This window comes from Treponema sp. TIM-1 (assembly GCF_046533115.1).
Taxonomy (GTDB): Bacteria; Spirochaetota; Spirochaetia; order Treponematales; family Breznakiellaceae; genus JAIRMO01.
In genome coordinates, this window is the sequence record NZ_JAJQRC010000005.1 from 1 (window position 1) to 110905 (window position 110905).

The following is a 110905-nucleotide window of genomic DNA, read 5'->3' on the forward strand; positions in this document are numbered from 1 at the left end:
ACGAACGACACGAACATCACGAACTTTTGCTTCGATATTCCGGAATTTATACCTGAATTCTCTTCTTTGTTCGTGGGAAAGCAGGAAAGAACTACCGGTGAAAACGCCAATTTGTCTTTGTTTCTGTTCGTGTGGTTTGTGAGGTTCGTGGTTAAAATTTCTCCTTGGGACCCTTGCGTGATATGAAGTAATATAGAAGAGACAAGACGATTACAAATTTATGTTTATTATAACAGGAGAGAAAGATGCCTAAATCGATAGTGGTAAATCCTCAGGATGTACGGAAGCCGGAGATCCTCAAAATCAAGGATATTCCGGTTAATCAATACAAAAGCGATATAAAAAAGGAGCTGAGCCGTTACGGCAAGGACAAGCTCATCCGGATCTGGTACGACATGGCGACCATCCGGGAATTTGAAACCATGCTCAATACCTTTAAAACCCAGGGCGCCTGGCAGGGTATCGAATACAACCACAAGGGGCCGGCCCATCTTTCCATGGGGCAGGAGGCTTCCGCGGTGGGTCAGTGTGTGAACCTCACCACCGATGATTACATCTTTGGAAGCCACCGGAGCCACGGGGAGATTCTCGCCAAATGTTATTCCGCGGTGTGGCAGCTGGACGAAAAGAAGCTGGAAGCCATCATGAAGGACTTCCTGGGGGGAGAAACCCTGGGGGCCACCGAAAAGATCCCCTACCACGGGATTAAGGACCTGGCGGAGAATTTCGTCCTCTACGGTACCCTGGCGGAGATCTTCGCCCGGAAGGCGGGGTTTAACCGGGGCCTGGGAGGGTCCATGCACGCCTTTTTCACCCCCTTCGGGTCCATGCCCAATAACGCCATCGTGGGGGGCTCCGCGGATATCGCCGCGGGATCGGCCCTGTACAAACGGATCAACCGGAAGCCGGGGATCGTCATCGCCAATATCGGGGACGCCTCCATGGGCTGCGGCCCGGTTTGGGAGGCGATGATGCTCTCCGCCATGGACCAGTACCATACCCTCTGGCCCCAGGAAGCCGGGGGGGCGCCGCCCATCCTCTTTAACTTCTTCGATAACTTCTACGGCATGGGGGGGCAAACCTCGGGGGAAACCATGGGATACGGCGTCATGGCCCGGGTCGGCGCCGGGGTTAACCCCGATAACATGCACGCCGAGCGGGTGGACGGCTACAATCCCCTGGCGGTGGCGGAGGCGATCTCCCGAAAGAAGGAGCTGCTCCTCGCAGGCAAGGGGCCGGTACTCCTGGACACCCTGACCTACCGGATCTCGGGCCACTCCCCTTCGGACGCTTCGAGTTACCGGAGCCCCGAGGAAATAAAACTCTGGCAGGACGCCGACGCCATTGCGTCCTACGGAAACTACCTGGTTGAAAACAAGATCGCCGGTCAGAACGAGCTGGATGCCCTGGGGGCGAAACTCAAGGAAAAGCTCCTGGCGGTGGTAAAACTGGCGGTAAACGATGAGGTTTCTCCCCGGCTGGGAGGGGCCTTTATCGAATCGGTGATGTTCTCCAACGGTAAGGTGGAAAAACTGGAGGACCGGGAGCCGGAACTGTCCCAGCCCCTGGCGGAAAACCCCCGGGTAAAGGCCCTGGCGGGAAAGGCCCGGTACGGCTTTGACCCCGACGGGAAGCCGGTATCGAAAAACAAGGCCTTCCAGTACCGGGACGCCCTTTTTGAAGCCCTGGCCCACCGTTTCGCCATCGACCCCACCATGGCCGCCTGGGGAGAGGAGAACCGGGACTGGGGAGGGGCCTTTGCGGTGTACCGGGGGCTCACGGAGCTTTTGCCCTATCACCGGCTTTTCAACAGCCCCATCTCCGAGGGGGCCATCGTGGGCGCCGGGGTGGGGTATGCCCTGTCCGGGGGCCGGGCGGTGGTGGAACTGATGTACTGCGACTTTATGGGCCGGGCCGGGGATGAGATCTTCAACCAGGCATCCAAATGGCAGTCCATGTCCGCGGGGCTCCTCAAGATGCCCCTCACCATCCGGGTGTCGGTGGGGAACAAGTACGGCGCCCAGCACAGTCAGGACTGGTCGGCCCTCACCGCCCATATTCCGGGGCTCAAGGCCTATTTCCCCGCCACCCCCTACGACGCCAAGGGGATGCTCAACCTGGCCCTGCGGGGGACGGACCCGGTGATCTTCTTTGAAAGCCAGCTCCTGTACGACATGAGCGAACAGTTTGAGAAGGGAGGGGTCCCCGAAACCTACTACGAGGTACCCGAGGGGGAACCGGTCATCCGGAAACCCGGAACAGACCTGACCATCGCCACCCTGGGGGCGACCCTCTACAAGGCCACGGAGGCGGCGAAGAAGCTGGAAGCCGCTTACGGCCTCTCGGTGGAGCTGATCGACCTCCGGTTCATCAATCCCTTACATTATGACCCCATCGTCGAATCGGTGAAAAAAACCGGGAAGATCCTCCTCGCCAGCGACGCCGCGGAACGGGGGTCTTTCCTCCACACCGTGGCCAGCAATATCCAGACCTTTGCCTTTGATTACCTGGACGCCCCGGTGGCGGTGGTGGGGAGCCGGAACTGGATCACCCCGGCGGCGGAGATGGAACAGCTCTACTTCCCCCAGGTGGACTGGATCATCGACGCGGTACATGAGCGGATCCTGCCCCTGCCGGGACATACCCCGGTAACGGTACAGACCACCCTGGACTTACAGCGGCGAAACCGGCAGGGGGTATAATATGGGAATAGATTTATTATGAAAGACCCCATAGCCCCGGTAAATGATCCCCGGATAGGGGGGGAGGAACGGCTGGCCGCCCTTAAGGACCTGGAAGGGAAAAACCCGGGGATAATTAAAAAAACCGGGGAGATCAACAACCATATCCACACCATCTACAGTTTTAGCCCCTATACCCCCTGCATGGCGGCCTTCAAGGCCCGGGACGCGGGGCTGGAAGCGGCGGGCTCCGTGGATCACGATTCCATAGCCGCTGCGGAGGAGATGCTCGCCGCCTGCGCGGTCCTGGGGATCGGGGGCTGCGTGGGTTTTGAGGTCCGGGTGAGTTTTAAGACCGGGCCCGACGGGAAGCCGGGGCCCTTTGCCCACCGGAAGATCAACAACCCCGATTCGGAGGGCCTGGTATATATGACCGTTCAGGGCATACCCCGGCCCGCTATCCCCGTAGTCCGGGATTTTCTCAAACCCATCCAGGCGGAACGGCTCCTCCGCACCCGGGCCATGACGGCTTCCGCCAATGAGCTTTTCCGGGAGGCGGGGCTTCCCCCCCTGGATTTTGAGGAGGATATTTGGAACCGTTCCAAGGCCGCCGAGGGGGGGGGCATTACCGAGCGGCACCTCCTGGCGGCAATGGCGGAAAAACTCATCCAAACCGACGGAAAGGGTCCGGCCCTGGCGGAAAAGCTTAAAACCCGGTTCGGCCTTGAACCCTCCCCAAAAATCGCGGGGCTCCTGGGGGCAGGGGATAATCCCCACTACCTTTTCGATCTCATCGGGGTCCTGAAATCCGGCTTGCTTCCCCGGATTTTTATTCAGCCCGGCGAAAAGGAGTGTATCCCCGCGGAAAAGGTGACGGAATTCGCCTGTTCCATCGGGGCCATTCCCGCCTACGCCTACCTGGGGGATGTGGGCGAATCCCCCACCGGGGACAAGCGGGCGGAAAAATTCGAGGATTCCTATATCGAGGAGCTTTTCGATGAACTGGTCCGGCGGGGGTACCAGGCGCTTACCTATATGCCCCCCCGGAATACCCGGGAACAGCTCCTGGGCCTTCAGAAACTCTGCCGGGAGCAAGGCTTTATGGAGATCTCCGGGGTGGATATTAACAGTTCCCGTCAGTCCTTTAACTGTCCCGAGGTGTTATTCCCCGAATTCCGGCACCTGACGGATACCACCTGGGCCCTCATCGCCCATGAACGGCTCGCCTCGGTGAACCCGGCGCTGGGGCTCTTTTCGCCGGCCAATCCCCTGGCCGCAGAACCCCTGGGAAAACGGCTGGCCCGTTACGCCGCCGAAGGGCGGTCCTTGGATCTCTTGCGGCCCGAGGAGTCGGCGGCCAAAATCGCGGCCCGCCTGATGCGGGGTTAGTACCTTATATGCCTAATATATGGAAGAAAGAAAAAGAATTCGACCACAAAGGCGAAGAAGGTATATTTAGTGTTTACAAGGGATTGGAAGATAGGCTATACTATATGTTGCCTTAAAATGTCATGTTTTGAGGCTGTTTTATTAAAAAGGGGGTAGTTTCAAAATTATGGTCCGGGGGACCATAATTTTGAAACCGCCTCAAATTAGGCAGGTTTTATGAGTTCTATTGATTGTACCCGTCTGGCGCCCCTGGTCCGGGGGCTGTGCGTTGGGGTTTCCCAGCAGTCCCGGGTGGTTATTTCCGGATCCATCGGTAAGGCGGTTTCCTCCCAGGTCCTTACCGTTGAATTAGGCTCCGCCCTCAAGGAGGATCGGCTGGACGAAGAAGCCGCCGCCCTGGTCCTGCAGGAAGCCTATGCCGCCTGGGAATTTGAAATGGCCCCCTCCGGGGCGGAGGCGATTACCCAAAAAGCGACGGTGGAAAAATATCCCGCCTGTATCGTTATCCATATTAAGGACAACCCCGAGGTGGTATTTTGGATTGACCGGGATCTGGATACCGTCCGGAAACGGGCCGAGCAGGAAGATATTTCCGTTCTGGAAGAACGGATCCCCCAGAATGACGGGCTGAGCGATCCCCGGTCAAACGCCAAAAGCCGGGGTGAGGTGGTTAAAAACAAGATAGCCCTGGTGACCGGCGGCGCCCAGGGGTTTGGGGAAGAAATCGCCCGGGCCCTGGCTGTTTCGGGGGCCCTGGTGTTTATCGCCGACCTCAATCTGGACGGGGCGGAAAAGCTGGCCGCCAGGATAAACGCCGCCGAGAAGCGGACCGCGGCCCTGGCGGTGGCGGTTAATGTAGCCGACGAAGCCTCGGTGGAGGGGATGTTCCGCCGGGTCGTGGAGACCGCGGGGGGACTGGACCTCTGTATCAGCAATGCCGGGGTCCTCAAGGCGGCAAGCCTCCTGGAACAGGATCTGGGGAGCTTTAAATTTGTCACCGATGTAAACTATACGGGGTTTTTCCTCATCTCAAAATATGCGGGCCGGCTTTTGCGGCTCCAGTACCGTACCGCCCCGAGTTGGAAAACCGATATCATCCAGATCAACTCCAAATCGGGTCTTGAGGGTTCCAATAAAAACGGGGCCTATGCGGGGGGAAAATTCGGCGGCTTGGGGCTGACGGAGAGTTTTGCCCTGGAATTGGTGGAATACAACATCAAGGTAAACGCCATCTGTCCGGGTAATTTTTTCGACGGTCCCCTCTGGTCGGATCCGGAAAAAGGGCTTTTTGTCCAATATTTACGGGCCGGTAAGGTTCCGGGGGCACGGACCATCGAGGATGTCAAGACTTTTTACGAATCCAAGGTACCCATGAAGCGGGGGTGTACCGGGCCCGACGTGATGCGGGCGATCTATTATATTGTGGAACAGGAGTATGAAACCGGTCAGGCGGTTCCGGTAACCGGCGGACAGGTCATGCTGCACTAAAGGAGGGAGGGGATGGAATACGCTATCGCGGTAATCGATATCGGAATGACCAATAAAAAGGTAGCGATTTACGATGATGCCCTTACCCAGGTAGACGCCCACTACCGGGTTTTTCCGCCCAGGGATATCGACGGCCTGGAGGCCCATGACCTGGAGGCCATGGAAGGGTGGTTTATCAGCCGGCTGGCGGAGGCCGCCAAGACCTACCCCATTAAGGCCATCGCGGTTACCACCCACGGGGCCACCTTTACCGCCGTCGGTGGGGATGGCAAACCGTCGATCCCCTGTATCTATTACACCCATGAACCGGGGGAAGAATTCCACCAACGGTTTTATGCCCAATTCGGAAGCCCCGAAGATCTCCAGGCCCGCACCGGGACCCCCTACCTCAAGGCCATGATCAACACCGCCAAGGGCATTTTTTTCGCCAAGGAAAAATTCCCCCATGAATTTCAGAAGACGGCCCATCTGCTCTTATACCCCCAGTATTGGGGGTACCGGTTTACCGGTAAAACCGGGATAGAAGGCACCTATATGGGCTGCCATAGCTACCTCTGGGACCAGGTTGCGGGACGTCTCTCGTCGGTGGCGGAGGGCCTGGGCATTGCTTCCCTGATACCGGGAAAACTAAACAATTCCTGGGATGTTCTGGGGACCATCACCGAAGAGGTGTCCCAAAAAACCGGCCTTCCCCGGGATACCATCGTTACCCTGGGGATCCACGATTCCAATTCCTCCCTGCTCCCCCATTTCACCAAAAAGGGGGAGACCGGGTTTATCCTCAATTCCACCGGGACCTGGTGCGTACTCATGAACCCGGTAAAACACTATGGTTTTGCCCCGGATGAATTGGGCAAGGTGGTCTTTTTTAACATTTCCGCCTTCCGGGGGCCGGTAAAAACCGCCATTTTCCTGGGGGGTCAGGAATTCGAGACCTGGTCCAAAATCCTGATGGCCCTCCATAAACGGGAGGACCTTCCGCCCTACGATGAGGGGCGGTACCGCTCCATCCTGGAAAAGAAAAACTGCTTTCTTTTGCCGGAGCTTACCGCCGGAACCGGCCAGTTTCCCCGGTCCAAGCCCCGGATCGTGGAAGCGGGGAAGGAGTATCATTTTGAAGACATCAGCCGGGGAAGGGCCCTTCCCCCCTGTTTTAACGATTACGAAAACGGTTTTGCGGCGCTGCGGATCTCCCTGGTGATGCAGACCCTCACCGCCCTGGAGCGGACCGGCCTGACGCCGGGGGTGGAGGTTTTCACCGAGGGGGGGTTCCGGCAAAACAAGGCCTACAATGCCCTGGTTTCGGCAAGCCTCCCGGACAACCGGGTGTTTCTTACCGACATAGCCGAGGCTACCGCCCTGGGGGCGGCCATGACCGCCAAAATGGCCCTGACGAGAAAGGCGCTGGCGGATCTGTCCAATGATTTTGAGGTGGAATATAAGGAGGTGGCCAAAAGCTCCATTCCCGCCTTATTCCCCTACCGGGAAGCCTGGTTACGCTATACCGGGTGACAAAAAATTGCGGTCCCAATGAGAGGAGGAACCATGAAAACAAAAGCGGTACGCATTTACGGCGTTAACGATCTACGGTTGGAGGAATTTGAGCTTCCCGAAATTAAGGAAGACGAGATCCTGGCCAGGGTAATATCCGATTCGATCTGTATGTCCAGCCACAAGCTGGCCATGCAGGGGGAAAAACACAAACGGGTCCGGTACGATCTGACCAAACAGCCCATCATCATCGGCCACGAATTCTGCGGAATTATCGAAAAGGTGGGGGCCAAATGGGCGGACACCTTTACGGCGGGCGCGAAATTTGCCATCCAGCCGGCCCTTAACTACCCCGGTCCCGACGGGGCGGGGACCCTCTGGGCGCCGGGGTATTCCTATGAATACATCGGGGGGGACGCCACCTACATCATCATCCCCCGGGAGGTAATGGAAATGGGCTGCCTCCTGGACTATCCGGGGGATAATTATTATATGGGTTCCCTGGCGGAACCGGTTTCCTGTATTGTGGGGGCCTTCCATGCCCAGTATCATACCAAGGGGGGGTCCTATGTCCACGCCATGGGGATTACCGAAGGGGGCTCCCTGGCCCTGCTGGCGGGGGTGGGCCCCATGGGCCTGGGGGCCATTGATTACGCCATCCACAATCCCCGCAAGCCCTCCCGGCTGGTGGTGACCGATATCGACGAAACCCGTCTGGCCCGGGCCGCCCAGCTTTTAACCGTGGAGGAGGCGAAAAAGAACGGGGTGGAACTGGTCTATGTGAACACCAAGGATGCGGCGGACCCCGTGGCGCAGCTCAAGTCCCTGAATGGGGATAAACTCTACGACGACGTATTTGTTTTTGCCCCGGTCAAGCCGGTGCTGGAGTTGGGGGACCGGCTCCTGGGGAAGGATGGCTGTCTTAACTTTTTTGCCGGACCCACGGATACCGCCTTTTCCGCATCCTTTAACTTCTATAACGTACACTACGAATCCCACCACATCGTGGGAACCTCCGGGGGGAATACCGATGATCTCATCGAATCCCTGTCCATGATGGCCAGGGGAGAACTCAACCCGGTCTTTATGATTACCCATGTGGGGGGATTGGATTCGGCGGCCCGGACCACCATCGATCTGGATAAGATCCCCGGGGGCAAAAAACTCATCTACACCCACAAAAAACTGGAGCTTACCGCCATAAGCGACTTTGCGGAAAAGGGCAAAAAAGACCCCTTCTTCGCGAAACTCGCGGAGATCTGCGGCCGCTATCAGGGCCTGTGGAACCGGGAAGCGGAAAACTATCTGCTGGAAAACGCCCCGGAGATCTAGGGGTTTATTTCTATCCTGCGGGTTGGTTGATGGTTAAATTGCTTTTATATACTATAGTAAAGGTATGCGATCATCAAAAGAATTGTCTTTGAATAAAAAAATACTGACCGCCGTTACGAATTTGTCCCCTTCGGGGAAGGCGGTCAAGGCCGCCGAATTCCTCCTGGGGGACGAGGAAATACGGGCCATGCAGGATTACGCCAATACGGTTTCCATTAAACGGCTGGGGTACAATGACCATGGCCCGGTACACATGCGCACGGTGGCCCTGAACACCCTGCGGATGATGGAATTACTGAGAAAGGCGGAGATCAAAACCACCCTTGAAGGGGAAGATTCCGGGGATTTTGAGGACAGCCTGGTGGCGGTGCTGACGGCGGGATTTCTTCATGACGTGGGGATGACCATGGGACGGCAGGACCACGAGATTCACGGGAGTTACCTGGCCGCCCCCCTGATAGACCGGCTGCTCCAAAAGATATATCCGGATAATATACTGCTGCGGGTTTCGGTCCGTTCCATAGCCCTGGAATCCATCAGCGGACACATGGGGAACCGGCTCATCCATTCCCTGGAAGCGGGAGTGATCCTGGTGGCCGACGGCTGCGACATGGAAAAAGGCCGGGCCCGGATCCCCATAGCCCTGGCAAACCTCCCCCGGGTGGGAGATATTCACAAATATTCCGCCAATTCCATAGAGCAGGTGCGGATCTCCGCGGGGAAGGAAAAGCCCATCCGCATCGACGTGGCCATGTCCGGCGAGGTGGGGCTTTTCCAGGTGGAGGAGGTTCTGTTGGGAAAAATCGCCGCCAGTACCGTCAAGGGGTATATTGAACTATACGCCCAGGAAAACGACAAGGAACCCAAACGGTATCTATAAAAACTTCACGATAATCGTTATGCTGAAAAAAAAGGAAATCTTATGAACACCGCCCTGGATAAGATAAAAATTTGTTATATCGGCGGCGGTTCCCGGAACTGGGCCTGGGTGCTGATCCAGGACCTGGCCTTTGAAAAGGAAATTGCCGGGACCATCCACCTCTACGACCTCAAGGAATCCGCGGCCCGGGATAACGAGATTATCGGTAACCGGGTCATGGCGGAAAACAATGACCGCCGCTGGACCTTTACGGCCGCTTCTTCCCTGGAAGAGGCCCTGACCGGGAGCGACTTTGTCTTCATTTCTATCCTTCCCGGGGATTTTGAGAAGATGGCGGTGGATGTCCACGAACCGGAAAAATACGGCATCTACCAGTCCGTGGGGGACACCGTCGGTCCCGGGGGGCTCATACGGGCCCTGAGGACCATCCCCCTGTTCCGGGAGATCGCCCAGGCAATCAGGACCTGGGCCCCCGATGCCTGGGTCCTCAACTACACCAACCCCATGACTATCTGTACCCGGACCCTCTACCAGGAATTCCCGGAGATTAAGGCCTTCGGATGCTGCCACGAAGTGTTTCACACCCAGAAGCTCCTGCGGACGGTGCTGGAAGAGGCCGGGGTAGTTACCCCGGGGACCGCCGGCCGGGAGGAGATTAAGACCCGGGTGCTGGGGATAAACCACTTTACCTGGATTGACCGGGCATCCTGGAAGAACGTGGATATTTTCCCCTATTACGCCGAATTCGCCGAAAAATACGCGGTCCCGGGCTTTGAGGCGCCGGGGGAAAAGAACTGGCAGAACGACTACTTCAGCTCCGCCGAGCGGGTTAAGCTGGACCTGTTCCGCCGCTACGGCCTTATCGCCGCCGCGGGGGACCGGCACCTGGCGGAATTCTGCCCCCATACCTGGTATATGGCCGGCCCAGAACAGGTCCGGGAGTGGAAGTACCGCCTGACCCCGGTTTCCTACCGGATCGAAAACCGGAAACAGCTGGAGGAAAAGGCCGCGGCCTACCGGGACGGCAGGGAAAAGCTGGCGCCGGCTAACTCCGGGGAGGAGGGGCTGCGGATCGTGAAGGCCCTCCTGGGCCTGGGGAACCTGGTTACCAACGTGAACCTGCCCAACCAAGGCCAGATGCCCGACTTCCCCCGGGGGCCGGTGGTGGAGACCAACGCGGAATTCTCCCGGGACAACATCCAGCCCCTGGTGAGCAAGGGCCTTCCCAGCGAGATCAGGAATATCACCCTCCACCACGTTTACAACCAGGAGGGCATGGTCGAGGCGGCCTTTGCCGGGGATGCGGAAAAGGCCTTCCGGGTCTTCCTGAACGACTATTCGATCCAGACCCTGAGCCGGGACCAGGCCCGGGAGCTTTTCGCGGCCATGACCGCCAAAACCCTCACCCCCGGCAGCCCCCTCATCCTGGCTAAAGGGTAAGGGTGTCCGGTTCGCCGTAGTTGGGGGGGATTACCCCGGGATTGGCAATGCTGACAAAGCTTGTCCCGGAGTATTCCAGCCGCTCGTTTCCCGATACGGCGAAGGGGATGTTCCGGCCCTGATACACCACGGTTCCTGTTATCCGCCGGACGCTCATGCCAATGAGCCCCCGGAGGGCGCCCCTCCGGTCGGTAACGACCCTGACCCCGGGGGGGAATTGGTAGAGCAGTTCCCCGTTTTTATACACCCCGGAAAGTTCCCGCTGGTTGACGAATTCAAAGCGGGCATTGTCCACCATACGGCTGTACCCGGTCTCCTCGGCCACCGATTCTCCGTGGTCTATCCCCCGGGGGACCAGGGCGGTAAACCAGAGATCCCCCCCGGGGGTTGGGAAGATCCCGCTGAGCCGCTCCAGGTAATCCAGGACGCAGAGCATGGTGGGGGTGTAGTTTTCCCCATACCCTTCGTGACCAAGCCAGGCGTCGAGGCTTCCGGGGAATTTTTCAAACCGGGAGAGGGCGGCGATAATCGGGTATTGGATCCAGGTCAGCTCCACCGGCCGGTGATGGTAGTCGAACGCATGGGGCAGTCGGATCTGGGTGAGGAAGCTTACCTGCCCGGCCCAACTGTTGAATTGGAAGGATTGGCTGAACCCCGGCTCGTCCATGGCGATGGTGGTAATGGGGTAGCGGCAGAAGAACTTCTTCGTGTTGAGGAGATAGCGCCTGAGGGCGTCCTCAAAGAGGGCGTCGTCCCCTGCTTCGCAGGCCAGCACCCGGATGAGGGTATCGCTCTGGATGCGGACAAAGCGGTCATGCCGGTCCCGGTCATAAAAGTAATGATCGGTCTCGTCGTAACAATAGCGCATGAGGCTTTCCCGGCTCTGCCGGGCCTTTGCCTCCCAGGACGGATCCGGTATGCCTAATTCCCGGGCCATGAGGGCCAGGTACTTCCGCTGGCAGTACACATTGGCGGTCATGTCCGGCGCCAGGAAGGGCAGGACCGGCGAATCCGGATCGTACCGGGCGGGGTCGCCCCCATAGGGGGTGTCCGGCACCTGCCAAAACCGGGGAGAGGCGTCGCTGCCGGTGTCAAAGGTACAGAAGGCTTCCACGCAGCCCGTTCCCCGGGTGTTCCGGTATTTTTCCAGCCATTGGTCGTTGCGGCTTATGGCCCGGTACATCTTCTCCAGGAACCCTTTGTTCCCGTGCAGACAATAATGGTTCCAGACACTCCGGGCCAGGGGACTGACCATCTGGACCTGCCTGAAATTGGGCCCCCCGGGGAGGAGCTTATAGGGGATAAGGCCGTCTTCCCGCTGAAAATCCGCGAAAAGTTCGAAGGTAAGCCGGGCCGCTTCCGGGCAGAACCGGGAAAGCAGCTCCGCGCTGATGGTACCGGTACTTTCCAGCCAGGCGCCGAGAAACACGGCCCCCTCGATCAGCATGCCCCCCCCGGACGCCGAAGGGACCACACAGCGCGCGAGGTCCCGGACCGCCCGGTAGTAGACCCCCTCGATTTTGGGATGGGATGCCGCGAACTTGACCCCAGAGCGGATAAATTCATCCAGCGCGGCCCTGCCGGTCCTGGTCTCCACCTCCCCTACCCGGCTTTCAACATGGGTTTCCCGCAGTTTTGCTAACATATCCATCGCGTTCTCCGCAATAGGTTTAGCAGAAGCCCGGGTCCTTTGTAAAGAGCGGCTGTTTCAATACAGGGGAGGAAGACCACGAACCTCACAAATAAAGGAGAGGAAAACCACGAACCACACGAACCACACGAACAGAGGAGAAGGAAATTACGAACCTCACGAACAAAGGACGGGGAAGGGGCAAGTGCCGGGCAGCGAAAAGGAAAATGCCGGGAAATTGAAAATTTTATTTGTCAAAAATTAGAAGCCATGGTAGAATGGTAGGATGGAAATGATGCCCCATAATTCCCGGGAGGAGCGCCGTATGAAAAACAGTACCGGTAATCGAGGAAAAATAATCCGCGAAAACCTCTCGTCCTATGTTTTTCTTATTCCCTGGCTTTTGGGTTTTTTTATCCTCACCCTGTACCCCATGATCTATTCCCTGTACCTGTCCTTTACCCAATACGATATCCTGCAGCCCCCAAAATGGATAGGACTGCGGAATCTTTTGGTGATGTTTGCGGGGAACGATGAATTTCCCCGGGACACCCGGTTTCTCAATTCGCTCTTTGTTACCTTCCGTTTTGTCTTTATCTCGGTACCCCTAAAACTGGTCTTCGCCCTGGCGGTGGCCATGCTGATGAACCAGAAGCTCAGGCTCATCCCCTTTTACCGAACCATCTACTACATTCCCACCCTGCTGGGGGGCTCGGTGGCCATCGCGGTCCTCTGGCGGCGACTCTTTGCCGCGGACGGGATCATCAACGCCATCCTCCGGGGGGCCTTTAACGCCGACCCGCCGGCCTGGATCTCCAACCCCAAATACGCCCTCTACACCCTGATACTGCTGGCGGTCTGGCAGTTCGGGTCCCCCATGATCATATTCCTTGCGGGGCTCAAGCAGATCCCCCAGGAATACTACGAGGCGGCCAGTGTGGACGGGGCGGGAAAGGTCCGGCAGTTTTTCTCCATCACCCTGCCGAGCCTGTCCCCCATCATTTTCTTTAACATGGTGATGCAGATGATCAGCGCCTTCCAGTCCTTTACCCAGGCGTTTATCGTGTCCGGCGGCCAGGGCGGCCCCCTGGATTCCACCATGTTCTATAGTCTCTACCTCTACCTCAAGGGCTTTGCCTTCTACGAAATGGGGTATGCTTCGGCTATGGCGTGGGTACTCCTCATCATTATCGCCGCCCTGACCGCCCTGACCTTCCGAGTCTCGGGGTCCCTGGTGAGCTATGGAGGCGGAGAATGAAACGGCAAACCGGAAGGCTGTTCTATGCCGGCCTTTCAAATATGGTTATCATTGTTTTGGGGATCGGGATGCTCTACCCGGTTGTCTGGCTCATCATGGCGTCCTTTAAAGAGGGGAACACCATCTTTAGCGATCCCAGCCTGATCCCCCAATCCGTCACCCTGCAAAACTATGTCCGGGGCTGGCAGGGTATCGGGATCGTCGGGTTCGGTACTTTTTTCAGGAATTCTTTCTTTATCTGCGTCCTCTGCGTGGTCTTTAACGCGGCTTTTTGTTCCCTTACCGCCTATGCCTTTGGCCGGCTCAAGTTTGCGGGGAGGAACCTCTGGTTCGCCCTGATGATGCTTACCCTGATGCTGCCCGGCCATGTAACCACCATTCCCCGGTACATCATCTTCCGGACCTTCGGCTGGATCGACACCTACCTCCCCCTGGTGATCCCGAAACTTTTCGCCACCGACGCCTTTTTCATCTTCCTCCTGGTGCAGTTTGTCCGCAGCCTCCCCAAGGACCTGGACGAATCGGCCCTGATTGACGGCTGCGGCAAATTCGGCATCTATATCAGGATCATCATTCCCCTCACTGTCCCGGCCCTGATAACCACGGTACTTTTTACCTTCCTCTGGACCTGGGACGATTTTTTCAACCAGCTATTGTACCTCAACTCGCCGCCCATATACACGGTCCCCATGGGGCTGCGGCTTTTTATCGATTCTTCGGGGATGTCATCCTGGGGGTCCATGTTTGCCATGGCGGTTCTTTCCATTGTTCCCTGTTTTGTTCTTTTCTTTTCCCTGCAAAAATATTTTGTCCAGGGAATCGCCACCACCGGTATCAAGGGATAGTGTATCCCATCATTTTATGGAGGTTTTGTAATGAAAAAAATCGTATTGGGTTTGGTTGTTTTAATGATGAGCGCCGCCGTGATCTTTGCGGCAGGCGGGGGACAGCAGAGCGGCGGCAGTCCCGCGGCTTCCGGCGGGGGCGATGCGGGTACCATCATCCTCCGGTGGGCGTTCTGGGGCAGCGAGGCCCGGGTAAAGGCAAGCCAGGCGGCTATCGACGCTTTCCAGGCGGCCAATCCGGGGATCAAAGTGAACATCGAGGTCTCCGGGGGAACCGGGGATCACTTCAACAAGGTCGATACCCAGCTCGCCGGCGGCGCCGGGCCCGACATCATCCAGATGGGGGGTAACTTTCCCGATTATGTGGCAAAAAACGTGATCCTCAATCTGAACCCCTACAAGGGAGGGCTCCTGAACGTTTCCACCATCGATGCCGGGGCCATTGAGGCCGGTTCGGTACGGGGCAACCTCTACGGGGTTTCCACCGGGGCCACCATTCCCGCCCTGATCTACAACAAGACCCTCCTGGAAAAGGCGGGCCTTCCCCTGCCCAAGGTTACCCAGACCTGGGAGGAATTCCGGGCCTACCTCGCTTCCATCAAACCCAGGCTCCCCACGGGGGTGTACCCCCTGACGGACTTCGGGTCCACCTCCTCGGGTTCCACCGGGTTCGGCTACTGGCTGCGCTGGAACGGCACCCCGATCTACGACGACGTAACCGGGACCACCAAGGCTACTGCTGCGGACGCCAAGAAGTTCCTGGATCTGTTTAAGGATTACCGGGACAACGGCTTTGTTCCCCCGGCGGATATTTCCGCGGGTTACGCGGAAACCAATGTGGATTCATCCTCCCTTATCGCCGGTAAAGTGGCGATCAGTTTTATCGTTTCCAACCAGTTTGCCAATTACCAGGCCGCCATCCAGGATGAACTGGGGCTCATCGAGCTCCCCGGCGCCGCAGCGACCAAGGCCCTCTGGCCCCAGTTGAGCCAGGTTTACACGATCAACGCCGCCTCCAAAAACATCGAAGCGGCGGTAAAATTTATCAACTTCCTGGTGAACAGCCCCGAAGCGGGAAAGATCATCGGCAATGACCGGGGGATTTCCTCTTCCTCAAGTTTCCGGCAGGGAGCGTCCTCGGTAGCTACGGCGGCGGATCAGAAGGTTTTTGCCTATCACGATGTCGCCGGCCCCCATACTTCCCCGGAGACCCCCCATCTGCCCAATGATACGGAGTTGAACAGTACCCTGAACCTTATCTACCAGCAGGTGGCCTTTGGTCAGATCAACACCACCCAGGGGGGGCAGCAGATCTACGAGCTTTTGGTACGGCTGTCCCGAAAATAGTGTGTTCGGAAGTTTAGCCATGGCTAAGCCCGGCGGGGAATTACGCCCCGCTCACTACCTGTAGAGTCCGCGGTAACAGCCCGTAAACGGTCTGTTACCGCGGGGAATTCCAGAGACGTGAGCGGGGCGTAATTCCCCGCCGGGCTGACGGCAAGGGCTAAACTGCCGATGTTAAAGGGGGTAAGAGGGCTTTTCAGACGAATTTTTTTGGAGGCGTTACGTTTGCGCTAAACGGTAGGGTCTGGGGTAACAGCCCGTAAACGGTCTGTTATGACGGGGGGGGATTTAGGGAGTGGGGCGTAATTCCCCGCCGGGCGTAACGACATGGGCCTAAAATTTTGTTGGAAATTTTTAAAAAAATATGTTGCCAAAACAGTCTATAAAATGTATTATAAAAGTACGGCCCACTTCACCCACAATTTGGCCGCCAAATTGCCGCATACACCCGGAACGTTATGCGAAGTAAAACCCGCTACAGATGGCGATTGCCTTATGTTACTCCTTTGGTACAAGTTAAATATTACTCCAAATTTCAATTAACTGTTTATTCCATTTTAACGTATTTGTTAAATATTTTATGTCATTCATTCTATAGTCTAATTTCAACGAAGACTCTTTATATGCCTTTGATTGGTCTATGTTTTGATTTTTCATATTAATAATCGCCAGACCTGCCATACTTTCTGCCCTCAGACTTTTATTGTCAATATTCATCTCTATGCTTTTTTTGAAATAATCTTCTGAAATACTATATTCTCCTTTCTCAAAATACAAAAAACCAAGATTGTTATAGGGTTCAGCAAATCTATAATTTAATACTATTGCTTTTTTAAATGCATTCTCTGAATTTTCATAATCTGTCAAATGATAATAGACTATGCCTAAATTGTTATAAAGATCCGGATTATTCTCATCTATTTTTTCTGCGATCTTTAAACAATCCAGTGCTGCTTCAAAATTATTTCCTTCGTCGTATATATAGGCTAAAGAAATATATGCAAATTGATAGTCTGCATCTTCATCTATAGATTTTTTGAAATAATAAATCGCGTTATGATAGTCGCCGGAATAATAATAAAACCATCCTAACGAATTATACATTGTTGGTCTTTCCGTAAATGGAATTACTGGGCCAATTTGTTCGTTTTCCCTTTCTGAAATCCAGTTTTCATATGCCGTATTATAATTTTCCCGGGCAATCGCATAATCCGGATTTGAAACAAATGACAAATGAAAATATTTCATTGCATTGATATAATCATTCTCTTTAAAATAAGCAACGCCAATATTATTTAATACTTCGTAGTTATTTTCATGTTCTGCTAAAGTAGTATTAAAATAGTCGATTGCTATTCTGTTCATATTTAACTTTAAATAGCATAATCCATATAGATATGCTAATTCATTTTGATGTTCAAAATAATATTTATTTAACAATCTAATAACTTCTTCATATTCTTCCAGGAGATATTTTGTTAAAATATATTCTATATCCGATTCATAAGACAAATCCTGAGCAAATATTGAATGCCCCTTATTTGAAAATTGTGAGAATAATAATATCATTAAAAAAACAACACATTTTACTTTTTTCATTATAATCCTCCTGAAATTTTTTTATGTTATCCAGTATAAACTTTCTTGTCAAGACCTTATTTTTAGCGTCATCATGGATCTTCGGCGTGTTTTCTATTTTCAAATAATTTCCGGTTTTATTTCGCATAACAGGCCTGTTATGTTCAGTTTTTTGGCCCCATTATAGCTATTTCTTATATCCCAGCTCTACTTTCTCTTAATAATTCTACAATTTCCTGTGTCGTTATATCAGCCTCTATACATGGAATATCCTCAAGAGGCGATTTTCCAGTTTTATCTTCGTTCTTTATCGGGAGTATTTTATAACGATTTCCATCTCGGGTATTCACTATTACTTCATTAGTCAATGCAGCATTAAAAATTTCAGTTGCGTCCTCTATAAAATCAGTATAATCAAATACTAACATTTTATCCTCCCAAAATGGTAATACCAAGTTCTTTTCCAATTCTTGTCATATTACCATCAAAAGTCAATAATGGAAAATTTAGTCTGTTTGCAAATTCTAAATAACAAGCGTCATAAGCATAAATTTTATATTTCCATGCTATTTCCAATGCCTTTTCAATATCCACGTCTATTGTTTTTACAGGTATTTTTTTAAAATATTTATATGCACTTATCATACGTTCTTTATCGATTATTTTTTTCTTTATCATTTTGGTCAAACCATTTGCAATCTCATAAGAGACCATATTAGGAGAAGAAATTACAGCATCCTTTGTCAATTGCAGAACCAATTCCCTTTCTGGTTCTTTTATAATAACAGCCATGATTGCGCTAGCATCCAATATCAGTTCCATAAATTTATGATATATTATTAATCCAATAATGTCAATAGTATAAAAAAAGTATATTTGGATGATTTTTTCAAAAACTTTCGGCAAATTTCGGCAAAAAAATTGTTTCGGCCGTTGCCGACCTAGGCGAATGGAACCCCGAAGGGCCGGCCCCGCAGCGCTAACAGACCTGTTATGCGTCGTTTATTTTTATTAGATTTTCCATGCATATATTTTTAATAACTTTTCTTTGAACAATGAGGAACGTTCTTTCATAGCAGAAATATTCCAAGGATTGTTTTTCCGTTCATCTATATCGCGGTTTAGTGCCGTAACTTTTGTATAATCGTTTATTTTGCTCAAAAAAAAGGATTTTGACCGGCATGACTATTAGCAGGCTGACTTAATAACTCATGTTACGCAGGAAGAATAGGATTAACCACGAACGACACGAACACCACGAACTTTTGCTTCGATATTCCGGAATTTATGCCTGAATTCTCTTCTTTGTTCGTGGGAAAGCAGGAAAGAACTATCGGTGAAAACGCCAATTTGTCTTTGTTTCTGTTCGTGTGGTTCGTGAGGTTTGTGGTTAAAATCTCTTCTTGGGACCCTTGCGTAACATGAGTTAATAAATGATACATTTTGATCAAATAATTCTCTAAAAGACCTATTTCCAACATTTTCGTTAGGCATATATATTCTCCTTTTTAAGGATAGTATCTTTATATTTTCTCTTTGTCAAGTTTTATTATAAATTTTTAACATGGTTAAAATAAACGTCGCATAATAGCTCTGTTAGTGCTACGGAGCCTAAAGGCCCCTCGACATCCATTCGTCTAGGTCAGTCGCAGTGCTCCTTCCCACAGCTCGCTCCACCACATTTTTGCGGTTACTGGAAACCTACGGTTTCCTTTATCGCAACCGCCCAAACGTCAGTTACAGCCGGGACATTATACGAAATGGCCTATTTCATTTTTTTCAAAAGATACTTGACAATTACACAATATATTGTGTAAAATACTATTGGAGGATAAAATGGCGACGAATTTGGCTATTGATGATAATTTGTTAAAGACGGCACTTGTTATTGGGGGATTAAAAACCAAAAAAGATACGGTAAATCTGGCTTTGGATGAATTTATCCAAAGACGGAAACGACAGGAAGTTATTGATTTATTTGGAAAGATAGAATTTGATAAAAATTATGATTATAAAAAATCACGCGGAAAAAGATGAAAATATTAATAGATACTCCAATATGGTCAAAGGCATTTAGACGCAGAAAAATAAAATCTGACGATAAAGCTATTGTGGATGTTTTAAAATATTTAATTGACGAATTTATGGAAGTAATTATTGGCCCCATTCGACAAGAATTATTATCAGGAATATCTGATGAAAAAGTATTTAATGAACTAAAAGAAAAGATGGAAGGGTTTAATGATTTTCCAATAGAAACAAAAGATTATGAACTGGCGGCAGAATATTCCAATATATGCAGAAGAAATGGGATACAAGGATCGAATACGGATTTTTTGATATGTGCAATATCAGTTAGAAATAACTTTGAAATATATACAATGGATGATGATTTTAACCAGTATAAACAATACTTGCCGATAAAAATATTTGACATAAAAACAATAGGCCGTTTCGCATAACAGGACGGTAACTGCTGCGGTTCCTCATGCAGGAAGAACAGGATTAACTACGAACCACACAAACCGCACGAACAGCGGAGAGAATATTGAGCATTACTGATTGCGCCGGGGTTGACGGCAAGGGGGACTAAAAGACGGTTGTTGGATAGAAAAATAAGGACCCTCCTGCCCAAATTGGGCAGGAGGGTTTGGGTCTCTTTCAAACCCGGCGCAGGCCGGGTTTTGGGAGGCGCGTTTTTTACACAGGCGGGAAGCTTGTTTGCCTTCCCGCCCTTAGTAAGGAAGCGTCCGAAAGTTTAGTTTCGGACGCTTCCTTGGGTTGATTACAGGGTCACCGAAGCTGAAGCCGCAATTCCTGTGCCTGAAGTGGGTCCCGTGATGGTTAAGCTGCCCGCCGGTGTGGCGCCGGAGAGATCCCCTACTGTCGAGGAACCGGTTTCGGCGCTGCCCCGGAGAATACCGCTTCCAGTGATCGCTGCGGTGCCAATGTTTTTTCCGTTCAGGGTGGTTACGGTATATTCCGTTTCTTCGCCCAGGGTGATTTTACCGGGGACTTGTCCGCCTTCCAGGATAATACGGTCGCCTGCTGCTGCAAGGTTCAAAGAACCGTGGTATTGCAGGTTAAGGTTGGCCTCGGCTATGGTAAGGGTGCCACTGGTTACCGTAATGGTCGGGCTGCCGCTTTCCTCGGGGATCGCGAGGGTCCCGCTGCCGGAGATCCTGTTGGGTGCAAGGGTTATGGGGCCGCCTGTGGCGGTGAGGAAGGACGCGGTACCATCGATCCCGGCTATTTGAGTAGCGCCGATGATGATCTTATAGCCGTTGCCGGCGGAGGCATGGAAGCCTAACTCAATAAAGGCGCCGTCTTCCAGGGTCAGGGTACCAGGAGTCGTATCCGCATTAACGGTGATAGCATTTGCAACGGCAAGCCGTAAGTAACCGTCCGGTAATACCCGCAGGTCGCCGTCGATATCGGTGATCTCCGCATTCCCCAGGATCAGGGTCCTGTCCTCTACGGATTCGGGGTCGGTTTCGCTGGTCCGGGCAGGGCCCGCTGTGAGCCGTGCGCCGGCGGCGGGGGTTATGTATACCTCACCGCTCCCCGCGGCCAATACCGGGGTTTCGCCTACGCGGATCTGCGTACCGGGCCTAAGAATTAATTTGTCGGTTACTGCTGCCAGGGTGATTATTTGTCCATGGTCCAGGGTAACAAAATCGCCGCCCAGGGTGAGGGTTCCGGCGGTGTTTTTGGTTAACCCGGCTTTAAATTCCGTCTCGCAGTCGATAATCGTGGCTGCCCCAAAGGTGGTCTGGGCGCTGAAGATTACCTTGCCCCTGCCGGCAATACTATTGGCGGCGGCGGCGGAACCAAGAGCGGTGGAAGTTGTAAGGGAAGCCGCAAAGTTAATGGTACCGTTATTGGCCTTGCTTTTGATGAAGTTGGCAACAGTGGGGGTAAAGTCTTTGGTGAAATTTATGACTCCGGTGCTGGTGTTGGTGGTGATGTCAAAGGCGTTGGTAGTAATAGCGGTTGTAGCAAAGTTTATGGTTCCGCTATTATTCGCAATCATCCCGCCGCCGGTAATACTACCGGAATCGCCGGTATTAAGGGTTAGGGTACCTTCGTTGCTGGTGGCATTGACCGCACCACTGAAGGTTGTAGGAGCGGTAATGGCTATGGTACCGGCATTGTTAGCGATTGTAACCACCCCACTAAGGTTCGCAGCGGTAATGGCTATGGTACCGGCATTACTAACGGTCCCGATACCAACAGTACCACTGATAGTTGAAACGACAACGCTTATGGAACCGGCACTGTTACCTATGGAAACAGCTGTCCCGATGGTTCCCGTACTTACCGCGACCTTGCCTGATTCGGCAACTCCGCCGATGGAGAGGGTGGCAATACTGGTTGCGTCACTGATCGTAAGGGTTTCAGGGCCTTCGATATTGCCTATGTTAATAAGGGTCGTACCACCACTATCAGGTCCCGCGATGGTGATGGGGGTAGTGGCTTTGATCGTGCCAAAGTAAGCCGAAGGCGACGCAGGCAAGATAAGGGTAACACTCTCCGGGACGCTGCTGGTCAGGGTAGAAGTGTCGGCAAATTTGAAATTGGTACCGATGGCGGCAAAAACAGCGCCGTTACTCCCGGTAAGGTCCACCTCTCCCAGGGCGATGAATTGGGGCGTACCTGCCACTGTTCCATTGCCGGGCACCGCGGTAGATCCCGCGTTGATCGTAAGCTTGTCCACCACGTAAATGCTCTGCACATGGGGGGCGACATCTGCCGTAAAAGCCGAACCTATCTGATAGCTTGGGATGGCAATATGAGCATCAGTCCCCTGGACGGCCATAAGGGCGTTTTCCATGTACCGAACTTTACGGCCCTGGTTGGTGAGAACGGCGTCGGAGGCTGTTATGATATGATTACCGTCATCTGCGTCCCGGTATATAAAAACGCCGGTGTCCTGTACGGTTATGGTGGCGCCTTCCTCAAAGGTGAGGTTTGCTAAGGCCGCGTTCACAATGATACCGGCGGTTACCGTTACATCGCCCTCAACCCGGACATCCACCGTACCAAAACTGGCGACCGGGGGCCTAGCAGGAAGGTATCCTACACCGCCGGTGAGGATCACACTGTCGGTGAGGATGACGGCGCGCTTCGTGTCCAGGGCGGATCTTACGGCTGCCGCCACATCGGCCGCGTCGGCCTCGCCGAACAGGTAGTTTTGACTGTATACTACAGTCCCTCCGTCACTGTCGGTGGCTTGGGAGCATCCCGTCAGGACAAACAGCGCCGCCAGTAACAGGACAACACTGCCAAAAATATATTTTTTCAACATAAAACACTCCTTAAATTATCCGGAACCAGGCCGGATCTTCGTTTCCCGTACTGCCCCGGGCCCCCAGGGGCCCTGCAGCTTGGGAATACCGGTTACTGGACAAAGGCCGTACCGGACTTGGCAAGGGTGACATCGGGGCCAGTGACGGCGCCGATAATGCTCACATTGGCCCCGCCCTTATGGGCCACGGACCAGGCTGCCTGGCTGGTGGTGGCGCTCGGCGCGGTAATGGCCTCATAATCCCCGGTCAGGGCGGCGGAAGCGGTCGTGCTGCCGATCTTGGCCCGGGTGGTCGTTTTCCCGCCCTCGCCGTTGTTCAAGGTGATCCTGGCCAAATCGGCCAGGGTTACCTGGTTGGCGGTGGCGGCGGTATCTATAACCAGGCTGCCATGAGCGGCCAGGTTCAAATCTACCTGCTGCAGGATAAGGACCTTAGCTCCTCCGGCCAGGGTCAGGGCGAGGTTGGTTCCGCCGGCGGCTGCCGTGAGTTTTGCTCCGGGGGCATCCCCCTGGATCTTATTGCTGCCCAGGATGACGGTCCCGCCTGAGGCTTTGAGTGAGGAAGCGGCGGAAGCGGAAGAAATAACCGTTTCCCCGATATTCACATTGCCGGTACCGGTGTTAGAGAAACTGAGGGTACCGGTGTCGGCCACGGCCAGGTAACCGATCTCACTGGGGCTTATCCTCGTAGAAAGGGTGGTAGCGGCAACCTCGAAGATCGCTCCCGGGACCACCTGCAGCGTACCGTTGGTGATGGTAAGAGCAGCAGTCCCAAGGCTAATCTTTTTCGCCCCGTTCACCGCATCGTCATTAGCTCTGCTTGGGCGAATCGCGGGGGTCAGGGTTACCGTACCGGCAGGGGTTAGTTTTAGATCATCGGAACCGGCAGCCAGGACCGGGGCAAGGGTGGTGGCGCTCCCCGCCGCGGTGGGGGTAATTTTAACAGAGATGGTTTTATTCGCCCCCAGGGTCAGCGATCCGCCAAACCTAATTGCATTAGCTCCCAGGGTAGTAGGGTTTACCAGGGTAACATTGCCCAATAGGGCTATGTCCGCAGTTGTGGTAACCCCTTCTTTAAATTCCACATCCCCGGCTATCGTAGACCCATCATTAAGGCTCACCAGCGCATTATCGAAGATAATATTACCGGTGTTCCCGAGGTTGATCCGAGTGGGAGTGGGGGTTCCGGTAAACCGGATGTTCCCGTCGCCGCCGCCAATTGCAATATCGCCGGTGTCGGTTGAAATCTCCAGGGTTCCCTTTCCCGTAAGTCTACCGGGAATGCTCAGGGGACCGGATTGGGAGACGGTAAAATTCTTTCCCTCCTGTACCTCGACATTGGGTAATACCGTATTGGAAGGCCCATATACGATGACACCCCCCTGGCTGCTGGTCAGGATGGAACAGGTTCCCAATAATAAATTAGAACTTGCAGGATTATTCCACTCTACGCCGGGGCGGGTGCCGGTAACATCCACGGTCCCCAGGGCTGTAATCGCCAGGGGATTTGGATCACCACTGGGAGTGGCCCCCCTCCCATCAATGGGAAGGGTAAGGTTGTCCAGGACGAAGAGTTCTTCCAGGGTCCCCGCCACTATCCGGGCGTCAATGCCGCCGGGGCCGGTGGAATAATCGTGGTTCTGAAGAGGACCCAGCGTGAACCGCCTTACCGCCGCCTTGGTGGCGGTGGGCATGATGGTATCAAGGCTTTCGGCGAACTCCACCAATCTCGCAGAATTAACACGGCCGGGCAGGCCCTTCCGGTGGATGTAAGCACCTGTACTTCCTGGAGCATCATTCAGATAGAAACTCGCGCCGGGGGACCACTCCACCGAGGCGTCTACCACACTCACCACGCCGTTCTCAAAGGATACCTGGCCGTCAATTATGACCCGGGCATTCTTAAAGTTTAAATGACCGGGGGGGGTGATGTTAAGACCATCCTCAAGAACGACGGGTTCCCCCGCGGCAACGGCCCGGTCTATCGCCCCCTGCGCCTGATAGGGGCTTACGGTATCGCCGTAAATCCGGTGGGCGTACACGGTCCCGGAACTGCTACTGTCATCGACAGAAGTGGGGCACCCGGTCAGGGTGATCAGCGCTGTTAACAACAACGCCACACTTCCAAAAATTAGGCTCTTTTTCAACATAAAGCCCTCCTGTTTCTATATTCATCCGGCAATAATCACCGAATGCCGGAAGCGCCTCGGAGGTCACTTCCATATAAAAAGAGGACTATACGCATTGAAACTCAACCCTGGCAGGGCTATCATTTACTTTGCGTTAGTGATTCCCCGGAGGCAGCGTACGTTCCGCCAAGAAAGCCGCTGTTCCGGGGTCCTCTTTTTAAGGACATCGCCAAAGGAACTTATCCGTACCATTTTACCAGCCGAACAGTCCCTGTATCTCTACCAGCCTTAATCCAAACAAAGACCCAGACCCGCAGGGGGCCAAAACCCCGGCCGGAAAAAATCGGGAAGCCGTCAACGATGGCGCTAAAAAACAGATTCTATTGGTCATGACTTACTCCTTCTTTTTGCCGGGTCTATCTGGCCTTTCTTTGTAAAAAAGCCCCTGGTAATATATATATCCCACTTTGGTCCGGAAATCTCGTTTTTTTTAAAAATTTTTAAAAAAAACACAAAAAAATTGGCGGTCCGGACCCGGCGGTAAAATTACCTTACGGTCTTTTATCATTTTACCACCTATGCTTATATATTACCCTATTTTTATACATATTATGCTGTTCTTTACGGTATTATGTCATATCATGACTTTTTCCGCATCAAACTTGGCTCCAGGGTTTCAACCCTTTGGGCCCGCAGCATAATCTTTTTTCAGTTGCCTCCTGAAATGCCGGCTTGTTCCCCATTGGGCGCCGGCCGTCTTACACCCGGCACAAGCCGGGCTTTTGGCGTTACCTGCCTATACAGGCGGGGGTTAGGATGTTGCCTCCCAACCGGGTCCCGCACCATTGACGTCGGCTTTCCACTCGTAGGTTTTGCCGGTTTGAGGAGTCGCCTCCGGACTGTTATCGCCGCTTGCATAGAAATTTCCCGTTCCACTTTGTGTAATGGCGCCCGTAAGGGCAATCTGAGCGCCAGTCTCACCAAGTATTGGATCGTTAATCAGCGTCATGGTAATACTAGACGGGATAATAAGCTTACTTCCCTGCTTAATTGTCAGATGCTGTGCACTAGCGTTAAGCAAGAAGTTGGATCCCAAAGTCACCACACCGTCTATGGCAAATGTATTAATGGTAAAGGTAAATTGGGCGCCGGAGCCAAGCTGGAATATCGCCGCGGGAACACTGGAACTGGTACCGATAAACGGTGTGGTCTGTCCATTGAAGTATATTTCAGCTCCGGCTTCCACGATGGTTGTCGTGCCGGGAATCCCGGCCCCTGCCCCGACTTTAATCACACTGCCTGACTTAACGGTAACCGTACCGGTAGCTGTGCCGGTTACGCCGGCGCCCAGGGTGCAGGTACCACCCGCCACTTCAATATTCCCGTTATTGGTAACCTCGACCCCAGCTCCCACGGTAAGGTCACCCGCTATGGAAAGGATACTCCCCGGGGGTACCGTAACTTTTTCGCTTGCTGGCACCGCAAGGGTTACACCGGAGGGAACCGTGGTAGTACCGAGGGGAAGGGGTATGGGGGTACCCGGGGCACCGGTGTTTGTAAGGGTGATGGTGGAACCGTTCACGCTTACGTTGACGGAGGAACTGGCAGCGGCAAAAGCGTCCTTCAAAGAGTCTGCCACCGCGGCCGCCGCCTGCGACGAGGACGGCTTCTTGCCGCCGGATTGGTCATACGTGCTGGAGCTGTCGTCGCTCGCGTCTGTGGGGCAGCCTAGAAAAAATAATGATACGCTTAACAAAGCTATCATCCCGTATATCACTTTCGTTTTCATAAAAACTCCTGTTTAACGCTCCTGGTTATAGGAGACGTGCTCAACTCTGCCCGGAAACTTATCCGTTTCCGGACCGCTCTTTTTACCCCGGTAAAGGGGCGTATGCAAACCCGTCAGGGACTGTCCGAAATCTTTTCGGACAGTTTCCCGGGGCGGCCTTAGGGAAGCACCACCGTGGCCGCGTTGTCAATTGTCGTGCTATAGGTAGCTAAAGGTCCATGGATGTCCAAGCTGGCAATATCGCCGCCGGCTATGTCCCCGACCTGGACGGTGGAGGTTTCGCCGCCGGCCCTAAGCACACCGCTTCCCCGGATCGTCCCATTGCTCGCAATGGTTCTATTGCTCAATCCGCTGGTGACCGTGGCCGATGTTTCCTCGCTCAGGGTGATCTTACCGGCGGAGGGTTGTCCTCCTCTGCCTTCCAGGCGAACCTTATTTGTTCCTAGACCTGAAGCTCCATGTCCCACGATTACTAAAGAACCGCTATTTTGCAGGTCAAGGTTGGCCCCGCTTATGGTAAGGGTTTTACCACCACTGCTGGAGTCGCCTACCGTAATGACCGGGTCGCCGCCGTCCTCGGGAACCGCCAGGGTCCCGCTGCCGGAGATACTATTATTCGCAAGGGTTACCGGCCCTGCTGAGGCGGTGAGGACCGCCGCGTCGTTGGCAGCCGCACCGGCGGCTATTGTCGTATCTCCAATATTAATGGTACTAATAGCCGTATCAAGACCATCAGCTAAGTCAAGAACAGCGCCGTCTTCCAGGGTCAAGCGGCCAGCAGCACCAAGGGTGATATTTTGATTTAAAAGGCTGAAATAACCGCCGCCCAGTACCTTGAGTTCGCCGGTGATGGCGGTGATCGGCTGTGTTCTCAGGGTCAGGGTCTTGTCGGCTGTGTAGGTGTCGTCAGCATCGCTGGTACGGGCAGGGCCCGCGGCCAGGGTTGCGCCGGCTGCGGCAATGGTTACCCCATTGCCCCCCGCGGCCAATACCGGGTTAGCGCCCACCAGGATCTGCTTACCAGCCCCAAGGATTAAGTTACCGCTAGTCAAAGTAATGTCCTCCCCGTGAGCCAGGGTAACATTGCCGCCCAGGGTGAGGTTTCCGGTGGAGATGTCTGCGATCACCCCGGCTTTAAATTCCGTATTGCAGCCTATGGTCGTGGCCGCATTGAAGGTTGCTTCGCCGGCAAAGGTTACCGTGCCGCTGCCGCCAATAAGGCTGGTACTGGCACCAAGAGTAGCGGTAGCTTCAAGGGGACCCCAAAAGTTAATGGCGCCGTTATTGGCCGGGCTTACGATGAAGTTAGCAGCGAGGGTTGGATCGATAAGCCCTTTGGTGAAATTTACGGTCCCGGTGTTGGTGTTGGTGGTGATCTCAGCCGCTGCGGTAAGATTATCGGTAACAAAGTTTACGGTTCCGCTATTGGACGCGATCGTAACGGCAGCGCCGATAGCCGGGGTGGTAATGGTTACGGTACCGGAATTGGCAGTAGCAATCTCGACCTCACCGGTAAAATCATCCGCGTTAATGGCTATGGTACCGCTATTCGTGCCGGTGCCAGGGAGAATATAGGGAGCGACATTGTCAGGAAAGCCAGCAGGCCTGGGAATATCAAGCCTGGCGTCGGTACCATTAAAATCTCGAGTATTAATGTTTATCGTCCCGGTATTATTCTCGGCAACAAGATGCCCGGTGATACCTGCGGTATCGGTGGTATTAAGGGTGATGACACCGGCATTGTTTTTGGCGATGAATAACCCATATTCCAGAGGAGAAGTAGCTCCATCCTCCAGAGTCGGAGTATTTACCACAACCTTGCCCGAATCAATAACCTCGTCAATACGGAGGGCTGCAATACTGGGTGTAGTGCCTGTATTGCTGATCGTAAGCGTATCGGGACCTTCAACCTTGGCGATGGTGAAGTTGGTTATAGCATCAGGTATCGCGATGGTGATGGGGGTAGCCGCTTTGATCGTGGGTAATACCGCCTCATCCGGCAGGTCAATCGTAACATTCCCCGGGACGCTGCTGGTCAGGACCGCAGTGGCGGTGAATTGGATACCAGCGAGGCTTGACGCAAATATGTCGACATTTCCGGTAAGATCCACTTCCCCCAGGGGGATGATTTCGGGGATCCCCGCATCGGATGTCGCACCAAGGGTAACCTTGTCCACCACATAAAGGTGGGTAACATGGGGGGCGACATCACTAAAATCCGCACCCAGATTATAGCTTGGAATGGCAATACGCTCGTCGGTTCCCTGAACTGCCATAAGGGGATCGGTCATGTACTTCACTTTATAGCCGTTAGCACCCTCCGTGAGGATACGGTTATCCTCCGCGGTGTATATAAAAGCGCCTCCGTCCCTTACGGTTATGGTGGCTCCATCATCAAAGACAAGGCTTGCGAAGGCCGCGTTCACAATGATATTGTTCTCTACCCATACGCTCCCCTCTACCCGGACGGGTACATCCCCAAAACTGGCGACGGTGGCAAGCGTACGAGCTGGGAGGGTAGCTCCGGGACCGATCAGGGTCGTACCAGCCGTCAGAATGACAGGGCGGTTCGTGGCCTTGGCGGATTCTACGGCCGCCTTGATGGCAGCCGCATCGGCGTTACCGAACAGGTGATTCTCACTGAGGAATGTGGTTCCTCCGTCACTGTCGGTGGCCTGGGAGCACCCCGTCAGGGTAAACAGCGCCGCCATTAACAGGACAACACTGCCGAAAATTATATATTTCTTCAACATAAAACACTCCTTAAATTATCCGGAACCAGGCCGGATCTTCGTTTTCCGTACTGCCCTGGGCCATTGGGCCCCGCAGGTTTGGAATACCGGCCTTACTGAACGACGACAAAGGCCGTGCCGGACTTGGCAAGGGTAACAGTATTGGTGCCGCCGATAATGCTCACATTGGCCCCGCCCTTGTGGGCCAGGGACCAGGCGGCCTGGCTGGTGGTGGCCGTGGACGGGATTATACCCTCATAGTCCCCGGTCAGGATGGCGGAAACGGTGGTATTGCCGATCCTGGACCGGTCGGTCGTCTTTCCGCCTTCTCCGTTGTTCAAGGTAATCTTTGCCAGATTGGCCAGGCTTACCTGGTTGGCGGTCACACCAACCCCGGTTATCACGAGGCTGCCATGGCCGGCCAGGTTCAGGTCCACCTGTTGCAGGATAAGAACCTTATTTCCTGGTGTACCACTAGCAGGATCCACGGTAATGGAGGGACTTTGCCCGCCGGTGGCCGCGGTCAGTTTTGCCCCGGCAGTGGCCCCCTGGATCTTGTTGTTCCCCAGGATCACGGTCCCGCCCGAGGCTTTGAGGGTGGAAGCGGCCGGGGACGTAATTACCGTATCCCCTATCCCTATCGCGGGAATTCCAACAGAGCCGGTATCCACCAAACTGAGGGTACCGGTATCGGCCACGGCCAGGTAACCGATATATTCAGTGTCTATATTTGTTGTAAGGGTCCGGCCATCAATCTCGAATCTTGCTCCCGGAGCCACCTGCAAGGTACCGTCCGTGATCTCAAGGTTGTTGCCCGCAACAATAATCTTTTTCGCGGCGTTCACCCCATCCTCATTATTTCTGGTGGGGCGATCCGCAGCGGTCAGGGTTACATTACCGGCAGGGGTTAATTCTACCCAGGAATCGGCGGTCAATACCGGGGCAATGACCGGTTCCGCCCCCGCAGGGGTGATCTTAACGGAGATGGTCTTACCCCCCGCCAGGGTCAACCCATTAGTACCAAAGGCTAATTCGCCGGAAGCGGGGTTGGCAGCGGAGGCGGCAATGTGGTTTAACAGGGTAACATTACCGTTAAGGGATAACTCTGCCGCCGTGGTATCGACGTTACCATTAAACTCCACATTACCGTCTATCCGAGCCCCTCCACCGCGAATAGTCAGCGAATCGGCGAAGGTAACCGTACCGGTACTCCTAATATCGAGGGTGGGATCGGTAGAGGGGCTGGGGATAGGAGTATTGACCGCGGTGGAAAATTTAATGTTACCATCGCCCTCTCCAATGAAAATGGCAGTGGGGGCGGTCGTAATTTCCAGGGTTCCCCTTCCCGTAAGTTTACCGGGGATGGTCAAGGCGCCGGCGCCGGCCTGGATTTTTAACTCCTTTCCCTCCTGTACCTCGATATTGGGTAATATCGTCCCCGTAGGGGTATATACGATAACACCCCCCTGGCTGGTGGTCAGGATTGAACAGGTCCCCAAGGTTAAGTTGGCGCCGGTACCCCCCACCGTCACATTGGGCCGGGTACCGGTAACATCCACGGTCCCCAGACCGGTGATTATGAGGCTGGGAGCAGTCCCGTCAATGGGAAGGGTAAGGGTGTCCAGCACGTAAAGCCGTTCCAGTTTCTCAGCCACTATCCGGGCGTCAATGCCCCTGCTGTCGGTGGAATAATCGTAATCCGCAAGTTGCCCCAGCGTAAATTTACTTACCGCCGCGGCCTGGGCGGTAGCCATGATGTCTTCCAGTCTGTCCACATATTCCACCAGATGGTCACGCAGAACGCCGTTGGTATTCATACCCTTCTGGTGGATGTAGGCGCCGTCCCCCGGGCCCAGGTACAAAGACCCGGTTTCGGCCCATTCAACCTGGGCGCCTACCACATTAATCACGCCGCCATTAAAGGTTACCAGGCCGTTGATCCGGACCCGGGCGCCTTTAAAGTTTAAATGACCCGAGGGGGAAATGGTAAGACCATCCTCAAGAACGATGGGTTCCCCTGCGGCAACGGCCCGGTTTATCGCCTTTTGCGCCTGATAGGGGCTCACGGCGGCGCCGTAGATCCGGTGGGCATAGGCCGCACCGGAACTATCGTCATCGACGGAAGTGGGGCACCCCGTCAAAGTGATCAGCGCCGCCAAAAACAGCACCACACTTCCAAAAATTAGGCTCTTTTTCAACATAAAGCCCTCCTGTATTTATATTCATCCGGCCACAATCACCGAATGCCGAAAGCGCCCCGAAGGACGCTTCCATATAAAAAGAGGACTATACGCATTGAAAATCAGCCCCGAATGGGGTATCATTACCCTGCGTTTAGTGATTCCCCGGAGGCAGCGTACGTTCCGCCAAGAAAGCCGCTGCCCCGGGGTCCTCTTTTTAAGGACGCCGTTAAGGAACCAGTCCGAGCCATTTTATCACCCGGCCGATCCTATCTCTCTACAATACACCGTAGATCAAATAAGGAAAACCCCCTAAGAATGAACCTCCGTCGAAAAAAACAAAAAGCCGATGATGCTAAAAAACCGGTAGTATGAACCATGACCTTTCCCTTTTTTTGCCGGGTCTCTTTTCCGGACATTTTTCCTTGCAATAAATCTATACCCATAATTATATCCCCTTTTGGTCCAAAAATCTCGTTTTTTTTAAAAATTTTTTAAAAAAATGCAAAAAAACGTCAAATTTCGGCCCCGGCGCCAAATTCACCGCAAAGGCATAGTGAATATTAAGAATTTAACCACGAAGGCGCAGAAGGGAATTAGGAGAGAAGAGGGTTAACCACGAACGACACGAACCACACGAACGAAGAAGGGAGAAAAGAGAGGAGTTAGGAGAGAGAAGGGAGGAGAATTGGAATTTGACCACAAAGGCGAAGAAGGCGAAAAAGGGAAATTAAGAGAGAGGAGAGTTTGACGTGTTCAGGGGCTCGTCCTATTTTTCATCATTTTTCCCTCTTAATTCTTTATTCTTCCTTCCTTCTTCGCCTTCTGCTCATTTAATTGACCGCATAGCGGTCTACTTTGTGGTGAATTTCTTAAAAATTTAAGGTTTGCCGAAACGATTGACCGAGGGAAGGGGGGCCTTGGGTATGGCTATTCGGTAGTAAGCACCCGGCAATACCGTTTTTTTCCGGCCCGGAGGATCAGTTCCCCCTCCCCGTTCAGGTCGTCGGTGGTGAGCTGGGCCGCTACGTCGGTAATTACCCGGAAGCCGGTGGCGTCATCGCCGGACACGAAGGCCCCGCCCTGCTGGACCAGGCGGCGGGTCTCGCTTTTGCTGGGGGCCAATCCCACATCGGTAAAGAGGTCCACCACGTTATAGCCCGCCGCAAACCGGGACCGGGGGAGTGTTGCCTGGGGCATACCGGATCTATCCCCGCCCCCGCTAAAGGCGGCCCGGGCCCCGGCCATGGCCTTGTCCGCCTCCTCCTTTCCGTGGATCAGGGCGGTTACTTCCCAGGCAAGCCGTTCCTTGGCCTCGTTGGGGTTACGGCCGGGGGCGGTAAGGGCATCACATTCCTCCGGGGGCAGGAAGGTAAACATCAGGAGGAAACGCCGGATGTCCGCGTCCTGCACGTTCCGCCAATACTGGAAAAATTCATAGGGGCTGGTAAGGCCGGGGTCCAGGAAGACCGCGCCTTTTTCGGTTTTGCCCATCTTCTTGCCGTCCGCGGTGGTTACCAGGGGGAAGGTCATACCGAAGACTTCGGTCCCCTCAATGCGCCGGATGAGGTCCCCTCCGGCGACGATATTACCCCACTGATCATCCCCGCCGATTTGCAGGCGGCAGCCGTAACGGCGGTATAATTCCAGAAAATCGTAACTCTGCAAAAGCTGATAGTTAAATTCGATAAAAGAAAGCCCGGTCTCCAGCCTGAGTTTATAGGCCTCAAAGCTCAACATCCGGTTAACCGAAAAATGGCTGCCTATCTCCCGGAGAAAGTCAATATAGTTGAGGTCCGCGAGCCAATCCTTGTTATTGGCCCACCGGGCGCCGTCCCCGTCAAACCCCAAAAAACGGTCCAGTTGTTTGGTGATGGCCGCGGTGTTGGCATCAAGCTGCTCATAGGTCAACATCCGGCGCAGCTCGGTCTTCCCCGAGGGGTCCCCAATCCGGGCGGTCCCCCCCCCCACCAGGGCGATTCCCTTGTGGCCCGCGGCCCGGAGGTGGCGGTAGGCGAAAAAGGGGACCATGTGGCCGATGTGGAGGCTCGTCCCGGTGGGATCACAGCCCACGTAAAAGGTCACCGGTCCCGCGTCAAAAAGGGCCGAAAGCCCCTCGGGGTTGGTACATTGCTGAAAAAAACCACGGGTTTTAAGATTTTCCAGGGCCTGATTCATGGGTATCCTTCCTTAAAAAACCGGGCCTCTTTGAAAATCCGGCGGAATTTCAAAGGCCGCATGATACCTTGGAGTATACCGAAAGCCTCCTTATAAAACAATAGCGCGGTTCGGGAAGCCGGGGGGAAGGCTTATGCTTATTCGGAATACACCGGGAGACGGTATCATGCGTCGTTTGAGTACCGAGATGCCCGATAAAAGCTACTTTTCAGTATTCAAAGTTGGTAACCAGCCGGCAGGGGCAATAATGACTTTGTCGTTATAAGTTACCTGTTCCGGCAGGAGGGACCTCTTCAAGTCTCTGGTCCGTATCTTTTTGAAGAAATCAGCGTGTTGTTTGAGGTTCATGGCGGACTGATTTTGGGGAACGATGATGCCGATTTTCTTGCTGGGACAAAGCTGCCTGAGCTTGGTGGTAACCGGGGCCAAGTCGCTGTCCCCGGACAGAATGAGGGCCGTGTCAAATTTGTCCGCCACGGCATCCGCAAGCAGAGTGATGGCGATATTTATATCGGTCTTCTTTTCCTCATGGGCCTGATACCGCCCGGCGCAGAGGGGGCATTTGCGTTCCCGAAGGGTGAATTTACCCAAAACATCCTTTACCCCTATGGCGCGGAGGGCATGGATATAGAGTAGGTGTTTTTTTGCCCGCTCGGGTATCCAGGTAGTAAGGGCTGAAAAATAGTAAACCCTACAAATCTCCTCGGTTTCGGGGTTAATCAGACGTTTTGACAGTTCCAGCAGGTTGAGCCAGCGGCAATCAGGATGGGTATGTTGGAGGGTGCTATGGTAGAGGTTAAAGCCGTCTATATAGACATTTATCCTGACTTTTGCCATAGGGCGGTTCCTGTCGGCCCGCCATGGTCTGTGGGTAGGCCCTGTATAAAAAAAATGCCGAACACACTGTTCGGCGGGACAAGCATCAATAGTGCTTGCGGGTACATTTTTATAATACGGAATATTTGGCCCAAATGTCAAGCGATTTTTGATGATTTTTGGCGGATTACCGGTGGATTTTTTCTGGTTGAATCCAGCGGCCTTTTGAAACAGGCCCAGGGGATAAAATTTGGCTGCGCTTAAACCTCAATAGCACTCCCCTTTCTTAACTTATTGGCAGAGGAAAAACAGGTTCTCCGGCGTCAAACGGGTTGTCCGGGCAGGGGATTATCAATGGGGAAACTCCGAAAACTGAACCGGGAGACAGGTCCGTCTATATAGACATTTATCCTGACTTTCGCCATAGGGCGGTTCCTAAAGCTGCTCTATTTCCTCGCCGGACAGCCCGGTATCCTCCGCAATTTGGTCAATGGGTACTCCGCGCTTTTTCATTTTAGAGGCGATTTCCCGTCTCCCTTCCTGCTTGCCTTTCTGCTTGCCTTCCTGTAGGCCTTCCTGTAGGCCTTCCTGCTTACCTTTCACTATACCCTTCAGTATCCCTTCCTGTATTCCTGCCTGGATACCTGCCTGTATCCCTTCCTCCCGGGCATGGTTCAGCCCGCTGGTCCAGTCGGACAAGGCCATCTCCCGCATCTGGTACGCCCGCAGGGCCTCTTTGTCCTGGGAAACATATACCAGCTTCTCTTCCGCCTTCTGTATCGCCGTATCCATCTTGATTATCTCCTCTACCAGCCTTTGTGGGCTGTCCTTGTCAAACCACGTCAGCCACCGCTGCAATGGGTCGTTCCGGATGTCCTTTTCCCCTTGCCGCCGGAACTTTACCATATCAATAAAGTGTATCTCCAGGGCATCGGTCAATAATACCTCACGGTAGGTATCTTCCCAGATATGAAAACTCGTGTGAAACACCGGTACCTGGGGCAGAAACTCGTAATTCACGATATTTATCGCTATCACATTCGGCGTTTCACGGTAATCCTGCCCCGCCTCCATACCCCTCGAAAACTCTAGGCTCCAGTAAAACAGACTCCGCCGGTCCATGTTCCCCAGATTTCGAAGTTGCACCTCTATATTTATCCGCTCCCCGGAGGCGGTCCGGGCTCGCACATCCAGAATGCTCGTTTTGTCCCCCACCACCTCGGCGGTAATCGTCTTGTTTTCGAGGATCTCTACCGACTCTATGGCGTCCTGCTCTTTACGTCCCAGCACGGCATTGAGAAAGGCGCACAGTTGTTCCTCATCCCCCTTTTCGCCCATGATTTTAACAAATAGAAAGTCGTTGAGGGGATTGAGCCGTTCGGTAATCATCCTATACCGTCCTTAAGGGTTTTGCTCTTCTTCACGTATACTTACCGTCAGCGATCCAGCAGTACCGCGGAGGCTATTTTTTTAGCTTCCCCGTCGCTGAGGAGTTTTCCGATGATCGCTGCGGCCCAGAGGCCGGCGGTGCCGGCGGCGCGGCTGGTGATGATATTGTCGTGGATCACCACCGGATCTTCCGACCATTGGCCGTCGGAGAGTCCCGTTTCCATGCCGGGAAAGCAGGTAAACCGGCGGCCCTTGAGGAGGCCCAGGGGGGCCAGGATCACCGCCGGAGAAGCGCAGATGGCGCAGACCCATTTTCCCGCGGCGGCAAATTCCTGTAAGAGGGAACCCAGTTCCCGGGAGGCGGCGAGGTTCGATGCCCCCGGTTGTCCGCCGGGGAGCAGGATCCCGTCCCAGGCTGTGGTCTTGCCCTGTTTGGTGAGTTCAGGAAAAGTCGTGTCCGCCAGGACCGGGATACCGTGGGACCCGGTGACGGTCCTATCCGGTCCGATGGCAGCGGTACACACCTCAATCCCCGCCCGGCGTAAATAATCTATGGGGGTTATGGCCTCAACTTCCTCAAAGCCATTGGCTAAAAAAACAATCACCTTTTTGGACATCCTGACCCTCCTTGGCAATCCGGGGACAAGGCCGGATGGGGCCTTTTACGCAGTTCCCAGACTACTTCTAAATATACAAGATAGGGGTCTTTGCGGCAAGCGTTTATGGGTGAATTTCCGTCTTCATACTAGAACATAAAAATACCCGACGGAGTGGTATACGGCCCTTCCGCTATTCCAGAATGGTAATTTCCACCCGGCGGTTTTGGGCCCGGCCGGCCTCGTTTCCGTTATCCCCCAGGGGTTTTGTGCCGCCCCAGCCCTTGTAGATAAAACGATCTGCGGGGATGCCCCGGCTGACCAGCTCATCCACCATACGCTTGGCCCGTTTCAGGGAAAGTTCCATTTCCCCCGCCGGATAGCCCACCGCGGCGGTATGGCCCTCTACCAGAAAGGTCCGGTCGGAAATTTGGCGCAGGGCCTGGGCGATAAGATCCAGCCGGGGGCGTTCCGCGGGAAGAAATTCATCCGAATCAGGATAAAAACGGGCATCCCGCAGGGTAAGGCGCAGGCCCTCGCTTACCTCGGCGACATCTATCCCCGCCGCGTCCATGGCCGGATTCGGTCCCCGGCCGCCGGAGGGGACCGGATCAGGGCGGGAGGGTGGATCAGGCCGGTGGGGCGGATTGGATTTCAGGACCTTCCCGATGGAAAGGGCCAGGGAATTCCGGTCCAGGGGGACGATCCCCTCGCCGAAGGTCAGGGTAAAGCCCCGGAACCGCACCACGGATCCGTCGGCCCAGGTATAGGTTTCGTCCAGGGTATCCCGCATCAAAAGGGGAATACCGTCGGAAACCCGGATAAGAATATCCACATCATGGGTGCCTTGGACCTGATTAAAACCCGGTCCCGGTTGCCGGTGCCGGGAGGCGTATTTGGCGAAGATCCGGTGTACCGGAGTATCCCGGTATAGTTCCACCCCCCGGTATTCATATTCCGCGGTCAGGGGAACCACCACGGGATGTCCCTCGTTGAGGGGGTCCACCGCCCGGCGGCCCGGGGCGGTCCATTTGACCCCCGCCTTGACCGGTTCATTAGGAAAAGCCGGGAACCCCCGCAGGGACGGGAAGCCCCGATCCTCCTCAATGTTGAGCTCCCCCCGGGAGGTAAGCCCAAAGCTGGCGGGGATCACCGCGTCCACTGCCTGGGCGCTCTGCCGCATGTCCCGAAGGGTCTCCTCAAGGACAAAAAAATTGCCCCGGTACCACTGGGTACCGGCACCGTCCCGGTTCGATTCCGGAAGGATGGAGGCCCGAACCTCCCGGTACACATGGCCCACATACCGGCCGTTATCATACCGGGACCAGTCGGATCTTTCCACTATTTTGTAGGGGCCCCGGGCGCCTCCGGAGAGTAACACCGCCTCGGTCCCCGGGGACCGATCCTTGGACCCCTTCGAGAGCTGGGGCAATTCCGCCGCCCGGACGGAAAAGAGACAGCCCACCAAAAAGACGATTACCCAGAGCAGCTCTTTCAACTTATTTTTTTTCATACTTATATTTTCGGCTCTTTTTATCTTGTTTGATGGTATTTTCTTTTGATATACTAAATTATGGATCAAACGAAACTGCCGGCGGATAATCTTACGGGCATGGATGCCGCCGGGGCCAAGGAATATATTTTCCATTATATTACCACCTTAAAATTGACGGAGAAAAAGCTTGAGGAGGTAACCGGGGAACTCTCCAAATGGAAGGGCCGGGTGGATCTGGCCCGTTCCCGGGGGGAGGAAGCCCTGTCCCTGGAGGCGGAAAAGGAGGCCCTGAATTTGGAGGCGAAGCGGGACGCCCTGGCCGGGGAAATCGGGGAATTAACCGGGGTGATAGCCCGGCTGCGGCGGCAGCTTCCCGGTCTTGCCGCCCGGGAGCGGAGCATTGATCCGGATCTTCTGGAGCAGGAACTGTTACTGGCCCTGGGGGAAACCGACGAGGGGGCCCGTAAAACCGCCGGGGAATTTGAGAAGCTCAACGCCGACAGCGCCCTGGAAGCCCTCAAAGCAAAGATGCGGCAAGACCCATGAGCGGCCATAAAGGCCGGATTGCGGAAAAATCGATTTATCGTTAAGGTTATTTCCATGAGCAGCTCTGTCCGGTCCCTGGTGCGTCATGGTTCTGCCCTGTCCCTGCTCACCCTGGTTTCCCGGGTTTTGGGCCTGGTCCGGGAGATGACCAAGGCGGCGCTTTTAGGAACCAGCGCCCTTTCGGACGCCTTTTCCGTGGCCTTTTTGATCCCCAACCTATTCCGCCGGCTCTTTGCGGAAGGTTCCATCTCGGTGGCCTTTATCCCAACCTTTAAGGAATATCTCCTGGAAAATGACCAGGGCAAGATCCGGGAATTCCTCTCCTCTATTTGTACTTTTTTGACCTTTTTCGTAACCCTGGCGGTGATGGCCGGGATCCTTTTCACCCCCCTTTTGGTCCCTATTTTCGGTATAGAAGAATTCGACGAAACCGTCTGGTTAACCCGGCTGATGTTTCCCTTCCTGGCCTTTATTTCGCTGGCGGCCTTTTTTCAGGGCATTCTGAACAGCGTCCGGATCTTTACCCCCTCGGGGCTCGCCCCGATCCTGCTCAACCTGGTTACCATTTTATGCGCCTATGGTTTAAGCCCCTTTACCGCGAACCCCGCCCGGGCCATGGCCGTGGGGATACTCCTGGGGGGCTTTTTGGAAGCGGCTATCCAGTTTCCCTTTGTGCTGAAAATGGGGTTCCGTTTTTCTTTTACGGGCCTGAAACGGGCCATGCGAAACCCCGGTACCCAGGCGGTCCTTAAGCTCATCGGACCCACCATCATCGGCATGGCGGCCTACCAGCTCAACGACCTGGTCTCCACGGCCCTGGCGGGGAACGCCGGGGAAGGGGTGGTCTCCAGCCTGCAATACTCCCTCCGGCTCCAGGAACTTATCCTGGGGATCTTCGCGGTTTCCATCGGGACGGTGCTGCTGCCGGACCTGGCGGAGGACGCGAAAACCGCCTGCTGGGAGCGCTATAACCAGCGGCTTCTGTCGGCCATGGATATTATCGCCCTGATCACCATTCCGGTCACTTTTTTTTCCCTTGCCCAGGGGGAGACCCTGGTCCGCCTCCTCTTCCAGACCCGCAGCTTTGACGAGGAATCGGTCCGCTTAACCCGGGCGGCCTTTACCTTCCATATACCGGGGCTCTTTTTTATCGCTCTGAACCGTATCCTGGCCCCGGCTTTTTATGCCCAGAGTGATTCCAAATCCCCCACCCTGGCGGGGCTGCTGTCCTTTGGGGTAAATATGATCCTGGCGGCGATCCTGGCCGGTCCCCTGCAAGGGGCGGGAATCGCCCTGGCCCTGTCCCTGGCCGGTGCGGTGAATACCGCCCTGCTCCTCTTTTTTCTCCGCCGGAATCCCCATATCGCCGTGGGTACGGTCCTGAGATCGGTCCTGGGCTATGCCCTCAAAGTGGCCCTCTTTTCCGCCATTGCGGTGGCCCCGGTTCTGTGGGTAAGCCCCCGGTTAAGGACCGCTTTCTCCGGCTCCGGCCGGCTCGCCGCCCAGGGCATTCCCCTGGGGGTCTCCCTGGTTATCTTTACCGCGGTGGGGCTTTTCCTCCTCGTGATTACCGGGGACAAACAGGTGGGGGCCATCATCAGGATGTTCAGGAAGGGGGGGAGCAGTTAGGGCGGAGGAATTGCAAATTCAAACTATTGAGATACCCGCCAATGATTTCCCCAAAATCCCTAAACTCCAGCTGGCGCTGAATTAATGGGCTGTATCTCCGTAATTTCGGGGGCTTCCTTGGCCGGTTTCGACTCTTGGACGAGGCACATTTCGTCATATTCCCTCATTCGAGCGGCGGAAATTGCCCCAATTTCAAAGTTTGCGGCTGCCTCTTGGTGTATTACTTCAAAAATTTCGCTTTTGTATCTCATTTTTGGCCTCCTAAAGGACTTCTATCAAGGTTCCTCTTGCTATGCGGGCTGATATTTCTGCGTCGGTCAGTGAAAAATCATCCTTGGCGCTCTTCTTGAACCCTCGTTCTTCCCCTTGATCGATATTCGCCCTGACTGACTTCTCAAACCCATAAACAAAAAAAGTGCGAAACTGGCTCTTAAAGAACACGATCACCCGGTAACCGCCTGATTTCCCCTCGCCGGGACGGGCTACTCGCACCTTGTAGACACCCCCGCCAAGGTCGGCTTCCGCCTGCCCTTTCTCAAGCGCATCATTGACTATCGCCTTGAGTTCGCTGTCCCCTATCCCTTCCTTCCGAGCAAACCGGGCGAACCACATATTCTTGAAGATCCTCACTTATAAACGATAACCAAAAAACAGGCGGATTACAAGTTCCGGCAGCCAGGATCGGCGGAAATGAGTTGGTGTATTTGTTCGTAACTTCGATTGTGACCGTTCAAAAATGGGATTTGGGAACCGGGTATTAAAACACATCGGGTAAGCGGAAAGCAAAACTATTCCCTTCCCCTACCCCCCGGACTTCTCCGGGGGGCATTAGAATAGGGGCTTTATTTTTTCAGGTTGTAGAACGCAGCTTTTCCCGCGTAACGGGACACCCCTTCCAGGAGGTCTTCTATACGCAGGAGTTGGTTGTACTTACAGATTCGGTCGGTACGGCTCATGGAGCCGGTTTTGATCTGGCCGGTTTCCAGGGCTACCACCAGGTCGGCGATAAAGCTGTCCTCGGTTTCCCCGGAACGGTGGGAGATAATGGCGGTATACCCCGCCCGTTTGGCCATCTCCACCGCCTCGTAGGTCTCGGTTACCGTGCCGATCTGGTTCACCTTGATGAGGATCGAGTTACAGGACCCTTCTTTGATGCCCCGCTCCAGGCGTTTGGTGTTGGTTACAAAAAAGTCATCCCCCACGATCTGGATCTTCGAGCCCAGGGCTTTGGTCATCTTCACATACCCTTCCCAATCGTTCTGATCCAGGGGGTCTTCAATGGAGATAATGGGGTATTTATTCACCCATTTGGTATAGATTTCGATCATCTCGTCGGCGGAAAAAAGCTTACCGGGATTGGATTTCCAGAATTTATAGCCCTTTTTGTCCCCTTCATCAAAAAGCTCGGAGCTGGCACAGTCCAGGGCGATACCAAACTGTTCCCCGGGTCTGTACCCGGCCTTTTCAATGGCATTGACAATGTAGTCCAGGGCTTCCTCGTTGCCGATGTCCGGGGCAAAACCGCCCTCATCCCCCACGGCGGTGTTCTTTCCCGCGTCCTTGAGGAGCTTTTTGAGGGTATGGAAAACCTCGGCGGTCCAGCGGACCCCTTCCCGTATGGATTCGGCCCCCACGGGCATGACCATGAATTCCTGAAAATCGATCTTGTTGTCCGCGTGCTTACCCCCGTTGACAATATTGGCCATAGGTACGGGGAGCAGGTTGGCGTGGAAAGTCCCCAAATATTTAAAGAGGGGTACATCAAGATAATTCGCCGCGGCCCGGGCAACGGCCATGGACACCCCCAATATGGCATTGGCGCCGAGTTTTCCCTTGTTTTCCGTCCCGTCCAGTTCTATCATGGTCCGGTCTATATCCACCTGCTCCTGGGCGTCCAGGCCCTGGATCTCCGGGGCAATGATGTCATTCACATTGGCCACCGCCTTGAGAACCCCCTTGCCCAGGTAACGGTCCTTATCGCCGTCCCGGAGTTCCACCGCCTCGTGTTCGCCGGTGGAAGCCCCCGAGGGAACCGCCGCCCGTCCCAGGGATCCGTCCTCCAAGATCACGTCCACTTCAACCGTTGGATTGCCCCGGGAATCAAGAATTTCGCGGGCTTCAACATATTCAATAATACTCATCTATGGCTCCTTATAAAATCATCCTAAAAGGTAAAGGGACGCTTTTATCTCCTTACGGTTTAGAACATCTCGATATATATAATCTTCCGCTTTTAGGGGCCCCTCGTCAAGGGTCCGCAATGCCCCATCACGGCTTTATCCGCTTCTCCGAAGCGGGATCGAAAAACATGGCTTCCTTTACGGTCAAAGCCACCCGGGTATTTAAGGGCAATTCCAGGAATTCGGAACTGACGATTTTGATTTCCGCCCCGCCGATATGGGTTATCAGAATGGCATAACTCCCCTGGGGCTCCACAAAATCAATGGTCCCGTCGCAGATCCAGGACTCGCCCCGTTCCATACCCGGGACAATTCCGAAAAATTCAGGCCGTATGCCCAGGACGGCTTCTTTTCCTTCGTAGGGGTCCAGGGCCCCGATCAGGGACGGGGGGACCCGGTAACGGAAATCGGAACAAAGGGCAGCAAGGCCGTCTCCGGTTCTCTCGATTTTTACGGTGAAAAAATTGGTGGGCGGGGTGCCGATAAAGGAGGCGACAAACCGGGTCGCGCTGTTCCGGTATACTTCCGCCGGAGTTCCGATCTGTTCTATCTTTCCCCGGTACATCACGATGATCCGGTCCGCGAGGCTCATGGCCTCGGCCTGATCATGGGTAACAAAGATGGTGGTGGAATTTTCCTGCCGGTGGATCCGTTTTAATTCCGTCCGCATGGTCACCCGCAGTTTCGCGTCCAGATTGGAGAGGGGCTCGTCCATAAGGAAGATCTTCGGCTTTACCACGATGGCCCGGGACACCGCCACCCGCTGCCGCTGGCCTCCGCTGAGCTGCCGGGGGTAACGGTCCAGGAAGCCCTTGATACCGGTCGCCCCGGCCGCGGCTTCGACCCGGCTTTTTATCTCCGCGGGTTTGAGTTTTTGCAGCTTCAGGGGATAGGCGATATTGTCAAAGACCGTCATGTGGGGCCAGATGGCGTAGCTTTGGAAGATCATGGACACGCCCCTATCCTTGGGCTTCCTGGTCAAAACGCTTTCCCCGTCAATAAGAATATCACCCCCCGTAACCTCCTCAAGGCCCGAGATCATACGGATAGTGGTGGTTTTGCCGCAGCCCGACGGGCCGAGGAGCACAATAAATTCTCCCTTTTCGATGGAAAGATTCATGTGATCGACGATCAACGGGCCGTCTTTGGTATAGCGCTTCTGTAAATTCCGTAATTCCAAATAACTCATCACACCTCCAAGGCGTAAAACCGGGCGTAACCTTTACAGCCTGGCCCCGCCCCACATTTGATTGATGTAGCGGCGGACAATAAAGGTAAACACTAGGGCGGGGATAATCAAGATAATGCTCCCGGCGGCGGCATACTGGGTGCCGCTGGAAGTGGTTCCTATGGCCTTATAAACCACCAGGGAAAGGGTCTGATTCCGGCTAGTCAGAATAAGCGCCGAGATGGTATCGTTCCAGGCGGTGTTAAAGGCGTACATGGAACTTGCCGCCAGGGCGGGAAAGGCCAGGGGCAGGGTGATATGGATAAAGGTCTGGAAAGCACTGGCGCCGAAGATGAGGCTTGCCTCTTCCAGTTCCCGGTTTATTCCCATAAAGATACTGGAGGTGATCCACGCGGTCAGGGCGATATTGGGAACCGAATACAAAAGGGCAAGGCCGAGCTGGGTATCAAAGAGGCCGAAACGGATGAGCTGTTTTGCCATGGGTATGGATATTCCTACCACCGGGAACATCCGGACCACGAGGATCCCCACATTGATCTTTTCCTTAAACCGAAAGTCATAGCGGGCCATGGCAAAACCCGCCATGCTGCCCAGGGTGAGGGAAATGAGTATGGTGAGCAGGGAAACGATGATGCTGTTTTTAAGGGCCGGCGCGGCGTTGTTTACGATCTTAAAAAACTGGGCAAAGTTATACAGCGGAGCCTTCGCATAGGAAAATTCCCGGGGCCCTTCCCGTAAGGTACGGCTGAAATCTTCGATTAATTCCTGCCCGGTTTTATTCACGTTATACTGGCGCTTAAAATGGTTCTCCAGCCGGGCCGGGTCGGCGCTGGTAATAACCGAACGGTAGCCCCTGCCGTCCCGCCGGTCATAGAATATTTCAAATTCGTTGTTTTCCGCGGGGGCGACCTTGACCGTAACCCGCATGGACGGAATGATCCGCTTGGGAGACTCGCTCATCTCCACGGCGCTGGAAAGGGCCACCGCCCCAAAATAAAGCAGGGGGATCACCACCAGCATCACCATGCCGGCCAACACCAGGGCTATCACTGTTTTTTGGATAATGCCGTATTTATCCATCAGAGGACCTCCAGATACGTTCCCCGTTTGCTGATCCGGTAATATACCAGGGTTACCGCAAAGACAATGACCGTGGTGGTAAAGGAATAGGTAAAGGCCAACTTTCCGGAAGTATCAAGGCCGGGAATAATATCCTCGTAAAAGGCGATGCGCTCCACCAGGAAGGGAACCTTGCCGTGGCCCAGGACCATGACGGTGATGGCCCAAACCTGCACCGCCGCAATGAGCCTGAGGATTATGGAAGTCATGATCGACGGCCGCAGGATGGGGAGGGTAATGTCCCTGAATATCCGCCACTTGCCGGCGCCGAAGGTATAGGCCGCTTCCCGCATTTCCTTTTCTATGCCCTGGAGCCCCGCGGAAAGGATGATCATCACCGAAGGGGTGACCGTCCAGGTATCGATGAGGATGATGAGGAGCAGGGCGGAAAAACCCTCGGCGTTCATAAAGAGCAGGGGGTCCGTAACGAGCCCGGTTCCCATGAGCAGGGAATTTATCCAGCCGTCTTTAAAAAGCCCGGTTTTCCAGAGGATGGCCACCGCCGTGGGGGTAATGGCCATGGGGATCATGGCGATAAACATGAGAAAGTTAGAAAACTTGAATTTGATGTTGAGAAAAACCGCCAGCACCAGGGCGATAGCATACTGGAGGACCACGGAGATCCCGGCAAAGAGGGCGGTGTTTACCACGGACTGAACAAACAGATCCGATTCCGCCATGAGGCGGAAATTCCCCGTCAGGGTAAAGCCGCCCTCAAGGCCGGTAAAAACTTCGGCAATCCCCTCCAGTACCGGTATGAGCCAAAAGACCGCGTAGTATAAAAAGGCCGGGCCCATGAGCAGCCAGGGCGCGGAAGCGCGGCCAAGGGTAAATTTTTTCATGTGCCCCCTGTGTACAACAAACTGATAAAAGAAAATAACCACGAACCACACAAACCACACGAACTTCACGAACTTCACGAACTTCACGAACAAAAGTGTGAATTTTATGCAAAAGTTCGTGGTGTTCGTGTCAAATCAAGCCTATCTTTCAAGAATAATCCCAAAAATCAAAGCATAAAGGTCTGTTCGTGTGGTTCGTGGTCCTCTTAACGATCCTTTAGCTTAATTCCGCAGGGCCGTAACCTTGGCGTCAAGATCCCGGAGGAAGGCGTCGGAAGGAACAGCCTTGGAACTCACCGCCTGGTTAAAGGCGTCATGGTAGAGGAGCTTTACCGCGTTCCAATCCTTGTACTGGGTAGAAGGCACCCCGCTGACTATGGTACTGCCCAGCATCTTGTTCCCCGCGGTCATTATCACATCCCCCGTTCCCAGGAGGGGGCCGACTTCGTTGATGGGGCTCAACACCCCGCCGTTGTTGACGCAGAAATCATAGTTGTTCTGGGGAGTGGTAACAAAGTCGATCCATTTTTGGGCCAGATCCAGGTGGGGCGCCCCCTTCTGAATCCCCCAGCACCACGCGCCGGAGGTGGAACCGGCCCCTTTGCTGCCCTTGGGCGCGGCGCCGATGACCCATTCATTGGGGGCCGCATTGTAGGCTATACCGATGGGGCTCATGTGGGCAAAGGTAAGCCACACGTCACCACTGCGCATGGGGTCCGTGGGGGCGGTATACTGGGCCTGCTCGGGATAAAAGGCGTTTCCCGCCGCCAGGGCGGCGATAAGCTCCAGGGCCTTCTTAAAGCCCGCGGAAGTAAACTCGGGAAAACCGCCCCCGTAGGCAAGGCTCATACCCGCCATGGGGTAGAGCAGCTGGGAACCCTGGTTATTGGCGGGCATCATGGTTTTTCCCACCCCCTCGCCCCGGGCGATATTGACCGCCCACTGGACATACTGCTCCCAGGTAATGCCGTCGATGACGTTCTGCCTGGTAAGGCCCGCAGGCAGATACTTAAGGGCGTCCACATTGGCGGCCAGGATATAGACATCAAAGGTATTGGGAACAAAGTAACGGACGCCGCCTTTATTGGTGGTTTCGTCGTACATTTTGGTGAGGGTAATCCCCCTATGGATGAAGGGGGAAATATCCTCCATCCAGCCGCCGTTCACATAGGGGGTCATGTTGGCGGTATCCACGTAGACTATGTCGCTGATCAAGTTTTTGGTGTCCTGTTCACTTTCGATCTTCCGAATCGTATCGGCCTGGGAAATAAATTCCACATTTACCTTGACCCCGTACTGGGCCTCGAACTTTTTGACGTACACATCGATGAAATACTCTTTTTCCGCAGGCTGGGGGGTTCCGCTATATACGAGATTCAACTCCCTTGAACCCCCGGCCCCGGTCTGGCTTTGGGAACCTCCCCGTGCAAAAGCCGAAACGGCGCATACAAACAGGGCCAGAACAAGACAAAGCATTGTTTTGGTGGTTTTCATTTTCTTCCTCCTGGTAATTTTAATATTTGAGGCTGTTTTAAAAACAACCAAATTGGTCAAACCCGTGTATATGAGCCGCTTTCAAACCCCGAGCAAGTTTTGAAAGAGACTCATTATGATAGTTTAACACAGGTGGCTGCAAAAAGCAAAAATTTATATTAAATTCCGGAGAAATTTACCCGCACCCCCAGGGTTATGGTCAGGCCGGGCATATAATAATCGTCAAAGGACTCGTAACTTTGGTTGAGGATATTACGGAGGACCGCGAAGACCGAACAATTCCTGCCGATCCCCTGGGTGAGGTTGGCGTTTAACAGAAAATACGGTTTTAAGCCGGTGAGGTTGACCGTATCCGCATAGCGCCGGCCTTCGTAATGGCCCGAAAGCTGGAGGGAGCCGCCATAGCCCCGGAAGCCCCGTGCCCAGGGCAGGGCCAGGGAAAGTCCCACCGTATGCCGGGGCATATAGGGGATCCGTTTGTCCGAGGCAAAGGAATAGCCGTAACTCAAAAGGTAACTCAGCAGGTAGTGGTAGGAAAAGGAAAGGCCGATTTTTTCAAAGGGAGGGCGGGAAAGGGGGAAGTCAAGGTCCAACTTTGCGTCCAGGCCGAAAAAAACCGCCTCCCCCACGTTGGTGGGCTTCCAGGTACCGCCGGAGGGATACCAATGGATGGAATCGACGGTCCATTGGGTAAAGAAAAATCCCTCCAGGCGTATCCGGTCATTGGCCTGATATGCGGCGCCCAGGTCCGCGCCCCAGCCGTCTTCGCTTTTTAGGTCCGGGTTGCCGTAGAGCCCGCCCCCATTCCAGTAGAGGTCCTCAAAATCGGGTATTTTGAAGCTGCGGAAATAGTTGTTTTTGAGGGTAAGGGCATCCGTGGGGGTCCAGACAAAACCGAGCTTGGGAACGGGCACTATCGGCGCGGTTCCGCTCCCCGGGAAAACCGCCTTGATCGACGGGATGAGGAGAACCCGCCGCATGGGCTGAAATTCCGCGGTCAGGTAGAGGCCGCCGTCGTGCCGGTCACGGCGGCCCATGTCCGTGGAATCCAAAAAGGCATAGCGGTAGTCCCCTCCCAGGGTGAGGGTGAGCCAATCCAGGGGATACCAGGTCCAGCGGTTGATCGCCGTGAGGACCTGCTGATCGTGCCGGGAAGCGGCGGCATACTCCCGCACCGACCAGGCATAGGACAGGGAAGCCTCGCTGGAAAGCTCGTCCCGAAAGGCCCGGGGCATATCCAGCAGCAGGTTCTGCCGGGTGGAGAAATCCCGCTGGGATTCCCCCCTATCGGAAGTTCCCGAAAGGGGGATGGTTTTGTCGCCGTAGGAGAGGTCCCCGCCGAGGATGAGTTTTGCCTCATCCGGCAGATCCCGGATATAGGAGAGGGAGCCGCCGGTATCCCATACCTCATTACTTTCCCGGCGGAGGGTTCTGCCGTAATAGTCCTTGAAAAGAAAATGATTCCCCGCACGGTTGGCGAAAAGCCCCCCGGACCAGGAGGATTTTTCGGCGCCGTAGCCCAGGGAAACGGTGAAGTTTTGGGTGTCAACCAGGTCCTGCCATTGGGGGTCCTGATCGCCGGAGCGGGGTTTGTAGTATTTCCCCGGCAGGGCGGCGGTATTCGCAAAACTGCCCCCAATCCGCAGGCCCGGGGCCTCTTTTTTAACGGTGATGATATTGATGACCCCCCCCAGGCTGCCGGATACGTTGTATTTGGAATCGGATCCCCCATAGATAACCTCGATCCGGTCCACGGAGGAGAGGTCCAGGAGGAAAATGTCGAAGTCGCCGGTCATGGGGGAATTTACGGGGACCCCGTTGATAAGAAAGGCGATCCGCTGCGAATCAAAGCCCCGCATGTTGATGTCCGTCTGGTTCCCGTAGGGGCCGTACCGGGTAAGGCCCAGGTCGAGGGTCTCCTGCAAAAGAACCGCCAGGTCCGGGGCATGGGCGTTTTCAATTTCTTCCCGGGTGATTACCGTTAACTGCTGGGTAGTTTCCGGGCTTGCGGTGATGGTGATGCCCTCCAGGTCTTCCAAAAGGAGGACCTCCTCATCGAAAAAATCATCCCCTTCCTCCGCCTCCTGCGGGAAAAGGGACGCCAGGACGAGACAAAAAAGTATAAAAGCCGGGAACAATTTCCCGGCCCTGGGGAAAAACATCGGAGCCCGTTTACTGTCTGGTCTGCGGGGTGGCTGCGGTTAACTCACCGCCATAAAGGGCTATGTTTTCCAGCTTAAATTTCTCCCGGGCAAGGGCTAACGTGGTTACCTCCACCGGGACTGTGTAATCGGCAACGGTATAGGCGCTTCCCAATTTTACCGAATTGGCCGTTAAGTCTTTGTAATAGACCCCCTGGAATTTACCCGGCGGGTTATAGGCAGTCGGCGGGGTGGTGTATTCAACTATAATGACCCCCGAAGTGGGGGAAAATTCGATACGATCCCGAATGTTTCCGATAAAACCATAACCATAATCACTAATATACGTTAGGGTGGTACTGGTAATTTCATAACCATCAGAACCGGAACTCCAGGTCCCGGTCAGGGTCCCGCCTCCGCCACTATCACCGCCGCTCCAATCGCAGCTTGAAAACAGAACCGAGCCCATAACCAGGCATAACAGGAAAAAGAGGGGCAGCGCCTTTCTTAGCAAAAGACTCCTGCGAAAAAGAAGGTGGGGGGAAAACATACATTACTCCTTTCCGAAGAAAAGAGGTCCTGGGGAAAATACCGGATGGGAAATCGGCAGTTCTCTCAAGGCCCTATCCTCGAAGCCTGAAAAATGATGACGGACCGTAACGGCCCGGCGTATATCAAAGTTTCCTGGCTTGCGGGTAGGGGCACACCATAGGGTATGCCCCGGCCTTTTCCGCCGGCCTTCCCGGGCAAACGGACCCTTAGGGCCCGGTTTGCCCAGTGGCGGTAACAGGACACCGAAAATCCGCTGATTTTCAGCGCCTGTCATGACGGAATCGGTTCGTTTCGGAGCCGCTTACCAAGTTCCGAAACAAATTCCCGGTCACAGTTACGGGATAGCGGAGGATTACCCGGCCCCAAGGGACCGGCCTCACTTCCTTTGAAATATACAGGGGTATTATACCATGGGTTTGAACATTTGTCAAAAAAAATATGTCGTTGTGTCGTTAATAACTCATGTTACGCAGGAAGCATAGGATTAACCACGAACGACACGAACATCACGAACTTTTGCTTCAATATTCCAGAATTTATACCTGAATTCTCTTCCTTGTTCGTGGGAAAGCAGGAAAGAGGTACAGCTAAAAACGCAAATTTATCTTCCTTTTCTATTCTGTTCGTGTGGTTCGTGAGGTTCGTGGTTAAAATCTCTCCCTACTGCAACCAGGGACTTATTCGGATAGATTCCGGCCCGTGGCTATGGTTTTTGCCGCCTCCAGGGAGGCCGCTATTCCTTGACAGGCGGTCTGCACATCGGTGACGCTTTCGTTTACATCCCGGGATAAATGTTTTAAGTTTTCCACGATGCCGTGAATGGAACCGCTCTCCTGTTTTATCATTTGGGAACCGGTCCTAACCTGGTTGGCCGTATCCCGCAGGGTGGTCAGGGCCGTTAATATCCGGCCGCCATTAGACGCCTGGGCTTCCACCGCTTCCATTACCCGGTTAAACGAACGCTCCATATCCGTTATTTCCCGGAACATCTCCTCCATGGTATCCACGGTCTCCACCGATACCTGCTGGATCCGGTCGATCCCTTCCCGCATTTCCTTTATCTCCTGGCTGATCGTCCCCGATTCCTTGTTTGATGATTCCGCCAGACTCCGTACCTCCCCGGCCACCACGGCAAAACCCTTTCCCGCCTCCCCCGCATGGGCCGCCTCAATGGCCGCGTTCATCGCGAGGATGCTGGTCTGGGCCGCTATGTTTACCAGGGCCGCATTGGCCTCCTCCAGAAACGCCGATTGTTCCGCTATCCGCCCCAAATCTTCCCGGAGGTTTTTCAACATCTTCTGTCCGGTTTCCGAGGCCCGGCTCAGTTTGGCCGTGGTATCGTGGACCCCTTCGACCACCTTCCGCACCGCTTCAATATCCTTGACCATATGTTCTATAGAATCCGAGGATTCATCGATGTTTTTCCCCTGGGTCTCCACCGCCTCGTCCAAAGAACGGATATGATGGATGATCCCCTCCACGGATTCCGCGGTTTGGTCCACCGATTTTATCTGCCCATCCGCCTTGTTTTGTACCGACTCCATGTTCCGGGTTATCACTTCCAGGCCGTCGGAGGATTCGCGAATGGAGATATGGAGCTTGTCGCTGATGTTTTTTTGGTTTAAGTGTTCGTTGTTGATATAGGTCAAGGTTTTCTTGAGCTCGTCCCGGATAGTATTGAGGGCCCGCTGCATATTACCGATTTCGTCCCACCGGTTAACAGGAATTACCACATCAAAATTCATATCCGCCAGGGCACTTCCCACATTGACCATTTCCTTGATCGGCCGGAGCAGGGAACGGGACACGAAAAAAGCCACCAGGCCGGAAACCAGGATCGCCAAACCCAGGGCTGTCCCCAGGGCGATATAGGCCTTTTGCTCCAGACCGGCAATAAAGGAGATGTCATAGTCCAGACCAAGAACAGCGGTTACCCTGCCCCCGGAAGAAAGGGGACAAAAAAGGGAGACAAAGGAGCCCCATTCGTCGGTATAGGGAGCGCTGAACTGGCGTTTCCCGGTGGCATAAGCCAGGTCCAGTTCCTCGGGAACATCCTCCGCCATATAGATCTTAAAAGCCTCGTTGGCATCGGTTATGTCATCCAGATCATCGGTGTCAAAAACAAACTGGTAGCCGGTACCGTCATTTATCAGGAGATAGATATAGGCCAGGCCAAAGGAATCGGCAAAGACCTGCATATCCCGGGGTATCTGCCAATAGGTATCGGAATTCACCTTTCCTTCGGTTATGAGATAGTCCGGATCGGCGATAACCGGGTACCGGTGTTCTATCACGTCCGCCAGACCGGTCAGGGTTCTGACATAGGAGTCCTGAATATACCGGTGATATTCGACATACATGACAATCCCAACCCCCAGAGCAATGAGAATACCCAAAGCGACAAAATTAAGAAAAAATCTGGTCCGCAGGCTTTTCATGCCCTATGCCCCCCTATTGCCATAACTACCGGGGTTGGGCGGCCATCACCACTACAAACCCCGGGATCATATCGTAATCAGTTGGGGGAAAAAAAACAAGGGCGGGCGGGGAAAAACCACAAAAGTGCCGGATAGGGGCTTATCCTCTAACTTGGGATCGGTATTTCACGGGGGAAACCCCTATAATTTTCTTGAAAAGCCGGGAAAAATAATAGGGGTCCTCAATGCCGTAGGCAATGGCGATATCCTTAACCGGCAAATCGGAAAAGTACAGGTCCTGGGAAGCAGCCTGTATTTTGATACGCAGGAAATATTCTATGGGGGCATAACCGGTTGCGCTCTTGAACAGATTATGCAAGTGGGAAGGGCTGAATCCCGACACCCGGGTCAAATCGTCCAGGGTGATCACCTCATGAAGGTGTTTCCTCATAAAAACAATGGTATCCTTGAGGCCGAGACTGCCGGCGGTGGTGAGCTGGATTTCCGATTCCTTGCCGGCGCATAGGGTCATGCCGAGGATCGTCCCCACCTGCTGGCACATATAAAAATATTCTTCATTCTTCCAGTGGGTTTTTAATAGGGTAAAACATTGGCGGAACAGTTCTCTGAGTTTCTCTCCAAAAACATCGGATACCATGATGGGGACGTATTGAGAGACAATCGTATACCAGGGCCGGAAAAGAACGCCCCTGAAGTGGACCCAAAATATACTCCAGGGATTTGTTTCGGAGGCGCCGTATGTATGGGGTGTGTCTGGGGGAATGACCGTAAGCTGTCCCGCCGAAATGGTTTTTGTTTCTCCCCCATTAATCGAAAAAAACCCGGACCCGGCGCTGCAATATATTAAAATGGCGGTCTTGCACCCCTGAGGCCGCTGCCGGAAATGATAGGCCGCATGGGGAAAGTAGCCGATGTCGGTGACTACCAGGGACTGGAATAATTCATCACTCTCAAGCTGTGCAAGAAATTTATCGGGCAGGACAAAGAGATACTCGTTCTGAAAACCATCGGCTTTCTGCGGATTTTCGATTTTTCCCATAACTACACTATACACCGGTTGTTTTATCTTCGCAATCAGAAAATGGAAGATAATCCATTATAATGGATAAAATAATGCATGGCGATATGAAAGAGGCGGTGATAGAATAAAACTCTATATAGGGGGTATCCCCTGATTATTTCCATAGGAGGAAAAAATGAAAAGGCTTTTTTTGATGTTATTGATTAGCTTGTTACTCATTGGTACGGTCAGCGCGGCGGGACAAAAAAGCGGAGGCAGTTCAGGGAAAATGGTGGTAGCCTTTTCCCAGATGGAAATGAACAACGCATGGCGGGTGGCGGAAACGGCCTCGATCCGCGCCGAGGCCCAGAAGCGCGGAATTGAACTGATCTATACCGACGCCCAGGGAGACACCGCCAAACAGGTTTCGGATGTGGAAGATATTATCGCGCGAAAACCGAATGTAATACTTCTTGCTCCCAGAGAGTACGAAGGACTTGCTCCTGCCCTTGCGGCGGCAAAAAAGGCGGGTATTCCCCTTATCCTGATCGACCGTGACGCAAAAGGCGAACCGGGCGTTGATTACGCTTCCCTTATCAGCGCGAATTTTGTATGGGAAGGCCAGCAGTGCGCCCAGGTCTTGGTTAAACGGTTCGGAACAAGCCAGCCGGTCAATGTTGTACAGATAACCGGTACCCCAGGCTCCTCCGTTGCCATTGATCGCCAGAAAGGCTTTGAAGATGAGCTTGCCAAATACCCCAACTTCAAAATTATAGCCACCCAAAACGGCGAGTTCACCCGTTCAATCGCCCAGAATGTAATGACAAACATTATCCAGTCCCAGGGCGGGAAAATCAACGCGGTCTACGGTCATGATGATGAGTGCGCCATTGGGGCTCTCCAGGCGCTTAAGGCCGCCGGATATAAACCCGGGCCGGATATTGCCGTAGTCGGGGTGGGGGGCTTCAAAGACGCCGCCCTTCTGATTCAGCAGAATGAAATGGAGGCCACCATACTGTGCAGCCCCTTCTTTGGACCCACGGCCTTTGACGCCTGCGAAAAATTAATACGGGGTGAAAAGCTGCCGACCTATATTCAGAATCCCGGGAGGGTCATTGATAAATCGAACGTTGACGCCTATATGCCCGACTCATTTTAAGGTTCTGTATATCTTTGAATAATAATCTTGCGGAAGGGGGAACGTATTTCCCTCTTTCGTAAATTTAAGGCTAACCAATGAGCGATGATTATATTATTTCGATGCAAAATATAAGTAAGCACTTTCCCGGTGTAACGGCCCTTGATCATGTTAACTTTTGTATTAAGAAGGGCGAAGTCCATGTGCTTATGGGGGAAAACGGCGCCGGTAAATCTACGCTGATAAAAATTTTGACCGGCATCTATAAACAGGACGGCGGAAGCATCTTTTTTGACGGCCGCGAATTTAAGCCGAACAATGCCCTGGAAGCCCAGCGCGCGGGGATAAGCACCATTTATCAGGAGATAAGCCTTATCCCACAGCTTACGGTGGCGGAAAACGTTTTTATCGGGAGAGAAATAAAAACAAAGGGGGTGATTGACTGGAAAACGACCAGGGACAAGAGCCGGGAGTTACTTAAGGGACTCGGCCTTGATATTGATGTTAGCCGCGCCCTCGGCAGTTACGGGACGGCGATCCAGCAGATGACCGCCATCGCCAGGGCTATCTCAATTGACGCAAAGTTAATTGTTATGGATGAACCTACCTCTTCATTGGATGAGGATGAGGTTAACGTATTATTCGGCGTAATACGAAAACTAAAAGCCCAGGGCATTTCTATTCTTTTTATTTCACACCGGCTCAACGAAGTCTTTGAAATATCGGATAAAATAACTATATTAAGAGACGGGCAGCTTATCGGCGAATATGATACAAACGCCCTGACCCATGAAGAGTTAATTTCAAAAATGGTTGGCCGGGATGCCACATCAATACTTGAAAAGCACAAGGACCGTAAAGACAGAACATTCGATGAATTTATCCGTGCCGAAAGGATTACCTGCGGGTTTAAGCTGCGGGGACTAAACATACGCATTGGGAAAGGCGAAGTAGTCGGATTAGCGGGCCTGCTTGGTTCAGGCAGGACGGAATTCGCGCGGATATTATTTGGCGTTGACAGATACGATATGGGCAGTATTACTATTGACGGGAAGCCCGTCAAATTTCGTGTCCCTCGGGATGGCATAAAATGGGGCTTTGCCTTCTGTTCCGAAGACAGAAAAATGGAAGGAATTATTCCCCATTTATCGGTTAAAGATAATATATTGATCGCCAATCTGAATAAAACAAGCCGCTTTGGTATTCTTTCAAAATCCAGACAAAATGCCATAGTTGACGAATATATACAAACCCTCAAGATAAAAACACCGAGCCGGGAACAAAACATCATGAACCTTTCGGGTGGAAACCAGCAAAAGACGATTCTTGCCCGATGGTTATGCCTTAAACCACGGCTTGTTATTATGGATGAGCCGACCCGGGGTATCGATATCGGGGCAAAACGGGAAATTGAAACCTTGATACGACGCATGGCGGACGATGGCATCAGCATATTGTTTATATCCTCCGAATTTGAGGAACTGATCAGAAACTGTGACCGGGTAGAAGTGATCCGCGAAGGCGTCAATATGAAAACCCTTACCGGTGTTGATATCACGGAGCAGAATATTATCCATTCAATCGCGGGAGCCGGAACCGCAGGGATAGAGGGCGATCATGATTAACATCAGGGCAAACGAGGTTTTAACAAAATACGGCGTAGGTATAGTACTTCTGGGCATGGTGACCTTAAACGTCGCTATAACGCCAAATTTTGTACATATTAATACGCTTTGGAATATCCTCCTACAGTCATTTCCAGTGATGATGATAGCTATCGGGATGACCTTTGTTATTGCCACCGGGGGCATTGATATTTCCGTAGGTTCAACCATGGCCCTGTCCTCCATTGTCCTGGCGAAATTTTTAATCCAGAATAATGTTTCCTTTGGTTTTTCTCTGGTCCTTGCCCTCGGCGCCGCCCTTCTGTTCGGCCTGTTTAACGGCGTACTGGTAGGGGTATTTAAATTTCAACCCATTGTGGCGACCCTCATTTTAATGATTTCGGGCAGAGGGATTGCCCAGTTGTTTAACGATGGGGTTGTCATTTCTTTCTACAATGACACCTATGCGACCATAGGCTTGTACAGGATTGGCGGGATAATTCCGGTTCAGGTTGCCATTGTTGGTATTGTCGCGGTTCTTGCCCTTTTTATCCTAAAGAGGACCACCTTCGGCTGTTATATTCAGGCGGCGGGGGATAACATACGGGCATGTTATCTAGCGGGAATACATACCGTTTGGGTAATAATTTCCGTATATATCATAAGCGCCCTGCTTGCGGGTATGGCGGCCTCCTTTGAAACCATGCGTATGCTGTCCGCCGATCCAAATAATATCGGTAAAGCCATTGAACTGGACTGTATCGCGGCGGTAGCGGTAGGCGGTACCTCGATGTCAGGCGGCAGGGCGAAGATCATCGGGACAATAATCGGCACCCTCATCATGCAGTTGATAACAACCATGGTTAATATGAACAATGTGCCCTATGCGTTTTCACTGATAATTAAATCGGCAATTATTGTCTTTGCCCTTTATCTGCGGAAAGACGCCTTGTAAGGATAAACAGCACCATGAATAAACATATACGTTCTACAATAAAAAGACTCATCACCGAGAACGGAACCTTTATAGCGTTAGGCGTCATGATATTGGCGGCATCGCTTATTTACCGGGAATTTTTTACCTACAGTAATTTAAGTAACGTATTACGACAGACAAGTATGGTAGGCTTGGTTTCCATTGGCATGACACTGGTGATACTAACGGCGGGAATTGATTTATCCGTAGGCGCAACCGTGGCTCTTTCGGCAATAATCGCCGCAAAATTATCTGTTTATGGATTGGTTCCGGCCATGCTGGCGTCTTTGCTGGCGGGAATTGTTATAGGCGGGGTGAACGGTTTTATCGTAAATAACTTTAAAATCGTACCCTTTATCGCAACGCTGGCGGTACAAATGGCGATCCGGGGTATAGCATACCTCTTGACCGATATGAGGTCCATAGCGGTAGACCGATCGGCTGAAACGTTTATTGCTTTGGGGCGCGGTTATTTTATCGGCGTTCCTATCCCGGTTATTATTTTTTTAGTATCCGCTCTCCTGATGATCTTTGTTACCCGTAAAACAAGTTTCGGCCGCAGTGTTTATGCGATTGGTGGCAATGAAGACGCCGCGCGAATGATGGGTTTACGGGTCAAGCAAAACAAAATGCTGGCTTATGTAATAACGGGATTTTTCTCCGCCCTGGCCGGTGTTATTCTATGTGCCCGTCTCGGCGCCGGGCAGCCTGTCAGCGGGGACGGGTGGGAGATGGATGCCATAGCATCGGTAGTCATCGGCGGTACCCTGCTTTCGGGCGGTGTGGGAGGCGTGGGTCCTACTATTTGCGGGGTTTTGATTATTGGCTTTACAAAAAATATCATTAATCTGCAGGGAGATATTAATTCTTACTGGCAAAAAATCGTAACCGGTCTAATTCTCTTGTTAGTTATCATAGCCCAAAACAGATCGGGCAAAAAGGAGGCCTTATAATGACTATCCTCAATCTCAAGGCGGTGGAAATGACCGAACAAATCATGGAAAGCCTGGAAAAAAAAGGACTGATTATGCGTCTCTGTCCGGGTCATGACGAGCTGGATACCCCCTATGGGGAAACTTTGTGGAAATTGATATATGAACCAAAAGAGGGATACGGTCCGCACCGGCTTATAACCGTTACCGTAAACCGCGAAGAATTTGCGGGGTTTGGGACCCACCCCGACAATGAAGAATTTTGGCTCCTCGGCGACAGCAATACCCAGCCGATGTATCTGATAATTTCGTTTCTTACCGGGGAAACACTGGCAAAAAAAATAAGCGATGGTACTCTGCAAGAAAGTGATTTTATCACATTACATATAAAGTATAATGATCCGTCGGTAAGCTTTTTTGTTATGCGCGCCGGTGTGCCCCATGGAGAGGCAATCGTAGACCGGGGCAGGCGGCCGCCGTCATTTTATGTTACCGAAAGCCTTAATCTACCGCTTAATCTTATCCCGTTTGGTAATTATCAAATTAAGATATGCGACGGGGAGAACTGAATCTATAACATAAACAGCTGCAAGGGGAAACAAAATGGCAGAATTGAGCATCTATGAAAAAAAAGTATCTATCCCAACCTACGGCGTTGGGGAACAAAATAAAAATCCCATGTTTTTGGAGAAACGGGTCTACCAGGGAAGTTCCGGGAAAGTCTATCCATATCCTATTATAGACAGCATTTGCGATAAGAAAGAAGAAAAAGAATACACCATAGTATTTATTGAAAATGAATATTTGCAGATACAGATAATGCCCGAAATCGGCGGCAGGATCTACCGGGCCCTGGATAAAACGAACAACTACGACTTTGTCTATTATAACCGTGTCATAAAACCGGCGCTGGTCGGACTTGCCGGTCCCTGGATCTCCGGAGGAATTGAATTTAACTGGCCCCAGCATCACCGTCCGAATACCTTTGGTCCGGTGGAGTATACCATTGACGATTCCCATGATGATTATAAAACCTTCTGGTTCAGTGAACGGGACAGGATTTACGGAACCAAGGCGTCCACCGCCATAACCTTAAGGAAAGGGGCGGCTTTTATTGAAATTCACACCGAGTTATACAACCCTACCGATGAACCCCAGTCTTTTCTCTGGTGGGCTAATCCGGCGGTACCGGTACATGACGAAACCCAGTCAATATTCCCGCCCGACGTACATGCGGTGATGGATCACGGGAAGCGCGATGTATCCCGGTTCCCCCTGGCGACCGGGGTGTATTATAAAATGGATTACTCCCGGGGAGTTGATATCTCCCGCTATAAAAACATTAAGGTCCCCACTTCGTATATGGCCTATTCTTCAAAATATGATTTTGTGGGGGGCTATGATTACCGGGCCCAAGCAGGGGTTCTCCATGTGGCGGATCACCATATTTCGCCCGGCAAGAAACAGTGGACCTGGGGCTGCGGCGATTTCGGCAAGGCCTGGGATCGGAACCTTACCGACGAGGACGGCCCCTATGTCGAACTTATGACCGGGGTGTACACCGACAATCAGCCCGATTTCACCTGGCTTGCGCCCTATGAACACAAAAACTTTACCCAGTATTTTTTGCCCTATAAAAAAGCCGGTATGGTAAAAAACGCCAGCAAGGATCTGGTTTTGGGCATGGAACGGAGGGAAGATGAAGTTACTATCACCGTTTATGCCTCGAAATATATAGCCGATGCGGTCATCCGTCTTTACGCAGGCGAAAATATTTTCTTTGAGGATAGGGCGGTTCTTTCGCCGAATGATGTCTATGAAAAAATCATTCCCCCTCCTTCCGGTCCGGAACATATCACCCTGCGGATAGAAGCCGCCGGGATCGCCCCCCTGGTGTATCAGGAGGAGCCTGATACCCTTAAGCCGCTGCCCGATCCCGCCAGGGCGCTGAAAAACCCGAAGGACATTGCCGATAACGAGAGCCTCTATCTGGCAGGGCTGCATCTGGAGCAATACCGCCACGCAACCTACGAGCCCGACGCCTATTATCTTGAGGGACTTGCCCGTAACCCTCGGGATATCCGTATTAATAACGCCTATGGCAACCTGCTTTTCCGCCGGGGTGATTTTGCCGGCGCCCTCGCCTGTTTTGAGGCCGCAAAAACATCGATAACCCGGCATAATCCCAACCCGGAGAAAGGCGATGTCTTTTATAATCTGGGGAAAGCCAAAGAGGCAATGGGTGAAGAAGACGCCGCCTTTGACGCGTATTATAAAGCGGTCTGGTCCGATGATTATAAGGGAAAGGCCTATTTAAAACTGGCGCAAATCTCCTGCCGCAGGAAGCACTACCCTGCCGCGCTGGAATTTGCCTTGGAGTCCCTCTATGAGGGCTGGCGGAATTTCAAGACGCGGAATGTTCTTGTTATTGTCAACCGTATATGCGGGAACAATGATCGTGCCCGGGAGATCGCGTTGGAAACGCTCCGTTTTGATCCGCTTGATTTTGTTGCCAACCATGAGATGGTAAAAATAGATACGGCGGCCAAAAATGCAACGGATAAATTGTGGCATATTCTCCGGGATGATCCCCGTAACTATATTTTTCTTGCCGCATCTTACGCGGAACTTGGATTTTATGACGAAAGCGTAACCATACTAAAACGATACATAAATTCTGTCGATCATCCTTACGCCCTTTGTTTTTATTATCTTGCCTTCTGGCTTGAACAAAATAATGCTCCTGATGCACAGGCCGCCTGGAAAAAAGCGGCCCAGGCAGACAGCGGCTATTGTTTTCCCAATACGGTTGAAGACTGGCAGGTCTTGAGCAGGGCCGTAGAGGCAAATCCCGCCGATTCCTTTGCGTGGTACTATGCCGGCTGTTTTCTTTATGATAAAAAAAGGCATCACGAAGCCGCCGTTATGTGGGAGAAATCATGTTCCCTCAAAACGGATTTTACCACGGTCCATCGAAACCTTGCCCTTTATTACGCCAATAAAAAACATGATTATGTCCGCGCGAAGACGGAACTTGAAACGGCCTTTAACCTTGATAAAACCGATACCAGAGTTTTTTATGAACTCTGTGAACTGCATAAAAGGATGGGGATACCCCCGGAAGAACAGCGCCTATTGTATGAACAGTATATTGATTTGATAACAAAGCGGGATGATCTCTCCATTTCCTATATCGAAATCCTCAACGGCCTTGGGCAGTATCAAAGGGCCCTCGAATTACTATTCTCCCGCAAATTCCATCCCTGGGAAGGGGGAGAGGGGAAGGTTCCTGCCCAGCATATAGCGGCCCGCATTGGAATCGCCAAAGCGTTCATAAAAGAGGGAAAATACGAAGAAGCGGTATCCGAGCTGGAAAAGGCAGCGATATATTATGATAATTTTGGCGAAGGGAAACTGCCGAACGCGCGGGAGAATAATATTTACTATTATATGGGCCTGGCGCTGCGGCATATCGACAGCAGCCGTTCCCGTGAGTGCTTTACCAAAGCCGCGGAAGGAGACCTGGAACCTTCAGGCGCCCTGTACTACAATGATCAGCCGCCGCACCTGATCTACTATCAAGGGCTTGCCCTGCATGCCCTTGGGGACGAAGACGGGGCGCGTTCCCGTTTTAACAAGCTGGTCGCCTACGGCGAGACCCATCTCTTTAAGAAACAAGCTATGGATTACTTTGCGGTGAGCCTTCCGGATTTTCTTGTCTTTGATGTCGATCTTGATGAAAAGAACAAGGTCCACTGTTATTATATGATGGCCCTGGGTTATATGGGATTAGGGAACCGGGAAAAAGCCCGGGCCGCGTTTCAAAACGCGCTTAAACTTTGCCCCACCCATTATGGAGTCTTGAGTCACCTGAAAGATCTATAGGGATTACCATGTCCAGGTATGTACCACCTCATTACTAAGCCCGTTTTTTCCCGAATTCTCCTTTTTATTATATAAAATTATGGAATTGGCAAAAATGGAATTTCTAACGCGCTGCCGGGTTGCAGGAGCTTTTAATATCGGGGAAGATGAACTAAATCAACAACCCCACCGCAAGCGGTCAAGGTATGTTGTTCTCATAAGGTATTTGACTCAGGGTACATACCCTTGGTTCCGCCCCAAGGCTCCCCCATGTGAGCGGGTTCTTGGGTATGAACCCTTCGCAACGAATCATTTTCCCTCGTTAGCCATCTCTGCCAAGGCCTTGAGCGCCTCCGGGTAGGTTTTCCATGCGGCCGCGCCATATTCATCGTTCACATAAATTATGGCCTCCTCTTTACTTCCCAGGGCATAATGATCGGGAATGGCCGCCGGTATTCTTTTCTTTTTGAGCAGGTAGGGGATAACATATCCATTTGCCTCTACGGCGGCGTCATACTGTTTCCGTATGAGCTTTGTATCCTTCTTTTCCAGAATTTTTAACAGAAGAGCAGAAAACCGCATACAAGCGGTTCCCTCTGTATAGGTTTTAAGCAGTTTCCGGACGCCTTTAAGATCATCAGCAATAAAAAGCCATGAAACCAGGGCATAACGGACTCCCTGATTATCCGATGGATTCAGCGTCAGCATATAATTAAACGTTTCTATCGCTTCTTTTGATCGGCCCTTCTCCCAAAGAATTTGCCCATAACCCTGGAGGGCGCGCATAAAGGGCCGGGTTTCCATTACCCCCCAGAAATAGCCGATAGTTTCATCAAAATATTTTTGGTCATACCGTTTTTTAAAACACTCAATGGCCTGGGTGAAATATCCAAGCCGTTTATCCCCATCTTTCTCGTCGTATCCAAGGACGTTATAGGCATCGGTACAACCGGGATCGATTTTCAGCGCCTTTTTTACCAATGCATGCCGCTCAACCGGGTCTTCCGTGTCCCAGGCATACCAGATAATATCCTGGGCTTTGTCTATGCTGTCGGAAAGTTCGTTTTCAAAATTGATTATCTTGGCCATTTCTTTATCCCTCCCAATCTAAAAGCATTAAGCTGTTTTTTATCCCCTTTTCCGGCCTATGACGCTCCACCAAAAATCCGCCCGGTTCCGTGGTAAGGCGGGTTATCTTTTGCCCGAGGGCGCACCCACCCACTCCGGCGTAACGGCCACGGAAAAGAATATAATCCTTTATAATATATCATAAAGAAAAAATACATACAACACAAATATGCGGCTGTTTCATATCCCGCCAACTATATGGTAGTGAAAAATTCGCCCTGAAGCTCCCCCGCCGAAAGGCGGGTTCTTAGATATTACACCCGCACGTTCCAATAAAATTCGTTAGTTTTAACGGCAAATGCAGCGGTGAGACGCTGGTGCGTATCTGTTTTTAAAACAAATATAAAAGTTTTAACGATTCACTTGACAGTTTTAATAAAAAGTTTTATTATTATTATTGATAAACTAATTTAAGGAGTGTTTTTATGCCGAAACCAGCCATTCAAGCCCCCGGATCTGTCCTGCAATCATTGTTGGACGAGTATCAATTAAACCCTGGAAAACTAGGGGAAGCAATCAATTTAAGCCAGTCCGCCGTAAGGCAGGTAGTTATTGGGAAAACAAGAATATCCGTTCCCGTAGCCCTCAGGCTTGCAAAATATTTTGGCAATACCGCCGAATATTGGATCGATTTGCAAAACAAATATGACCTTGCCGAAGCCGCCAAGGACAGCGACCTAAACGCTATTCTTAAAGGCATATCGAAAGGTAAAAAGCCGGCCCCTAAAAAAGCGGAAAAACCGGCTGCACAAGCAAAAAAAGCCCTGCCCAAGAAGGCTCCGTCTTCCAAACCCGCTAAGAAACCGGCTGCCAAGAAAGTGGCGCCCCAAAGCCCCATTTCTTCAGACACGGCAAGGTAACAAAGACGCCGCAGCGCTTTGCGGTAATTTGTCGGATAGGAAACTTATAGCATTGGCCGCTTTCAAAATTTAGATTTCTTTTGAAAGCGGTGCAATTCCTCACCACAATAACCACGACCCCTCACAAACTTTCATTTGAAATCCATATTTTGTTCACCATTAATGAAGAACCCCTCCTTCCAATCATCTACACCATATCCAACACCAAATTTCATACGCCTTTCTTCATGGCCGCTCTAATACCGTGTAAACACTAAATATACCTATACAGAATTTAAGGAATTCACCACGAAAGTGCGGATGACGAAAAAGGGACCGTCATTCTCAATTTAAAATAACCACGAACCACCTGAAAAACACGAACTCTTGCTTCGATATCCTGGAATTAATCCCTGAATTCTCTCCAAGGTCAGAATCCTGCTCAGAATATGCAGGTGTTGTTCCTGCGCGCCGTCCCCCAGCAGAATCATAAACACCAGATGCACAAGCTTGTTGTCATGGGACCCGTATTCGATGCCCTGGCGGGAAAAACCTACCGCGCCGATTATGCCGTCTAAACCGCGAAAATACCCGTGAGGAACCGCGATGCCGGGAGCGACCGAAGTATTCATTTTTGCTTCCCGGTTATTGAGGGCCGTAAGCATTTCCACCGGGTCTAATTCCGGCTTGACCACGGATATTTCCCCCGACCAATTCCTCAAACACCGCGCCCTTATCCGTACTTTTAAGGTTCAGCTTTATCAGCCTTTCGTCAAAAACATCAGCCAGGAACATAGGCATCTCCGGAACCAAGCCCCCGCCGGGGGGCGCCGGCGGCGCTGTTTTTCATGCTGTTCCCCCGGTCGGTAAAATACCGTTCTATCGGCGCCACCGCAATACCGATGGTGCCGCATACTCCCAGGCCGATGGCAACAATTTTCTGCACACCGGCATAGATGACGGCGCCGGAATGCCGCGCGATTCCCCAGCCAATATTTACGAAAAACGCCGCACCCCAGGCGATACCGAAAAACTTCCAAAACCGGGACCAAAATTTGTCCATATCAATACTCCTCTATAAGGTAAGGGGGAAAGCCATTGCTCGATCTTAAGCGGCAGACAAATTTTGCCCTTCACCAGCCTTTTTTGGCGCCGCGCCCCTAATATGAATCGTTAATTTGTTGACCAGGCCAGTATCAAATGCGGAGTTTCAAGAGTATGGAATCTTTTATACTGATAGGATTGGTTTGCATGTTCCCGGCCCGGGATACATTGGAAAAGGCCGTTAACTATGGTATATCCCCATAGGGATAAGCAGCCGGAGCGGACCCAGCCGGAAGGACGAAAAGGTATTTTGGGTTTTTTGACCGATTTCTTGTATCACCGCCAAACAGCTGGTGGTGGTAACCAGGGAAGCGTAATAAGGACCTGAAATCGATCCCGAGGTCTCAGATTCAAAGGGGGTTGAAACAGGCTCTCTGTTTTTAGTTTACAAGGTACCAGGGGCCCGGTTGAAAAACTCCGGTAATAACCATATGGTAAAGGTATGGAAATTTTTGAGGCCCTGATCCTGGGGGCGGTGCAGGGTATCACCGAGTTTTTGCCGGTCAGTAGTTCCGGTCATCTGGTATTGTTGCAGCGGATCTTTAAGATAAACGAGCCGGTCCTGTTATTCGACACCGTGGTCCATGGGGGTACCCTTATCGCGGTGTTCATCGTTCTGCGGCGGGATATAGGGAATATCTTACGCCGGCCTTTACAGCCCCTCACGGGCCTCCTGGCGCTTGCCACCCTACCGGCGGTTGTTTTCGCCCTGGTGTTTAAGGACCCCATTGACCGGGCCTTTGCGTCGGCAACGGGCTTGGGTTTTGCCTTTCTGATTACCGCGGCAGCCCTGGGAATTTCCGAAATCCTCTCCAAAAGGCCCGGCCGACCCCGGGAGGGGGTTACCATGACCTGGCTCGATGCCCTGATTATCGGCGTCCTCCAGGTGATTGCCATCATCCCCGGGGTATCCCGTTCGGGGCTGACCCTTTCGGGGGCCCTTTCCCGCAGGCTGGAACGGGATTTTGCGGCCCGGTTTTCCTTCCTCCTCTCCATTCCGGCGATACTGGGGGCCCTGGTACTCCAGATAAAGGAATTTGGAGGCAGTTCCGGGGGTGGAATAGGGCCGGGGCCCCTGCTGGCCGGTACCGCAGCGGCGGCAGTGGTGGGGTTTTTTTCGATCAAATTTATGCTCAAACTCGTCCGGGAGCGTTCCCTTTGGGGATTCGCGGTTTATACGGCCCTTTTGGGGATCCTGGTAACGGTGGACCACTATATCAGCCAGGTGTTTTTTTAGCCGGCACTATAGCCTTGAGGTTTCCATGCAATACTATGTGATGCCTAAATAAAATCTAGTCCAAATTCCATCCAGGAAGAGCCTGAGATTAACGGTAAAAATTAATTTCGTCGGAAAGACGGTAGTCTGCGGGGACAATACTTTCCCAGATCGAAGATTCAGAAACATCCTTGTCGATGTGCAGGTATAGCTGGGGTTCGTAATCCGGTACGGGGTTAAGGGTGTTTCGGGAATTAAGGTAGGCCAAATTCACCCCGGGGGTGGAAAGCGCCGAGGCCCCGGCACGGACCATGGTTTGGGGGTTCCGGGTAATGGCGTCCCAGGCCCGGGCAGACTCGGCATAGAGACCCAGGGCCCGGGAACGGTAACTGTTATCGCCGGTCTGGTCCGCCAGGGCATCCATGGTCACCCCCAGGTTGTTCTGGGTAACCATCAGCCGCTCGGCCAGATCCATGTGTTCCGGGGTATCATTGGGGGAAAGCAGGGGGAAACGGGCCCGGTCGTTATCCAAAATATCCAAAAGCCGGGTGAAATATCCCTGGGCGGTATGATAATCCCCCCGCATATAGGAGGTGTTCCCCAGGGCATATAAAAGCCGCCGATTCCGGGGCATTTCCACGGAGGCGTCAAAAAATCGCTCCAGGGCCGGCGCCCATTGCCGCAGGTGATAGTAGGCGGAACCCATCCGGTAGTGAAGCTCCGGCGGCGCCCAGCCGTTACGTTCGGAACGGTCATAATATTGAATTGCCGCCTCCATATTTCCGTCCTTGGTAAAATACTCCAGATCCCCCAGATCCGCATAGAGCCGTCCGAATTGGGGATCCAGGGGAAACAGGCGGCGGCTTACCGCATCCTCATACAGGTTGATCCCCTGGGTGATCTGTTCTTCGGCGGGGAAGAATTCCCGGGCATTGATCAGTACCTGGGCGTAACGGCGCAGGGCATCGATCCGGTATTTTACCCGCGTTGCGGATTTCTCCGGGGCGGCATCAAAGGCGCTGACAGCCTTGCTGAGGGTTTGCCGTTCATCGCTGGTATACCCGTACCGGCTATAATACCGGGCGAGGTGGTAATGGGCCTCGGGCAGGGAGGGATCCTCCGTGACCGCCTTGAGCAGGATATCCCGGATGCCGTCGATACTGCTGAGATGTTCATCCGGAACCCCCCGAACTTCCTCAAACCGTTTGTCCAGGAGGTACCCCCCCAGTTCAGCCAACGCTTCCGGGGAAATTGCTCTTTTTCGAGAAGAATTCAAAAAATAATCCTGCAGGGGAATGACCTGTCCCAAATTATCCGTCCGGATAAAATATTTCATCATCCGTTCAACAATGGGGTCCTGCCAGCCGTAACGTTCCAAAAGACGGGCATAGGCCCGGCGGGCTTCCTCATACCGGGTATCATCAATTTCCCCCCAGGCCAGGTTGGTATCTCCCAGGGCCAGGAGCGCCTCCCTATCATCCACCGAATAATCCAAAATATTTCTTCGTATGATCCTATCCGCCTTGGAATAATTTTTTAGGTAGTTGGTCTCCAGATCGGCATAATCCAAGGCGCCTTTTTTATCCCGGAGATAGTACCTGAGGAGCTCATCATATTTTTCTTCCGCATATATATACTGCCGCCGGTCCCGAAAAGCCTCGGCATAACGGTAGAACCAATTTTTTACCGGGTGCAGCCGAAAGGCTTCGGTAAACCGGTCATTTGCCCGGGCAAACTCCCCGGCTTCTATCCGTTCATACCCGGCCTGATATACGGAATCCGCCCATGCCGGGATATAGATAAACCGGTAGATCAAGTACACGAGGGATAATGCTGTCAGAGCAATAAACATCACCAGCCGCAAAATGGGGAGGAACTTATGCACAAAGATATACGAAAAACTCGCCTGTTCGATTTCCAGGGCCTCGCCGGTTTTCTTTTCAAAACCCCGGGGGACAGGAATCGTCCGCCCCAGAATTTTCCCCGCCAGGGATGCGGTTTCCCTGGGGGAAGCGCCCTTAACCAGTAATTTTACCAGGGACGACATCAGGTTCGGGGTTACCACCTGCTCGGCGATCAACTCCTCACAGGCAATACGGAGGTTCAAGGGGTATGAAGCAAGGGTTTCCTGTAACCGGGCTAACTCCTCGTCACTGAGGTGGATCTCCTCCACCTCCTCGACCGCCTCCTTTGACGGGACGGTTCCGGAGGGCCCTGCTGTTCCCTTAGCGGATTTATTAAAGATGTCGTCTATGCCGGTAAGGGCAAATTCTTCCAGCTCGGCAAATTCACCGGAACCACTATCCGGCGGTTTTTCCCCGGGCGCTTCAAAGGCGTCCGGGGCTTCTTCGTTGTCCAGGCTGAAGGATTCAAAGATATCCCCGGAAGATTCCGGCCCTTGGGTGTCCGCCGCCGGGGAACTATCGGGGGGCACCCCCGGGGGGGCTTCCTCGGCTAAAGCAAGGCCCTCGGCCTCCCCGATACCGGCAGCAGGCTCCTCCCCGCCGGTATCAGCCTCGGGGGGGGAAAGTTCGATGTCCTCATCGGGAAATAAAAATTCCAGATTTTCCCCCTCAGCGGCTTCCGCCGGAGCCGCTCCGGGCTCCTCCGGTATGTCCATCTCCTCCTCAGGAAAATCCACGGGGGGAGGGGGGGATTCTTCCGAAAAAAGGGAAAAGGCATCGTCGTCGGGTAAATCAAGATTAAAAGCATCATCCTCGGAAGGGGGAACATCATCCGAAAGCGGCGGGATATCCGCTGCGGTTTCCTTGGTTTCCTCCTCCATATCGGGGATGGAAAAATCCGCAAAGTCATCCATCGCGGGGAAATCCCCCAGGGAGTCGGCTTCGCCGGAAGGGGCGGCTTCGTCCGCCGGAGAAGCCCCGGTCAACAGATCCTCCCCAAAATCAGGTTCCGGGGGAAAATCCGCCATGCTATCCGGCGGGAGATCCGCCGAATCGGCCTCCGGGGTTTCGATATCGCCGGTTAAGCCCTCCAGTAAACTATCCGGGGCATTAAAATCATCATCCCCTGTCTGGGGGGGAATATCGGGAATATCCGGGATATCGGGAACCGGTAAGGACAGATCATCGGGAATAGTGTCCAGAAAAGCGCCGAAATCAAAATCTTCCTCCCCGGCAAGAGCGGTTTCACCCTCCCCGGGAGGGGCTTCGTCCGCGAGGGGGAAATCCATATCCCCCTCCGGGGCGGCCGGTTCCGGGGCTTCCGGGGGAATAATGGGCTCGGTAGTGGGCAGGGGCAGATCATCGATGGGTATATTTTGCCGGGCTAAGACAACGGCTTCGTTGCCAATATCACGAAAGGAAGTTTTAAATTCTTCAAGCTGCTTCAATGACGGCATAATTAAGATATTGAAACATTAACCGATAATTGTAAAGAAGATATGAAAAAGCTTATACCCGTAATGTTCCTTATGGCTATTATCGGCAGTATTGGGGCGTTGGATACAGAATCTTATGCGTTTCTTGATCACCTTCTGAGTCTGAACAGCCCTAAGGCGCCTGAAATTTATGAGGATGGGGTGTTATTTACCGCGCCGTCTTCCCATCGAAGGGTGGGGATCGCCTTTTCCCATGAGGGTTTTTCCCGGGTACACTGGTTTCAAAAACTCATGGTTACCGAGGAGCCCGGGGAAACGCCGGCCCCGGGGAAGAAAGACCCTCCCCTATCCTACCGTGATTCGGGGATCTCATTTTATGTATTCACTATCCCCGAGGAACTTACGGAACTGGAATACCGGCTGGTTATTGACGGTCTTTGGACCTTTGATCCCCTGAACCCCCAGACCCGGACCGATCCGGTATCCGGACAGATCCGTTCGGTTATCGCCTTTCCGAAGATAGCCCGGCCCTTTTCCACCACCGATAATCCCCCGGGCTGCCTCAATTTTAACTTTACCGCCCCGCCGGGGGAAACCGTCACCGTGGCGGGTAATTTTAACAGCTGGGATCCCTTTATGTATGAACTACCGGAAAAAGCTCCGGGGGTATATTCCCTGATCCTTCCCCTGCCGCCGGGGATCTACCAATACGTCTTTTTCCACCGGGGGCAGCGAATACTCGATCCCCATAATACCCGCCGTGTCTACACCCGGGAGGGCCATGTCGCTTCCGAGGCGGTGGTACGGTAGCAGCTTAAATTACCGGGCGGTTGACCCGCCGGCTTATAGGCCGTATCATAAAATGGTGATGGAATCGAGAAATAATCGGAGAAAAAGTTCTCAAAAACCCGAATCCTCCCACCGGCAGCTGGGAGTGATCTTCTGGCTTGGCTTTTTTATCCTGATCATCTGTCTTTTTTTTATTAACCGGAACCGGATCCGAACCACCATAGAGAATACCCATTTTTTGGATCGCCTGTATAACCAATCCCAGAATGGGGGGGAACCCCTTCCCGAGGCGGCTTTAGAGCCCGAAAAACCGGATCCCCCTTCGGTTACGGCTGTCCCGTCCCCGGCGGAAAAACCCACCCCGGTAAACCCTCCCGCCATTCTGCCCGGGGAGGAGCCGGCAGCCCTGACGCCGCCCGAGGAGCCCGGCCCACGATCCGGGACATCGCAGCGGGAGCGGGCTATTTATTTTATGCAGGTCGACGGCGACGGTAGGGTGCTGCGGACCCGGGTCGCCAGAACCCTGGGGGTTTCGGATACGCCCATGACCGATGCCCTCCGGACGCTGATAGCGGGGCCTTCCCCGGAAGAACGCCGGCAGGGGCTGGTATCCTTTATACCCCCGGGAACGGAACTCATATCCGTTATGGTCCGGGGGACTACCGCCTATATCAATTTAAATGAGGAATTTCAGTTCAGTACCTTTGGGGTGGAGGGATATGCCGCCCAATTACGGCAGATCGTCTGGACCGCCACGGAATTTTCCACGGTCAATGACGTACAGATCCTTATTGAGGGAAAACGGGTGGATTATTTAGGGGAAAGTATCCTGATTGGCAGCCCTATCAGCCGGGATACGCTGCCTTAGGACCCGCGCAAGAATAAAATGCAGGGCATTTTATTCTAATTGCTTACGCAATTTCGGTCATATTGTTTCTGCGCGGGTCCTTAGTAGTTCAAGGCATCCCGCCGTTGTTGTATGGTTTGGGCGGCCCCGGAGGGGGTGCTTTTCCCTTCAAACAGGGCTTTGATTTCTTCCCGCAGGATGGTTTCCAGTTCTTTTACCTGGGGGATCCCCACATACCGGTCCGCCGAGGCCGAGGCCGTATACATATCATAGGCCTTGGCGTATAAGAGATTTTCCCCGGCGGATTCGGCGATTTCATCTTCGTTACCCGGTACGGCATGGGCCCCGGCCGCGAGGAAGGAGCGGCGTTCGGAGAGGAAGGACAAAAACGCCCAAGCCTCATCCTTATGGCGGCTTTCCCGGCTGATACCGGCATACCAGCCGGTCAGGCCAAAAACAGGCCGGTCCAGGTACTTATCGGCGGCAGGAATGGTGGAGATGCCGAAACGAAGCGCCGCCTTTCCCTCCATAATGCGGTTGATCTCCGGTATGGAACCTACCATCATGGCAACGCGGCCTTCCATAAATTCACGGCGTTTCTCCTCCCCGGTTTTGGTAAAGGGCGAAGGGGAAAGCACCCCCTCCTGGTAGAGCTGATTCAAAAAATCCAGGGCCGCAATTACCGCCGGATCGGTAAAATCCAGGGCGGTTTCCGGGGTAAATTCCACCCCCGCGGCCCAAATCCAGGAAAAGACATCCTGGTAAAGTCCCCGGGGATCTTCCGGGCTTAGGGCCAGCGCCATCCCGTAGGATCCCGTGCGGGGATCGGTAAGGGCCTTGGCATAGGCCAGAAAATCCCCCCAGGTCTTGGGGGGCCGGTCGAATCCCGCGGCCTCCAGCAAGGCGCTGTTATAAAAAAGGGGGGCCATAAAGGATATCAGGGGAACCGCCCATTTTTCGTATTCCCCCTGGGTTTCCTCAGAAAGGAACTGCGTCCTTCCAGGCGCCGGTTCCCCCCTTCTGTAGGATTCCAGGGGCTCCAGCATAGCTACCCGGTCATACAACCAATGGGAATCCAGCCCCAGAATATCCGGCAAGGGGGTGTCATCCTCCGGATTGAGGAGTTCCGCGGCCATTACTTCATAGGGCCGATGGTCCAATCGGACGGTAATGCCGGGATTGCGGGCTTCATATTCCCTGACCATAGCCTCCAGGGTGTCTTCTTCCAGCTCGTCCCGCCACCACTGGGTAAATACCAGGGTGGTCTTCCCCAAAGCCTTCGGGCGATTTGGTAAAATAGTAAGGGCCCAAAAAAACACCGCCCCTAATACCCCCAGGGCGAGGCAAAACAAAAACCAATCTACTTTTTTTGTATCCATTATGTTCCCTGCTCGACTTTTACCGGTTTTTGCGGTATACCGTTTTTATGTTCGGCTTCCTAAAAAAAATATTCCGCTTTCCCCGCCTCCGGCAGGAGAAGCCCGATGCAGATGCACTTATTGAAGAAAAATGGGACGCCGATTTTTCCAAACCCCTCCGGGTCCGTTTTGATATTAAATCAGAAAATTCCCATGATGCCTATATTCAAAACAACGCCCTGGTTTTGGGCTTAAAAAAAAATAACTGCATTGCCTGGGTAACGGATCCCCTGTACCGTTACGGGGACCAGGTCCTTGAGGCCCGGATAAGCCTGAATCCCCTGGGGGGTTACGCTGCGGCGGGGCTGATGTTCCGGATGATAGATGAAGGGACCTTTTATTCGGCGCTGTTTTCCAGCAAGGGCTACTTCCGCCTGGATGTGGTTCGGAACAACGCACCCCTGACCCTGGCGGGCTGGACCGAGCTGCCCCCGGACCCGGCGAGTCCCCCGGGGACGGAAGGCCCCCGGGCCGTATCCTTGACCCTTATTGCCTACGGGGATCATCTGCTGCTGCTCGTCAACGGCCGCTGGGCCGCGGAACTCCGGGACACGACCATCCCCGCGGGCCGGATCGCGTTTTGCCTTGCCTCCTACGAGGCGGCTCCACCCCGGGGAGACCCACCCGCCTATACGGCCCGGGCTTCCCTGGAATCCCTCTCCGTAGAATCCCGCATTGAGGAGGTGGCCGCCCGGTACGAAGCCTGGGCCGATAAGCCGGACATCGATCCCCAAAGCCGCTTCCGGCTGGCCGAAACCTTTACCGCCATGGGCCAGTCCCAGGCGGCCCTGGCGCAGCTGGAAAAAGCCTGGGAAACTCCGGGGCTCTTAAAGGAGCCCCGGGAACTCCTCCTGGCAGGCCGTTTGGCCCTGGCCCTGGAACTCACCGGGGCGGCCGAAGCTTACCTCAATGCCTGCCTTGCAGCCGGTTCGGATACCCCCCCGGGCAGGGAAGCCCTCGTTGAAAAGGCCAAACTCCTCTATATGACGGGAAGATTTGAGGAACTCAGGGGCTTTGGGGAAGAAGCGGTGAAGATCCTGCCCGATAACGGGGCGCTTTGGACCTTCCTGGGTCACGTCTATTTGGAATTGGTCCGCTATGAGGAGGCGGCCCGGTGTTACGACCGGTCCTTTGCATCGAACCGGGAAAACGGACTTCCCGCTAAAAACGCCGCCAACGCCTATGAGCTTGTAGGCCGCCCGGGGGACGCCCTGGACCGTTACCTTACGGCGGGACGGGTGTTTCTCTCCCAGGGCAATTATGCGGATCTGGGGAACCTGATCCCCAAGCTCCTCACCCTGGGTAAGGAAAATTGGGAGGCCCGGGGATTGGTGGGGAAGTGGGCTTTTGGCATCGAGGATTGGACCACGGCGGCCAAGGAATTTTCCCGGGCGGAAGGGCTGCGGAAAAAAGCCCCTCCCCCCCTCCCCCCGGAGGATCCGGCCCTGGTTTTTCTCCGGGGCCTCCTTCTTTTGCGGGAGGGGAACCGGGCAAAAGCCCTGCCCCTGCTGGAGAAAGCCGCGGCCCTGGAACCGGACTATGCCCTGTTCCGGTTCCGTCTGGCCGAGACCCGGTTCCTCCTCCAAGGGGATCCCCGGGACCCGAAGCTCCTCGCGGACCTGGAGGCCGCCCTGGCCCTGGCCCCGGAGGACGGCTGGGTAAGGAACCTGGCCGCCCAGATCGCCCTCAGTAGGGGTGCGCCGGAGGAGGCCGAAGCCCATCTGGAAAAGGCCGCCCAATCCCTGGGGGAGGTACCGGCCATCCGGGTGAACCGGGGGGTGATGTATTACCTGCGGGGCTCCCTGGATAAGGCCCTGGAGGTCCTGTCCGCGGAGAAGGACCAAGACCCCGAAGGGGTAATGGCCAACTGCGGGGGAAACCTCCTGGTCCGCTCCGGCCGTTATGAGGAGGCGGATGGGTATTACCGGAAGGCCCTCTCCATCGACCCCGGCAATATTGAATACCTCTGTAACCGGGCGTCCTGCCTTATCGAGCTGGGGGCCTACGGCGAGGCCGACACCATTCTGACCCAGGTCCCGGTTCCCACGCCGGCGGTGCTGGACTTGATCGCCTTTGTGGCGGTAAAAAAAGGGGAATATGCCCGGGCCGAAGCCGCCTCTCAGGCCGCCCTGGAAGCGGACCCCCACTATGTCCCCTCCCTGCTCTCCCTGGGGTGGATCTACCGTACCCAAAGCCGCTGGGACGATCTGGGGAGGATAATTTCTTTGCTGGACCAGGAGGCGTTGACCGGGGAATATTCCGCCCGGCGAGACGATCTTGCCCGGCAGCTTGAGGAGGGGGTATCGAGGCTCATCCCCTGCGCCTCCTGCGGCCGAAGCTGGCGGGTACCCCGTTCCCCGGAGCCTGCCCCGCCCATACGGCTTTTCGCGATGCCCCCGGACGAACTCCCCGCAGGGACCTGCCCTGAATGCGGCAGCACCTACTGTATAGGCTGCGGCAAAACCCATCTGGATACGGACAACCGCTTTGTCTGCCCCCGATGCGGTAGGGCCCTCAAACTCATCGACGAGGGGTTAAAACGGCTTATCTATGACTGGGCGGCCGGGGAGATAGGAGTGAACAGTGCGGAGTGAAGGCGGCATGGAACGGGATATCGGCCCTTGACCGGCGGCCTAATGCGTTAGGACCCGCGCAAGAATAAAATGCAGGGCATTTTATTCTAATTGCTTACGCAATAAAGAAACAATATGACCATTCGGTCATATTGTTTCTGCGCGGGTCCTAAGGTCACCAAATGTATTTTAGTCCGTCTTCTTTATAGATTTTAATTCTTGCATCTTTACTCACCAATAGGTATGCGTTTTTTATACATTGATATATTAACATTCTATCAAATGGATCTTTATGGGTATTTTTTTTAGGAAGATACAAGCTGTTTAATGCATCTGCCGGTTCTAATGGGATTAATTCAAATCCCATTTTTTTACAATATTCAGGGATCTTTTTTATGTCAAACGAATCCATTATTAACTTTCCAATAGCATATTTTAATGCAATTTCCCATAATGATACTGCGCTTACTAATATTTCATTGTCAGCATTCTTTATTTCTTGTACCGCCCTTTTAGATAATTCATTGGTTTTCCCTATGGACCATAATAAGGTATGGGTATCTAATAATAACCTCATGGTAATCCCAATAATTCCTCAGCTGTCATTTCAAAATCATCCCTAAATTCAATCTTGGCTTTCCCGTCCAAAATCCCAATTTTTCGTTTAAATTTTTTTCCTTCATCATACGGAACAATCATGGCTATGGGTTTTTTAGTCTTACCATACAGTATCCCTACTTTCTTTCCACTCTGTACTTCTTTAAGAATCTCAGAGAAATGGGTTTTTATCTCTCCGACTGCCATTGCTTTCATAGATATAACTATGTCATGTTCTTGACAACTTGTCAAGTTGTTTTCGTTCATAATCAACTATCTCTCCAGCTTCCTGCATTCAAGATAAAACCGCTTTTCTTCCGCCTCCCCCATGGAAAAACTTTTCCGGGGCAGAGGACCGGAGCGGGCCACCGTCTCAAAGAGCCCTCCCTTGTCTATCGGCGGCAGGAGGAGCCCCACCGCCTTGGCGGAAGTCCCGGTCAGGCTAAAAAGCTCCTCCTCCCCGTGGATATAGTCTATGGAAACGGCGCCCTCCGGCCCCCGGCCCTTTTTGTCCGTGACCAGAGCATCCAAAAGAGGTTGCAGACTGTCTGTGGCAAGCCCCGGGGATTCCCAGGTTATCAGCGTATATTCCCCGCCGGCGATAAGTCCCAGGCGGTTTTGGGTGGCCCCTTTCCCCACCAGCCGGGAAAGCTCCTCCCGGTTTCCCAGGGTCTGGCTTGAAAAACCCGGCAGCCCGCCGAGGGCCGTGAGTACCTCCCCCGGGGACACCCCGAAAACCACCCGGTGGATAGGTTCAAACCCCAATCCCGGATCATAGATATTTTCCACCTCCACCAGGGCCCACCGGGCGGGATGGTTCATCAAATCCGGCCCCGGGTTTTCCTGCTTGTAGTTCTCCCAGACCGCCTTGGCCGTAGCCAGGGAATGGTTACCGTCCCCCGCGGCATAGAGAAAGGGTCCGTTTTCCCCCCCCTGCCGGGCCAGCGCCTCAAGCCCCTGGGCAAGAAAAGCCCAGTCCCCTTCCTCCTCCAGCAGCCAGCCCGTAACCTTGCCCGAACCCATCATCAGGGGGGTCTCGTAGGCCGGGGGCCTCCGCCGGGCCCGTTCGCCCAGGCTGGGCAAAAGGCGGTCCCCCGCATCGTTGATAAGCAGCAGGATGTGGGGAATTTCCAGGGCCGCTCCCCGGCGGATCTCCATCCGTGGCGGGAGCCGTTCCGGCACGGTCCCCTCGGTGGTTCTGATAAGCAGCCGGGACTCGGGGGCCCAATCGTACTGTTCCAGGTCTACCGTCAGGACCACGCCCCGCCTGCAGGGGTGAAAGGGGGTCGCCCGCTCGACATATATACAAGCCCGCCGGGGGGGAGCAAAAACCCCTCCCCGCAGCATGCGCTCCATGGCGGCGTGGATATGGCGGATCCGTTCCGTTCTGCCCGCATCCGGCAGGTACACCTCGGGAAAAATCATAGCCAGGGTGGACGGGGCATCCCCCACATAAGCCGCAATCTTCTCCCAATAGGCCCGGTTCTGGGTAAACTGATCGCAGGCAATAACCGCCCATTTTTCCAGATCCACCCCCTCCTGGGGAAGCATAATTTCGGGAACCGCCGTACCCAAATCCGCGAGCCGCTGATGTATATCCGCCATAAACTCCTCCTCATCGTGGAACCACCCTAGAAAGGTACAGAAAAATACCCTTTTTCTCAATAGCGGCTATACACCCGGCAATGCTCAGTTTCAACAAAGGACCGGAAAAACCACGAACTTCACGAACTGGGGAAATAATTAACCACGAACCACACGAACAGCACGAACTTTTGCTTCGATAGTCCGGAATTTATGCCCGAAATCTCTTCTTTGTTCGTGGGAAAGCAGGAAAGAACTATCGGTGAAAGCGCCAATTTGTCTTTGTTTCTGTTCGTGTGGTTCGTGAGGTTTGTGGTTAAAATCTCTCCTTGGGACCCTTGCGTAACATGAGTAAATAAATCTATATTACCCCCGGAGTCCACTCCTCCCTCCTAACTCTTCTCCTTCCCTTTTTCGCCTTCGTGGTCGAATTCTCTTGCTCCCCTGTATCAGGCATATTAGTGTTTACAAGGTACTAGAGAGTGTCAATATAAAATGGAATTATCTGCATGAGGTGAATATCCAGGTAAATTAATTTTATGCTTTTACCGTTTAACCCTGCCGCTACGGTCACCCTTCATGAGGGCAAAGACTTCTTCTTTGGTACTGTAATTAAAATCCCCGTAGATGGAATGGGCAAGACAGGAAGCAGCCTCCGCGAAAGATAACACATCCTGATCGGATTTTCCTAAGGTACTATCCAGATACCCAAAAATAAGTCCTGCGGCAAAGGCATCACCGCCGCCAATTCGATCAACAATGTCCCGAATTTCATAGGGGGCGTATTGCCCATCGAAAAGAGGCGCGAATACCGAAAAATCACCGGCAGTATCGTATACCATGGCGCCCCAGTTATTATGGCTTGCGGATATGCTCTCCCTTAAGGTGATCGCCACTTTCCGGATCCGGGGGTATTGCCGGACGATTTCCCGGGCTACCGAAGGGTACCGGTCGATATCAAGTTTACCGGAATTCACATCGGTGTTACCCGCCTTTATGCCCAAAATGTCTTCCGCATCTTCCTCGTTACCAATGAGAATATCCGTATATGGCAAAATTTTTCCCATGATTTTTCGTGCCAGTTCCCGTGGGGAGCAGGAAGCATCCCAATTCCAGAGTTTTTTGCGAAAATTGAGATCGCAGGAAACCGTAAGCCCCTTTTCATGGGCCTTTTGTACCGCTGCCAGAGCTGTTTCGGCACTGAGTCTAGACAGGGCAGGAGTGATACCGGAGAGGTGAAACCATTGGGCGCCCTCAAAAATAGCATCCCAAGGGTATTGTGCGGGGCTAACCAGGGTGATAGAAGCTCCTTCCCTATCATAGATAACGGTACTGGGCCGCTGATTGGCCCCCTTTTCCACAAAAAAAATCCCAAGCCGCCCCTGATTGACCCGCAGAATCCCTGAAGTGTCCACATTAAGGTTTCTAAGGGTTCCTACACAGGCATCTGCTATACTGTGCTGGGGGAGGGCGCTGACAAAACGGGTAGGACAGCCAAGCATACTTAATGAAGCGGCCACATTTGCTTCGGCGCCGGCAAAGGTCAGATCGGCCTGTCCCGGAAGAGATTGGCGGAATTTCAGATTGTTCAGTGCGGAAATACGGATCATGACTTCTCCAAACGTGACAACTTTTACCGGTTCCATTTTAACTCCCCCTAATATTCTTCCAAGTTTGCTGTGCAGCCTTTGCCCGTCGGTTTATTTCTTTCCAGTTGCCGGTCCTGATCAATTCCTTATTGGCGATCCAACTGCCGCCTATGGCGAGAATTTGTTCCATTTTTGCATAGGCGGCGAGATTTTCTTGGGAAATTCCACCGAGGGGAATGTAGTGTAAATCCAAATGCCGGAAGGGGGCATCTATGCTCTTTAAAAAAGACAAGCCCCCCATGCCCTCTGCGGGAAAAAATTTAAGAATCCGGCAGCCAAGGGACAGAGCCAGCTCAATTTCAGTGGGGGTGGCTATACCAGGAGCAAAGGGAAGACCACACTGCTGCGCCTCTTTAATAATCGCAGGATTGGTCCCTGGAGCAACCCCAAAGGATACGCCGGGATATTTTTTGATCCGTTCAGCCTGCCCACTTTCGATAATAGTCCCAATACCAATCATCATTTCAGAAAATTTTCCGGCTATCAGGGAAATAGCGGGCTCTGCCGCAGGAGTGCGAAGAGCCAGCTCAATAGCCGTTACCCCTCCCTCTATAAGCGCTTGGACAACAGGTATCGCGGTATTTTCATCTTCAATTTCCAGGACGGCGATGATCCCTTTTCTTTCAATTTCTTCCGAGATTTTCGACGGCATGATATAATTCATAGTTATATCTCCTATTGTTTCATTATTATGCAACTGTTTCATTTTATGATAAATAGGTAATTTGTCAATACCAGCTTGGAAAAATCATAGAATACTAATAAAATGAGATCGTTCAAAATATCTAATTTTGAAAAAAGCAATCTTGGATTTGGGATGTTTCGTATGCCTTAATTCCTTATATAATAAAGATTTAAGACTGAGAAACACTAAAGTCAGTCTAAAAACGGGTGATGTTTCAAAACTGGCTCAAATGACAACCAACCGACAAAAGGGATTATTTCATTATTATGGAAAAAATGGAAAAAAATGATCAGGTCAGCGCGGTGGTAAGGACCATGCAGATCCTCGAAATTCTCAGTAGGGAAGAATCATTGGGCCTTACGGAAATCGCCCGGCGGAGCCATATCCATAAAAGTACGGTTTTTCGCTTTTTGAATACCCTTTCCCGACTTGGTTATGTATACCGGGATTCTCTCACCGATCGATATGGCCTTTCCCTAAAATTGAATGCCTTAGTGGGTATCCGTTCGGGTTCCCAGGATATTTTGCGCTATTCTTCATCGGTCCTGGAACATCTTGCCCGGGAGACCGGCGAGACCATTCACCTTGCTTTATTGGAAGATGGCGCCCTGATTTACCTACGTAAAATCGAATCCCGGCATTCATTACGGGTAGCTACGATGGGATCCTCGGTAGGTGCCAGTGTCCCTATGTACTGTACCGGGCTGGGAAAGGCGATTTTAGCCTGGTTTCCCCTAAACGAGCAGGAAAAATACATCGCCCACCAGGTATTTACCCAATATACCGGCGCCACCATTACCGATGGGCCGTCGTTATTAACGGAACTTGCGAAGATAAAGGAGCAAGGCTATGCCTTTGACCGACAGGAACATGAGGAAGGGATTGTATGTGTCGCGGCTCCGATAGTTACTTCCGGCCAGCTGCCCATAGCGGCAATTAGCATTGCAGGTCCTTCGGTACGGATGGGAGATGAAACCCTGCATCACTATGTTGACCTTATTCTTGCCGCTTCTCGTGAAATTTCAGAAAAACTCGGTATTATGAAGGATGTAATCTAAACTTTTTACTAAAAATTTATTTGACAATATTTTTTTTCTCTGATATACTAAAATGAAACATATTAATATTTTTGAAACAATAATATAAAGGTGCAGGAAAAAATAATGAAAATTACAAACATCAATCTGTATGAGGTACCGCCCCGGTGGCTGTTTCTTGAAATGGAAACAGATGAGGGTATTACCGGCTGGGGTGAACCGGTAGTAGAAGGCCGGACCCATACGGTAAAAGCGGCGGTGGAAGAATTTATTCCGCTTTTATCCGGCAAAGATCCCAGAAACATCGAAGATCTCTGGCAGCTTATGTACCGGGGCGGTTTCTATCGGGGCGGTCCGGAGGTGATGAGCGCTATCGCGGGGACGGACCAGGCTCTATGGGACATCAAAGGGAAGTCCTTGGGGGTACCGATTTACGAACTACTTGGCGGAAAATGCCGGGACAAGCTCAAAATTTATAACTGGATAGGCGGCGACCGTCCTTCTGATGTGGTAGCCGGGGCACAAAAACTCTACAAGACAGGCTGTACTGCCTGTAAAATGAACGGTACCGAAGAAATGCATTACATCGACAGTTTTACCAAAATTGAAGAAGTATGTTCTCGTATTGCTGCCATCCGTGATGCCCTGGGTTACCGGATGGCAATTGGCGTTGATTTCCATGGCCGGGTACATAAAACTATGGCGAAGGTTCTGGCACGGGAATTGGATCAATTTCATCTGATGTTTATTGAGGAACCGGTACTTCCGCAGAACAACGAAGCCCTGCGGGAGATAGCGAACCACACCTCAACACCGATTGCTACCGGGGAGCGCATGTTCAGCCGCTGGGATTTCAAGCAGCTGCTCATCGACGGATATGTGGACATCATCCAGCCCGATCCCTCCCATGCCGGCGGTATCAGCGAGGTAAAAAAGATCGCTTCCATGGCGGAGGCCTTTGATGTGGCGCTTGCGCCCCATTGCCCGCTTGGCCCCATAGCCCTGGCAGCCTGTATCCAAATCGACGCGTGTACGCCAAATGCCGTTATCCAAGAGCAGGGCCTCAGTATCCACTACAATGAGGGTACCGATTCCCTTGACTACCTTGAGGATAAATCAATATTCAAATTTACCGAAGGCTTTATTCAAATTCCGACCGGTCCCGGCTTAGGCATCACCGTAAATAAGGAAAAAGTGATCGCGGCCGCAAAACTTGGACATAACTGGAAAAATCCGCTCTGGCGCAATTTCGATGGAACTGTAGCCGAGTGGTAAAATAAATAGCCCATCCCAATGCTTGCGACAACCCTTTATGTCCGGCAAATTCTTTTCCGTTATCTACCGTCAGGGTTTTGATATATTCATCGGGAATTAACCGGAATGCCCGGATAGCCGCGCCGTTGAGCGTAGCCGCCGCCTTGTTCGGCATGACCTTTCCCCTCAATAATTTTGTGGTTTTATCGACAAAAGTCGCGATATAAGCCGTTTTTCCTGCTCCTTCTCTGGTATCACCCTCCCAATCGGCAACGCCGTCGGCTAAGCCCAAATTCCGGCGTCAAGTGACCGCTTGACACCGGCGCCCCCCCCATCCCCCCTTTTGCTAAAGACAAATTCCAGACAACTTCGGCTTTTATCCGGTTCCAACATGACTGACACCCCTAGAAATTCACCCAAATACCTCATTTTCCCCTATTTTCAACCTCCTTTCTCCCTTCTTCGTTCGTGTCGTTCGTGTAGTTCGTGGTTAACCCTCTTCTCTCCTTTCCCCTTCTTCTCATTTAATTGACCGCATAGCGGTCTACCTTGTGGTCGAATTCTCTTCTTTTTTCCCCCGGATAAAAGCTAGATTTTTTTTAAATTTTTCTTTAGCATAAAGTCAAGTGTGCCGATAAAGAAGAGAATATCCATGGGCCGGGACTTTGCCCCAAACATATAATTTACAGTAAATTATATCATATACGCCCGTGGAGCATCGATTTATCGTCGTAACAGAGGGGATCATTATGGCCTATACCAACGCACTAGCCGCCTATCGGGAAACCAGGATAAAAACCGCAAGCCAGGGACAACTAATCATCATGCTCTACGATGAGGCGGTACGGCAGCTTGATCACAGCCTGGAACTGCTTACCCTGAATGCCACGGGTAAGAAAGAGCCCGCCCGGATTGAGCAGATAGGAAAGGCGGTGATTAAAACCCAGGAAATTATCTCCGAATTAATGGTTTCCCTGGACTTTGAGCAGGGGGGGGATATCGCCAGGAACCTCTTTTCCCTGTATACCTGGTTTAATCAGGAACTTTTAGAAGCCAATATCGCCCAGGACCTTAGACGGATCAACAATGTCCGCGCCATGTTAAGCGATTTGCGGAGCACCTGGGTCGAAGTTATCGCCAAAACCGCCTCCGAAGGGGCCAACCGGCCGGCCGCGGGCATCAATATTGCCGGTTAGGGCCGGAGGTAACCCGTGAAAAAGGATGAACCGGCGATTTCCCCGGAAGAAATAACCCGGCGGGTGGCGGTACTCAAACGGTTTCGGGAATTACTTTTGGAACAGCGGAACCGCTTCAGGCACTATTTGGAGGTCCTGGATAAGCAGCGGGAGGTAATAGAACAGGGTAATGCCGGGGAACTCATCTCCCATGTGGAGCTGGAAGAGCGGATCCTGGGGGATATTTTTTCCATCCAGAAGGTGATCGATCCCCTGGAGTCTATGTACCAGGCCGCCTGCCCCCAGGGAGACGCCCGGGAGGTACCGGAACTGCGATCCGTGGTGGAGGAGCTTAAAACCGAAGCGGCGGTCCGGATGGAACGCAACAAGAAGCTCCTTTCCGCCCGGATGATCCAGATCCGTTCCGAGCTAAAAAGCCTGCAGGGGAACCCCTTTATACGGCGGACTTCGATATATGCGGATTCCGGCGTCCCTTCTATTCTTGATATCAGCGGCTAACCGGGGCCAAATCCCGGTCCGTTAAGGGAGTGTTTTCTATGCCGGAATCGCGGAAAAACGCCGGGCTCGTGGATCCCCTGTATCTCATCGATGCCTACGGGCTCATATACCGGTCCTATTTTGCCTTTATTTCCCGGCCCCTCCGTAATGCCCAGGGGAAGAATATTTCCGCCCTCTTCGGCTTTGCCCGGACCCTGATAAGCCTTTTGGATGAGGGGGCGCCGGCGGCGGATGCGGCGGGCAAGCCCCTGGCAGGCCCCCAGCGGCCCCGCAGGCTGGGGGTGGTCTTTGATTCGCCGGTTCCCACCTTTCGCCACGAAAAATACCCCGCATACAAAGCCACCCGGCAAAAGGCCCCGGAGGATCTCCACGCCCAGGTCCCCCTGGTGGAGGAAGCCCTCCGTGCCCTCGGGGTGCCGGTGCTGCGGGCGGACGGGTATGAGGCGGATGATATCATCGCCACCCTGGCCCGGCACTGTCAGGCCGAAAACCGGCAGTGTTATATCCTTTCCTCCGATAAGGACCTCCTCCAGCTGGTCGGTAACGGCACCTATGAACTCCGGCCCCTGAAAGCGTTCCGCCCCGAAGCCGGCCCTGCCCCCCAGGGGAACTTCGAGTTGGTGGGCCCCGAAGAGGTTAAGGCCGAATGGGGGGTCCTGCCCGATAAGGTCCTGGATCTGCTGGCCCTTATCGGGGACAGCGCCGATAATGTGCCCGGCGTCAAGGGGGTGGGGGAGAAAACCGCGGTCAAACTGATGGCCCGTTACGGTTCCCTGGATGAAATCTACCGGAATATCGCCGGTATCGAGGGATCGGTGGGCAAAAAATTGGCCGAAGGCCGGGAAAGCGCCTATTTCGCCAAATCCCTCATCACCCTGAACGAAGCCGCCCCCCTCTCCATTACCGGCATCGACGAGCTTTCCGTGGAAAACCTGGACCGGACCGCGGGCGCCCGGGTCCTCATTCGGGAGGGGATCCGCCGGAGCGCCCAGGACCTGGACCCCAGGATCACCGGGGACCCTGCTGCCGCGGAAGCCCCCGAAAAACCCGCGGCCTCCGGCGAAACAGGCCAAACCGGCGATCCCGGCCCGGACGGAACCGTTGATCCCGCCCTCTTGGGGGAGGGAACCTACCGGGCGGTGCTGGAATTGCCGGATCTGGAAAAGATCCTGGGGGCGGCCAAAAAGCAGGGGACCCTGGCCCTGGATTTTGAGACCGATTCCCTGGATGCCTGGAATGCCCGGCCCATTGGCATTTCCCTGGCCCTCCGGCCCAAGGAAGCCTTTTATGTGCCCATCGCGGCCCATGGCGGAACCGGGCCCTTCCTGGACCCCGCCAAAGTCCGGGACCTCCTCGCCCCCCTCCTGGCGGACAGCGCCATGACCGTCGCCGCCCATAACGCCAAATACGACTACAAGGTCTCCCGGGGCTGGGGCATCCCCCGGTGGAAATGCAAAATCTGGGATACCATGGTGGCCGCCTGGGTGGACGATCCCGAGCGGAACAACTATTCCCTGGACTCCCTCGCGGCCTTTCGCTTCAACCTGACCCCCCTGGCCTATAACGATATAGTACCCAAGGGCAGCACCTTTGATGCGGTGCCCCTGGAAACCGCGGTCCGTTATTCCGGGGAAGACGCGGACCTGACCCTGCGGATGAAAGCCTTCCTGGAGGGGCGGCTGTTACGGGCCAATTCCCTGGGGCTTTTCCTCGATCTGGAGATGCCCCTCCTCCCGATCCTGGCGGAGATGGAGGGGGTGGGGATCAAGGTTGAAGGGAAGGTCCTGCGGGACTACGGGGTGGAGATCTCCCGGGAGCTTGATAAGATCCAGGGGGACACCTATGCCCTGGTGGGGCACGAGTTCAACCTGGCCTCCACCAAACAGCTCCAGGAGGTGCTTTTCACCGAACGGAAACTCAAGCCGGGGAAAAAGACCAAAACCGGTTACTCCACCGACGTGGCGGTCCTGGAGGAGCTTGCCCACGAGGACCCCGTGCCGGCCCTGATCCTCCGTCACCGGACCCTGGCCAAGCTCAAGTCCACCTATGTGGATACCCTGGCGGACATGGCCGATTCCCAGGGCCGGATCCACACCCACTTTGTCCAGACCGGCACCGCCACGGGCCGCCTCTCCAGCCGGGAACCGAACCTCCAGAACATCCCCATCCGGGACGAGGAGGGCCGCCGGATCCGGGAGGCCTTTATCGCCGCCCCGGGGCAGGTCCTGATCTCCGCGGACTACAGCCAGATAGAGCTGGTGGTCCTGGCCCATCTTTCGCAAGACGAAAACCTCATCGCCGCCTTCAACGAGGGCAAGGATGTCCACGCCCGGACCGCGGCGCTGATCTTCGGCGTCCCCGAGGACCAGGTAAAGCCGGCGGAGCGGCGGATCGCCAAAACCATCAACTTTGGGGTCATGTACGGCATGAGCGCCTTCAGGCTCTCCAACGAATTGGGGATAAGCCGGACCAACGCCGCGGCCTTTATCGAGACCTATTTTAAGACCTACCAGGGGATCCGTACCTTTATCGAGGAACTCATCAAAAAAACCGAAAAAACTGGGTACGCCTCCACCATCCTGGGCCGCCGGCGCTATATCCCGGCGATCAACTCCCGGAACAAAACCGAAAAAGCCGGCGCGGAACGGGTGGCGGTGAACACCCCCATCCAGGGTTCCGCCGCGGATATCGTCAAAACCGCCATGCTGAATCTGGACCAGGCCCTGACCGCGCAAAAAAGCCCGGCCCGGCTGTTACTCCAGGTCCACGACGAACTAATCCTGGAGGTCCCCAAAGACGCCGCCGCCGAAGCCGCCCAACTGGTCCGCCGGGAAATGGAAACCGCCGTTACCCTCAAGGTCCCCCTCCGGGTCAGCGTAGAAACCGGCAAACGCTGGGGTGACTTTCATTAGAATAAGCGCAGTTGCGGTTCCCGTTTCCGTGTCCGGGTTTCCCCCAGGAGGGGAACCATTTCTTCCAGGGCTTCAAGGAAACGGCTGGGGCCGCCCTGCAATTTTCTGTTCCGGTAATTCCGCTGTCCTGCCCAGGAAAGGTAGAGCCCTTGCCGGGCCCGGGTCATGGCCACATAGAGGAGCCGCCGTTCCTCCTCCAGCCGGGAATTTTCGATTTCCTCCGCCAAAGGTGTTTGTGTTTTTCCCGGGGGGCGGTCAAACAGGGTAAAGGGGAGTAATCCCTCTTCCAGGGCGGCCACAAAAACATGATCGAATTCAAGGCCCTTGGAAGCGTGGATGGTCATGATCCGGACCCCTTCGGATTTGAATTCCCGGACCCCGCCGGGGCCGCTCACCGCGAGGATGTCCAGAAACGAGGGGAGATCTTCGTACAGGGCGGCCAGGTTAAAAAGGCGTTCCAGGGAATCTCCCGTACCCTTGGCGGTGGGAAGGGCGCTGTTTTGGCGCATAAAATCCCAGGCCGCCCGCAGCGCCTCCGCGGGGGATTTACCTGTTATAGAAAAGCCCCGGCTGGGGGCGCCGTCCGTAAGCGCTTGGTCCGGCGGGCCCTTCTCCCCCGCCGCTTCCCCCAGGGCGTCCGGGGGTCCACGGAGGCTCCACAACAGGTCCAGAAGGGATTTGGCCGGTTCCTCTTCCCACCAGGGGATTTCCCCGGTAAGTTCAAAGGGAATGCCGTGATCCCGCAGGGCCTTTACCAGGGGAGGAGCCAGGGAAATGCTGCGGAGCAGAATGGCGCAATCCCCGGGACCGGCGGATTGTTCGGCGTGGTCCGGGCTTCCCGGAGCGGCGGACAAGCCGTCCGCGACCTGGCTATCCAGGGCAAAAAAGGTGGTCCCCCCGATCAGCCGGGAAATGGACCGGGCAATGCCTTCGGCTTCGGATTTTTCCGTGGGATACGCGGAACGAAAGAGGCTGACGGGTTTTTCCGTTCCCCCCAGGCGGTCGTCCACCAACCGGCCCGCCGCCGCAATGATAGGACCGGCGCAGCGGAAACTCCGGGCCAGCCGGAACCGGGCAGCTTCGGGGTAATCCGCCAGGAAGCGGTCTATAAACCGCTTGTCCGAACCCCGGAAGGCGTAGATGGCCTGATTGGGGTCACCGATAACCCACAGGGAGCCTCCCTCCGGGGAGGTGTGGGGAGCTAACAGGCGTAACAGGGCATATTGGGCAAAGTTGATGTCCTGGTATTCGTCCGCAAAGATATACCGGTACCGTCCTTGATAGCGGGAGCGGATCTCCTGCCGGGCAATGAAAAGCCTGACCGGTCCCGCTACCAGGTCGTCAAAATCCAGGATTCCTCCGAAACGCAGCCGAGTACGGTACAGGCCGTAGAGTTCCTCCTTTTCAGGGTCCCCTTCGGGCAGCCCCAGGTCCTCCGCCCAGGCCATCCCCGGATCGAGCCGGGGGGTATCTTCGCCGGGTAAGAGGAGGAACCGTTTCCGCCCCTCGATGTAATTCCCCAGGGCCTGGGCAGTAAGCCGCCGGTTTTTGGGACGCTCCCCGCAGAGTTCCTCCAGCAGGGCATTCCGCTGGGGATCATCCAGGATGCGGAAATTCTGCGGGACCCTGGCACTTTCCGGCTGTTCCCGCAGGATCGAGGCGCCCAGGGAATGGAAGGTGGCGGCGGTAATTTTCTCCACCGCCTCAGGCCCGGCCATTTTGGCGATCCGGTCCCGCAGCTCCGCCGCGGCTTTGACGGTAAAACTCAGCGCCAGGATGGAGGCGGGGTCCGTGCCCTCCCGTACCATCCGGGCAATCCGGGCGGCCAGTACCGCGGTTTTCCCTGTCCCCGGTCCCGCGATGATCAGGGCATGGCTCCCCCCATAGGCTATGACCTTTTCCTGTTCCCCATCCGGGATAAAATCCTTTTCAGCCGCATCCCCGGTTTCACCGGAACCCGCCGCTTTTCTCCCCTGGGAGCGCTTTTTCCCTGCCGCCGGAGCAGGCCGCTTCCCGGTCCCGGCCCGCTGCCGGGGTATATCCGCAAAAAGTGCCCCCTCCCTGCCGGTGGGGATCTTTTCTCCCCGGGGGAATACCCGGATAACCCCGTATTCCCCGTCATAGCCGGGCTCAATAAACACCTGCCCGGACCGCATCCGGGTTATTGCCGCGGCTAAAAGTTCCCCCGGCAGGCCGGGACAGGAAAGCCCCCCGAGTTCTCCGGGGGTCCTATCCATCAGCAGGGAAAATTCGCTTCCCCCTTGCTCGATAAGGGCGGTATAGGCCGCCATGGTTTTTTTCGACGCCGCCCCAATTTCCAGCAGTTCCCCCAGCAGTTCCCGCAGGGGGATCAGGGATCGGTAGGGCCGTTGCTTGGTCTTGCCGGAACCGGGAGGGCAGGGGGCGCTTTCATCCACCGGCCGGTCCGCCAGTTCCAGCACCCGTCCCATGACCCCCCGGGTCATGGGCTTGCCGCAGACCGGACAGTTCTCCGTGGCCGCCTCCCCGGAGCTGCAGTAATAGCCGCATTTCCGGTGGCCGTCGTAGTGGTACTTTCCCTCCTGGGGGAAAAATTCAATGGTTTCAATGATCCGGGCCGCTCCCCCCCGTTGCCACAGGGCGTCCGCCAGGCCGGGATAGGACAGGGGCATCTCAAAAACCGTACTTTCCCGGCCCAGCTTATCCGGGGAATGGGCGTCGGAATTGGAGATAATCGAAAACCGGTCCAGGGAGCTAAGGGCCCAATTCATGGGAGGGTTCGAGGAAAGTCCCGTCTCTATGGCGGGGATCCGGTCCGTAAGGTCCCGGTAACATTCCTCAATGGAGTCAAACCCCGACTTGGCCCCCAGGGCGGAAAACCAGGGGGTCCAGATATGGGCGGGGACCAGGATCGCCCGTTCATCCGTCTCCAGGAGCAGGGACAGCAGATCCCGGGAATCGATCCCGATAATCGGCCGCCCGTCGGAAACGATGTTCCCCACCTGCTCCAGCCGGGTTTGAAAAGACGCGGCGGCCTTAAAATCCGGCAGCAGGACCAGGTGATGGACCTTCCGGACCTTGTCCCCCCGCTTGTAAATGGTGCTGATCTCCCCGGTAAGGACAAACCGAGGCCCCCCCTCGGGACCGGAGCGCCCCGGATTGGGGAGACCCTCGGCCAGGGCCGGGCCTGCGTCAAAGTCCCGGCGGACCTTTTTTTTCAGGACATACAGACCCGCTTCCTGCTCCTCCAGTTGCTCCCGCAATTCCGCCAGCCACCGGGGATGGGTACAATCCCCGGTTCCCACCAAGTTGATCCCCTTGATCCGGGCCCAGCGTTCCAGAAAAGGCGGGTTTAACTTGGGACTGGTGGCCCGGGAAAAACGGGAATGGAGGTGAAGGTCGGCGATGATCCGCATGGCCCGCCCTTAGCCGGACAGGGGTCCCAAATTCGCCAAACCGATGATAATACTCCCCTGGGCAAGCATATAAAAAAGCATGATAAAAAAACTTCCGTACTTAGATATGGTTCTAAAGGTAAAATACCCCAAAAGAGAATCGGAGATCAAGAACCAGAGGCTGCCCATAAATACCAGGATCCCCCAGATCCCGGGCCGGGCCGCCATAAGCTGGAGGGCGCTCAAACTCATCATTTCGATGATTATCCCATAGACCAGCACCGGAATCCGCAGGGATTTATTCGGTTTTATCAGCCGCTGCATCAGAATCCCCAGGGGAAGGGCGATGATTACCGATATGATAAGGAGGGGAACCTGCACCGTACCGGCGAAGAAAAGCATGGCCGGTATGTACAGGAGATGCCCCAGGAGAAAACTCCCCAATCCCGCCTTAAAAAACGCCTCGTTTTTGATTTTGAGCAGCAGTATATCCCCGATCCAGCCCAGGATCACCGCCAAAAGGACGATCACCAAAAATTTTTCCGCGGCCCCTGCATAATACCACGCCAGCGGGGGGAGCAGCAGCGCCTTCGTAATCCCCTGCATCCGGCCCCCTCCCCAGAGGATAAACGCCAAATGCACCCCCCCCAGGACACAAAACAGACCCAAAACCTCCACCACAAAACCTCCCTATCTGGTACCTTCTTCACTCCTCACTTCTAACTCCTCTCTCCTCACTCCCAACTGCGATTTAATAGGCCGCAGTTCCGCCTCACTTACCAGGGCGGGATCGTCAATGCCCAGGGGAAGTTCCCGGCCTTCCTCGGGTTCCACCTCCTCCTCTTCAAAGACGCCTTCCTCGCTGCGGTCGTCCTCGGCAAAAGGTTCCGGGGGAGCGCCCTCATGTTCGATCCGCACCGCAATCACCTTGGTCACCCCCGATTCCTCCATGGTCACCCCGATGAGGGTCCCCGCGCCGGCAACGGTCTTTTTGTTGTGGGTAATAATGATAAATTGGCTGACCCGGCTGAATTCCCGCAGGATTCGGACAAAACGGCCCACGTTCTGCTCGTCCAGGGCCGCGTCTATTTCGTCCAAAAGGCAGAAGGGGGAGGGTTTTACCATATAGGTGGCAAAGAGCAGGGCCACGGCGGTCATGGAGCGTTCCCCCCCGGAAAGGAGGTTGATGTTTTCAAGCTTTTTCCCCGGGGGCCGGGCGAAAATCTCGATGCCCGATTCCAGGACGTGGTTGGGATCCAAAAGCCGGAGCTCCGCCCTGCCCCCCCCAAAGAGCCGGCGGAACATATTGTTAAAATTGTTTTTTATCTTGTTGTAGGTAACCAGGAACAGGGCCGAAGATTCCGCCCGGATTTCCGCGGTAATCCGCTCCAGGTCCTCCTTGGCCTTAATCAGATCGTTCAACTGATTGGTCAAGAAGTCGTACCGTTCCTTGGTTTCGGCGAATTCCTCCGGGGCCATCAGGTTTACCGCCCCCAGATCCCGTACCGCTCCCCGGGTCTGGTTCAGTTTCTCCCGGAGTTCCGCCGCCGGCGTGGTGATGGTGAAGATCCGCTCCTCAAATTCCATCAGGTCCCGGGAATGGGTTTCCCGAAAGTTGTCCTGAATGTTTTTTATTTCCGTTTCCGACTGTACCAGTTCCAGGTGGATCTTCTCCAGGCTTTCCTGGACCTTGGTCAGCTGGATTATCCGCTTTTTGATGGTCTCCTGTTTGCCCGCCACGTCCCCGTTCCGGCGGCTTATATCCTTTTCCAGAGACTCCAGCTCCGCGGTTAACTGAATGCCCCGGTGTTCTATCTCGGCGATTTCCGTCTCGGCGTCGGCGATCCGTTCCCCTATTTCATCAAACCGCTTGCGGTCCAGGAAAAGTTCATCCCGCAGGTTTTTCAAAAGCCCTTCCTGGCCGGCCAGCTCCCGGCGTATAAGCCGGGCCTGCTCCTCCGCGGCCTGGGCCTGGGTGGTCATCCGCATCCGGCTGACCCGGAGTTCCTCCAGGGTGCTCCGGTATTCGTTGATTTTGCCCCCCAGGTCCTCATTTTCCCGGCGCAGGGCGGCGATCCGTTCCCGCTTTTCCCCGGATTCTTCCTTGGCGGCGCGGATCTTCCCGTCCAGGGCCCGTTTTTTGGTGATGATCCCCTCCGGGGCGAGGAACTCGTCGATAAAGGTGGGGGTGCTTTCCCGGTAGGCGGCAAAGAGGGAGCGGGCCTTTTCAGCCAGGCCCGCCGCGTCCGCCAGGGCCGCTGCCAGGCTTTCGGCAATATGCCCCAGGTCCCCCGGCAGGGGTCCCCCGGCATCTGCCCGGCCGGCGGCATCCCCCAGGTCCCGGATCAGGGTTTCCCGGCCGGCCAGGAGGGTCTTGAGCCGGCCCAGGGCTTCTTCCAGGGCCTCCTCGGCCTTCCTGCGCTCCGAGGCGGAATACCCCGCCTCCCGCAGTCCCGAATCCAGGGCCGCCACAATATCGTCGGTGATCCCCTCCAGTTCCTTCTCGTACTCCCCCTGTTCCTGTTCCAGCCGGAGTATCCCCTCCTCATTTCCCTTGACCGCGGCGTCATTTTCCCCGATCCGCGAAGCGGCCAGCCGGATATTCTCTTCAAAGGCGGCGATATTTTCTTCGATGTCGCGGATCTTTTTTTGCAGGTCCCGGACCGCTCCGTCCTGCTCCTCGGCATCTTCCATCAGTTCTTCGATTTTTTCGAGTATGGCCCGTTCCCGGCCCTCATTTTGCGCTATTTTGGCCTTGCTTTCGGTGCGCTGTTCCCCCAGAAACCGGGCCTCTTTTTCCTTGGCGTTCTTTTCCACCGCCAGCCCATAGATATTCTTCTGATATTCGATGAGCCGTTCCTCCATGGAGTTGACCTCATCCATGTTTTCTTCCAGGGATTTATTGATGGCATCCATTTCCGCCCGGATGGCGTCCCGGTCTTTGGTCTTCTTTTCCAGCTCCTGGTTTCGTTCATCCCGGTCATATTTGAACTGTTTGAGCCGCAGCAGTTGAATATCCAGCTCGTATTGAAAAACTTCCTCCCGCAGGGACCGGTATTTCAGGGTTTTATCCGCCTGCACCTTGAGGCTATCGTAGGAACGCTTCACTTCCCCCAAAATACCCTCAACCTGCCGCATATTTTCTTCAGTTTTGACCAGTTTCCGCTCCGCCTCGGCGCTTTTTACCTTAAAACGGGTGATTCCCGCGGCTTCCTCGAACAAATATCGCCGTTCATCGGGTTTGGAAGACAGGATCTGATCGATTTTGCCCTGTTCCATCACCGAATAGGCCGCCTTGCCCACCCCGGTATCCCAAAAAAGCTCCCGGACCTCCTTGAGCCGCACCGGCTGGGCATTGATAAAATATTCACTTTCCCCGGAACGGTAGAGCCGCCGCTTGATCTGAACCTCGCTCATGTCCAGGGGGAGCAGCCCTGCCTCGTTTGCCAGGGTCAGGGTCACCTCGGCCACGTTCAGGGGCTTGCGGTTTTCGGTACCGTTAAAGATCACATCCTCCATCTTTTCCGCCCGCATCGCCCGGGAGGCCTGTTCCCCCAGCACCCACTTTACCGCGTCCACCACATTGGACTTACCGCAGCCGTTGGGCCCCAAAAGCGCGGTAATCCCGTCGGCAAATTCGACCCGGGTCTTGTCGGCAAAGGATTTGAAACCAAGTATTTCAAGATTTTTCAGAAACAAAGATAAACTCCGCACTCAATTTTTACGCTGTCTCGTTATAGTCTACCATTCCTGGGGCCGGCGGTCAATGAAGCGATTTCGTGCCTGGCACCGGTTAGACCACGAAGGCGAAGAAGGAAGGAAGAAGAATTAAGAGAGAAGAGGTTAACCACGAATGACACGAACCACACGAACGGATTCAAAATGACCACGAACCACACGAACGAAGAGGGGAGAAAGGAGGGAGAAGAGTTAAGAGAGGAGTTAGGAGAGAGGAAGAACGAACCACTCCTCATTCCTAACTTCTTCTCACTCTTAATTCTTCTCTTTTCCTTATTCGCCTTCTTCGCCTTTGTGGTTAAAATCTCTTAAGGCCCATGGTACCAGGTACTGTTTTTCCTCCTTGTTCGTGGTGTTCGTGTCGTTCGTGGTTATTCCCCTTCCGCCAAGGCCGCTGCCCAGGCCTGCATGGCGATCCCAAAGGCCACCGATACATTGAGGGAACCCTTGGCCCCATAGGTGGGGATAGAGAGGCGTCCCAGGGAGGAATCCGCCCGGGCCAGGGCAGGGGGGCTTACCCCCAATTCTTCGGAACCCACGATCATGGTCCCCCGGGGAGGGAAGGGGAAGTTTTTGAGCCCCCGGCCCCCGGTTTCCAGGGCGAAAAAAGGACCCGCCGGACCTGAGTCCAGCCCCCCGGCAAGCCGTTCCCAGGGCAGGATCTCCACGCAGCCCATGGCGGTCCGCGCCGCGCGGGGGTGGAGGGGATCCGCGCAGAGGGGGGAGAGATAGATTTTCTCCACGCCAAAGGACTCGGCGGTGCGGAAGATGGCCCCCACGTTAAAGGGGGCGCGGATATCTTCCAGGTAAAGCCCCACCCCCGGAAAACTCCGGCGTTTTTGCGGGTCCAGCCGGCCCTCGCTGTCAAGCAGGTCCCAATCGGCCGGGAAACAGCCGGTTTTGGCGAGGAGTATATACCGGACCGTATTGAGGGCCCGCCGGATCGGGCCCTGGGCAACTGCCTCCGGCAAGGGCCCGCCGGGAGAAAGGCCCCGCAGCAGGGCTTCCGCATCCCGGAGGGCCGCAATCTCCGCCGGGGAAAACAGGGGATCCCCCCGGAGCATCCCCAGCAGCTCCGCCCAATAGCCCCCCTCCGGCACAAAGCCCTCCCCCTCTCCCCCAAGACGGTATTCAGCCGCTTCGATCAACTTTGCGGCCTTACGGAGTCTAAGGGTCCGGGGCAGTTTTTCCAATTTACTAAGGGCTATCATATTGATCACGCTCCTTTTAAAATCGTTGTACGGTGTTTCCAGAGGGACATTTACCAGGTTATCAGCGGAACCGGTAAAACCGTCGATTTATACCCGGAACACGGCGTCAAACGGTCCATTTGACGCCGGAGGACCCGCTCTTCCCCCTGCTCAAGGCATTTTTTTGCTTTTGTCCGGGATACGCCCTAAGAACATTACCGGTACGGGCGAAACGGCGGCTGGGGCCGGACCGGGGGCATACCCCACCCTGTTTCATTATTGCGACCTACAAAACGGTTCAAACGGCTAAGCCGGTAACGGTTTAGTTAAGTACAAAAAAGGCGTAGATCCCGATGAACTTGTCGTCAATCTGAAACGGGGTGGGGTATGCCCCCGGTCCGGCCCCCGGCAAATTCCTCTGTACCGGTGGATTGATGTATCCTGGGAAACAACCTCACAAAAACAAAAAAGCGGAACCCGAGGGTTCCGCCCGTATATCCTTCATAACTATCCTATAAGCCAAAGGCATCCATGATCTTATCCGCCGTAGCCTTAATAAGGGTATCATTCAAATAGGACGGATCATTGATCTTCTGTTTCAACTCCTCAATACGCTCCAGGCGCACATCCGGTGCGGAAGCAATCAATTCTATCGCATGGTACAAGCCGCCCTTTTCTACCGCTTCCTGAGAAAGAGTTATGGAATCGGTTTTTTCATTTGGGCTAACTTGACTATTCCGTCCGGGTTTTTTACCAGGCGGAACGGGATCTATGGAGCCTATCCTGTCGATCGTCATACTCATATCCTTCCTACCCTAATTATCGGCATTCTACTATCATAAGTTTAGCAGTTAATTGCCTTTCTTGCCAGATACAAACACGGAAAATTCCCCTAATTGTTCAGTTTTTTTCGCTAAATTTGCCCGTATTTCACCGGCGGACCCCCGCAAATATTCCTCATGCACCTTGGTCATTTCCCTTCCTACACAAACATACCGCTCATTATCAAATTCGGCCAGATCCTCCAAAAGCTTGAGGATGCGGAAGGGGGACTCATACAGAACAAAGGCGGATTCCCGGGCGAGCAGTTCCCGCAGCCGGGAGCGGCGGCGGCCCGCCTTGGGGGAGAGAAATCCTTCAAAAAGGACGCTTTTATCCCCCCGCCCGGCGACGCTTACCAGGGAAGCAAAGGCGGAGGGTCCCGGAATGGGGATGGCCTCGTGTCCCGCTTCCACCGCGAACCGGACCAGTACCGCCCCGGGATCGCTCAGCGCCGGGGTACCGGCGTCACTGGCATAGGCCACCGCCCCCCCCCGGTTGAGGATGGCAATGACCTTTTCCGCGGCAAATCCTTCGTTGTGGGCCCGGCAGGAGATAAGTTTGACCCGGATCCCAAAATGGCTTAACAGTTTAAGGGTCCGGCGGGTGTCCTCGCAGGCCACCGCGTCCACGGTTTTAAGAATTTCCACCGCCCGAAAGCTTAAATCCCCCAGATTCCCGATGGGGGTCCCGATAATATACAAATTTGACACAAAACTAGTATAACTTTCCCTATAGTTCCCGCCAAGTATCCGATATTAGAAAGTAGTATGAATGGGTGGTTTCAACTATTTGCTCTGGTGATTATCGGCGTCTTCCTCCTCTGGTTTGGCTATAACCTTTTCTTTGGAACGGGATCCCGGGCCGGACAGAAAAACGGCTCGTATATCTCCGGGAACCGGCAAAACCGGAAAAGGGCCTTTCCTTCGGGAACATTCTCCGGGTCTTCCGAGGACGCTTCCCGGACCTGTCCGGTTTGTTCCGCCCGGCTGCCCCCGGGAGAACGGGTAAAATCCACGGCTTTCCCCGCCGTGGGGGGAAAGGACCGGATGATGCATATCAGCGGCTGTATTTATTGCCTTGAAGGGGATCGGCCCCGGGTCTGTCCGGTTTGCGGGAGCGTAATCAACCGGGAGGAGATCCTTTTTGCCCGGCTTTTTGACAAACCCGGCCGTTCTCACGTCCACGTCCTGGGCTGCAGCCGCTGCCGCCGGTCAGGGAGCCGGTAACACCGTGTTAGCCTGCCTCACGACTTCGCTTTTCGCTCATAGACGTAGATTTTTTACATGGGACTACAATTCATATTCCTCGCTCCAGCCATGACCAATTTCCCAATGGGGGTCTATTTTCACCTCAAATTCAACATTATTAAGATCAAATTCGTCTTTTACAAGCTCTATAACGGATTCGTTTATCCAGCTTCCGCACATAAGCTGAAAAGACCCATCTTTCTGTTGAAAGATTCTTCCCCGTGGAATCAACGTGTAGTCCTTCGCGAAGATCCCCGGCGCTTTCCCCTTTGAAATTGCCCTGTTTTTTTGCTTTTGCCACCATGACTGATGCAAAGCGCTTATGGTCTTAATCCCATTACTATTAAACTGTAAATCATCAGCGTTAACCTTGCTTACGCCAAACAATTCATCAGTTTCCTTATCATACCAAAAAATACCTACTTTGGGCTCGTCTTGGGCATCAAAATTATCAGACATTGCTTTCATCACATCCCGGCGTTCTTCTTTTGACATTTCACTCAAACGAGATTCTCTCAGGACTTCTTCAAAAACTTTGTTCATTTTCTGTTTCCAAGTTATAGGTGAAGGGATAATTACCTAGGCATGTATATACCACTTATATATATTATACAGTGTTTTTTGTCCGGTCAATCACTATTCTCGGTCCGCTTTCTTGCCACATGGTTATGCCTGTGTTATATTATATGAAATACGAAAATGAAGTTCCCGCCCGTTTTTTTATATACCGGTATCCCCACGTTGGCCGCGGCTCTGGTGCTTTTGGGGGTTTCGACCCTTTTTTCCGGCTGTTATACCCTAAAACAGGGGGCTTCCATGCTGGGTTACCTGAACCGGGCCATACCCCTGAAAGCGCTTTTGGACCTTCCCCCAGAGAAAACCGGGGACCCCGAGGAAAACCGCGTTTTTGTGGAACGGGTCCGGGATATACGCCGCTTTGCCCAGGAGGAACTCGGGCTCCGGCATACCGCCAATTATACCCGCTATGTGGCGATAGACCAGGACTACCTTGCCGCGGTGGTTTCCGCCTCGGCGCAGGATTCCTTTTCCCGCCATGAGTGGTGGTTCCCTGTGGTCGGAAAGGTCCCCTATAAGGGGTTTTTTAACCCCGATGATGCCCGCAGGGAGCGGGAAAAATTACAGAAAAAGGGCCTGGATGTGTGGATCCGGGGGGTAGATGCCTTTAGTACCCTGGGCTGGTTCAAGGACCCCCTGTATTCCTATATGCGCCGGTATCCCGTCAACCGGCTTGCGGACCTGCTTATCCACGAAACCCTCCACGCCACCGTATTCCTCAAGGGCCAGGTCCAGTTTAACGAGGAATTGGCGGAATTTGTGGGCAGCGAAGGCTCCCGGCTCTACATGGAACGGACCTTTGGCCTTGATTCTGCGGAATACCGGGCCATGATCGACTCGGAGGCGGATAGCGCCGTGTTTATCGCCTTTATCCAGGAACTGATCGCCGAATTGGAGGTCCTCTACCGCAGCAACGCCCGCCGGGATGAAAAACTGCAAAAAAAAGAAGAAATAATCAAAGCCGCCCAAGCCCGGTTTGATGAAAAGTACGAAACCCTTTTCCGCAGCGAAAACTACCGGGGTTTCTCCAAATTACCGGTGAACAACGCCTACCTTGAACTCTACCGCCTCTACTATGCCGGGGGCAGCTATCTGGAGGATCTCTACGACCGTTCCGGCCGGGACCTGCCCCACTTTATCGCCGCCGTCAAAACCCTCACCGGCCGGGGCGATCCGCGGGCCCAACTGGAAGCCGCCCTCGGCCTGGCCTCGGAGTGAATAAAATAGTAAGAAATTCACCACAAAGGCGCAGAAGGCGAATAAGGAAATTAAGAATGAATAATGAAAAGTGAAGAATGTACTATTCTTCCTCACGCTTCATTCTTCATTTTTCCCTTTTAATTCTTCTTCGCCTTCTGCGCCTTTGTGGTAAAATTCTTAATCCGGTAAATTTCTTAATATTGTGCCTTTGTGGTTAAATTCTTAATGCGGTTAAATTCCAATACCGGCTGAATTTTAAAATTATGCAAATTTCTCTAAAGCGTTTTTTAGAAAAACCGATACTAATAATGAACTCGGATAATACCCGTGCCCGTTGGGCCTCCGTGTTTACCGGTTCAGAGCGGAACCTTTGGTTCCCCCTCACCCTTCCGGAACGGGTGGGTTGAGGGTTCGGAGTTTTTCCAGGGGAAAAACTCCATGGCACATTATTTTTCTGTAGTTTTCCGAGAGGAAAACTACAAGATAAAACCGCTTGCGGTTTTATCACGGCAAGGATGCCGCGGCGTCCCAAACCGTCAGGGGATGGTTACTATCATCAGACCAGTGTCTGGGGATAGCTGGGCGCCGAAAAAGCCAAAGGAGTGTATATGATCATTAATCACAACCTCAGCGCGATGTTTGCCGACAGGTCCCTCAAGGTCACCCAGACTTTTCTGGACAAAAACATGGAGAAACTGTCGAGTGGCTTGCGTATCAACCGCGCCGGTGATGATGCTTCCGGGCTCGCTGTTTCCGAAAAGATGCGGAGCCAAATTCGGGGTTTGAACATGGCATCTTTTAATGCCCAGAATGGTATTTCATTCATTCAAACCACGGAAGGCTATCTTCAGGAAACCCAGGACATCATGCAGCGTATCCGCGAATTGGCGGTACAGTCTTCGAACGGTATTTATACCGCCGAAGACCGGATGTATATCCAGGTCGAAGTCTCCGCCTTAATTGACGAAGTTGACCGGATTGCCTCCCACGCCCAGTTCAACGGGATGAATATGCTGACCGGACGGTTCGGTCGCCAAATCGGCGAAAACGTGGTTACCGCCTCTATGTGGTTCCATATCGGCGCCAACATGGATCAGCGGGAACAGGTGTTTATCGGCACCATGACCGCCAAGGGCCTCGGGGTCCGTAACGTGGGTGACGAGAGTATTCTTTCACTGTCCGAACCGGATAGTGCCAACCGTGCCATTGGAACCCTCGACGAAGCGCTCAAGAGGATCAGCAAACAACGGGCTGATCTTGGCGCCTACCAAAACCGCTTGGAGCACGCGGTCCGCGGCCTCGACATTGGAGCCGAAAATCTGCAAGCCTCCGAATCCCGCATCCGGGATACCAACATGGCGAACGAGATGGTCTCTTTTACCAAGAACCAGATCCTCAACCAGGCTGGAACCGCGATGTTGGCTCAGGCAAACCAACGGGGACAAACCGTTCTCCAACTTCTGCAGTAGTTTTAATGGCAGCCTGAGAACCGCAAAAAAGCCTAATTTTTTGCGGCACCAGCGGTTCCGGCGCCAAAATTACCACAGGGACGTACCGGGAAGGCGCCGTTCCGGTTTTAACCGGAACGGCTTCTTTTTTTACCGGCCGGCAATGGACAGAAAAAAACCACGAACCACACGAATAATAGTAAGAAATTCACCACGAAGGCGCAGAAGGCGAAGAAGTAAGAAAGAAGATTTAAGGAAGGAAGGAAGGAAGGAAGAACGAACCACTCCTCATTTCTAACTCCTAACTCCTCTCCCTTTTTCTCATTTAATTGACCGTGTAGCGGTCTACCTTGCGCCTTTGTGGTCATTTTATACTGCATTCCGGCTCTGCCTGATTGAAAAAAATCCTTTTCCGTTACATAGTTATTATATGCGGTTTTACCGATTTGCGATTACGCTTCTTTTTATTTTTACCTGTTTTTCCGTATTTTCCCAGACAGCCCCCGCCGGGATGCCGCAGGAGGCTCTGCAAAATTACCGTATCGGCCGGGATCTGGAGGCCGAGAGCCGTATGGAAGAGGCGGATCGGTATTATGCCGAAGCGGTACGGATATGCATGGATGAAATCTCCCGAAATGCGGCGACCATGGATACCTATGCGGCGCTTACCTGGACCTTACGGCGTCAGCGGAAATTTGCCGAAGTTATCAGTTGGGGGGAACGGGCCCTTCAGATCAATGCCAATGATTACCGTATCATAGAAACCATGGGCGAGGCCTATTTTTATCTCAACGATTACCCCCGGTCCCTTAATTTTATGCAGCGTTATGTGAATTTTCTGCCCCGGGGGGAGCAGGCCCCCATGGCCTATTTTTTTATCGGAGAAATATTCAGGCTCCAGGGAAGATTCCGCCATGCCGATATCGCCTATACCACCGCCCTGCAATTAGCTCCCCATATATCCCTCTGGTGGTACCGGCTTGGGGCGGTTCGTGAAGCGGCGGGCGATTATGTCCCGGCAATACAGGCCTACGAACAGGCCCTGCGGATCAACCCCAATTACCCGGAAGCATCCCAGGGACTGGAGCGGGTCCGGTCAAGTAGAAATGAAATTTAACCACGAACCACACAAACGACACGAACAAAATATGACTTTCAAATGAAAGTTCGTGATAGTTTTTGTTAGTTCGTGATTTTATCAATATTCTTAGCCTAATCAAGGCACTGATACGATGGTTATAATAAACAACCCACTATATTCAAAGAGATTTTACCATAAATAGCATAAATAACACGAACAAATTATAGCTTTCAAATGAAAATTTCGTGAGGTTCGTGTAGTTCGTGGTTAATCCTATTCTGCCTGCATACTATGAGGTACTAAGGCGGAACCGGTCAGACCGAGCAGGGTTAAGCCCAGGGTGAGTAATACCCCGCCGGCCAGGAGCAGCATCCCCGGTACGGTCCTTTTCGGTTCCCCTGCTGCTGCCGGGCTTCCGGGGGTTGTCCTGCCAGGGGCCGCGGAGGCTTCTTCGGCGCTTAATTCCACCAGCAGCGCGTCAATCCCTTCGATAAAATGTTTCCGGGTAATACGGCCCTTTTGTTCGATGAGCCGATCGAAAAGCCGGAAGGATTCACCGATAAAAAACCCAAACCGTCCGGGAAAGCGCAGGTCCGATCCTATGGCAGCCTTGGATAAGAAGAAGAGCCCCTCCAGGGTAATTGCCTTGTGCAGTCCCGAAAGGAGGCTGCCCTGGGTAAGGCGGAGGGGGCCGAATTCCGCTAAAACCCTGCCGTAGGGGACCAGCAGATTGCAAAAAACAATAGCCGCCATGATAAAAAGGGTGAAGAGGGGGGCGATTTTTTTCCCGGTCAGCCGGGCATAGATGCCAAAGAGCAAAAACTGCACTCCCCGGGTAAGGGTGGAGGGATTAAAAAGAAAGGCCCCCATCATGATAAACCCCGCAAAAAGGAGGTCCCGCCCCGGGATTCCCGTTTTTTTGCCGGAATTCCCCCGGAGGGGCGTTGCCCGGTCAGACAGGTCCGGGGGGGGGAGGGCATGTGCCCCATCCCCCAAGGGCAGAGCGCGGCAGGTCCGGTACCAGCGGGATCGGGCGGTAAAAATTTCACAGAAAAGCCCCAGCACAATACCGGTCAGGACCCCCAGCCCCAGAAAGGGGGGGGCAATAAATTGCACCCCTTCCCCAAAGATAAAAAGCCTGGCCAGGACCAGTTGGACGCCGTTGGAAAGGAGGGCTCCGGCGGTACTGACCCCGACAAAGCCGATGCGGCCCGATCCCAGGCAACGGCGCAGCAGGTACATCACGGCGCCGGAGGCAAGGGTCCCGGCCAGGGAGAACAAAAAAACATAGGAAAAAAGGGACCCGGTGATAAGCCCCTGCCCCAGGATCTTGATAAAGACCAGCAGGGCGAAATTTTTAACGGAAAGGATATCCAGGGCCGCTATCAGGGGCATATTGGCAAGCCCTATCCGCATAAAGGGAAGGGGTTTGGGGATCATATACTCCAGGGCAGCTAAAAAGAAGCAGCAGGCCCCCAACAGGGCCGTCGTGGCAGGATCTCCGGAGCCCCTGACACCGTCCGGCCTACCAGACCGTACCGTCAAGTTCCTCGCCCGCATCTTTGGCTTCCACCCGGATCAACACCTTATTCGGCAGACACGCTATCCATTGCCCGTGGCCGTGGATGGTCCCCGCCGCGACACAAAGCTGGTTGGTACAGGGGGAAGAGAGCACCCGGGCCCGGCCGCCCCGCAATTCCACCGTCGTGGCCCCCAGGGGGCCCGCCACGGAGACAATTTCTTCCGCGTCCAGGGGGAATACCCAGCTTCCGCCGGGGCCCCGGATGACCAGCTCCCTTTGCCGGCCCGGCCCGGCATACACCAAAACAGCGGAAAAGACCGAAATCGCCAGGGCAAGGACGATAACCAGCACATCGAAAACTTTAATAGCGGCGCCCCAAAAAACCGGCTTCCGGGGGGGCATGGTTAACCGCAGCCGCCGCAGCCGTCACAATGATGATGGCGTCCATGGGCATGATGCGGGTGGTGGGGATGACCGTGGGATATCTCCTCGGGGCTGGCTTCCCGGACGGAAACCACCGTAATATCAAAGGTCAGATCCATGCCCGCCATGGGGTGATTGGCATCCACCGTGACCGTACTGCCTTCCACCTGCGTAACCGTTACCATTTGGGAACCCTCGGGGGTATCGGCCTCAAACTGCATCCCCGCTTTTACGGTCCCGGCCCCTTCAAAATTTTCCAGGGGAACCTGGATGACCAAATTTTCATCCCGTTCCCCATAGGCGTCGGCGGCGCTTATGGTCACGGTAAAAGCATCCCCTTCGGTTTTTCCCTCCAGGGCTTTCTCCAGGCCGGGAATAATATTCTCATGTCCATGAAGATAAACCAAGGGTTCAAAGTTGGAAGAAGTCTCGATAAACTGATTTTCCGCGTCCCTGAGGGTGTAACCGATACTGACCACTCGATTTTTGATAATATGCATAACATGGTATACCACAAAGTAATAAAGGGATCAATATTTGTAACCTCTTGGGGCTTGGATGGTTTAACATAAAAAGTCAAAGAGCTGGTTTCAAAATGAACGTGAATTTTGGGAATGGCTCGTCAATAAGGTAATTTCGCCTGGCCGTAACCGGTTTTCCTCCGCTTGGTTACGGTTTTTTTTTGTTTTAGCCGTTACGGAGTCCTCGCGCACGGGCCGATCCCGGGGGGGCTTAGACACAGCTCGCGATGGCGCCCTGCAGCGCGTCAAGTTGGGGGTCAATAAGGGCCACCGGGTCGGTTTTATGCTGGAGCTTCCTGAGCTTCTCCGGAATTTCAAGCTCTGCGCCCAGAATCTCCGCAATCATATCGGCCTGCTTGGCCGGATGACCCGTGGCAAGGACCACCACATGGCCGTAAAAATCCCCCCCGCCTTTGGCGTACCGTTCCGCGGCGGCATAGGCTACCGCACTGTGGGAATCGAGGATCAGATGGTGCTGCTTCCAGGCTTTTTCCAGGGCAATTAAGGTCGCCTGATCGTCCACGGTTTCGGGGTACACCATGTTCCGCATCACCGCCGGCGCTTCCTGATAAAAAGCCACCAGTCTTTTATAATTTGAGGGCTGGCTTACGTCCAGGGCGGGGGAATTGGTGGTGATCAGGGGGTGAGGCCTATACTCCTTCCCCCGGAAAAAATCGCCAAAGGCATTATTGGCGTTCATGGCGGCGATAAAGCCGCTGAGGGGGAGCCCGAATTTCCATGCGTAAAGTCCGGCAATCAAATTGCCAAAATTACCGCAGGGTACGCTGAAGATCAGATCTTCCTTTATGTGCTGTTTGACCTTTATAAAGGCATAGAGATAGTAAAATGCCTGGGGTAATAAACGGCCCACATTTATCGCGTTGGCGCTGGTTATCCCGTACCGGTCCGCAAAGGGCCGGTCATGAATGGCCTCCGCCACCAGGCGCTGGCAGTCGTCAAAGGTCCCCCGTATCTGAATCGGGATAATGTTCCCCCCATTTTGGATAAAAAACGCGGGGTCCAGGCCCCGGATCGGCCCCGATGGGTAGAGGATTACCGCAATAATCCCCTGGCGCTTATAAAAGGCATGGGCGATACTGACGCCGGTATCCCCCTTGGCGGCGGAGAGGGTCATGGCAAAGCCCTTGTTTTTAATGAGTTCTTCCATAACCGCCGCCAAAAAGGCAATCCCAAAATCCTTAAAAACCCCGGTAGGCCCGTTATAAAGGGTTAATACCGATAAATCGTCATCCAACTGTTTGAGTTCCGGTTCAAAATCAAAGGCGCTTTCCGCCACCCGGGAGGCGGAAAAGGGGTTTAACTCACCCTGGAGCAGGCCGGGGGTCACCGCCGCCACCAGCTCCGGATAACTGATATCGAGATCCATATAGAGAAAAAACTGCCGCATATCCGTCACCGATGCCGGGACATAAAGCCCTTCCCCGGCAGGCAGGCAGCGGAGTACCGCATCCTTAAAAGAAACCAACCTATCATCTGACTGGGTAGACCTGAATTGCATGTATATCCTCGATAAAAAACTACTGTTTTTAGTTTACTACCGCCCCCCAAAATCAGCAAGAGGAACAGTATAGGTACGTGAAGAACCTCCGGTGTCAAGTGGAACCCGTGATGCCTAAAAATAAAATCTAATTATGAGGCAATGCCCGATCTTGACACAAAATCTCATTTATTTTATCATAATTTTGTTATGGTGTGAAATATTTCACAACCAAAGGGGATTGCGAATGAAAGCTTGTGAAAAGGAGGCTTCCCCTAAAGCCGGTTGGGGGCGGGGAAACCGTAAGGAGGTGTGGTTTGCGGGTATATAATTTTTCTTCCGGGCCTTCGACCCTGCCGCTGCCGGTGCTGGAACGGGCCGCGGCGGAAATGACCGACGCCAACGGGACCGGCCAATCGGTGATGGAGATGAGCCATCGATCCGGGGATTTTAAGCCCATTATCGAAAAAACCGAGGCCCTGCTCCGGGAATTGATGGGGATTCCCTCCAATTACCGGGTGCTTTTCCTCCAGGGGGGGGCGTCGCTGCAATTTTCCATGATCCCCCTCAACCTGGCCGCAAGGGAGGCGGGTTCCCCGAAAAAACGGGCTTCCTATGTGGAAACCGGCATTTGGGCAAAAAAGGCCGCCGAGGAGGGGGCGAAATACGCCGATGTAGCGGTGCTTGCCTCCTCAAAAGACCGGGATTATACCTATATCCCCCCGGCGCCGGCGCCGGATCCGGGGGACGCCTTTTACCACATCACCCTGAACAATACCATCGTGGGCACCAAATGGGACAAATTGCCCGAGACCGGCCCGGTGCCCCTGGCTGCGGATATTTCCAGTTGTATCCTCTCGGAACCCCTGGAGGTGTCCAAATTCGGCATCCTCTATGCGGGGGCGCAGAAAAACCTGGGGCCGGCGGGGACCACCGTGGTGATTATCCGGGAGGATCTCATCGGCCGGGCCCCGTCCTGGACCCCGGCCCTGCTCCGGTACGACATTTCCGCCGGGGAAGGGTCCATGTACAATACCCCCCCCTGTTACGGGATCTACATCATGGGCCTGGTTCTGGAATGGCTTAAGGGGCTGGGAGGGGTGGCGGCCATCGGTGAAGTGAACCGGAAAAAGGCGGAACTCCTCTACTCGTATCTGGAAAGTTCGCGGATCTTCCGGTCGCCGGTGGAAAAACCCTTCCGCAGTCTGATGAACATCCCCTTTATCGTCTCGGGAACCGATCCGGAGAACCGGAAGGACCTGGAGACCCGCTTTGTCAGGGAAGCCGCCGCCGAGGGCCTGGTGAACCTGGCCGGACACCGCCTGGTGGGGGGGATGCGGGCCAGTATCTACAACGCCATGCCCCGGGAAGGGGTCCGGGCGCTGATCGCCTTTATAGAGAAATTTGAGAAAAAAGAAGGAAAAAAATAGATGTTCCGCATACGCACGATAAATAAGATATCCTCCGACGGCCTTGACCTTTTCCCCCGGGATCTCTACGAGGTGGCCAGCGATCTGCCAAACCCCGACGCCATCCTGGTGAGGAGCGACAGCCTTCACGGCATAGAATTCCCCCAGACCCTTAAGGCAATCGCCCGGGCAGGCGCGGGGGTCAACAATATCCCCGTCGCCCAGTGCAGTGAGCGGGGGGTGGTGGTCTTTAACACCCCCGGGGGGAATGCCAACGCGGTTAAGGAATTGACCATCGCCGCCCTGCTCCTCGCATCCCGGACCATCCTGGAGGGGATCGCCTGGGTGAGATCCCTCAAGGAAAAGGCCGACGAGGTACCGGAACTGGTGGAAAAGGGGAAGGGCCGGTTTACGGGGCCGGAAATCCGGGGGAAGACCATCGGCGTGATCGGTCTGGGGGCAGTGGGGGTGATGGTGGCCAACGACGCCGCGGCCCTGGGGATGAAGGTTATCGGCTACGACCCCTATATATCGGTGGAAGCGGCCTGGAACCTCTCCCGCCATATTGAACGGGCGGAAACCCTGGAGGGGCTCCTGGCCCGGGCCGATTATGTTACCCTCCATGTGCCCCTCTCGGATACCACCAAGGGGCTTTTGGACGCGGAAAAGTTCCGGATCATGAAAAAGGGCGCCCGGATCATTAACCTTGCCCGGGGAGGGCTGGTAAACGAAGCGGAGATCATCGAGGCCCTGGTTTCGGAAAAACTGGGGGTCTATGTGACGGATTTTCCCACCGCGGAACTATTGGCCTGTCCCCGGACCATCTGTATCCCCCATCTGGGGGCTTCCACCCCGGAAGCGGAGGATAACTGCGCGGCTATGGCGGTACATCAGCTTATGGAATTTCTTGAATCCGGGAATATCAAAAATTCGGTGAATTTTCCCCGGTGCCGTCTGGAACAGCGGGCTCCCTGCCGGCTGTTAGTGGTAAACCGCAACATCCCCAACATGGTCGGCCAGATAACCACCATCCTCGCCGGGGCGGGGATCAATATCACGGATCTGATCAACCACCACCGGGACGAATACGCCTATAATATCATCGATACGGAGCAGCGGCTCCCTCCCGGCGTCCGGGAACAGCTTGAAAAGGTGGAGGGGATCATCCGGGTCAGAACCATCGAACAGATTGAATAAATATGAAAATAGTACCATATTTTACTAAATTGTACTGTTTTTTGACAAAATTTTCAAAAAATCGTGTTAAAAATGTTGTTTTTTTGCCTTAAATGTGATATAATAGTAAGGGAAAAGCGGTCGGTTCGATCCGCTTTTTTTAAAGTTAGGATAAAAACTAACCGAAACTTAAAATTGGCTTAATGGGTAAAATATGCCGGCGGCGGATGAGCCGCTAAAAAAAGAATGAGGTGTTTATAATTTTGTATTTAAAGTGGAAAGCGTTTTTTTATATAGGGGTGGTGTCAATAATATTATCCGTCGTGGTAACCACTTCTATCGTTTTTGCCTATACCCCCGCTCCTCCGGAGCCGGATGTGATCGAGCCGGTTAGTTCGGTGGAAATTCCGGCATGGCTGGCTTTGGATATGGCAAATTCTTCCATCTTTGAGTCGGGAAAACGGCGGGACATCATCCTTGAAACCTACCGGGACCCCAATTTTAGGGATGAGGTGATCGCTTTTTTCAGTTTGATCGCCGATTCCCGGCTATTGGCTTCGATTATCCTTGCCCAGGCGGAGGCATACAATGTTTCCCCTGCCCTGGCTTTTGCCTTATGTAAGGAAGAAAGTCAGTTTACGGTACGGGCGATCAACCGGAAAAACGTAAACGGCAGCATTGACCGCGGTCTGTTTCAGCTTAACAACCGGTCGTTCCCCCAGCTCAAGGAAGCGGACTTTTTTAACCCCGAGACCAATACCCAACAGGGCATGGCCCATCTGCGTTGGTGCCTGGACACGGCGGGCTCGGAGCTTGCGGCCCTGGCCATGTACAATGCCGGGGCAACCAAGGTCAAATCCAACAATACCCCCAAACGGACCCTGGATTATATTTCCCGAATTCTGGACTCCCGGGACCGGATCGAAGAGGCTTTTCGGGTTGAGTATCTTTTGAATGAAGATTTCCATACGCCCCATGACCCGGCGACACCGGCCGCCGAAAAAAGAGCGGAGCTGGTCCAAATAGCCTTTTTCCCCTACCGGTAAGCCAGCCGATTGGGCCATAAAAGAGGATGACCACAAAGGCGCAGAAGAGAGAGAGAGAGGAATTAGGAGTGAGGAATGAAAAGTGAAGAGGTTGGTCTCATTCCTCACTTTTAACTCCTCCCTCCTCTCTTAATTCTTCTTCCTTCCTTATTCGCCCTGCGCCTTCGTGGTAAATTTCTTAAATTCTATATATAGGTAAGGATATGAGTGAACGGATGGCGGAATTGGTTCTGCAGCTTGGTTTTATCATCTTCGTGGTCCGTATCTGCGGCAGGCTGGCAAAGGGGCTGGGGATTCCCCCGGTATTGGGGGAATTGCTCTCGGGGGTCATCGTCGGTCCCTACGCCCTGGGAGGGCTGGCCCTGCCGGGGTTTCCCCGGGGCTTTTTTCCACTGGAAGCGGGTCCCCTGGCGGTCAGCGCCGAACTCTACGCCTTTGCCGTGGTGGCGTCAATTATTCTGCTTTTTGCCTCCGGCCTGGAGACGGATCTGGGGCTTTTCCTGCGGTATTCTTTGGCGGGAGGGGTCATCGGCATCGGGGGGGTGATTCTTTCCTTTGTCATAGGCGGCCTTACCGGGGCGGCCCTGCTCCACGCTTCCTTTACGGACCCCCGGTGTCTTTTTCTGGGGGTCCTCTCCACCGCTACTTCGGTGGGGATCACCGCCCGGATCCTCTCGGACCATAAGCGGATGGATTCCCCCGAAGGGGTGACCATCCTCGCCGCGGCGGTGTTCGACGATGTCCTGGGGATTATCATGCTGGCGGTGGTCTTGGGCATCGTGGCGGTGATTACCGGGGGACCGGGCGGCCCGGACGCCCTGAATGCCTCCGGCGTGTTGGGTATTGCCGGCAAGGCCTTTGGTATCTGGCTGGGTTTTACCATCCTGGGCCTTGTTTTTTCAAAAAAAATCGCCGCCTTCCTTAAATTTTTTAAACAAACCTTTGATTTTTCCATTCTTGCCCTGGGCATCGCCCTGATTCTGGCGGGAATTTTTGAAAAACAGGGGCTGGCCATGATCATCGGCGCCTATATTTCCGGCCTTTCCCTGTCAAAAACCGATATTGCCGCGGTTATTCAGGAGCGGATCCGGGGGCTTTACGAGTTTTTTGTCCCTGTTTTTTTCGCGGTTATGGGGATGATGGTCAATGTGAAGGAAATTTTTTCCCTCCGGGTGCTGATCTTTGGGGCCCTGTATACGGCCGGGGCGGTCCTGGCCAAAATAGCCGGCTGCGGCGGCCCGGCCCTGCTCATGGGCTTTAACCTGCGGGGGGCCCTGCGGATAGGGGCCGGGATGGTCCCCCGGGGGGAGGTGGCCCTGATCATTGCCGGTATCGGCCTGGCCTCGGGGATCCTGGACAATCAGCTTTTCGCGGTGATCATCCTGATGACCCTGATTACCACCCTGACCGCGCCCCCCCTGCTGAGCGTCTTCCTTAAAAAATCCGGTTCCGGGACCAAAAAACCGGTCAAGGGGGACGATTCCGCTGCCGCGGCCTGGGAATTCCACTCCCTTGAGATCGCCGATATGGTGCTCGATACCCTCCTTAAGGACCTCAAGGCCGAGGGCTTTTATGTCCAGATGATGAATATGGACGAGGGACTCTTCCAGGCCCGGAAGGGGGATAGTGCCCTTTCCATCACCAAAAAAGAAAGCGCCCTAACCATCGAAACAAGCCAGGTGGACATGCCCTTTGTAAAAACCGCGGTGTACGAGGTGATCCTGGGCCTGCATGATACGATACAACAGCTAAAGCGTTTGTCGGACCCCCGGGCAATGAAACAGGAGCTCTCCAGCCTGGAAGGCCGGAGCCGGGAGGAGGTCCTCTCCCTGATCGATCCCGAAGGCATCATCCTGGGCCTCAAGGGGAATACCAAGGAGGAGATTATCACGGAGCTGGTGGATCTCCTGGATAGGCAGGGAAAGCTGTTGAACCGGGACGAGGCGCTGCGGGACGTGCTGCAGCGGGAAAAGACCATGAGCACCGGCATGGAACACGGCATCGCCCTGCCCCACGGCAAAAGCGAGGCGGTGGCGGATATCTGCGTGGCGGTGGGGGTAAAAAAAGAAGGGGTCGATTTTGAATCCCTGGACGGAGAAAAATCCCGCCTGTTTATTCTGATGATCTCCCCCAAAAAAACCAGCGGTCCCCATATCCAGTTCCTTGCCGCCATAGGGGCGGTACTCAAGGACGAAACCCTCCGGGAACAGGTGATCAGCGCCGATTTTAAAGAAGACGTGGCGCTCCTGCTCCAACGGGGATCTTAGGAACTGTTCAAGAATAAAATGCGATGCATTTTATTCTAATTGCTTACGCAATAACGAAATAACTTGCCCTTTTGGGCAAGTTATTTTTG

At 53.8% G+C, this 110905-nt stretch carries 87 protein-coding genes; 40 read left to right on the top strand and 47 right to left on the bottom strand.

The genetic code is table 11. The features are described from left to right. Positions 1–245: 245 nt before the first annotated feature. From LQZ21_RS03925 to LQZ21_RS03955, 7 genes are all read left to right on the top strand, one after another. Positions 246–2702 carry an alpha-ketoacid dehydrogenase subunit alpha/beta gene (locus LQZ21_RS03925; RefSeq protein ID WP_411042865.1) on the top strand — a complete coding sequence of 819 codons (2457 nt, stop codon included), beginning with the start codon at positions 246–248 and terminating at the stop codon, positions 2700–2702. Positions 2703–2720: 18 nt separating this feature from the next. After that, the gene (locus LQZ21_RS03930) at positions 2721–4070 is read left to right on the top strand and encodes a PHP domain-containing protein (RefSeq protein WP_411042866.1); all 1350 of its coding nucleotides are present in this window, start codon (positions 2721–2723) and stop codon (positions 4068–4070) included. A 216-nt stretch (positions 4071–4286) separates the two neighbouring features. Beyond that, complete coding sequence (locus tag LQZ21_RS03935; protein WP_411042867.1) at positions 4287–5558, top strand: SDR family NAD(P)-dependent oxidoreductase; 1272 nt, start codon at positions 4287–4289, stop codon at positions 5556–5558. A gap of 12 nt (positions 5559–5570) precedes the next feature. Continuing rightward, positions 5571–7070: an FGGY-family carbohydrate kinase gene (locus tag LQZ21_RS03940; RefSeq protein WP_411042868.1), complete on the top strand. Its 1500-nt coding sequence runs from the start codon at positions 5571–5573 to the stop codon at positions 7068–7070. Positions 7071–7103: 33 nt separating this feature from the next. Then, entirely contained in the window at positions 7104–8381 is a 1278-nt protein-coding gene (locus tag LQZ21_RS03945) for a zinc-binding dehydrogenase (RefSeq protein ID WP_411042869.1), read from the top strand. Between the two features lie 64 nt (positions 8382–8445). Beyond that, the gene (locus tag LQZ21_RS03950) at positions 8446–9261 is read left to right on the top strand and encodes a phosphohydrolase (RefSeq protein WP_411042870.1); all 816 of its coding nucleotides are present in this window, start codon (positions 8446–8448) and stop codon (positions 9259–9261) included. A gap of 42 nt (positions 9262–9303) precedes the next feature. Continuing rightward, positions 9304–10701, top strand: a complete 1398-nt coding sequence (locus LQZ21_RS03955) for a family 4 glycosyl hydrolase (protein WP_411042871.1) — start codon at positions 9304–9306, stop codon at positions 10699–10701. Here LQZ21_RS03955 and LQZ21_RS03960 read toward each other — a convergent pair. Continuing rightward, on the bottom strand, positions 10691–12352 hold the full coding sequence (locus LQZ21_RS03960) for an MGH1-like glycoside hydrolase domain-containing protein (protein ID WP_411042872.1): 1662 nt from the start codon (positions 12350–12352) through the stop codon (positions 10691–10693). The two genes, LQZ21_RS03955 and LQZ21_RS03960, sit on opposite strands and share 11 nt — an antisense overlap. A gap of 304 nt (positions 12353–12656) precedes the next feature. On the opposite strand from LQZ21_RS03960, the gene LQZ21_RS03965 reads away from it, so the two are divergent. Genes LQZ21_RS03965 through LQZ21_RS03975 form a run of 3 tightly spaced genes read left to right on the top strand, consistent with a single transcriptional unit; the run spans position 12657 to position 15781 of the window. After that, positions 12657–13589, top strand: a complete 933-nt coding sequence (locus tag LQZ21_RS03965) for a carbohydrate ABC transporter permease (protein ID WP_411042873.1) — start codon at positions 12657–12659, stop codon at positions 13587–13589. Then, positions 13586–14434, top strand: coding sequence for a carbohydrate ABC transporter permease (locus LQZ21_RS03970; protein WP_411042874.1), 849 nt, complete (start codon positions 13586–13588; stop codon positions 14432–14434). Before LQZ21_RS03965 ends, LQZ21_RS03970 begins: the two co-directional genes overlap by 4 nt. A 30-nt stretch (positions 14435–14464) precedes the next feature. Next, positions 14465–15781, top strand: coding sequence for an ABC transporter substrate-binding protein (locus tag LQZ21_RS03975; RefSeq protein WP_411042875.1), 1317 nt, complete (start codon positions 14465–14467; stop codon positions 15779–15781). A 513-nt stretch (positions 15782–16294) separates the two neighbouring features. On the opposite strand, the gene LQZ21_RS03980 is transcribed toward LQZ21_RS03975, so the two are convergent. From LQZ21_RS03980 to LQZ21_RS03995, 4 genes are all read right to left on the bottom strand, one after another. Beyond that, the gene (locus LQZ21_RS03980) at positions 16295–17377 is read right to left on the bottom strand and encodes a tetratricopeptide repeat protein (RefSeq protein WP_411042876.1); all 1083 of its coding nucleotides are present in this window, start codon (positions 17375–17377) and stop codon (positions 16295–16297) included. 173 nt (positions 17378–17550) lie between these two features. After that, positions 17551–17784, bottom strand: coding sequence for a prevent-host-death protein (locus LQZ21_RS03985; RefSeq protein ID WP_411042877.1), 234 nt, complete (start codon positions 17782–17784; stop codon positions 17551–17553). 1 nt (position 17785) lies between these two features. Beyond that, positions 17786–18178: a type II toxin-antitoxin system VapC family toxin gene (locus LQZ21_RS03990; RefSeq protein ID WP_411042878.1), complete on the bottom strand. Its 393-nt coding sequence runs from the start codon at positions 18176–18178 to the stop codon at positions 17786–17788. Positions 18179–18589: 411 nt separating this feature from the next. Further along, positions 18590–18850, bottom strand: a complete 261-nt coding sequence (locus tag LQZ21_RS03995) for a hypothetical protein (RefSeq protein ID WP_411042879.1) — start codon at positions 18848–18850, stop codon at positions 18590–18592. A gap of 342 nt (positions 18851–19192) precedes the next feature. On the opposite strand from LQZ21_RS03995, the gene LQZ21_RS04000 reads away from it, so the two are divergent. Next, on the top strand, positions 19193–19393 hold the full coding sequence (locus tag LQZ21_RS04000) for a type II toxin-antitoxin system VapB family antitoxin (protein WP_411042880.1): 201 nt from the start codon (positions 19193–19195) through the stop codon (positions 19391–19393). Further along, positions 19390–19818, top strand: coding sequence for a PIN domain-containing protein (locus tag LQZ21_RS04005; RefSeq protein WP_411042881.1), 429 nt, complete (start codon positions 19390–19392; stop codon positions 19816–19818). The genes LQZ21_RS04000 and LQZ21_RS04005 overlap by 4 nt, the downstream gene beginning before the upstream one ends. 323 nt (positions 19819–20141) lie before the next feature. Here the strand turns inward: LQZ21_RS04005 and LQZ21_RS04010 are convergent, their stop codons facing one another. From LQZ21_RS04010 to LQZ21_RS04055, 10 genes are all read right to left on the bottom strand, one after another. Further along, positions 20142–22664: a beta strand repeat-containing protein gene (locus LQZ21_RS04010; RefSeq protein ID WP_411042882.1), complete on the bottom strand. Its 2523-nt coding sequence runs from the start codon at positions 22662–22664 to the stop codon at positions 20142–20144. A gap of 92 nt (positions 22665–22756) precedes the next feature. Continuing rightward, positions 22757–24814 carry a hypothetical protein gene (locus LQZ21_RS04015; protein ID WP_411042883.1) on the bottom strand — a complete coding sequence of 686 codons (2058 nt, stop codon included), beginning with the start codon at positions 24812–24814 and terminating at the stop codon, positions 22757–22759. 790 nt (positions 24815–25604) lie between these two features. Next, positions 25605–26582, bottom strand: coding sequence for a hypothetical protein (locus tag LQZ21_RS04020; RefSeq protein WP_411042884.1), 978 nt, complete (start codon positions 26580–26582; stop codon positions 25605–25607). A 158-nt stretch (positions 26583–26740) separates the two neighbouring features. Continuing rightward, a complete protein-coding gene (locus LQZ21_RS04025) occupies positions 26741–29335 on the bottom strand; it encodes a beta strand repeat-containing protein (RefSeq protein WP_411042885.1) in 2595 nt (864 codons plus the stop codon). 92 nt (positions 29336–29427) lie between these two features. Next, positions 29428–31515, bottom strand: coding sequence for an autotransporter outer membrane beta-barrel domain-containing protein (locus LQZ21_RS04030; RefSeq protein WP_411042886.1), 2088 nt, complete (start codon positions 31513–31515; stop codon positions 29428–29430). Between the two features lie 909 nt (positions 31516–32424). Beyond that, entirely contained in the window at positions 32425–33672 is a 1248-nt protein-coding gene (tyrS, locus tag LQZ21_RS04035; RefSeq protein ID WP_411042887.1) for a tyrosine--tRNA ligase, read from the bottom strand. A 201-nt stretch (positions 33673–33873) separates the two neighbouring features. Further along, positions 33874–34509: an NYN domain-containing protein gene (locus tag LQZ21_RS04040; protein WP_411042888.1), complete on the bottom strand. Its 636-nt coding sequence runs from the start codon at positions 34507–34509 to the stop codon at positions 33874–33876. A 414-nt stretch (positions 34510–34923) separates the two neighbouring features. Then, on the bottom strand, positions 34924–35877 hold the full coding sequence (locus tag LQZ21_RS04045) for an Rpn family recombination-promoting nuclease/putative transposase (protein WP_411042889.1): 954 nt from the start codon (positions 35875–35877) through the stop codon (positions 34924–34926). 47 nt (positions 35878–35924) lie between these two features. After that, positions 35925–36494 (bottom strand): DJ-1 family glyoxalase III, encoded by a 570-nt coding sequence (locus tag LQZ21_RS04050; protein WP_411042890.1) that lies wholly within the window; start codon positions 36492–36494, stop codon positions 35925–35927. A 172-nt stretch (positions 36495–36666) separates the two neighbouring features. Further along, entirely contained in the window at positions 36667–37986 is a 1320-nt protein-coding gene (locus tag LQZ21_RS04055; protein ID WP_411042891.1) for an OmpA family protein, read from the bottom strand. A gap of 60 nt (positions 37987–38046) precedes the next feature. Between LQZ21_RS04055 and LQZ21_RS04060 the strand changes: the two genes are divergently transcribed. Together LQZ21_RS04060 and murJ are read left to right on the top strand one after the other, a co-directional pair. Further along, positions 38047–38514, top strand: coding sequence for a PspA/IM30 family protein (locus LQZ21_RS04060; protein WP_411042892.1), 468 nt, complete (start codon positions 38047–38049; stop codon positions 38512–38514). A 54-nt stretch (positions 38515–38568) separates the two neighbouring features. Further along, positions 38569–40143, top strand: coding sequence for a murein biosynthesis integral membrane protein MurJ (gene murJ / locus LQZ21_RS04065; protein ID WP_411042893.1), 1575 nt, complete (start codon positions 38569–38571; stop codon positions 40141–40143). Between the two features lie 59 nt (positions 40144–40202). Here murJ and LQZ21_RS04070 read toward each other — a convergent pair whose 3' ends face one another. The 11 genes from LQZ21_RS04070 to LQZ21_RS04120 form a co-directional block, all read right to left on the bottom strand. Continuing rightward, positions 40203–40394: an XRE family transcriptional regulator gene (locus tag LQZ21_RS04070; protein ID WP_411042894.1), complete on the bottom strand. Its 192-nt coding sequence runs from the start codon at positions 40392–40394 to the stop codon at positions 40203–40205. Between the two features lie 10 nt (positions 40395–40404). Further along, the gene (locus tag LQZ21_RS04075) at positions 40405–40773 is read right to left on the bottom strand and encodes a type II toxin-antitoxin system RelE/ParE family toxin (RefSeq protein WP_411042895.1); all 369 of its coding nucleotides are present in this window, start codon (positions 40771–40773) and stop codon (positions 40405–40407) included. 212 nt (positions 40774–40985) lie between these two features. Next, the gene (gene eno / locus LQZ21_RS04080; RefSeq protein WP_411042896.1) at positions 40986–42284 is read right to left on the bottom strand and encodes a phosphopyruvate hydratase; all 1299 of its coding nucleotides are present in this window, start codon (positions 42282–42284) and stop codon (positions 40986–40988) included. Positions 42285–42411: 127 nt separating this feature from the next. Further along, positions 42412–43512 (bottom strand): ABC transporter ATP-binding protein, encoded by a 1101-nt coding sequence (locus LQZ21_RS04085; protein ID WP_411042897.1) that lies wholly within the window; start codon positions 43510–43512, stop codon positions 42412–42414. Between the two features lie 33 nt (positions 43513–43545). Beyond that, positions 43546–44592 carry a carbohydrate ABC transporter permease gene (locus LQZ21_RS04090; RefSeq protein ID WP_411042898.1) on the bottom strand — a complete coding sequence of 349 codons (1047 nt, stop codon included), beginning with the start codon at positions 44590–44592 and terminating at the stop codon, positions 43546–43548. Beyond that, the gene (locus LQZ21_RS04095; protein ID WP_411042899.1) at positions 44592–45473 is read right to left on the bottom strand and encodes a carbohydrate ABC transporter permease; all 882 of its coding nucleotides are present in this window, start codon (positions 45471–45473) and stop codon (positions 44592–44594) included. The genes LQZ21_RS04090 and LQZ21_RS04095 overlap by 1 nt, the downstream gene beginning before the upstream one ends. 222 nt (positions 45474–45695) lie before the next feature. Next, positions 45696–46967 carry an ABC transporter substrate-binding protein gene (locus LQZ21_RS04100; protein ID WP_411042900.1) on the bottom strand — a complete coding sequence of 424 codons (1272 nt, stop codon included), beginning with the start codon at positions 46965–46967 and terminating at the stop codon, positions 45696–45698. A 158-nt stretch (positions 46968–47125) separates the two neighbouring features. Continuing rightward, positions 47126–49129 (bottom strand): TonB-dependent receptor plug domain-containing protein, encoded by a 2004-nt coding sequence (locus tag LQZ21_RS04105; protein ID WP_411042901.1) that lies wholly within the window; start codon positions 49127–49129, stop codon positions 47126–47128. A 10-nt stretch (positions 49130–49139) separates the two neighbouring features. Beyond that, on the bottom strand, positions 49140–49658 hold the full coding sequence (locus LQZ21_RS04110) for a hypothetical protein (RefSeq protein ID WP_411042902.1): 519 nt from the start codon (positions 49656–49658) through the stop codon (positions 49140–49142). Positions 49659–50337: 679 nt separating this feature from the next. After that, the gene (locus LQZ21_RS04115) at positions 50338–52098 is read right to left on the bottom strand and encodes a methyl-accepting chemotaxis protein (RefSeq protein WP_411042903.1); all 1761 of its coding nucleotides are present in this window, start codon (positions 52096–52098) and stop codon (positions 50338–50340) included. A 139-nt stretch (positions 52099–52237) separates the two neighbouring features. Continuing rightward, positions 52238–53137: an AraC family transcriptional regulator gene (locus LQZ21_RS04120; protein WP_411042904.1), complete on the bottom strand. Its 900-nt coding sequence runs from the start codon at positions 53135–53137 to the stop codon at positions 52238–52240. 157 nt (positions 53138–53294) lie between these two features. On the opposite strand from LQZ21_RS04120, the gene LQZ21_RS04125 reads away from it, so the two are divergent. The 6 genes from LQZ21_RS04125 to LQZ21_RS04150 all read left to right on the top strand — a co-directional run bounded on the left by LQZ21_RS04125 (position 53295) and on the right by LQZ21_RS04150 (position 61633). Next, positions 53295–54257 carry an ABC transporter substrate-binding protein gene (locus tag LQZ21_RS04125; protein WP_411042905.1) on the top strand — a complete coding sequence of 321 codons (963 nt, stop codon included), beginning with the start codon at positions 53295–53297 and terminating at the stop codon, positions 54255–54257. A 101-nt stretch (positions 54258–54358) separates the two neighbouring features. Then, positions 54359–55861, top strand: coding sequence for a sugar ABC transporter ATP-binding protein (locus LQZ21_RS04130; protein WP_411042906.1), 1503 nt, complete (start codon positions 54359–54361; stop codon positions 55859–55861). Positions 55862–55916: 55 nt separating this feature from the next. Further along, complete coding sequence (locus LQZ21_RS04135) at positions 55917–56795, top strand: ABC transporter permease (protein WP_411042951.1); 879 nt, start codon at positions 55917–55919, stop codon at positions 56793–56795. A 14-nt stretch (positions 56796–56809) separates the two neighbouring features. Then, positions 56810–57769, top strand: a complete 960-nt coding sequence (locus LQZ21_RS04140; RefSeq protein ID WP_411042907.1) for an ABC transporter permease — start codon at positions 56810–56812, stop codon at positions 57767–57769. After that, the gene (locus tag LQZ21_RS04145) at positions 57769–58317 is read left to right on the top strand and encodes a hypothetical protein (protein WP_411042908.1); all 549 of its coding nucleotides are present in this window, start codon (positions 57769–57771) and stop codon (positions 58315–58317) included. The genes LQZ21_RS04140 and LQZ21_RS04145 overlap by 1 nt, the downstream gene beginning before the upstream one ends. 34 nt (positions 58318–58351) lie before the next feature. Next, positions 58352–61633 (top strand): DUF5107 domain-containing protein, encoded by a 3282-nt coding sequence (locus tag LQZ21_RS04150; protein WP_411042909.1) that lies wholly within the window; start codon positions 58352–58354, stop codon positions 61631–61633. 288 nt (positions 61634–61921) lie between these two features. On the opposite strand, the gene LQZ21_RS04155 is transcribed toward LQZ21_RS04150, so the two are convergent. Next, the gene (locus LQZ21_RS04155) at positions 61922–62701 is read right to left on the bottom strand and encodes a hypothetical protein (protein WP_411042910.1); all 780 of its coding nucleotides are present in this window, start codon (positions 62699–62701) and stop codon (positions 61922–61924) included. Between the two features lie 464 nt (positions 62702–63165). On the opposite strand from LQZ21_RS04155, the gene LQZ21_RS04160 reads away from it, so the two are divergent. Then, positions 63166–63600: a HigA family addiction module antitoxin gene (locus tag LQZ21_RS04160; protein ID WP_411042911.1), complete on the top strand. Its 435-nt coding sequence runs from the start codon at positions 63166–63168 to the stop codon at positions 63598–63600. 329 nt (positions 63601–63929) lie between these two features. Here LQZ21_RS04160 and LQZ21_RS04165 read toward each other — a convergent pair whose 3' ends face one another. Next, positions 63930–64274: a PTS sugar transporter subunit IIA gene (locus LQZ21_RS04165; protein ID WP_411042912.1), complete on the bottom strand. Its 345-nt coding sequence runs from the start codon at positions 64272–64274 to the stop codon at positions 63930–63932. Between the two features lie 86 nt (positions 64275–64360). Further along, the gene (locus LQZ21_RS04170; RefSeq protein ID WP_411042913.1) at positions 64361–64642 is read right to left on the bottom strand and encodes a hypothetical protein; all 282 of its coding nucleotides are present in this window, start codon (positions 64640–64642) and stop codon (positions 64361–64363) included. 483 nt (positions 64643–65125) lie between these two features. Between LQZ21_RS04170 and LQZ21_RS04175 the strand changes: the two genes are divergently transcribed. Then, positions 65126–65920: an undecaprenyl-diphosphate phosphatase gene (locus tag LQZ21_RS04175; RefSeq protein ID WP_411042914.1), complete on the top strand. Its 795-nt coding sequence runs from the start codon at positions 65126–65128 to the stop codon at positions 65918–65920. A gap of 88 nt (positions 65921–66008) precedes the next feature. Here LQZ21_RS04175 and flcA read toward each other — a convergent pair whose 3' ends face one another. Continuing rightward, a complete protein-coding gene (gene flcA / locus LQZ21_RS04180) occupies positions 66009–69260 on the bottom strand; it encodes a periplasmic flagellar collar protein FlcA (RefSeq protein ID WP_411042915.1) in 3252 nt (1083 codons plus the stop codon). A 42-nt stretch (positions 69261–69302) separates the two neighbouring features. Here flcA and LQZ21_RS04185 point away from each other — a divergent pair, with 42 nt between their 5' ends. Further along, positions 69303–70049 carry an isoamylase gene (locus LQZ21_RS04185; protein ID WP_411042916.1) on the top strand — a complete coding sequence of 249 codons (747 nt, stop codon included), beginning with the start codon at positions 69303–69305 and terminating at the stop codon, positions 70047–70049. A gap of 58 nt (positions 70050–70107) precedes the next feature. Further along, on the top strand, positions 70108–70896 hold the full coding sequence (locus LQZ21_RS04190) for a GerMN domain-containing protein (protein WP_411042917.1): 789 nt from the start codon (positions 70108–70110) through the stop codon (positions 70894–70896). 80 nt (positions 70897–70976) lie between these two features. Here LQZ21_RS04190 and LQZ21_RS04195 read toward each other — a convergent pair whose 3' ends face one another. Next, positions 70977–72254: an extracellular solute-binding protein gene (locus tag LQZ21_RS04195; protein ID WP_411042918.1), complete on the bottom strand. Its 1278-nt coding sequence runs from the start codon at positions 72252–72254 to the stop codon at positions 70977–70979. Positions 72255–72301: 47 nt separating this feature from the next. Here LQZ21_RS04195 and LQZ21_RS04200 point away from each other — a divergent pair, with 47 nt between their 5' ends. Next, positions 72302–74887 carry a tetratricopeptide repeat protein gene (locus LQZ21_RS04200; RefSeq protein WP_411042919.1) on the top strand — a complete coding sequence of 862 codons (2586 nt, stop codon included), beginning with the start codon at positions 72302–72304 and terminating at the stop codon, positions 74885–74887. A gap of 154 nt (positions 74888–75041) precedes the next feature. On the opposite strand, the gene LQZ21_RS04205 is transcribed toward LQZ21_RS04200, so the two are convergent. The 5 genes from LQZ21_RS04205 to LQZ21_RS04225 all read right to left on the bottom strand — a co-directional run bounded on the left by LQZ21_RS04205 (position 75042) and on the right by LQZ21_RS04225 (position 79402). Then, complete coding sequence (locus LQZ21_RS04205) at positions 75042–75443, bottom strand: type II toxin-antitoxin system VapC family toxin (RefSeq protein WP_411042920.1); 402 nt, start codon at positions 75441–75443, stop codon at positions 75042–75044. After that, positions 75440–75730: a type II toxin-antitoxin system Phd/YefM family antitoxin gene (locus tag LQZ21_RS04210; protein ID WP_411042921.1), complete on the bottom strand. Its 291-nt coding sequence runs from the start codon at positions 75728–75730 to the stop codon at positions 75440–75442. The genes LQZ21_RS04205 and LQZ21_RS04210 overlap by 4 nt, the downstream gene beginning before the upstream one ends. Positions 75731–75736: 6 nt before the next feature. Beyond that, on the bottom strand, positions 75737–77068 hold the full coding sequence (locus tag LQZ21_RS04215) for a DUF1015 domain-containing protein (RefSeq protein ID WP_411042922.1): 1332 nt from the start codon (positions 77066–77068) through the stop codon (positions 75737–75739). 524 nt (positions 77069–77592) lie between these two features. Beyond that, a complete protein-coding gene (locus tag LQZ21_RS04220) occupies positions 77593–78693 on the bottom strand; it encodes a PfkB family carbohydrate kinase (protein WP_411042923.1) in 1101 nt (366 codons plus the stop codon). Position 78694: 1 nt separating this feature from the next. Further along, on the bottom strand, positions 78695–79402 hold the full coding sequence (locus LQZ21_RS04225) for a bifunctional 4-hydroxy-2-oxoglutarate aldolase/2-dehydro-3-deoxy-phosphogluconate aldolase (RefSeq protein WP_411042924.1): 708 nt from the start codon (positions 79400–79402) through the stop codon (positions 78695–78697). 254 nt (positions 79403–79656) lie between these two features. Between LQZ21_RS04225 and LQZ21_RS04230 the strand changes: the two genes are divergently transcribed. The 6 genes from LQZ21_RS04230 (at position 79657) to polA (ending at position 86278) form a co-directional block, all read left to right on the top strand. Then, entirely contained in the window at positions 79657–80439 is a 783-nt protein-coding gene (locus LQZ21_RS04230; protein WP_411042925.1) for an IclR family transcriptional regulator, read from the top strand. Between the two features lie 105 nt (positions 80440–80544). After that, positions 80545–81693, top strand: a complete 1149-nt coding sequence (gene dgoD / locus LQZ21_RS04235; RefSeq protein WP_411042926.1) for a galactonate dehydratase — start codon at positions 80545–80547, stop codon at positions 81691–81693. A 77-nt stretch (positions 81694–81770) separates the two neighbouring features. Next, on the top strand, positions 81771–81899 hold the full coding sequence (locus tag LQZ21_RS04240; protein WP_411042927.1) for a hypothetical protein: 129 nt from the start codon (positions 81771–81773) through the stop codon (positions 81897–81899). Positions 81900–82382: 483 nt separating this feature from the next. After that, complete coding sequence (gene fliS, locus LQZ21_RS04245; RefSeq protein ID WP_411042928.1) at positions 82383–82868, top strand: flagellar export chaperone FliS; 486 nt, start codon at positions 82383–82385, stop codon at positions 82866–82868. Positions 82869–82883: 15 nt separating this feature from the next. Then, complete coding sequence (locus LQZ21_RS04250) at positions 82884–83366, top strand: flagellar biosynthesis protein FlgN (protein WP_411042929.1); 483 nt, start codon at positions 82884–82886, stop codon at positions 83364–83366. Between the two features lie 38 nt (positions 83367–83404). Then, positions 83405–86278: a DNA polymerase I gene (gene polA / locus LQZ21_RS04255; protein WP_411042930.1), complete on the top strand. Its 2874-nt coding sequence runs from the start codon at positions 83405–83407 to the stop codon at positions 86276–86278. Here polA and LQZ21_RS04260 read toward each other — a convergent pair. From LQZ21_RS04260 to LQZ21_RS04270, 3 genes are read right to left on the bottom strand one after another with little or no spacing between them, the layout of a single operon-like run. Further along, positions 86275–89673: a UvrD-helicase domain-containing protein gene (locus LQZ21_RS04260; protein ID WP_411042931.1), complete on the bottom strand. Its 3399-nt coding sequence runs from the start codon at positions 89671–89673 to the stop codon at positions 86275–86277. The genes polA and LQZ21_RS04260 overlap by 4 nt on opposite strands. A gap of 9 nt (positions 89674–89682) precedes the next feature. Beyond that, positions 89683–90330 carry a lysoplasmalogenase gene (locus LQZ21_RS04265; protein ID WP_411042932.1) on the bottom strand — a complete coding sequence of 216 codons (648 nt, stop codon included), beginning with the start codon at positions 90328–90330 and terminating at the stop codon, positions 89683–89685. A gap of 12 nt (positions 90331–90342) precedes the next feature. Next, a complete protein-coding gene (locus tag LQZ21_RS04270) occupies positions 90343–93351 on the bottom strand; it encodes a chromosome segregation SMC family protein (protein WP_411042933.1) in 3009 nt (1002 codons plus the stop codon). Between the two features lie 183 nt (positions 93352–93534). Between LQZ21_RS04270 and LQZ21_RS04275 the strand changes: the two genes are divergently transcribed. Beyond that, positions 93535–93702, top strand: coding sequence for a hypothetical protein (locus LQZ21_RS04275; RefSeq protein ID WP_411042934.1), 168 nt, complete (start codon positions 93535–93537; stop codon positions 93700–93702). 59 nt (positions 93703–93761) lie between these two features. Here the strand turns inward: LQZ21_RS04275 and LQZ21_RS04280 are convergent, their stop codons facing one another. From LQZ21_RS04280 to rsmI, 3 genes are all read right to left on the bottom strand, one after another. After that, on the bottom strand, positions 93762–94601 hold the full coding sequence (locus LQZ21_RS04280; RefSeq protein ID WP_411042935.1) for a TrmH family RNA methyltransferase: 840 nt from the start codon (positions 94599–94601) through the stop codon (positions 93762–93764). A gap of 491 nt (positions 94602–95092) precedes the next feature. Continuing rightward, entirely contained in the window at positions 95093–95377 is a 285-nt protein-coding gene (locus LQZ21_RS04285) for a flagellar biosynthesis anti-sigma factor FlgM (RefSeq protein WP_411042936.1), read from the bottom strand. Between the two features lie 54 nt (positions 95378–95431). Then, entirely contained in the window at positions 95432–96112 is a 681-nt protein-coding gene (gene rsmI, locus LQZ21_RS04290; RefSeq protein WP_411042937.1) for a 16S rRNA (cytidine(1402)-2'-O)-methyltransferase, read from the bottom strand. A gap of 57 nt (positions 96113–96169) precedes the next feature. On the opposite strand from rsmI, the gene LQZ21_RS04295 reads away from it, so the two are divergent. Further along, the gene (locus LQZ21_RS04295) at positions 96170–96628 is read left to right on the top strand and encodes a hypothetical protein (protein WP_411042938.1); all 459 of its coding nucleotides are present in this window, start codon (positions 96170–96172) and stop codon (positions 96626–96628) included. Between the two features lie 63 nt (positions 96629–96691). On the opposite strand, the gene LQZ21_RS04300 is transcribed toward LQZ21_RS04295, so the two are convergent. Then, positions 96692–97192, bottom strand: coding sequence for a hypothetical protein (locus tag LQZ21_RS04300; RefSeq protein ID WP_411042939.1), 501 nt, complete (start codon positions 97190–97192; stop codon positions 96692–96694). Between the two features lie 156 nt (positions 97193–97348). Between LQZ21_RS04300 and LQZ21_RS04305 the strand changes: the two genes are divergently transcribed. The 3 genes from LQZ21_RS04305 (at position 97349) to LQZ21_RS04315 (ending at position 100990) form a co-directional block, all read left to right on the top strand. Further along, on the top strand, positions 97349–98443 hold the full coding sequence (locus tag LQZ21_RS04305) for an aminopeptidase (RefSeq protein ID WP_411042940.1): 1095 nt from the start codon (positions 97349–97351) through the stop codon (positions 98441–98443). A gap of 590 nt (positions 98444–99033) precedes the next feature. Continuing rightward, positions 99034–99894, top strand: coding sequence for a flagellin N-terminal helical domain-containing protein (locus LQZ21_RS04310; RefSeq protein ID WP_411042941.1), 861 nt, complete (start codon positions 99034–99036; stop codon positions 99892–99894). Between the two features lie 409 nt (positions 99895–100303). Next, entirely contained in the window at positions 100304–100990 is a 687-nt protein-coding gene (locus LQZ21_RS04315; RefSeq protein WP_411042942.1) for a tetratricopeptide repeat protein, read from the top strand. Positions 100991–101227: 237 nt separating this feature from the next. On the opposite strand, the gene LQZ21_RS04320 is transcribed toward LQZ21_RS04315, so the two are convergent. The 4 genes from LQZ21_RS04320 to thrC form a co-directional block, all read right to left on the bottom strand. After that, positions 101228–102514 carry a Gx transporter family protein gene (locus LQZ21_RS04320; protein WP_411042943.1) on the bottom strand — a complete coding sequence of 429 codons (1287 nt, stop codon included), beginning with the start codon at positions 102512–102514 and terminating at the stop codon, positions 101228–101230. Further along, positions 102480–102878, bottom strand: a complete 399-nt coding sequence (locus LQZ21_RS04325; protein WP_411042944.1) for a NusG domain II-containing protein — start codon at positions 102876–102878, stop codon at positions 102480–102482. Before LQZ21_RS04325 ends, LQZ21_RS04320 begins: the two co-directional genes overlap by 35 nt. 2 nt (positions 102879–102880) lie before the next feature. Continuing rightward, positions 102881–103399, bottom strand: coding sequence for an FKBP-type peptidyl-prolyl cis-trans isomerase (locus LQZ21_RS04330; protein WP_411042945.1), 519 nt, complete (start codon positions 103397–103399; stop codon positions 102881–102883). Positions 103400–103631: 232 nt separating this feature from the next. Continuing rightward, entirely contained in the window at positions 103632–104939 is a 1308-nt protein-coding gene (gene thrC, locus LQZ21_RS04335) for a threonine synthase (RefSeq protein ID WP_411042946.1), read from the bottom strand. A gap of 296 nt (positions 104940–105235) precedes the next feature. Here thrC and serC point away from each other — a divergent pair, with 296 nt between their 5' ends. From serC to LQZ21_RS04355, 4 genes are all read left to right on the top strand, one after another. Further along, positions 105236–106348: a 3-phosphoserine/phosphohydroxythreonine transaminase gene (gene serC, locus LQZ21_RS04340; RefSeq protein WP_411042947.1), complete on the top strand. Its 1113-nt coding sequence runs from the start codon at positions 105236–105238 to the stop codon at positions 106346–106348. Next, entirely contained in the window at positions 106349–107524 is a 1176-nt protein-coding gene (locus LQZ21_RS04345; protein ID WP_411042948.1) for a phosphoglycerate dehydrogenase, read from the top strand. Between the two features lie 281 nt (positions 107525–107805). Continuing rightward, on the top strand, positions 107806–108549 hold the full coding sequence (locus LQZ21_RS04350) for a transglycosylase SLT domain-containing protein (protein ID WP_411042949.1): 744 nt from the start codon (positions 107806–107808) through the stop codon (positions 108547–108549). A 203-nt stretch (positions 108550–108752) separates the two neighbouring features. Next, positions 108753–110816, top strand: coding sequence for a cation:proton antiporter domain-containing protein (locus LQZ21_RS04355; protein WP_411042950.1), 2064 nt, complete (start codon positions 108753–108755; stop codon positions 110814–110816). Positions 110817–110905: the final 89 nt, after the last annotated feature.

Coding starts and splice junctions, on each gene's coding strand:
- LQZ21_RS04025 (WP_411042885.1), bottom strand. CDS start 29,335: ATGTTGAAGAAATATATAATTTTCGGCAGTGTTGTCCTGTTAATGGCG.
- LQZ21_RS04000 (WP_411042880.1), top strand. CDS start 19,193: ATGGCGACGAATTTGGCTATTGATGATAATTTGTTAAAGACGGCACTT.
- LQZ21_RS04020 (WP_411042884.1), bottom strand. CDS start 26,582: ATGAAAACGAAAGTGATATACGGGATGATAGCTTTGTTAAGCGTATCA.
- LQZ21_RS04310 (WP_411042941.1), top strand. CDS start 99,034: ATGATCATTAATCACAACCTCAGCGCGATGTTTGCCGACAGGTCCCTC.
- LQZ21_RS04125 (WP_411042905.1), top strand. CDS start 53,295: ATGAAAAGGCTTTTTTTGATGTTATTGATTAGCTTGTTACTCATTGGT.
- dgoD (WP_411042926.1), top strand. CDS start 80,545: ATGAAAATTACAAACATCAATCTGTATGAGGTACCGCCCCGGTGGCTG.
- LQZ21_RS03925 (WP_411042865.1), top strand. CDS start 246: ATGCCTAAATCGATAGTGGTAAATCCTCAGGATGTACGGAAGCCGGAG.
- LQZ21_RS04195 (WP_411042918.1), bottom strand. CDS start 72,254: ATGGATACAAAAAAAGTAGATTGGTTTTTGTTTTGCCTCGCCCTGGGG.
- LQZ21_RS04205 (WP_411042920.1), bottom strand. CDS start 75,443: ATGAGGTTATTATTAGATACCCATACCTTATTATGGTCCATAGGGAAA.
- LQZ21_RS03990 (WP_411042878.1), bottom strand. CDS start 18,178: ATGGAACTGATATTGGATGCTAGCGCAATCATGGCTGTTATTATAAAA.
- LQZ21_RS04060 (WP_411042892.1), top strand. CDS start 38,047: ATGGATCAAACGAAACTGCCGGCGGATAATCTTACGGGCATGGATGCC.
- LQZ21_RS04100 (WP_411042900.1), bottom strand. CDS start 46,967: ATGAAAACCACCAAAACAATGCTTTGTCTTGTTCTGGCCCTGTTTGTA.
- flcA (WP_411042915.1), bottom strand. CDS start 69,260: ATGCCGTCATTGAAGCAGCTTGAAGAATTTAAAACTTCCTTTCGTGAT.
- LQZ21_RS04090 (WP_411042898.1), bottom strand. CDS start 44,592: ATGGATAAATACGGCATTATCCAAAAAACAGTGATAGCCCTGGTGTTG.
- LQZ21_RS04045 (WP_411042889.1), bottom strand. CDS start 35,877: ATGATTACCGAACGGCTCAATCCCCTCAACGACTTTCTATTTGTTAAA.
- LQZ21_RS04015 (WP_411042883.1), bottom strand. CDS start 24,814: ATGTTGAAAAAGAGCCTAATTTTTGGAAGTGTGGCGTTGTTGTTAACA.
- LQZ21_RS04160 (WP_411042911.1), top strand. CDS start 63,166: ATGCCGAAACCAGCCATTCAAGCCCCCGGATCTGTCCTGCAATCATTG.
- LQZ21_RS04355 (WP_411042950.1), top strand. CDS start 108,753: ATGAGTGAACGGATGGCGGAATTGGTTCTGCAGCTTGGTTTTATCATC.
- LQZ21_RS03945 (WP_411042869.1), top strand. CDS start 7,104: ATGAAAACAAAAGCGGTACGCATTTACGGCGTTAACGATCTACGGTTG.
- LQZ21_RS04295 (WP_411042938.1), top strand. CDS start 96,170: ATGAATGGGTGGTTTCAACTATTTGCTCTGGTGATTATCGGCGTCTTC.
- LQZ21_RS04140 (WP_411042907.1), top strand. CDS start 56,810: ATGAATAAACATATACGTTCTACAATAAAAAGACTCATCACCGAGAAC.
- LQZ21_RS04315 (WP_411042942.1), top strand. CDS start 100,304: ATGCGGTTTTACCGATTTGCGATTACGCTTCTTTTTATTTTTACCTGT.
- LQZ21_RS03980 (WP_411042876.1), bottom strand. CDS start 17,377: ATGAAAAAAGTAAAATGTGTTGTTTTTTTAATGATATTATTATTCTCA.
- LQZ21_RS03950 (WP_411042870.1), top strand. CDS start 8,446: ATGCGATCATCAAAAGAATTGTCTTTGAATAAAAAAATACTGACCGCC.
- LQZ21_RS04085 (WP_411042897.1), bottom strand. CDS start 43,512: ATGAGTTATTTGGAATTACGGAATTTACAGAAGCGCTATACCAAAGAC.
- LQZ21_RS04345 (WP_411042948.1), top strand. CDS start 106,349: ATGTTCCGCATACGCACGATAAATAAGATATCCTCCGACGGCCTTGAC.
- LQZ21_RS03975 (WP_411042875.1), top strand. CDS start 14,465: ATGAAAAAAATCGTATTGGGTTTGGTTGTTTTAATGATGAGCGCCGCC.
- LQZ21_RS04260 (WP_411042931.1), bottom strand. CDS start 89,673: ATGCGGATCATCGCCGACCTTCACCTCCATTCCCGTTTTTCCCGGGCC.
- LQZ21_RS04115 (WP_411042903.1), bottom strand. CDS start 52,098: ATGAAAAGCCTGCGGACCAGATTTTTTCTTAATTTTGTCGCTTTGGGT.
- LQZ21_RS04005 (WP_411042881.1), top strand. CDS start 19,390: ATGAAAATATTAATAGATACTCCAATATGGTCAAAGGCATTTAGACGC.
- LQZ21_RS04325 (WP_411042944.1), bottom strand. CDS start 102,878: ATGCCCCCCCGGAAGCCGGTTTTTTGGGGCGCCGCTATTAAAGTTTTC.
- LQZ21_RS04105 (WP_411042901.1), bottom strand. CDS start 49,129: ATGTTTTTCCCCAGGGCCGGGAAATTGTTCCCGGCTTTTATACTTTTT.
- LQZ21_RS03965 (WP_411042873.1), top strand. CDS start 12,657: ATGAAAAACAGTACCGGTAATCGAGGAAAAATAATCCGCGAAAACCTC.
- LQZ21_RS03940 (WP_411042868.1), top strand. CDS start 5,571: ATGGAATACGCTATCGCGGTAATCGATATCGGAATGACCAATAAAAAG.
- LQZ21_RS04010 (WP_411042882.1), bottom strand. CDS start 22,664: ATGTTGAAAAAATATATTTTTGGCAGTGTTGTCCTGTTACTGGCGGCG.
- LQZ21_RS03960 (WP_411042872.1), bottom strand. CDS start 12,352: ATGGATATGTTAGCAAAACTGCGGGAAACCCATGTTGAAAGCCGGGTA.
- LQZ21_RS04130 (WP_411042906.1), top strand. CDS start 54,359: ATGCAAAATATAAGTAAGCACTTTCCCGGTGTAACGGCCCTTGATCAT.
- LQZ21_RS04175 (WP_411042914.1), top strand. CDS start 65,126: ATGGAAATTTTTGAGGCCCTGATCCTGGGGGCGGTGCAGGGTATCACC.
- eno (WP_411042896.1), bottom strand. CDS start 42,284: ATGAGTATTATTGAATATGTTGAAGCCCGCGAAATTCTTGATTCCCGG.
- LQZ21_RS04285 (WP_411042936.1), bottom strand. CDS start 95,377: ATGACGATCGACAGGATAGGCTCCATAGATCCCGTTCCGCCTGGTAAA.
- LQZ21_RS04135 (WP_411042951.1), top strand. CDS start 55,917: ATGGTGACCTTAAACGTCGCTATAACGCCAAATTTTGTACATATTAAT.
- LQZ21_RS04185 (WP_411042916.1), top strand. CDS start 69,303: ATGAAAAAGCTTATACCCGTAATGTTCCTTATGGCTATTATCGGCAGT.
- LQZ21_RS04190 (WP_411042917.1), top strand. CDS start 70,108: ATGGAATCGAGAAATAATCGGAGAAAAAGTTCTCAAAAACCCGAATCC.
- LQZ21_RS04030 (WP_411042886.1), bottom strand. CDS start 31,515: ATGTTGAAAAAGAGCCTAATTTTTGGAAGTGTGGTGCTGTTTTTGGCG.
- LQZ21_RS04215 (WP_411042922.1), bottom strand. CDS start 77,068: ATGGCGGATATACATCAGCGGCTCGCGGATTTGGGTACGGCGGTTCCC.
- LQZ21_RS04155 (WP_411042910.1), bottom strand. CDS start 62,701: ATGGCCAAGATAATCAATTTTGAAAACGAACTTTCCGACAGCATAGAC.
- LQZ21_RS03930 (WP_411042866.1), top strand. CDS start 2,721: ATGAAAGACCCCATAGCCCCGGTAAATGATCCCCGGATAGGGGGGGAG.
- tyrS (WP_411042887.1), bottom strand. CDS start 33,672: ATGAATCAGGCCCTGGAAAATCTTAAAACCCGTGGTTTTTTTCAGCAA.
- thrC (WP_411042946.1), bottom strand. CDS start 104,939: ATGCAATTCAGGTCTACCCAGTCAGATGATAGGTTGGTTTCTTTTAAG.
- LQZ21_RS04280 (WP_411042935.1), bottom strand. CDS start 94,601: ATGATAGCCCTTAGTAAATTGGAAAAACTGCCCCGGACCCTTAGACTC.
- LQZ21_RS04230 (WP_411042925.1), top strand. CDS start 79,657: ATGGAAAAAAATGATCAGGTCAGCGCGGTGGTAAGGACCATGCAGATC.
- LQZ21_RS03970 (WP_411042874.1), top strand. CDS start 13,586: ATGAAACGGCAAACCGGAAGGCTGTTCTATGCCGGCCTTTCAAATATG.
- murJ (WP_411042893.1), top strand. CDS start 38,569: ATGAGCAGCTCTGTCCGGTCCCTGGTGCGTCATGGTTCTGCCCTGTCC.
- LQZ21_RS04170 (WP_411042913.1), bottom strand. CDS start 64,642: ATGGACAAATTTTGGTCCCGGTTTTGGAAGTTTTTCGGTATCGCCTGG.
- LQZ21_RS04220 (WP_411042923.1), bottom strand. CDS start 78,693: ATGGAACCGGTAAAAGTTGTCACGTTTGGAGAAGTCATGATCCGTATT.
- LQZ21_RS04300 (WP_411042939.1), bottom strand. CDS start 97,192: ATGAACAAAGTTTTTGAAGAAGTCCTGAGAGAATCTCGTTTGAGTGAA.
- LQZ21_RS04225 (WP_411042924.1), bottom strand. CDS start 79,402: ATGAAACAGTTGCATAATAATGAAACAATAGGAGATATAACTATGAAT.
- LQZ21_RS04275 (WP_411042934.1), top strand. CDS start 93,535: ATGACCACGAACCACACGAACGAAGAGGGGAGAAAGGAGGGAGAAGAG.
- LQZ21_RS04320 (WP_411042943.1), bottom strand. CDS start 102,514: ATGCGGGCGAGGAACTTGACGGTACGGTCTGGTAGGCCGGACGGTGTC.
- LQZ21_RS04050 (WP_411042890.1), bottom strand. CDS start 36,494: ATGTCCAAAAAGGTGATTGTTTTTTTAGCCAATGGCTTTGAGGAAGTT.
- LQZ21_RS04200 (WP_411042919.1), top strand. CDS start 72,302: ATGTTCGGCTTCCTAAAAAAAATATTCCGCTTTCCCCGCCTCCGGCAG.
- LQZ21_RS04110 (WP_411042902.1), bottom strand. CDS start 49,658: ATGTTTTCCCCCCACCTTCTTTTTCGCAGGAGTCTTTTGCTAAGAAAG.
- LQZ21_RS04305 (WP_411042940.1), top strand. CDS start 97,349: ATGAAGTTCCCGCCCGTTTTTTTATATACCGGTATCCCCACGTTGGCC.
- LQZ21_RS04145 (WP_411042908.1), top strand. CDS start 57,769: ATGACTATCCTCAATCTCAAGGCGGTGGAAATGACCGAACAAATCATG.
- LQZ21_RS04040 (WP_411042888.1), bottom strand. CDS start 34,509: ATGGCAAAAGTCAGGATAAATGTCTATATAGACGGCTTTAACCTCTAC.
- LQZ21_RS04150 (WP_411042909.1), top strand. CDS start 58,352: ATGGCAGAATTGAGCATCTATGAAAAAAAAGTATCTATCCCAACCTAC.
- LQZ21_RS04055 (WP_411042891.1), bottom strand. CDS start 37,986: ATGAAAAAAAATAAGTTGAAAGAGCTGCTCTGGGTAATCGTCTTTTTG.
- LQZ21_RS04330 (WP_411042945.1), bottom strand. CDS start 103,399: ATGCATATTATCAAAAATCGAGTGGTCAGTATCGGTTACACCCTCAGG.
- LQZ21_RS03985 (WP_411042877.1), bottom strand. CDS start 17,784: ATGTTAGTATTTGATTATACTGATTTTATAGAGGACGCAACTGAAATT.
- LQZ21_RS03995 (WP_411042879.1), bottom strand. CDS start 18,850: ATGCCTAACGAAAATGTTGGAAATAGGTCTTTTAGAGAATTATTTGAT.
- LQZ21_RS04070 (WP_411042894.1), bottom strand. CDS start 40,394: ATGAGATACAAAAGCGAAATTTTTGAAGTAATACACCAAGAGGCAGCC.
- LQZ21_RS04210 (WP_411042921.1), bottom strand. CDS start 75,730: ATGAACGAAAACAACTTGACAAGTTGTCAAGAACATGACATAGTTATA.
- LQZ21_RS03935 (WP_411042867.1), top strand. CDS start 4,287: ATGAGTTCTATTGATTGTACCCGTCTGGCGCCCCTGGTCCGGGGGCTG.
- polA (WP_411042930.1), top strand. CDS start 83,405: ATGCCGGAATCGCGGAAAAACGCCGGGCTCGTGGATCCCCTGTATCTC.
- LQZ21_RS04120 (WP_411042904.1), bottom strand. CDS start 53,137: ATGGGAAAAATCGAAAATCCGCAGAAAGCCGATGGTTTTCAGAACGAG.
- LQZ21_RS04095 (WP_411042899.1), bottom strand. CDS start 45,473: ATGAAAAAATTTACCCTTGGCCGCGCTTCCGCGCCCTGGCTGCTCATG.
- LQZ21_RS03955 (WP_411042871.1), top strand. CDS start 9,304: ATGAACACCGCCCTGGATAAGATAAAAATTTGTTATATCGGCGGCGGT.